The 93,012-nt window shown below is 36.0% G+C and carries 78 protein-coding genes and 1 tRNA gene (1 of these 79 cut by a window edge); 31 read left to right on the forward strand and 48 right to left on the reverse strand.

What is annotated here, in order from left to right; translation table 11 throughout:
- The 3 genes in view from DEU39_RS18085 to DEU39_RS18095 are tightly spaced (at most 4 nt apart) and all read right to left on the reverse strand, a layout consistent with a single transcriptional unit that may run on beyond the window.
- Positions 1 to 410 carry the start of a TolC family protein gene (locus DEU39_RS18085; protein WP_183037441.1) on the reverse strand. 994 nt of this gene lie to the left of the window's left edge, so only the first 410 of its 1,404 coding nucleotides appear in the window; it begins with the start codon at positions 408 to 410; the stop codon falls past the left edge of the window.
- Positions 394 to 1,707: an HlyD family secretion protein gene (locus DEU39_RS18090; protein ID WP_120232874.1), complete on the reverse strand. Its 1,314-nt coding sequence runs from the start codon at positions 1,705 to 1,707 to the stop codon at positions 394 to 396. The genes DEU39_RS18085 and DEU39_RS18090 overlap by 17 nt, the downstream gene beginning before the upstream one ends.
- A gap of 4 nt (positions 1,708 to 1,711) precedes the next feature.
- A complete protein-coding gene (locus tag DEU39_RS18095) occupies positions 1,712 to 3,382 on the reverse strand; it encodes a peptidase domain-containing ABC transporter (protein WP_120232875.1) in 1,671 nt (556 codons plus the stop codon).
- Positions 3,383 to 3,837: 455 nt separating this feature from the next.
- Between DEU39_RS18095 and sucC the strand changes: the two genes are divergently transcribed.
- Both sucC and DEU39_RS18105 read left to right on the forward strand, forming a co-directional pair.
- The gene (gene sucC / locus DEU39_RS18100; RefSeq protein WP_062676270.1) at positions 3,838 to 5,028 is read left to right on the forward strand and encodes an ADP-forming succinate--CoA ligase subunit beta; all 1,191 of its coding nucleotides are present in this window, start codon (positions 3,838 to 3,840) and stop codon (positions 5,026 to 5,028) included.
- Between the two features lie 382 nt (positions 5,029 to 5,410).
- Positions 5,411 to 7,612, forward strand: a complete 2,202-nt coding sequence (locus DEU39_RS18105) for a reprolysin-like metallopeptidase (protein WP_120232876.1) — start codon at positions 5,411 to 5,413, stop codon at positions 7,610 to 7,612.
- A gap of 55 nt (positions 7,613 to 7,667) precedes the next feature.
- On the opposite strand, the gene DEU39_RS18110 is transcribed toward DEU39_RS18105, so the two are convergent.
- Entirely contained in the window at positions 7,668 to 8,552 is an 885-nt protein-coding gene (locus DEU39_RS18110) for a mechanosensitive ion channel family protein (protein ID WP_062676268.1), read from the reverse strand.
- 94 nt (positions 8,553 to 8,646) lie between these two features.
- On the opposite strand from DEU39_RS18110, the gene DEU39_RS18115 reads away from it, so the two are divergent.
- Positions 8,647 to 9,282 (forward strand): peroxiredoxin, encoded by a 636-nt coding sequence (locus DEU39_RS18115; RefSeq protein WP_120232877.1) that lies wholly within the window; start codon positions 8,647 to 8,649, stop codon positions 9,280 to 9,282.
- A 99-nt stretch (positions 9,283 to 9,381) separates the two neighbouring features.
- Here the strand turns inward: DEU39_RS18115 and DEU39_RS18120 are convergent, their stop codons facing one another.
- From DEU39_RS18120 to DEU39_RS18130, 3 genes are all read right to left on the reverse strand, one after another.
- Positions 9,382 to 9,972: an outer membrane beta-barrel protein gene (locus DEU39_RS18120; protein WP_047435061.1), complete on the reverse strand. Its 591-nt coding sequence runs from the start codon at positions 9,970 to 9,972 to the stop codon at positions 9,382 to 9,384.
- A 269-nt stretch (positions 9,973 to 10,241) separates the two neighbouring features.
- Complete coding sequence (locus DEU39_RS18125; protein ID WP_062676266.1) at positions 10,242 to 10,757, reverse strand: hypothetical protein; 516 nt, start codon at positions 10,755 to 10,757, stop codon at positions 10,242 to 10,244.
- A gap of 102 nt (positions 10,758 to 10,859) precedes the next feature.
- Positions 10,860 to 13,145, reverse strand: a complete 2,286-nt coding sequence (locus tag DEU39_RS18130; protein ID WP_120232878.1) for a TonB-dependent siderophore receptor — start codon at positions 13,143 to 13,145, stop codon at positions 10,860 to 10,862.
- A gap of 180 nt (positions 13,146 to 13,325) precedes the next feature.
- Between DEU39_RS18130 and DEU39_RS18135 the strand changes: the two genes are divergently transcribed.
- A complete protein-coding gene (locus DEU39_RS18135) occupies positions 13,326 to 14,381 on the forward strand; it encodes a Gfo/Idh/MocA family oxidoreductase (protein ID WP_062676264.1) in 1,056 nt (351 codons plus the stop codon).
- Between the two features lie 124 nt (positions 14,382 to 14,505).
- Here the strand turns inward: DEU39_RS18135 and DEU39_RS18140 are convergent, their stop codons facing one another.
- Positions 14,506 to 16,398, reverse strand: coding sequence for an ABC-F family ATP-binding cassette domain-containing protein (locus DEU39_RS18140; RefSeq protein WP_120232879.1), 1,893 nt, complete (start codon positions 16,396 to 16,398; stop codon positions 14,506 to 14,508).
- A gap of 216 nt (positions 16,399 to 16,614) precedes the next feature.
- Between DEU39_RS18140 and DEU39_RS18145 the strand changes: the two genes are divergently transcribed.
- The gene (locus DEU39_RS18145) at positions 16,615 to 17,127 is read left to right on the forward strand and encodes a 5' nucleotidase, NT5C type (protein ID WP_062676310.1); all 513 of its coding nucleotides are present in this window, start codon (positions 16,615 to 16,617) and stop codon (positions 17,125 to 17,127) included.
- 121 nt (positions 17,128 to 17,248) lie between these two features.
- Positions 17,249 to 18,904 (forward strand): alpha/beta fold hydrolase, encoded by a 1,656-nt coding sequence (locus DEU39_RS18150; RefSeq protein WP_120232880.1) that lies wholly within the window; start codon positions 17,249 to 17,251, stop codon positions 18,902 to 18,904.
- Between the two features lie 139 nt (positions 18,905 to 19,043).
- On the opposite strand, the gene DEU39_RS18155 is transcribed toward DEU39_RS18150, so the two are convergent.
- A complete protein-coding gene (locus tag DEU39_RS18155; protein WP_120232881.1) occupies positions 19,044 to 19,907 on the reverse strand; it encodes a glycoside hydrolase family 25 protein in 864 nt (287 codons plus the stop codon).
- Positions 19,908 to 19,973: 66 nt separating this feature from the next.
- On the opposite strand from DEU39_RS18155, the gene DEU39_RS18160 reads away from it, so the two are divergent.
- From DEU39_RS18160 to deoC, 5 genes are all read left to right on the forward strand, one after another.
- Positions 19,974 to 21,236, forward strand: coding sequence for an NAD(P)/FAD-dependent oxidoreductase (locus DEU39_RS18160; RefSeq protein WP_062676260.1), 1,263 nt, complete (start codon positions 19,974 to 19,976; stop codon positions 21,234 to 21,236).
- On the forward strand, positions 21,233 to 21,904 hold the full coding sequence (gene trmD / locus DEU39_RS18165; RefSeq protein WP_062676259.1) for a tRNA (guanosine(37)-N1)-methyltransferase TrmD: 672 nt from the start codon (positions 21,233 to 21,235) through the stop codon (positions 21,902 to 21,904). Before DEU39_RS18160 ends, trmD begins: the two co-directional genes overlap by 4 nt.
- 382 nt (positions 21,905 to 22,286) lie before the next feature.
- Entirely contained in the window at positions 22,287 to 23,222 is a 936-nt protein-coding gene (locus DEU39_RS18170) for an endonuclease/exonuclease/phosphatase family protein (protein ID WP_120232882.1), read from the forward strand.
- Positions 23,223 to 23,249: 27 nt separating this feature from the next.
- Entirely contained in the window at positions 23,250 to 23,720 is a 471-nt protein-coding gene (locus tag DEU39_RS18175) for an Lrp/AsnC ligand binding domain-containing protein (protein ID WP_002976659.1), read from the forward strand.
- Between the two features lie 4 nt (positions 23,721 to 23,724).
- Positions 23,725 to 24,468 (forward strand): deoxyribose-phosphate aldolase, encoded by a 744-nt coding sequence (gene deoC, locus DEU39_RS18180; protein WP_120232883.1) that lies wholly within the window; start codon positions 23,725 to 23,727, stop codon positions 24,466 to 24,468.
- A 50-nt stretch (positions 24,469 to 24,518) separates the two neighbouring features.
- Here the strand turns inward: deoC and dusB are convergent, their stop codons facing one another.
- Positions 24,519 to 25,514 (reverse strand): tRNA dihydrouridine synthase DusB, encoded by a 996-nt coding sequence (gene dusB, locus DEU39_RS18185; protein ID WP_062676256.1) that lies wholly within the window; start codon positions 25,512 to 25,514, stop codon positions 24,519 to 24,521.
- A gap of 149 nt (positions 25,515 to 25,663) precedes the next feature.
- Positions 25,664 to 28,891 (reverse strand): hypothetical protein, encoded by a 3,228-nt coding sequence (locus DEU39_RS18190; RefSeq protein ID WP_120232884.1) that lies wholly within the window; start codon positions 28,889 to 28,891, stop codon positions 25,664 to 25,666.
- Positions 28,892 to 29,046: 155 nt separating this feature from the next.
- Here DEU39_RS18190 and DEU39_RS18195 point away from each other — a divergent pair, with 155 nt between their 5' ends.
- Together DEU39_RS18195 and DEU39_RS18200 are read left to right on the forward strand one after the other, a co-directional pair.
- A complete protein-coding gene (locus DEU39_RS18195) occupies positions 29,047 to 29,820 on the forward strand; it encodes a T9SS type A sorting domain-containing protein (RefSeq protein ID WP_120232885.1) in 774 nt (257 codons plus the stop codon).
- A 156-nt stretch (positions 29,821 to 29,976) separates the two neighbouring features.
- A complete protein-coding gene (locus tag DEU39_RS18200; protein ID WP_120232886.1) occupies positions 29,977 to 30,786 on the forward strand; it encodes a T9SS type A sorting domain-containing protein in 810 nt (269 codons plus the stop codon).
- Positions 30,787 to 30,849: 63 nt separating this feature from the next.
- Here the strand turns inward: DEU39_RS18200 and DEU39_RS18205 are convergent, their stop codons facing one another.
- The 10 genes from DEU39_RS18205 to DEU39_RS18250 all read right to left on the reverse strand — a co-directional run bounded on the left by DEU39_RS18205 (position 30,850) and on the right by DEU39_RS18250 (position 44,115).
- The gene (locus DEU39_RS18205; RefSeq protein ID WP_065119727.1) at positions 30,850 to 33,672 is read right to left on the reverse strand and encodes an aminopeptidase; all 2,823 of its coding nucleotides are present in this window, start codon (positions 33,670 to 33,672) and stop codon (positions 30,850 to 30,852) included.
- A gap of 53 nt (positions 33,673 to 33,725) precedes the next feature.
- The gene (gene pyrF, locus DEU39_RS18210; protein ID WP_120232887.1) at positions 33,726 to 35,105 is read right to left on the reverse strand and encodes an orotidine-5'-phosphate decarboxylase; all 1,380 of its coding nucleotides are present in this window, start codon (positions 35,103 to 35,105) and stop codon (positions 33,726 to 33,728) included.
- Positions 35,106 to 35,395: 290 nt separating this feature from the next.
- Entirely contained in the window at positions 35,396 to 36,415 is a 1,020-nt protein-coding gene (locus tag DEU39_RS18215; protein ID WP_120232888.1) for a hypothetical protein, read from the reverse strand.
- Complete coding sequence (locus tag DEU39_RS18220) at positions 36,396 to 38,972, reverse strand: peptidoglycan DD-metalloendopeptidase family protein (protein ID WP_120232889.1); 2,577 nt, start codon at positions 38,970 to 38,972, stop codon at positions 36,396 to 36,398. The genes DEU39_RS18215 and DEU39_RS18220 overlap by 20 nt, the downstream gene beginning before the upstream one ends.
- A gap of 226 nt (positions 38,973 to 39,198) precedes the next feature.
- Positions 39,199 to 39,540, reverse strand: coding sequence for a YkvA family protein (locus DEU39_RS18225; RefSeq protein WP_120232890.1), 342 nt, complete (start codon positions 39,538 to 39,540; stop codon positions 39,199 to 39,201).
- Between the two features lie 82 nt (positions 39,541 to 39,622).
- Positions 39,623 to 40,162, reverse strand: a complete 540-nt coding sequence (locus tag DEU39_RS18230) for a TlpA family protein disulfide reductase (RefSeq protein ID WP_062676250.1) — start codon at positions 40,160 to 40,162, stop codon at positions 39,623 to 39,625.
- Between the two features lie 9 nt (positions 40,163 to 40,171).
- Positions 40,172 to 40,735: a thioredoxin family protein gene (locus tag DEU39_RS18235; protein WP_120232891.1), complete on the reverse strand. Its 564-nt coding sequence runs from the start codon at positions 40,733 to 40,735 to the stop codon at positions 40,172 to 40,174.
- Positions 40,736 to 40,752: 17 nt separating this feature from the next.
- A complete protein-coding gene (gene aroC / locus DEU39_RS18240) occupies positions 40,753 to 41,823 on the reverse strand; it encodes a chorismate synthase (protein WP_062676248.1) in 1,071 nt (356 codons plus the stop codon).
- A 50-nt stretch (positions 41,824 to 41,873) separates the two neighbouring features.
- Positions 41,874 to 43,508, reverse strand: a complete 1,635-nt coding sequence (locus DEU39_RS18245) for an LIC_10190 family membrane protein (protein WP_120232892.1) — start codon at positions 43,506 to 43,508, stop codon at positions 41,874 to 41,876.
- Between the two features lie 55 nt (positions 43,509 to 43,563).
- On the reverse strand, positions 43,564 to 44,115 hold the full coding sequence (locus DEU39_RS18250) for a glycine zipper domain-containing protein (RefSeq protein WP_062676246.1): 552 nt from the start codon (positions 44,113 to 44,115) through the stop codon (positions 43,564 to 43,566).
- 352 nt (positions 44,116 to 44,467) lie between these two features.
- Here DEU39_RS18250 and DEU39_RS18255 point away from each other — a divergent pair, with 352 nt between their 5' ends.
- The gene (locus DEU39_RS18255) at positions 44,468 to 44,908 is read left to right on the forward strand and encodes a hypothetical protein (protein WP_062676245.1); all 441 of its coding nucleotides are present in this window, start codon (positions 44,468 to 44,470) and stop codon (positions 44,906 to 44,908) included.
- A gap of 453 nt (positions 44,909 to 45,361) precedes the next feature.
- Here the strand turns inward: DEU39_RS18255 and DEU39_RS18265 are convergent, their stop codons facing one another.
- The 9 genes from DEU39_RS18265 to thrA all read right to left on the reverse strand — a co-directional run bounded on the left by DEU39_RS18265 (position 45,362) and on the right by thrA (position 54,859).
- Positions 45,362 to 46,195 (reverse strand): glycosyltransferase family 2 protein, encoded by an 834-nt coding sequence (locus tag DEU39_RS18265; RefSeq protein WP_062676243.1) that lies wholly within the window; start codon positions 46,193 to 46,195, stop codon positions 45,362 to 45,364.
- A 961-nt stretch (positions 46,196 to 47,156) separates the two neighbouring features.
- A complete protein-coding gene (locus tag DEU39_RS24840; RefSeq protein ID WP_062676241.1) occupies positions 47,157 to 47,600 on the reverse strand; it encodes a CPBP family intramembrane glutamic endopeptidase in 444 nt (147 codons plus the stop codon).
- A gap of 90 nt (positions 47,601 to 47,690) precedes the next feature.
- Positions 47,691 to 47,761, reverse strand: a tRNA-Cys gene (locus tag DEU39_RS18275).
- Positions 47,762 to 47,819: 58 nt separating this feature from the next.
- Entirely contained in the window at positions 47,820 to 48,329 is a 510-nt protein-coding gene (locus tag DEU39_RS18280; protein WP_062676240.1) for an RDD family protein, read from the reverse strand.
- A gap of 54 nt (positions 48,330 to 48,383) precedes the next feature.
- A complete protein-coding gene (locus DEU39_RS18285) occupies positions 48,384 to 49,748 on the reverse strand; it encodes a DUF4403 family protein (protein WP_120232893.1) in 1,365 nt (454 codons plus the stop codon).
- Positions 49,749 to 49,784: 36 nt separating this feature from the next.
- Positions 49,785 to 50,153, reverse strand: a complete 369-nt coding sequence (folB, locus tag DEU39_RS18290) for a dihydroneopterin aldolase (RefSeq protein WP_120232894.1) — start codon at positions 50,151 to 50,153, stop codon at positions 49,785 to 49,787.
- A 4-nt stretch (positions 50,154 to 50,157) separates the two neighbouring features.
- Positions 50,158 to 51,459 carry a threonine synthase gene (gene thrC, locus DEU39_RS18295; RefSeq protein ID WP_120232895.1) on the reverse strand — a complete coding sequence of 434 codons (1,302 nt, stop codon included), beginning with the start codon at positions 51,457 to 51,459 and terminating at the stop codon, positions 50,158 to 50,160.
- A 15-nt stretch (positions 51,460 to 51,474) separates the two neighbouring features.
- A complete protein-coding gene (locus tag DEU39_RS18300) occupies positions 51,475 to 52,401 on the reverse strand; it encodes a homoserine kinase (protein WP_120232896.1) in 927 nt (308 codons plus the stop codon).
- A 10-nt stretch (positions 52,402 to 52,411) separates the two neighbouring features.
- The gene (gene thrA, locus DEU39_RS18305) at positions 52,412 to 54,859 is read right to left on the reverse strand and encodes a bifunctional aspartate kinase/homoserine dehydrogenase I (protein WP_120232897.1); all 2,448 of its coding nucleotides are present in this window, start codon (positions 54,857 to 54,859) and stop codon (positions 52,412 to 52,414) included.
- A gap of 41 nt (positions 54,860 to 54,900) precedes the next feature.
- Here thrA and DEU39_RS24745 point away from each other — a divergent pair, with 41 nt between their 5' ends.
- The 5 genes from DEU39_RS24745 (at position 54,901) to DEU39_RS18325 (ending at position 56,121) form a co-directional block, all read left to right on the forward strand.
- Positions 54,901 to 55,077: a hypothetical protein gene (locus tag DEU39_RS24745; RefSeq protein WP_228436838.1), complete on the forward strand. Its 177-nt coding sequence runs from the start codon at positions 54,901 to 54,903 to the stop codon at positions 55,075 to 55,077.
- Between the two features lie 117 nt (positions 55,078 to 55,194).
- Complete coding sequence (locus DEU39_RS24845; protein WP_120232898.1) at positions 55,195 to 55,389, forward strand: bacteriocin-like protein; 195 nt, start codon at positions 55,195 to 55,197, stop codon at positions 55,387 to 55,389.
- A 46-nt stretch (positions 55,390 to 55,435) separates the two neighbouring features.
- The gene (locus tag DEU39_RS24480; RefSeq protein ID WP_157885797.1) at positions 55,436 to 55,606 is read left to right on the forward strand and encodes a bacteriocin-like protein; all 171 of its coding nucleotides are present in this window, start codon (positions 55,436 to 55,438) and stop codon (positions 55,604 to 55,606) included.
- A gap of 39 nt (positions 55,607 to 55,645) precedes the next feature.
- The gene (locus DEU39_RS18320) at positions 55,646 to 55,843 is read left to right on the forward strand and encodes a hypothetical protein (protein WP_062676232.1); all 198 of its coding nucleotides are present in this window, start codon (positions 55,646 to 55,648) and stop codon (positions 55,841 to 55,843) included.
- Between the two features lie 68 nt (positions 55,844 to 55,911).
- Positions 55,912 to 56,121 (forward strand): bacteriocin-like protein, encoded by a 210-nt coding sequence (locus DEU39_RS18325; protein ID WP_062676231.1) that lies wholly within the window; start codon positions 55,912 to 55,914, stop codon positions 56,119 to 56,121.
- 263 nt (positions 56,122 to 56,384) lie between these two features.
- Here DEU39_RS18325 and DEU39_RS24485 read toward each other — a convergent pair whose 3' ends face one another.
- The 4 genes from DEU39_RS24485 to DEU39_RS18340 form a co-directional block, all read right to left on the reverse strand.
- A complete protein-coding gene (locus DEU39_RS24485; RefSeq protein ID WP_157885796.1) occupies positions 56,385 to 56,546 on the reverse strand; it encodes a bacteriocin-like protein in 162 nt (53 codons plus the stop codon).
- Positions 56,547 to 56,597: 51 nt separating this feature from the next.
- Positions 56,598 to 57,617, reverse strand: coding sequence for a quinolinate synthase NadA (nadA, locus tag DEU39_RS18330; RefSeq protein WP_120232899.1), 1,020 nt, complete (start codon positions 57,615 to 57,617; stop codon positions 56,598 to 56,600).
- 104 nt (positions 57,618 to 57,721) lie between these two features.
- On the reverse strand, positions 57,722 to 58,285 hold the full coding sequence (gene gmk / locus DEU39_RS18335; protein ID WP_120232900.1) for a guanylate kinase: 564 nt from the start codon (positions 58,283 to 58,285) through the stop codon (positions 57,722 to 57,724).
- A gap of 82 nt (positions 58,286 to 58,367) precedes the next feature.
- Positions 58,368 to 59,225: a YicC family protein gene (locus DEU39_RS18340; protein WP_082798853.1), complete on the reverse strand. Its 858-nt coding sequence runs from the start codon at positions 59,223 to 59,225 to the stop codon at positions 58,368 to 58,370.
- 184 nt (positions 59,226 to 59,409) lie between these two features.
- On the opposite strand from DEU39_RS18340, the gene miaA reads away from it, so the two are divergent.
- Entirely contained in the window at positions 59,410 to 60,330 is a 921-nt protein-coding gene (miaA, locus tag DEU39_RS18345) for a tRNA (adenosine(37)-N6)-dimethylallyltransferase MiaA (RefSeq protein ID WP_120232901.1), read from the forward strand.
- A 233-nt stretch (positions 60,331 to 60,563) separates the two neighbouring features.
- On the opposite strand, the gene DEU39_RS18350 is transcribed toward miaA, so the two are convergent.
- From DEU39_RS18350 to DEU39_RS18365, 4 genes are all read right to left on the reverse strand, one after another.
- A complete protein-coding gene (locus DEU39_RS18350) occupies positions 60,564 to 61,976 on the reverse strand; it encodes an efflux transporter outer membrane subunit (RefSeq protein ID WP_062676226.1) in 1,413 nt (470 codons plus the stop codon).
- Positions 61,977 to 62,145: 169 nt separating this feature from the next.
- On the reverse strand, positions 62,146 to 65,328 hold the full coding sequence (locus DEU39_RS18355; RefSeq protein WP_120232902.1) for an efflux RND transporter permease subunit: 3,183 nt from the start codon (positions 65,326 to 65,328) through the stop codon (positions 62,146 to 62,148).
- A 40-nt stretch (positions 65,329 to 65,368) separates the two neighbouring features.
- A complete protein-coding gene (locus tag DEU39_RS18360) occupies positions 65,369 to 66,529 on the reverse strand; it encodes an efflux RND transporter periplasmic adaptor subunit (protein WP_062676224.1) in 1,161 nt (386 codons plus the stop codon).
- Between the two features lie 363 nt (positions 66,530 to 66,892).
- Complete coding sequence (locus DEU39_RS18365; protein WP_034694942.1) at positions 66,893 to 67,489, reverse strand: TetR/AcrR family transcriptional regulator; 597 nt, start codon at positions 67,487 to 67,489, stop codon at positions 66,893 to 66,895.
- Between the two features lie 310 nt (positions 67,490 to 67,799).
- Here DEU39_RS18365 and DEU39_RS18370 point away from each other — a divergent pair, with 310 nt between their 5' ends.
- Complete coding sequence (locus DEU39_RS18370) at positions 67,800 to 68,354, forward strand: thioredoxin family protein (protein ID WP_120232903.1); 555 nt, start codon at positions 67,800 to 67,802, stop codon at positions 68,352 to 68,354.
- A 130-nt stretch (positions 68,355 to 68,484) separates the two neighbouring features.
- On the opposite strand, the gene DEU39_RS18375 is transcribed toward DEU39_RS18370, so the two are convergent.
- On the reverse strand, positions 68,485 to 69,390 hold the full coding sequence (locus DEU39_RS18375; protein ID WP_120232904.1) for an AraC family transcriptional regulator: 906 nt from the start codon (positions 69,388 to 69,390) through the stop codon (positions 68,485 to 68,487).
- 123 nt (positions 69,391 to 69,513) lie between these two features.
- On the opposite strand from DEU39_RS18375, the gene DEU39_RS18380 reads away from it, so the two are divergent.
- From DEU39_RS18380 to DEU39_RS18390, 3 genes are read left to right on the forward strand one after another with little or no spacing between them, the layout of a single operon-like run.
- A complete protein-coding gene (locus DEU39_RS18380) occupies positions 69,514 to 70,743 on the forward strand; it encodes an MFS transporter (RefSeq protein WP_120232905.1) in 1,230 nt (409 codons plus the stop codon).
- Positions 70,744 to 70,745: 2 nt separating this feature from the next.
- Positions 70,746 to 72,227: a trehalase family glycosidase gene (locus tag DEU39_RS18385; protein ID WP_120232906.1), complete on the forward strand. Its 1,482-nt coding sequence runs from the start codon at positions 70,746 to 70,748 to the stop codon at positions 72,225 to 72,227.
- 23 nt (positions 72,228 to 72,250) lie between these two features.
- Positions 72,251 to 74,692, forward strand: coding sequence for a TonB-dependent receptor (locus tag DEU39_RS18390; protein WP_120232907.1), 2,442 nt, complete (start codon positions 72,251 to 72,253; stop codon positions 74,690 to 74,692).
- Between the two features lie 366 nt (positions 74,693 to 75,058).
- On the opposite strand, the gene DEU39_RS18395 is transcribed toward DEU39_RS18390, so the two are convergent.
- Positions 75,059 to 75,697, reverse strand: a complete 639-nt coding sequence (locus DEU39_RS18395) for an MBL fold metallo-hydrolase (RefSeq protein WP_120232935.1) — start codon at positions 75,695 to 75,697, stop codon at positions 75,059 to 75,061.
- A gap of 70 nt (positions 75,698 to 75,767) precedes the next feature.
- On the opposite strand from DEU39_RS18395, the gene DEU39_RS18400 reads away from it, so the two are divergent.
- Positions 75,768 to 76,985 carry a DUF5103 domain-containing protein gene (locus DEU39_RS18400; protein ID WP_062676219.1) on the forward strand — a complete coding sequence of 406 codons (1,218 nt, stop codon included), beginning with the start codon at positions 75,768 to 75,770 and terminating at the stop codon, positions 76,983 to 76,985.
- Positions 76,986 to 77,338: 353 nt separating this feature from the next.
- Positions 77,339 to 79,291: a M4 family metallopeptidase gene (locus tag DEU39_RS18405; RefSeq protein WP_120232908.1), complete on the forward strand. Its 1,953-nt coding sequence runs from the start codon at positions 77,339 to 77,341 to the stop codon at positions 79,289 to 79,291.
- 79 nt (positions 79,292 to 79,370) lie between these two features.
- On the opposite strand, the gene hemH is transcribed toward DEU39_RS18405, so the two are convergent.
- The 3 genes from hemH to DEU39_RS18420 are packed head-to-tail and all read right to left on the reverse strand — an operon-like array spanning position 79,371 to position 81,831.
- Positions 79,371 to 80,399 (reverse strand): ferrochelatase, encoded by a 1,029-nt coding sequence (gene hemH / locus DEU39_RS18410; protein WP_062676217.1) that lies wholly within the window; start codon positions 80,397 to 80,399, stop codon positions 79,371 to 79,373.
- A gap of 15 nt (positions 80,400 to 80,414) precedes the next feature.
- Positions 80,415 to 80,942 (reverse strand): NADPH-dependent FMN reductase, encoded by a 528-nt coding sequence (locus DEU39_RS18415; RefSeq protein ID WP_120232909.1) that lies wholly within the window; start codon positions 80,940 to 80,942, stop codon positions 80,415 to 80,417.
- Between the two features lie 10 nt (positions 80,943 to 80,952).
- Positions 80,953 to 81,831, reverse strand: a complete 879-nt coding sequence (locus DEU39_RS18420) for a NifU family protein (protein ID WP_062676215.1) — start codon at positions 81,829 to 81,831, stop codon at positions 80,953 to 80,955.
- Positions 81,832 to 81,987: 156 nt separating this feature from the next.
- Between DEU39_RS18420 and DEU39_RS18425 the strand changes: the two genes are divergently transcribed.
- Positions 81,988 to 82,524 (forward strand): gamma carbonic anhydrase family protein, encoded by a 537-nt coding sequence (locus tag DEU39_RS18425; RefSeq protein ID WP_034694954.1) that lies wholly within the window; start codon positions 81,988 to 81,990, stop codon positions 82,522 to 82,524.
- A gap of 179 nt (positions 82,525 to 82,703) precedes the next feature.
- Here DEU39_RS18425 and DEU39_RS18430 read toward each other — a convergent pair whose 3' ends face one another.
- Positions 82,704 to 83,156 carry a hypothetical protein gene (locus DEU39_RS18430; protein WP_120232910.1) on the reverse strand — a complete coding sequence of 151 codons (453 nt, stop codon included), beginning with the start codon at positions 83,154 to 83,156 and terminating at the stop codon, positions 82,704 to 82,706.
- An 82-nt stretch (positions 83,157 to 83,238) separates the two neighbouring features.
- Here DEU39_RS18430 and DEU39_RS18435 point away from each other — a divergent pair, with 82 nt between their 5' ends.
- Complete coding sequence (locus DEU39_RS18435; RefSeq protein WP_062676213.1) at positions 83,239 to 85,365, forward strand: helix-turn-helix domain-containing protein; 2,127 nt, start codon at positions 83,239 to 83,241, stop codon at positions 85,363 to 85,365.
- Positions 85,366 to 85,401: 36 nt separating this feature from the next.
- Here DEU39_RS18435 and DEU39_RS18440 read toward each other — a convergent pair whose 3' ends face one another.
- Positions 85,402 to 86,250, reverse strand: coding sequence for a M12 family metallopeptidase (locus DEU39_RS18440; protein ID WP_120232911.1), 849 nt, complete (start codon positions 86,248 to 86,250; stop codon positions 85,402 to 85,404).
- Between the two features lie 261 nt (positions 86,251 to 86,511).
- Here DEU39_RS18440 and DEU39_RS18445 point away from each other — a divergent pair, with 261 nt between their 5' ends.
- From DEU39_RS18445 to DEU39_RS18455, 3 genes are all read left to right on the forward strand, one after another.
- A complete protein-coding gene (locus DEU39_RS18445) occupies positions 86,512 to 87,516 on the forward strand; it encodes an LLM class flavin-dependent oxidoreductase (protein WP_120232912.1) in 1,005 nt (334 codons plus the stop codon).
- A gap of 68 nt (positions 87,517 to 87,584) precedes the next feature.
- Positions 87,585 to 88,706: a 3,4-dihydroxy-2-butanone-4-phosphate synthase gene (gene ribB, locus DEU39_RS18450; RefSeq protein WP_120232913.1), complete on the forward strand. Its 1,122-nt coding sequence runs from the start codon at positions 87,585 to 87,587 to the stop codon at positions 88,704 to 88,706.
- 103 nt (positions 88,707 to 88,809) lie between these two features.
- On the forward strand, positions 88,810 to 89,391 hold the full coding sequence (locus tag DEU39_RS18455) for a Crp/Fnr family transcriptional regulator (protein WP_120232914.1): 582 nt from the start codon (positions 88,810 to 88,812) through the stop codon (positions 89,389 to 89,391).
- Positions 89,392 to 89,468: 77 nt separating this feature from the next.
- On the opposite strand, the gene fmt is transcribed toward DEU39_RS18455, so the two are convergent.
- The 3 genes from fmt to DEU39_RS18470 form a co-directional block, all read right to left on the reverse strand.
- Complete coding sequence (gene fmt / locus DEU39_RS18460; RefSeq protein ID WP_120232915.1) at positions 89,469 to 90,416, reverse strand: methionyl-tRNA formyltransferase; 948 nt, start codon at positions 90,414 to 90,416, stop codon at positions 89,469 to 89,471.
- 134 nt (positions 90,417 to 90,550) lie between these two features.
- Positions 90,551 to 92,458 (reverse strand): ATP-dependent DNA helicase RecQ, encoded by a 1,908-nt coding sequence (locus DEU39_RS18465; RefSeq protein ID WP_120232916.1) that lies wholly within the window; start codon positions 92,456 to 92,458, stop codon positions 90,551 to 90,553.
- Between the two features lie 77 nt (positions 92,459 to 92,535).
- Positions 92,536 to 93,012 (reverse strand): OmpA family protein (locus DEU39_RS18470; protein ID WP_147367616.1); only part of this gene is annotated, 477 nt, incomplete at its 5' end.

A 93,012-nucleotide genomic window follows, 5' to 3' on the forward strand; every position in this document is an offset into this window, starting at 1 on the left:
TCATACAAAAGATTTTTAGCTAAAGGAACAGTAATTCCCATGCTGTAAATACCACCTTTGGTTTCACTGGAGTTGAGTTTTTCACCATCCAGATATTGATATCCTGCTGTAAGATCAATTCCGTACCAGGTAGGAATACCCAGTTCAATATTTTTTTGTCTGTAATATTGTACACCGTCAATGTTCTTTTCGCCCAGTTTTCCTCCTAAAATAGGATCAAAATTTCCTCTTGCTTTAGTAATCTCAGATTGCGCAATTTTGTTTTGCAGTTGATATTTCAATGCCATTGGATGATAATTTTTTACCACCGCCAGAAATTCATTTGCTGAAATCATGAGAGAATCCTGTGCTTTATGATACTGGAAAAAAAGAAAGATCAATATAAAAAGAAGTTTACTTTGTTTTCTCATACTTAGCAGTTTGATCATTTTTTACTTCATAATAATCTGGTGGAAAACCGTTGATATTTCTCCATAGTTCATACCAGATAGGAACATCATTAAGAATGGCAATTCCCTGTACACCTCCTCCCATTTTAATTTTTGGAGGCCATCTTTTTTCCTTTTTATCTTCAATAATCAATGCTTTAAAAAGTCCGTTTGCACTGATATTGCTTTCCACGGCAACCACCTTGCCTGCAAATGTTCCGTAGCTGGAATTGGGCCATCCCGAGAATACAATGGCAGGAAATCCATCAAAAATGCACATCACACGCTGACCTTCTTTCACAAGCGGGAGATCCACAGGTTTTATATAAATCTCAACTGCATAATCTACTGCTGTGGGAACAACTGTCCCAATATTTTCACCATCTTTTAAAACTTCACCAATTCCTGTTTTATTAAGCTGTACAATCTGACCGTCCTGTGAGGCAATAATGAAATATAAGCCCTGTCTTGCTTTGTAATTGGCCACTTGATTTTCGAGCTTGGCAATTTCACCTTCACTGCCCTCAATCTGCCCCATGTTTTGAAAACGGTCTCCTTCTATTTTACTGAGTTTCTCTGTGTAATCCTGAATCACAGAATTCTGTTCAATTCCTATATTGATAATTTCCTGACGGGTTTGAGCCACTTTATTTTCTGATGCTGTTTTTTTGGCAACAGCATTTTGATAAGAAATACTTCTCTGTTGAAACTGGGTAAGAGAAACCAAACCTTCCTCATACATTTTTTTCTGCCGCGCAAACTGGTCTTCTGAAAGCTTAAGTTCATTACTAGCAGCGGTGAGTTCTGCTTCTTCACCGGTAAGTTTATTATTAAGCTGGCTTATTTTTATTTTGAGCTGATTCAGTTTTAAGTTTCTGGCTGAATGTAAGGCTTCAAGCTGGGTTTTCACTGTTCCTGCTTTTGCTTCATAGAAATTTCTTACTCCCTTTTTAGCATTTACCTGTTCCTGTGTTCTCTGTACCAAAAGCGGATCTAAATAATCATCTTTTATTTCGGAAAGCTGCAGTAAAGTATCTCCTTTTTTTACATAATCTCCGTTTTTAACATACCATTTGATGATTTTTCCCGGGATAGGAGAGTGAAGTTGCTGTGGACGCTGTTCCTGATAAAGAGAGGTTACATTTCCTTTCACTTTAATATTCTGTGTCCAAGGGAGAAATAAGGTAATTATACCGCCTATGAAGATAAACAGAAACCATCTTTTTACCCGTGACTTTTTATGAATATGATAGATATTGTCAAACGACTGTAGTTTCATTTTACTAATTGTTTTGAAGTGTTTTTAATGTTCCTCCTTCCAGATGAAAATGCTGATCGGCATATTGTAGCAGTTCTGTATCCTGAGAAACAATAATAATAGTTGTGTTTTCCTTGATTTTCTGGAGATATTTTATCATTTTGTCCTGATATTCTTCACGGATTCCTGCAAAAGGATTTTCCAGAATGATAAGTTTTTTGTTACCGAGGAGAGCACGAAGCAGCAGTATTTTTTTCTTTGAACTGAATGTGATTTCAGGATCAGTTTCACTTACTTCTGTAAAGAATCCGCTGCTGAACATACTTGAAATATTTTCTATACCCATATTTTCAGAAAGCTCAAGAATATCTTCTGTGTGGCTCTGGCTGCTTCCTAATAGGATGTTTTCTTTAACGGTTCCCTGAATGATCTTCATATTTTCCAGATAAAGTCCAACATTATTTCTCCAGTGTTTTTTCTCTATATTTTTTAATGGAATTTTATCAATCAGAATTGCTCCTGAGCTGGGCTCGAAGAATCCTGTGATCATATTAAGCAGAAGGGTTTTTCCCGCTCCCAGTTTTCCTGTTAGAATGTTCAGACTGTTTTCTTTGATTTTGAAATTAAGGTCCGAAAGGATGGGAGTATTATCATTAAATGAAAAGCTTACATTTTTAAATTCAATTTCTGTCCCTTTTTCTTTCTGAGATAATGTGATTTCTCCGTTGGGTTCCTCTTTAAGTTCAGTGATTTTAGAGAGTTTGGCAAAAGACGCAATCAGATCATAATAACTTTCAAGGCTTACAATAAGCTTTTCTACAGCAGACATGATGCTTAGAACAACAATTTCTGTGGCAATAAATGCTCCGATATTTAGCTTTTGATTAATCAGAAGATAGGTTCCAATGGCCAGCATTGCTAAAGTAATGATGACTTTAAAAGCAATAATTGTTTTATACTGAAAAACGAGTACTTTAAAATGAGCTGTTCTGTGCTTAAGATATTCTATCACTCTTTCATCAGTTCCTTTTAAATGAGAATCATTTTCAGAATGCATTTTAAATGTTTTTACAGAACCGGCGATATCCTCTATCCACGCTGCTGTATCGTATTTTTTGTTGCTCTCTTCAATGCTGGATTTGATTCCGCTTTCCATTGTATATCTGAAAATAATTACAACAGAGAGAATAACCAGACCTCCGAATGCTAAAAACCAAGGATGATAAAAAGAGAGCAAGAGAATCCCAAAAACAATCTGTATTAAAGCAGTAGGAATTTCCAGTAATATTTTTGAAATTCCTTTCTGAAGATTCTGAATATCAAAGAATCGGTTGACAAGTTCCGGAAGGTAGTATTTTCTGGTGTAGGAAAGATCTGCTTTGGGGATTTTGTCTGCTATGGCGATGGAAAATTCTACAAATATTTTCTGCTGTATCTTTTCAATTATCTGTATCACTTTTAATCTGAAATATCCGGCAAGCCAGGTTCCGATTACGACAAAAAATATGAGGATATAAATGGAAGTTGTCATCGTAGCTCCCATCACAAAGCTTACAATAGACTGTATTCCTAAAGGTACGCTCAGCAAGACTAAACCATTCAGAATGGCATAGAAATAAATATTGGTAACATCTTTTTTTTCTTTTGTAATGTAGCGGATGAGCCTTTTTCCCTGTTCATTAGCTGGTATTTCCATTTTTCTTCTTTAGTAAAAGATTAACTGTTTTTTTAAGTTGTGAATTTTCCTTTGAATATCATCTGTTGTCACTGGAAATAGCTTTTGTTTTCCAGGAAATTGATAGGATTTGGTGATCACTTTTTCTGAAATAAGGACTTTACCTGAATTGAATTTCATCTGAAAATTCATGAAATAGGTATGTTTTATTTCCGGGCTTCAAAGATAATAGATGGGATTTGTTAATATTCTTATCTACATTAGAATGACATTAAAATGTCATTAGAATATGATCGTAAGATTTAGTTTTTTTATGATCATTATCATATTATTCATAGATTCACCGCCTTGAATCTGATAAGATCGCATATAAACTTACAGAATGCGTTAAAAGTTCTATAATTTTCTTTTTAACCTTATTCATTTTTAGTAAATTTGTCAACCTTTAAATATTAAAATAAAATAATAAAAATAATATGAATCTTCACGAGTATCAATCAAAAGAGATTTTATCAAAGTATGGAGTAGCTATCCAACGTGGTTTCGTTGCAAACAACGTAGATGAAGCTGTAGCTGCTGCTGAAAAACTAACTGCTGAAACTGGCGCTCAAGGGTGGGTAGTAAAAGCTCAGATCCACGCAGGTGGTCGTGGTAAAGGTGGTGGTGTAAAGTTCTCTCCAAACATGGATAAGCTTAAAGAAAACGCTCAGAACATCATCGGAATGCAGTTGATTACTCCACAAACTTCTGCTGAAGGTAAAAAAGTAAATTCTGTTTTGGTTGCAGAGGATGTATATTATCCAGGTGAGTCAGAAACTAAAGAATTTTATGTTTCTATTCTATTAGACAGAGCTGAAGGTAAAAATACAATCGTATATTCTACTGAAGGTGGTATGGATATTGAGCACGTTGCTGAAGTAACTCCTCATTTGATCCACAAAGAAATCATTGATCCTGCTTTAGGTCTTCAGGGATTCCAGGCTAGAAAAATTGCTTTCAACCTAGGCCTTGAAGGAAATGCTTTCAAAGAATTTGTAAAATTCATCGGTTCTCTTTATAATGCTTACACAGGTATTGATGCATCTCTTTTCGAAATCAACCCTGTATTAAAAACTTCCGATAACAAAATTATCGCTGTAGATGCTAAAGTAACTTTAGATGACAACTCATTGTTCCGTCACAAAGACTTAGCAGAATTGAGAGATACAAGAGAAGAAGATCCAATGGATGTAGAAGCTGGTGAAGCAGGTCTTAACTTCGTAAAACTTGATGGTAACGTTGCTTGTATGGTAAACGGAGCTGGTCTTGCAATGGCGACTATGGATATCATCAAATTATCTGGTGGTAACCCTGCAAACTTCCTTGACGTAGGTGGTACTGCAGATGCTCAGAGAGTACAGACAGCTTTCGGAATCATCTTAAGAGATCCAAACGTAAAAGCTATTTTGATTAATATCTTCGGAGGTATTGTAAGATGTGACAGAGTTGCTCAGGGGGTTGTAGATGCTTACAAAGCTATGGGTAGCCTTCCTGTTCCATTGATCGTAAGATTACAGGGAACTAACGCTGTAGAAGCTAAAAAATTAATTGACGAGTCTGGTCTTCCGGTACACTCTGCAATTACTTTAGAAGAAGCGGCAAACAAGGTAAAAGAAGTTTTAGCGTAACCTAAAATTTTAAATAAAATAAGAAAACCGTTCCATTTTTTGGAGCGGTTTTTTTTGTGTTTATCTATTATAATTCCAGCAATCAATGTAAAAATGAGGAGCTGATAACTGTTTTTGGGGATAACAACTGGAAATTGGGTAGTTTTTAAGCTATTTTTAAATTTATCATAATTAGATGTTATTGTAAAAATAAAAATAGAAAAAGAAAAATGTATTGTGTAATTAAATCAATTTTTTGAAAAAAAAGTTTTTTATTCTTAATTGCTTTTATTTTTAATAAATGTTGTATTTATAGGAAGTTATGATACGCAAAAAGGAGGTTCATTTTGTATTGAATTCTATTGCGGAGCATATCAATGTTTAACACAAATAATGAAAATCTATGAAAAACAAAACATTTATTTTTTTCGGTTTATTGGGTGCAGTATTAACTTTTGGACAACAAAACTATTGGAAAAAGACGGATGGGGAGAAAGAAAAAGAGCTTGCTCCCAGAAATGTAATGCCGAAAACATTTTCCCTGTATAATCTTGACCTTGATAAGATTAAGGAAGAACTGAAAAAAGCTCCCGAACGCTTTTCTGATGACCATAGCCTTGTTCTGAAATTTCCGGATGCTGATGGAGAGTTTCATGATTATATTGTACAGGAAGCTTCAATAATGGAACCTGAGCTTCAGGAAAGATTCTCCGATATCCGTTCTTACACCGGGTGGGAAGAAAATCATCCGGAAAATACAATACGTTTCAGTACCAGTCCGGAAACAGGAATCAGTATAATGTATTTCAATGGATGGAACATCAGCTATCTGGATGCCTATACCAAGGATAATACTTCTTTTATCTATTATAAAAGAGAAGATTTACCGGAAAATCCTACGCCTTTCAGATGCAGCATACAGGAAGATGCCGATCAGCTATTGGGTAATGATCAGCTGTCAGATAATTTTGTTTCCGGCAGGCCTATGGTTTCGGACGGGGTATTCAGAACGTATAAGCTGGCATTGGCAGCTACGGGAGAGTATACCAAATATCACGGCGGAACAATTCATGGTGCAATGGCCGCAATGGCTACCACAATGACAAGAGTAAACGGAGTATATGAAAAAACGATAGCCGTTACCATGGTGATGGTGGCTAATAACCATCTTCTTATTTACAGAAATCCGGCAACTGACCCCTATACCAATGGGGATGAGGATAAGATGCTTAATGAGAATGTAAAAAACATCAATAATGTGATAGGATTTGCACATTACAATATAGGTCATGTTTTTGGAGTCAACAGTGGCGGAGTTGCAGGGTTGAGGGTTATATGTTCTAAATTGAAAGCACAGGGGGTTACAGGTTCCGGTACTCCCATTAATGATCCTTTTGATATAGATTATGTTGCCCATGAAATGGGACATCAGTTTGGAGCCAATCATACCTTCAGGGCTAATACCGTAGCTTGTAAAGGAAATGTAAATAACAGAACAGCGTATGAGCCGGGAAGTGCCAGTACTATTATGGGATATGCAGGAATATGCGGAGGGAATAGTATTCAGCCGCATAGTGATGCTTATTTCCATGCTGCCAGCGTAAAAGAAATGTATTATACTATATCAAGGGATATCGATTGCTCTGCTAAAAGACGAATGGTTAACAGGGTTCCTACTGCTAACGCAGGCCTGGATTATTCTATTCCTAAAGGAACTGCATTTGTACTGACAGGTCAGGGAACAGATCCGGATAATGATCCGCTTACCTATTTATGGGAACAATATGACAACAAGAATAACATACAGCCGCCACTTCCTTCTAATGTCCAAGGCCCCGTATACCGATCGAGATTACCAAAAACTGAGAATATGAGATATTTCCCGCATTTGTCAGCTGTTTTATCTAATAACTTAACTCCTATGTGGGAAGTTACTCCTAACGTTGCAAGAACTTTGAATTTTTCATTGCTTGTTAATGATAATAGAGCAACGGGAAATCAAACGGCTCATGATGCTATGGTAGTAACCGTAACGAATGCCGGACCATTTAAAGTAACCTCGCATACAGGAAACTCATATAGTCCGGGTACCCATACCATAAAGTGGAATGTGGCAGGAACGGATACAGGAGCTGTAAACACAAAGTATGTTACCATTCTTCTTTCCAAAGATGGAGGCTATCATTTTGATACTGTTCTTGCAGCCAATGTTCCTAACAATGGCTCTGCTGTAGTTAATTTTCCTAATGAAAATATTGGAACAGCAAGAATTATGGTGAAAGCCGTGGGAAATATTTATTTTGCTGTGAATACAACTAATTTTTCCATAGCGAAAACAGCTTCGCAGGTTAAAAAAGAAATAAAGACAAATCGTTTTGCTGTTTATCCTAATCCTTCTCATGATGAAGTGAATATCAGACTAGATGATGAAAATAGTGAAGCTCTGTACAGCCTGATGGATAGTTCAGGAAGGATTGTGAAAAAAGGAAATCTGAAAGGTTACGCAAAAATTCAGGTTCATGATTTTGCTGCAGGAACTTATTTTGTAACTGTCAATACAACAAACGGTAAGAAATATACAGAGAAACTTATTATCAATAAATAAAATGAAAACTTCTTTCTGGAAGTGTCATGGTCGGAGGAAAAATTCTTCCGACCTTTTATTTGTCGAGATTTTCCGGCAAGTTAGTCTCGCCATTGGTAATACTGATACTCGTTGGCGTTACCAGCTGAATTTTATCCGTATCAAAGCGTTCTTTAATCCCTAAATAAGCCTGGCTTCTTACCTGCGCAAGATTAGCCCCTACTTTTATCCAGAATTTTACCTGGAGGTTAAATGCACCTTGCTTCAAATCTGTAAAAATCACTTCTACAGTGTCAAGCTTATCCACATTATCAAGGTTTTTAACCACATCAAGAATTCCTTTCTGAGCTTTAGTGATATCTTCATCAGCCGGAATTTCAAAGTTTAAAATTATCCTGCGCTGTGGAGAGGCCGTAATATTATAAAACGGAGCATTGAAAACAACCTGATTAGGGATATAGGCTTTCTTTCCGTCATCAGTAAGAATTTTTGTAGTGAGAAACCCGATTTCCTGTACTGTTCCTGAGTGGGTTCCGATGGTAATATAATCTCCTACCTTGTAAGCTTTGTCAATTCCAATAAGCATTCCTGAGAAAATACTGGATACCAGGTCTTTCAGAGCAACCCCGGCAATAACCCCCGCAACTCCTAGGCTTCCGATAAACTTCCAAAGAAAGCCACTGAAACCCATTATTTCAAGAGCAATAAAGGTTCCCATCAGCATGATCAAAAATCTGAATACACTGATTAAGGTGACTAATGAACTCTCTTTGCGACTTTTAGGAAAAAATTTATGGAATAATTTTACCGCTGCCTGGCTTAAATATTTGCTGGTAACCAGGAAAAAGGTAAATACTAAAATTCCAACAATCAGCTTGGGTGTAAGTTCAGCGAAGGTGATATACCAATTTTCCAATACCTTGTAAACAAGATCTACATACCTCAGTCCGGTTTTCTCCATGAATAAAATTTTAATTAAAGATATAAATTTTCATCAAAAAATTTGCCAGTTCCAAAAAGTCTACTAAATTTGTAGACTATAAAGAAAGAACATTATGTCAATCAAACTAGGAGATACAGCGCCCAACTTTCAGGCAGAATCATCAGTAGGCGATATCAATTTTTATAATTATCTGGGAAATTCCTGGGGGATTTTGTTTTCGCATCCTGCAGATTACACACCGGTATGCACAACAGAGTTGGGATATACCGCAAAACTTCAGTCTGAGTTTGATGCCAGAGGTACGAAAGTAATTGCCCTGAGTGTAGATGGGGTAGAAGATCATCAAAATTGGGTTAAAGATATTAATGAAACTCAGAACACCCAAGTTCAGTTTCCTATTATTGCCGATAAAGACAGAAAGGTTTCAGAACTGTATGATTTTATTCATCCCAATGCTTCGGCTACCGCTACAGTACGTTCTCTTCTGATTATTGATCCTTCCAAAAAAGTAAGACTGATTATTACCTATCCGGCCTCTACAGGAAGGAATTTTAACGAGATCCTTAGAGTGCTGGATTCTTTACAGTTGGTAGATAATTATCGTGTAGCCACTCCTGTAAATTGGAAAACCGGAGAAGATGTTATTATACCTCCAACCATTTCTACAGAAGAAGCACGAAAAATATTCCCAAAAGGTGTAACGGAAATAAAACCGTATTTGAGATACACTCCACAACCTAATACATGATTTATTTGATTTTTTATAGTTTAGTTTTAATTTGTACGAAAAGCGCCCCGGAAATAAATTTCCGGGGCGCTTTCATTTTTTTTATAAGTATTTCAGTGATTACTTAACGTCGTTGATGATTTGTTTTGCTTTAGACGTTGGAAGATAAATCTGGAAACCTAAACCAAAAGTAATTTTGTTAGTGTATCCACCGCTTCCGAATCCAGCGTTTGCATCATATTTCACTAAACCTTCCAATCCGATGTTTGGAGTGATGAAGTAAGAATATCCAGGTCCGAATCCAAAGTTAAGACCGTTAGAAGAAGAACCCCCTTTAGAGATTGACATCCCTCCAACACCTACGTTACCTTCGAAGAACCATCTTCCGTGGTGTAGTAAGTTGTTTACTCCTTGCTCTCCCGGATTAAGATAATAACGTCCTAATGCTCCTACGTTATAAGTGAAAGTAGTGGGTGCATCTTTAGCTCCTTTGAAACCTAAATCTACATATCCCCCAACTGCGATATTATCTTCAATGAAATAGGCTCCTTTAGGCTGAATTGCAAAGTTGTATCCTGCTCCTTCATTTAAACCAAAATTTGCCCCTACAAGGTTACCCCCTACCATCCAATTACCTTTCTGAATTTGAGCGTTGGCAGTTGCTGTTAAGCCTGCTACGGCTAATATTCCTGTTAAAATAAGTTTTTTCATAATTTATTATTTTAATAATTAAATGTTTATTATTCACGAATTATAGAAAAAACAATAAATGTGCCAGACTCTTAATTTTACGTAATTTTTCTAAATAAACGTTAAGATTACCAGTGAGATATAATTTACTTTTTTAACAGATTAACTGAGGATATCATAATGATAAAGAAAATAAAACAGGCGTTTTGGAATGAAAATGATAAAAACAGATGTTATTTTGTTAATGTTCCAAATTGCTGTTTTTTCTTTTGATCTGCCTTCCTATTATATTAAATAAACAAAAGAATGATGGAAATGATCAAGCCGGCAATCGTAAACTTGATTCCACGTTTGAATGCTTTTGTCTTAGGATTAAACATCCAGAAACTTGAGATGACAAAAAAGAAAAGGGAAACTCCGAAGAATACGCTTAGAGGAGATATAGCATCTTTAGATTGTGATTTGTGAAGAGAAACCATTTTATCCAATACAAAAGGAAGTTCCTTCTTAGTGTATTTGGCTTTTCCGGTGGCACTGTCATAAGTTCCCTGTTTAAAATAAAGAACGCTTCCTTCTGTTTTTTCCACTTCCAGGCCTTTCATCTTCAGTTCTTTTTTCAGTTCTTTCTCTGAAAGATTGGCAGCAATGTTTTTTTCATATTTTTTTTCGCTTTTCAGAAAATCAGTGTCTCTGTACACCAGAAGAATTCCACTTAACGAATATACCGCCATAATTCCGGCAAGGAAATATCCCAGATAACGGTGTGTAATTCTCATGAAGCTTCTTGTGTCTTTAATCTTATCCATATCTATTGTTTTGTTTTTGTTTAAAATTTCAAAAGTGGAAACTGCAAAAATGCAATCTCCACTTTTAATGAAAGAATTATTATTTAAAGAATTCTAGAAATTCTAGAGTCTGTATGTCAATGTGAAATAGTAATTTCTAGGCGTAATAGGATTCACTGAATAATTCTCGTGAACATTGTAGTTTACAACATCAAACAGGTTGCCCACTTTCCCCTGGATAGAGAATTTTTTCCACTCGTAGCCTACTGAAACGGAAACAGTCGTATAATCTTTCAGGTCAAACATTCTGCTCACGTTATTTCTACTTGTGTTTGTAGATTTTGTATCATTCCATCCGGCAATTCTGTCCCCGATGTAATAAATTCCAGCTCCGATTTTCAATCCTTTTACGTAGTTTGTAAATTTATAGAAAACAGAAGCATTTGCTGTTGTTGCCGGTGTTCTTACCAGTCTTTGGTTTTCAATATATCCTTTTTCAGGAGTGTCGGTATAAACCGAATTGTTATAAGAAAAACCTCCGATTATAGACAAGTTTTCTGTAGGATTTCCTGTAATGTCCAGTTCCACACCACGGCTTCTCATATTTCCTGCAAATTCTTTAAGATTGGTGTCTGTGGAATTTACCGGTGCCCCGTTTGGAGCAGAAGCAAACCAATACGTTTGATAGTAATTATTGTACATAATCTGGTAAGCCGTTAAGTTAACAGCTAAAGCATTGTTCCAGAAATTCTTTTTAATACCGATTTCATATTGATCAACAGTTGATGGCTTTATGCTTTGTTTTGATAAAGTATTTAACTGAGCTTGAACATCTGAAGCAGATTGATTGGTATTTACTGTTCCAAATTGATCTGAAGTATATCCTGCATTGGCTGCAAAAGAATTCGTATAAGTTGCGAATACTGAAAGGTTTTCATTTGGAGCATACACCAAACCTACTTTTGGAGAAAATGCATTGTCAGACGTTGAAGAATTAGCGACTTCAATTTTATCATTTAATGTGAAGCGGGTCGTCAGCGTAGGCATGTTTTCTATATAAGACCATCTTAAACCTGCAATTACTTTTAATTGTTTTGTTAAGCTGATATAATCCTGTGCATAGATCCCTATTCTTCTTGTATTGATTCTATTTCTCGTACTAAGAGTAGAATTAGGCATATCAATACTTCCCCACGTTGACGGATCATCTAAATACAGAAGATTTCTTGGAGCCGCAATAGTATAAGCATAAGCATCTGCCTGGCCGTAATCAGCATCTGCCCCAATTAAAACTTTGTGGCTGATTTTTCCAGTATTGAATTCACCATTGATGTTTACCTGTGCTGAAGTATAATTTTGTTCGTTGTAAGTTCTGCCAAAAGGTCTTTTCCATGACAATCTGTTAGGATCTACAGTGGCATCTTTAGTATCATATATCCATTGTACTCTTTCAGAAGAAAAATAATCTTTCGTATAGTTCTGGTAAGAAGCAATCGCATTTAAAGACCATCTTTCGTTGAACTGATGATTAAAAGTTATATTCGTAGAAGCTTGCTGTACATTTTGATATTGCCAGTCAGTTCCGAAGAAAGTGTTTCTGGAAACAGTATCATTCAATCTATAGCTTTGGTCCTTTTCCGTAATAGAACCAAGCCCGAAATCGGGAGTAAAATTAGTTTTAAGATAATCCGCTTCCACAATCAATTGTGATTTTGGGCTTAAATTGAAAAGGAAGGATGGATTGAAATAATATTTCTCTGATTCTACAACATCTCTGAAACTTTCAGCATGCTCATAGGCTCCGTTTACTCTGAAAGCAATATTTTTAGATAAAGGACCGTAAATATCAACTGTTGGTTTATAAGAATTCCAGCTTCCGCCGTTTAGCCCGATACTTCCACCAAAATTGAATTTAGGCTTTTTTGTAATCATATTGATAACACCACCAGCTGCTGTATTTCCAAAAAGCATGGCATTGGCGCCCTTTAAAACTTCTACTCTTTCCAGACCACTTACTTCAGGGAAAACACCGCTGTTTACTCTTGAACCATTTTTAAAAATATTATCATTTCCTAAAATGAAACCACGTCCACCAAAACTATCCTGAGAATTTCCTCTGGATGAAGTGATGTACAATCCGTTTACATTCTGAAGAACATCACTCAGTTGCTTTGCCTGTTGCTGCTCAATGATTTCATGAGTAACAATAGCAATAGGCTGAGGGTTTTCCATTACCGTCAGATTAGATTTTGTTGATAATGGTCTTGCCTGGTTAGGATTTCCTGTTTTGTGAAGGTTAATATCCTCAATGGTCTGAGTTCTGATAGTATCTGCTTCAACATTTTTCAGCTGTGAACTTGCCGAAGCGGCGATAAACAGAAGACCTAAAGAAAGTAATTGTCTTTTCATTTTATTTTTATGTAGAACAGTTTTAAATAAGGCGCAAATGTAAGTATTTGTTTAGAATAGATAAAAATAATTTTATGATTTAAATCATATTCTTAGTGTTGATGAGATGGATTATTTCTATAGCCGCTTAGACTAAGGGATAGAAAATTTTTTATGAATATATTTGTTAAAAATTATAATATGCAATTGGTAAAAGCAGGGCTTTGCGCCTTTGGAATGAGTGGGAAAGTATTCCATGCTCCCTTCTTAAAAGAACATCCGGGATTTTTTATGTCTGCTGTGGTGGAAAGAAGTAAGGAAGAATCGAAGGAAAAGTATCCGGAAGCAACCATCTACCGTTCCGTGGAAGAAATGCTTCAGCATGGTGATGTAGAATTGGTGATTATCAATACCCCGGTTCAGACTCATTATGAGTACGCCAAAAAAGCACTGGAAGCAGGAAAAAATATTGTTGTGGAAAAACCCTTTACAGTAAATGTTTCTGAAGCAGAAGAGCTGGTGCAATTAGCAGAAGAAAAAGGATTGTTTTTAAGCGTATATCAAAACAGAAGATTTGACCGCGACTTTCTACAGGTTCAAAAGATTCTTGATGATAAGAAAATAGGTAATATTAAAGAAGCTGAAATTCGTTTTGACAGATTCCGTACAACCGCCAGTGGAAAACAGCATAAAGAAAGCCCTGATCAGGTGGGGGCAGGATCACTTCACGATCTGGGGGCACATCTTGTAGATCAGGCGGTGCAGTATTTTGGATATCCTGAAAAATTGTTTGCAGACGTGTTTTCTATGAAAGGAACTGAGTTCGCTAACGATTATTTTGAAATTCTCTTATTCTATAAAGATAATATGAGGGTAAGACTGAAATCATCTGTTTTCAGTAAAGAAGGACATTATGCTTACACTATTCATGGAGACAAAGGAACTTTCCTGCAGGAAAGAACCGATAATCAGGAAAATGAACTGGTAGCAGGTGCTGTTCCTGAATATGGTAAAGAATGGACACAGCCTCTGAAAGAGCCGGACGGAATTTTAAACTTCCTGAATGATGATTCTGAAACAGAGAGAATTCTTACCTCCAGTGAAGCCGGAAACTACATGAATTATTACCAGCAAATTTATGAACACATCGTTTTTGGATATGCTTTACCATCTCCCGGAAAAGAAGTTATTCAGAATATGAAAATCATAGATACTTCTCTTAAAAGTGCAAAAGAAGAAAGAATAATAGAATTATAAATGATGAGTTATGAATTATGAATGAATTCAAGATTCAAAGTTGATAACAGTTGTGATGAGAAGTCTTCAATTCGTTTACTCTAAAACTCTAAAACTCTTTGAATTCATTCATAATTCATCATTATTAAAGGAGTTCCTGAAGCTCCAGCCATCTCATTTCATGGTTCTCCAGTTTTTCTGAAACGCTTTCCAGTTCTGAAGAAAGTGTGGCTATCTTTTCGTAATCAGCTTCGTTGTTGAGCTTATCCAGAATTTTAGTACGTTGTGCTTCCAGTTCAGGCATCTCTTTTTCAATGGTTTCCAGTTCCCTTTGTTCTTTAAAAGTGAGTTTCCTTTTAGAATTGGCAGACTGAGTACTTTCTGTTGGTGAAACAATTTCTTTTACAGGCTCAGGTTTTACCATTGCATTTTTTTCTAAGGCTTCTTCACGGCTTCTTGCTTCTCTGTATTCTGAGAAGTTTCCTACAAAATCTCTGATTTTTCCGTCTCCTTCAAAAGCCAGAACGTGGTCTACAATTCTGTCCATAAAATACCTGTCGTGGGAAACGATAATTAAAGATCCCTGAAATTGCTGAAGGAAATTTTCCAGCACTGTTAATGTAGGAAGGTCAAGGTCATTTGTAGGTTCATCAAAAATCAGGAAGTTAGGATTCTGATACAAGATATACATCAGGTGAAGTCTTCTCTTTTCACCGCCCGAAAGTTTAGAAATAGGAGAATATTGTGTCTGATCATCAAATAAAAATAATCTTAAGAACTGTGATGCCGATAAACTTTTGCCATTAGCTAAAGGATAAAATTCTGCAATTTCTTTGATGAAATCTATTACACGCTCATCTTCTTTATATGTAAGCCCTTTTTGTGAGAAATAACCGAAAGAAATCGTTTCTCCGGTTTCAATTTCTCCTTTATCGGCTTTTTCAAAACCTTGAATAATATTAAGTAAGGTAGATTTTCCCGCCCCATTTTTTCCAATGATTCCCACTTTTTCTCCACGCTGAAACTGATAGCTGAAATCTTTCAATAAAACTTTAGGTCCAAAACTTTTATCAATATGTTTAAGTTCAAGAATTTTATTTCCCAAACGTTTCATCTCAAAATCCAGTTCAAGTCCGTCTTTTCTGGTATCGGTTTTGGCAACCTTTTCAGTCTCATAGAAAGCATCAATTCTGCTTTTTGATTTTGTGGTTCTGGCTTTCGGCTGTCTTCGCATCCATTCCAGTTCCTTTCTGTAAAGGTTATTGGCCTTGTCAATTGTAGCATTAAGATTTTCCTCACGAATCATCTTGTTCTCCAGGTAAGTAGCATAAGAACCGTTGTGAACATACAGATTCTGATCTTCCATTTCCCAGATACTGTCACAAACACTGTCAAGGAAATATCGGTCGTGGGTTACAAGCAATAAAGTGATTTTTGCTTTGTTCAGATAATTTTCAAGCCATTCTACCATATCCACATCCAGGTGGTTGGTAGGTTCATCCATGATAAGAAGTGTATGCCTGTGCTCGGCTCTTGTTTCTGTTAAAAGTTTAGCCAATGCTACACGCTTGATCTGCCCTCCGGAAAGAGTACCCATTTTAGCATCCAGATCAGTGATTTTAAGCTGGGAAAGAATCTGTTTCATTTCATTCTCCAGATCCCAGGCTTTATGAACTTCCATATCAGCCAATGCTTTCTCAATAAAATCATTATCCGTAGAATGGAGTGATTTGTGATAGTTTTTAAGAGCGAGGATAGGTTCGGAATCAAGGGTCATCATGAATTCCTCAATGCTGAGCTTAGGATCATAATCAATTTCCTGGTCAAATAACACCACCTGGATATCTTTATTGATGATCACAGTTCCGCTGTCTGCAATTTCTTTACCCATTAATATTTTCAGAAGGGTAGATTTTCCACTTCCATTTTTGGCAACAATCGCTATTTTATCTCCTTCATTGATGTGGAAAGAAATATTTTTAAACAAAACTTTGATGCCGTAAGATTTGGTAAGATTTTCTGCAGAAACGTAATTCATTGGGAATTAATAGTTTGATTTTATTTTTTAACTAAGTCGCAAAAATACGAAAATGTAGCCATAAAATTTTCCGGAACGCATCTTATAAGAATGAATATTTATGATTTTTTAATAGATAGTGTCCCTTGCCTGAAAAAACTAATCAGTAAATTTGATCAGCCACAATGAAATACACATTTTAATAGTAATAAATAATACAAAAATCTGATGGAAACAATGAAAAAAGTTATTGTCGACATGGACGGGGTAATGGCGGATGTATATCATCAGCTGGTACAATTTGAAAAAAGAGATACAGGAAGAGAAATTGAAATCAGTGATTTGGCTGGTAAGCCTGAAATAGAATCTTTTCCCAATGGAAAAAAGCACGTGAATGAAGTAGGTTTTTTCAGAACCTTACCTGTAATGAAGGGAAGCCGTGAGGCAATGGAATATCTGAATAATAAATATGAACTCTATATTGTATCTGCCGGAATGGAGTTTCCAAACAGCTTAAGGGAAAAATATGATTGGCTGGCAGAGCATTTCCCATTCATTACCTGGGAACAGATTGTTCTTTGTGGAAGTAAAAAAGTAGTGTCCGGAGATATCATGATTGATGACTATCCTAAAAATTTAGATCATTTTTCAGGGCAGAGACTGATATTTACCCAACCTCATAATGAGCTGATAGAAAATGATACTTACGAAAGAGTGCATTCCTGGGAAGAAATTATGAGTATCCTTTAAGTAGGAAATATTTATAATTAGGAAATATTTAAAACAACTTTAACTAAAGGGAGAATAATTTTAATAAAGTATTGGGATATTGGGCTGTTGAAAATAAATAAGTTTGCTTTAAACTTTTAACATGAAAATAGGTCATACTTTATTCTTCCTTTTCACAGCCTCTGCTTTCCATGCCCAGGTTATTTCCGGAACTGTCATTTCTAAAAATGAAAATCATCCAATTCCTTATGTAAAGATTGGAATTGAAAAAAAATCAATCGGAACAATCTCTGATGAAAAAGGAAATTTTTCAATTGATCTTTCCGATACAGATCCCCGGCAGAAAATAAAAATAGAAGTACCGGGATTTGAGCCTTACCAGGAAACAATACAGGATTTTAAAAAAAATGATCAGCAAAAAATATTTTTAACAGAGAAAACTAAAAATATTAAAGAGATTACCATTAAGCCTAAGAAACTTGTTGATAAAAACTGGGGAGTCAATACGAAGACAAAAAGTGTTATGTACTCGGTAAATCCACACCTCAGAAAAGAAGATTTTCTTGGTGAAACCGCATTGGCTTTTAATGCTAAAAAGAAATCAAAGATTAAGAATATTAACCTGAATATTGCCAGCTATACTGCTGATAAGCCTGTCATCATGCGGTATACTATTTATAGTGAAAAAGATGGTTTTCCGGATAAAAATATTCTTGATGAAGAAATTACCGTTGAACTAACCAGTGATATGATTAAAGACGGAACTTATACATTGGATGTGAATGACCGTAATATCTGGGTACACGGAAGGTTTTTTATAGGAATTCAGTTTTTAAAAGAATTTGAAGGGAGAGTCAATATAAGTGCAGCATTGTTCAAAACAGGATTTATAAGGAAATTTTACGGAGAGTGGACAAAAATGACTCTCGCCGCACCTGCCATTAATATCGATGTGAAAATGGATAAAAACGGAGACAAAAATACGGATGATGAAAACGGTTTTGCAGATGACAGCGCAGAAGCACTGATGCCTGATGTGTCAAAATATATCCAGGAATCGGAGCAAACAGTGTATGGGCAAAATAAAGCCGTAGGAAACTATCTGAAACTTCAGGATACCAACCTTTATTATGAGGTGTATGGTGAAGGAGAACCATTGATTCTGCTTCATGGCAATTCAGGAAGTATTAAAGATTTTTATCAGCAGATTCCTGTTTTATCAAAGCAGTATAAAGTAATTGCTATAGATACAAGAGGACAAGGAAAAAGTGTAGATTCCTCTAAAAAGGATTTTACCTACAAAATGTTTGCTGATGATGTAAAAGCAGTCGCAGATCAATTAAAGCTCAATAAGGTAAATATCGCAGGCTGGAGTGATGGTGGAAATACCGGACTGGAATTTGCCCTGAAATATCCTGAAAAGCTGAATAAGCTGATTGCAATTGGAGCCAATGCATTTCCTGGTGGAGTGGATGACAGACTTACTGATCATTTTGAAAATAAAATGCTGGTGATGAAAGAGCTGAAGGATCCTGAAAAGTTTAATGAACAAAGGCTTTTGAAAATTATGTTGACACAGCCGCGCATTGAGAAGAAAGATTTAAATAAAATCGGAAGTAAAGTATTGGTTATTGCCGGTGAGAATGATGTTATTAAACGTGGTCATACTGAACTTATTGCAAAAGAAATACCCAATGCTGAACTTAAAATCTACAACAAGGCCACCCATATGATTCCTTTTGAAAACGCAGATCAGCTCAATACGGATATTCTGAATTTTTTAGGAAAAAGTAATTAGATAAAGGCTGGAAGCAGGGAGATGGAGAATGGAAGTGATATCCATTAGCTAATTTTGTAAGTTGACTCATTGAAACATATCATACGGGATCAATGAAACTTCATCAGCTCCCATCTTTGTGCTTCCTTCCTCCCTTCTTTTAATCCAGTGTCAGCCTTTTTAATGACCACGAATTACCATTGTAAATATCAAGATCCACTTTAGCGTTGATACCATGAACAATCCCGTTTTCTGTAAACTGCCAGAAATCCCACTCATCATCAGGAGAAGGAGACGGAACATCATTGTAATTGGCAAGCCATAAAGGATAATCTTCAAACTCGCCTTTCAGAAAGTCTTTATAATAATGATAGTAGGTGTAGATGATCGGCTTTTCACCATAGGCATCTTCTACAATTTTACACCATACTTTCAGATCTTCAATCAGCTTTTTGCTGGTTTTACGCTTGGGAATTTTTTCAATATCAAGGATCGGGGGAAGATCTCCGCTCTCAAGTTTTACATTCTCTAAAAAATTATTAGCCTGGATCACAGGGTCTTCATCAGCTCTGTAAAAATGATAGGCACCACGGATAAGATCATGCTTTTTAGCACTTTCCCAGAATTCGTCAAAATGCTTATCGGCACTTCGGTTTCCCATCGTTGCACGCATGACAACAAATTCTAATGGAATCGTTTTATTTCCGATGCTGAGACTGTCCCATTTGATATCTTCACGATTCTGATAATGAGAAACATCAAAACCATAGGTTTTATCAAGGTTGCTGGCTAGTATTCTTTGGATTCTTGCTGCTTCCTTTTCACTGTTATGAAGCTTTTTATGCTTAAATTTATTAAAGTACAGCGCATAGTAATAACTGATAGACTGTCTTAAATAAAGCCCTGTTCCTACTAATGCTATCATTAAAATAACCAATATCACCCATCTTCGGAAAAAATACTTCTTCCGTCGCGATTTATGGACTTGTTTGGCAGTTTTTTTGGTGTACTTTTTTGGTGTCATAAAGTTTTGCAAAACTAACTTTTTTCACTGCTAAATGCTAAAATAAAATCAGTAAATTTGTGTATTATGGAAACACGCGAAAAAATCATCATTATTGGAGGAGGATTTGCGGGGCTGCAGCTTGCAAAAACATTGAATAACAAGAACAAAAAGGTGATTGTTCTGGATCGGATGAACCACCATATGTTTCAGCCGCTTTTTTATCAGGTAGCCTCAGGAAGGATAGAGCCTTCCAACATTTCCTTTCCCTTCAGAAAGATTTTTCAGCAGTCCAGAAATACACAGTTCCGTATGACTGAAGTCAAAGAAATAGATCCTGCCAACAATAAGGTCATTACTGATGAAGCAGAATTTACCTATGATAAACTCATCATTGCAACGGGCTGTAAAACTAATTTTTTCGGAAATAAAGAATTGGAAGGCAAAGCTTTCGGAATGAAAAATACTCAGGAAGCCATCAGTATCAGAAATCATGTTTTGATGACCTTTGAAAAACTGATTATTGAAAAAAGCCGAAGCGATGACGGAAACTGGAATATTGTTATCGTAGGAAGCGGTCCTACAGGAGTAGAACTGGCAGGGGCTTTTGCTGAAATGAAAAAAGATATTCTTCCAAGAGATTATCCTTATATGAACTTTGATCATCTGAAAATTATTCTGGTGAGTTCTACCGAAAAACCACTTGCAGTAATGAGTAGTGAGGCTCAGGAGAAGTCAGAAAAATATCTTAAAGATCTTGGGGTAACTTTTATGAGTGGAGAAGTAGTGACGGATTATGACGGAGATAAGGTTCATTTGAAAAGCGGAAAAGAAATTCCATCCAATAATGTGATCTGGGCAGCCGGAGTTACAGGAAATGTTGTAGGAGGTTTTCCGGAAGAAAAATTAGTGAGAAACAGATATATTGTTGATCGATATAATAAAATACAAGGTTACGATAATATTTATGCGATCGGGGATATTGCCTATATGGAAACCCCTAAATATCCACATGGGCATCCTCAGGTAGCCAACGTAGCCATTAATCAGGCAAAAAATTTAGGTAAAAATCTATTAAAGAAAAGCCATGAAGAATGGAAAGAATACGAGTATGATGACAAAGGCTCATTGGCGACTATTGGGAAGCACAGAGCAGTTGTAGATCTGCCGTTTATAAAATTTCAGGGATTTCTGGCATGGTATTTCTGGATGTTTCTCCATTTAATGCTAATTTTGAGCGTTCGAAATAAACTGGCCATATTCTTCAACTGGATGTGGAGTTATATCAACAAAGATTCTTCTTTAAGATTAATTATTATACCTACTAAGAAAAACGGAACATTACAATGAGAATTGACATAATAAGCGTACTTCCGGAATTGATGGAAAGTCCGTTCCAAACCTCTATTTTGAAAAGAGCAATGGACAAAGGACTGGTAGAAGTACATTTTCATCATCTGAGAGACTGGGCAATCAATAAGCACAGACAAATTGACGATGAGCCTTACGGAGGCGGTGCAGGAATGGTAATGATGGTTGAGCCATTGGATAAATGTATATCAGAGCTTAAATCTCAAAGAAATTATGATGAAGTAATCTATCTGACTCCGGATGGGGTAACTTTAAACCAAAAAATAGCCAATTCATTGTCTATTAAAGAGAATTTAATTTTTCTTTGCGGACATTATAAAGGAATAGACCAAAGGGTAAGAGATCTTCATATTACCAAAGAAATTTCAATTGGAGATTATGTTCTTACAGGAGGAGAACTGGCTGCCTGTGTTCTGGCAGATTCCGTTATCAGATTGCTTCCCGGAGTTTTGAATGATGAGCAAAGCGCTTTAACAGACAGTTTTCAGGATGATCTTCTTTCACCACCCATCTACACGAGACCTGAAAGTTATAAAGGCCTGGATGTTCCTAAAATCCTGTTGAGTGGGAATTTCGGAAAAATTGAAGAATGGCGTCATGATGAAGCCGTAAGAATTACAAAGGAAAAACGTCCCGATTTATTGTAAACGAAAATCGTCAGAAATGATCTAATTTTCTGCTTCCATATTTAATTCCATTTGTTATAGATAAATGGAATAATATTTGTTGTAATTTCAATAAGTGTGAAAAATATTAATGTTTCTGGTTTTAAGTTAAAAATTTATTTCTATTATTCCATATTTTATATATTGTCTCAATTTTGATTAATATATCGAAACTGTGGGATAGTTGAAAAATTAATTCATAATGACTTATTTCATTAGTATTTTTTACTATATTTGAATTGTTTTTTATTGGAAATTGATTTGCTGTTTTAGAGGTAAATCACTAAAATTTGAAAAAAAATAATAAATTTACATCTTAAAGTAAAAAGGACATAATAAATTAAAAGTATAGAAATTAGTGTAGATGGAGCTGTTCTCTTTTTATAATGTTGAAAATTTATTTTTACCAGATCCGAAACCTGTCCATAAATTAGATCCTACCCGGTCAGGATTAAGGAATTGGGATGAAAAGAGATATAGAAATAAGCTTTTTAAAATCTCTCATGTATTTCAGTTGATGAAGGAGGATAATGAAGTATTACCATTTGTAATAGGATTATCTGAAGTTTCCGGAAGGAAAGTTTTGGAAGATCTAGTAGAAATGGAGCCCTTTAATTCGGAATACGGAATTGTTCATTACAATTCTATGGACGAACGAAAAGTGGATGTAGCCATGTTATATGATAAAAATAAAGTAGAGGTACTCGATTCAGAAACCATTACTTTCTTTTTTGAAATAGTAAATAAAAACACAGAAAATTACGACACAACCCGAGACGTACTTTTTTCAAAAATTAAATATAAAGGGGAAATTATTAATGTCTTTGTCTCCCATCTTCCCTCTAAGCGCGAAAAAGATATCAATAAACCTAAAAGAACCTTTATATTGAATGAAGTCCGGGAACGGATTATGAAAATTGTAAATGCTGATAAAGAGCATGTTATATTGTGTGGTGATTTTAACGAAAACCCGGATGATGAAAATTTAGTACAGATTCTCTATGACAATGACCATGAGAAGGTTTTAATGAACCCTTTTCAACAATTGTTTTCTACAAGAAATTATTCTACTTTTCATTATAAATCTGGATTGCTGTATGATCAGATCATTATATCAAGATCTTTGCTTGATAATAGGACGCTGGCTTTTCAGGATGCCCATATATTTAATTCTGAAAAAATCCGCAGCAGAACCAGAAATTTTGAAGGACGGCCATTCCGAACTTATGCCGGTACCCGGTATTTAGGTGGGTATAGCGATCACTTTCCGGTTTTTGTAAAATTTAAAAATTTACATTAAAAAACATAAATAATAAAAAAGTAGAAAATGAAAAATTCGAGCAACACAAGCTACCATTTAGATTCTATTGACAAGGAAATCATCTACATGTTGATGGATAATGCTAAAACTTCTTTAGCCCACATTTCAAAAAATGTCGGAATTTCCACTACTGCAGTGCATCAAAGAATCAAAAAACTCGAACATGCAGGAGTTATTGAAAATTCAATTTCATTTCTTAATCCTAAGAAAATTGGATACAAAGTGATTTCCTACATCGGTGTATTTCTGGATCAGCCAAGCCATTATCCGGAAGTGGTAAAGTCTTTGCATGATATCAACGAAGTAGTGGAAGCCCACTATACTACAGGAAATTATACCATTTTCCTGAAAGTGCTTTGTAAAGACAATGATCATTTAATGCAAATCCTTAGTAAGCTTCAAAAGCTGAAGGGAGTAACAAGAACAGAAACTTTTATATCTTTAGAACAAGGTATTTACAGACAATTGAAAGTATAATAATATGAACATAGCCCAATATTTGGATTCAACTTACCTGAAAACACCAGAACAGTCAGGTATTTCCCACGAAGAAACACTTCAAAAAGATAAAGAACTTGCTCAGGAAGCAATAGACAATGATATTTTTGCCGTGATGATTCGGCCGGATTATGTATCTGAGATCAAAAAATTTATTCAGGAAAGAAATTCAAATGTTGTAGTAGGAACTGTAATAGGTTTCCACGAAGGAACGTACTCTATTGATGAAAAAATTGCAGAAGCTTCAAAAGCAATAGAAGACGGAGCAGATGAATTAGATTTTGTTATTAATTACACGGCTTATCTGCAGGGAGATATAGAACTGGTAAGAGAAGAATTTATAAAATGTACAAAATTATCTCTTGAACATCAAAAAGTTGCAAAATGGATTATTGAAATTGCAGCGTTAACAGATGAACAAATTGCAGATCTTACTAAAAAGATTTCTACCTGGGCAGAAGAGAATTTTTCTGAAAATGAGTTGTCGAAAATTTTTGTCAAATCATCTACAGGATTTTATCAGACTGCCGAAGGAAAGCCTAACGGAGCAACCTTTGAAGGAATAACAATTATGCTCAGCAATGCCGGGAAACTTCCTGTAAAAGCAGCAGGTGGAGTAAGAACTCCTGAAGATGCTGAAAAAATGATTAAAATGGGAGTTAAAAGAATTGGAACCTCTTCAGCTCTGGGATTAATTAAAAACGAATCTTCATCAGAAGGATATTAATATTAAATTCTCAATATAAAAAAACCATCAGCTTTGCTGATGGTTTTATTTTATAGTTGTGCCTGATATTCTTCGTAGAACTGTTGGGTCTCTTTAATCAAGCTATTCATTTCTTCCAGGGTAAACACTTCAAGGAATTTTTTTCTGAACTCCTTGAAATGAGGAATTCCTCGGAAATAGTTGCTGTAATGTTGTCTCATTTCAACCAATCCTAATCTTTCTCCTTTCCATTCTGCACTCCATTCTGCATGCTGACGAACAGCCAGTAACCGGTCTGAAATAGTAGGTTCAGGTAAATGCTCTCCTGTTTTAAAGAAATGCTTGATTTCATTGAATATCCATGGATATCCAATAGCAGCACGACCGATCATAATACCGTCACAGGCATACTTTTGCTTATATTCTAATGCTTTTTCAGCAGAATCTATATCACCATTTCCAAAAATTGGAATTTCAATATTAGGATTTTGTTTAATTCTTGAAATATGTTCCCAGTCTGCTTCACCCTTGTACATTTGAGCACGCGTTCTTGCATGTATGGTAAGCGCTTTGATTCCTGTTTCCTGCAGACGTTCTGCTACTTCATCAATATTAATGCTGGTACTGTCCCATCCTAAACGGGTCTTTACAGTGACAGGAAGATGAGTAGAGCTTACAACAGCCTTTGTAAGACGCACCATAAGATCAATATCTTTCAAGACACCAGCTCCTGCTCCTTTGCATACAACTTTTTTTACAGGACATCCAAAATTAATGTCTACTAAATCCGGATTTACCGTTTCAACAATTCTTGCAGACATAGCCATAGCTTCTTCGTCACCACCAAAAATCTGTATCCCAACGGGTCTTTCATAATCGAAAATATCCAGCTTTTTACGACTCTTGATAGCGTCACGAATCAACCCTTCGGAAGAAATAAATTCCGAATACATTAAATCTGCACCATGCATTTTACACAAACGTCTGAACGGAGGATCACTTACGTCTTCCATCGGAGCCAGCAAAAGCGGAAATTCCGGCAGTTCTATGTTGCCTATTTTTATCATGGTGCAAATTTACAAAATTCTGAACATTCATAATTATGATATTATCTATCGGCCTAAATGATTGTTTTGTTTGGAAATTGGAGGATAGAAAAAGACTTTAAATAGTGAATATGAGATTTGATTGACTCCCCACTTCCGGTTGTCCTCAATTAGAAGCTTGCTTTTACCTGCATACTTCCGATATGAATGGTTCGGTCACCGGAGTTTCTTCCTTCGTAATTAAGGTTCAGTTGGATAAACGAGTTGATAGCCTGTTGGATAAACACACTCCACACCTGGTTTTTTCCAGGTTTAAGCCCATCCAGCATCTGGTTTCCTACGATACTGAAATTGTTTCCTGTAAAATCGTTATTGATAAATGAGAAGTTTCCACGGATAGACGTTTTTCTTCGCTCCCACTGGATGGTTCCTGTAACATCAAAAGCCTTAAGGAGTTCTTCGCCATCCAATCTTTGTTTCTGACGGAAAGCAGAAGATAATTCAGCCTGAATGGCATCGGTGAATTTATACGTTGCTTTAGGCTTGGTTTCAAAATTATTCAGACGATAATCTCTTGTTTTAAATAACTGTGAAGAGTTTTGGATATCATGAACCGAGTTTTCCCAATCCACTCTGAATTCTTTATTGAACCAATATCCTATGTTCAGGAAATGAGAAGTCTGTTCACGTTCTTCATTACTGAAATTGGCATTGATGAGATTATCATTGGTGATAAATCTGTAATTTCCGTTCCAGCCTGATTTATCAGTTGGATTAAACTGTACGGAAGCAAGAATATTCTGATTTTTAAGGATTTGGTCACTGTTCTTTTCAAAAGGATTCAGAACAAGTACTTTTTCCTTTTTGTAGAATGAGTTTTGAGAATTTAATGAAATATTAAAATTCCAACGTTTTAAAAATCCATTCTCAGAGTTGAAAACAATGGCCGGATTGACAAACAAGGCCAATTGCAGTTTATTTTTATTGGAAGGAATATATCGTACAGAATTAGTATATACACGGATGTATTGCGCAAGATCGGAATATTCGGCAATTTCAAATTCGTCTAGCTGCTGAACGCCGTCTCCGTTATAATCTGTCCATTTATAAACACCTTGTCCGTCCGTTACTTTAATGTACTGAAATTCTCTCTGGGCTTCCTGTCCGTTCCCCAATTCATAGAAAGCCTGAAGACGCATACCGTTTCTGAAAAGCTGTTGATTGTATAAGATATTTCCAACAACAAAATCATTATTACGGGTTACTTCACCTTCTGCACCTGAGTAGAAGAATTTTCGGTAGTGAATTAGAGCATTTAAACTGGTTCTTTCAGTCTTGATAATCTGACTTTCAGCCATGATCCCCAAAATATTGTTCATATTCTGAAGTCTGTTATCGCGTACTGAGTCGTTATCTCTCATATATACTTTCGCCAATAATTTGGTTCTTGTACTGTCACCTATTTTCTTCTGCAAAAATATTTCTTTCCAGCTGAAACTTGTGACATCCAAAAGCTGGGTATCATTGTACTTTTTCTCGTTATGCTCCATGCTTCCACCAATGGCCCAGCTTCCTTTTTTACCGGTAAATTCTGTTGAAACTCCACCACGGATGAACTTTGTATCCTGAAGAGTAGCATTGGTACTCAGATAAGACAGATTCCCTTTCGTAAAGAATTTTCCCGTTAGCCAGCCGAAATCAAGGTCATTTTTAATCCCTTTGTAAGAATCCTGTTCATTCAGGTAATTGATGCGGTAATTCAGTGTAGATTTATTATTCCATTTGTTGAGGAAGCTGAAGGTAAATCTATTTTGGGTCTTTTTATTGAATTCCTGGGTAAGGTTGAAATCTCTGGAGAATTCCACATCATTAATACGATCAAGGATATGAAACTGTCTGTCTATATATTGATATTCAAAACTTGGAGTTCCTTTCCATGTGTTCTTTGTGAAGCTTTTATTTCCATAAATACGCCATGCATACCCCATGTTCTGATCAGAATCTTTTGATGAAAATAAGTTGACATCATAGTTACTCAGAGAGATATCAGCACCTATTTTTCCTTCATTTAACAGATATTCTGAGTTCAGAGAGTATACCTGCGATTTCTGAGGAGAAGGAAGTTTTCTTACGGCTCTGTAATCTCCGCCATTAGGGCCTACATATTCAAAAACACGCCCGTTGTTGGTGGTCTGTGCAATTTTATAATCTCCCTGATTAGCTCCGAAATAAGTAAAAGATACCTGATAAAGCGTTAAACTGGAATCCGTAGAATATTCATAAAAATTTCCTGCAGGACTTAATTTGTATAAAATTTTATTGACATCATATTCCGTTATCACTCCTGAAGGAGCATACATCAGGTCAGGATTATTTCCGGCATCAGCCAGAATCTGCTCATCTTCTTTAGAAAGGTTTAAAGAAAGAGGTGCGTTCTTATTGTCATTTTCCATAAACCAGTTGAATCCCACTTTGAATTTCTCTCTTTGGTGCTCAAGCTTTCCTGTAAACAAATACCTTGAATAATTTCTATTGGCGTAGTTGTATGAAATGGTGATGAAATTCTGCTGGAAAATAGGACGAAAACTGGTAAAGGTAACTTCACCGGTATTGTAATTGATAATATAATCCTGGTTTTCACCGCGCTTCATTAAGATTCCATCAATAAAAACCTGTTCAGAGCCAGAGATCAGCGTAATAAATTGTTCACCGTTCTTACCCGTCAGACGGTAAGGTCCCTGGTTACCTTCAACCCCCTGAAAACGTATTCTGTGGAATTCACTTCGGGCAACACCTGCAGAGATATCTACGAATGTCTTATTCTCTTTACCGAATTCTGTCTGGAACTGAAGTCCCATACTTCTTCTCTGGTATTTGGCAAAATAATTCTTAGCTTCTACAAGATCAAGATGTCCTGCTCTGAGGATAGACTTATCTTTAATATTAAGCTGCATATATATTTTGTCAAACTCCTCTAAAGTCTGGGTATAACCATCAGCCTGTATGGGCAGGTTATGATCTGAAATACTCGCTAAAATCGTTACATCTTTTGACAAACGTCCGGAAATCTGAAGATCCATAGAACTTTGTACAGATTGTCCCTGATTATTACCAAAAGTAATCCCTCGGATAATAGAACCTTTTGAATTAAGTTCTCCTAAAAATCTCTTTTTATCATTCTTGGCCAGTACGGCTTCATCAATAATGATCTTATTATGCGTTCTTATGAAATCAAGAGTGTCCTTTGCAAAGATGTCCTGTTCCAGTTTTGCTGCAAGAATACTGTCTCTTTTGATGCTGTCCTCCGGAACGTTGGGATTTTTCCACGAAAAGACCTGAGCATTTCCTGAAAATATGCCTAAGAAGAATAAAACGAATAGAATGACAAAATTCCGCAACTTTTAAAAATAATTCGTAAAAATAATTAAAAAATGTTAACATTAAGAGATCAACTATAATTAACAAAAACTTAACCTCTTTATTGTCCTCCAAAAAAAAATAGAATGTAGTTTTGTTACGGAAAAAAAATTATTAATAACAAAAAATTTAAATCATGAAAAAACTTTATTCGTTATTTGCTACAGTAATGTTAGCAAGTGGAATTTTTGCACAAACAGTCTTCAGTGCTACATTTGATGATGTAACAGGAACAGGAGGAAATGATGGTGCTTGGAGTGGAGGTATTGCATCAAGTGGATTTGCTGATGGATCCAGCTCTTATACAACTGGCGGAAACTGGACTTTTACTAAAATTTATAAAGGAAACGGATGTCTTAAGGCAGGTACAAGTAGTCTAAAAGGGTCAATTACTACTCCAACTTTTAATTTAACAGGATCAGCTACGTTAACATTCAGAGCAGGTGCATGGGATGGGGCTAGTGAAAAAAGTATTTTAAATATATCTGCAACAGGTGCTACTCTGGATCAGGCAAGCGTAACTATTGTAAAAGGAGCTTTTTCTAACTATACCGTAAATGTTACAGGCGCTACCGGAGCTGTAACTCTTACATTTGAAGGATCTGCAGCTGCCAATAACAGATTCTTTATTGATGATATCATTGTAAGCACAGGAACTCTTGCTGTTCTTGATACTAAAAATGTAAAATCAGCCAACTTTGTAAAGAACTCTTTCGTTAAAAATAACGAAATCGTTTTCGGATCTGATGTAAAAGACGTAAAAGTGTTCAATATGTTCGGACAACTTGTAAAAGAAACTTCAGTAAAACAAAACGAATCTGTAAGTGTTGCTGAATTGGCAAAAGGAAACTATATCGTTACAGGTACAGTAAACAATCGACCGGTTTCTCAGAAAGTACTTAAAGACTAATCTTTTATTAATAAAAATATAAACAGCCGCTTCAACGAAGTGGCTGTTTTTTGTGATTGTTTGCTGATTTTTAAGTTTTTGTATCCTATATATTTTTTAATTTGGTGGTATTGTTTTTGATGTTTTATTTTTAATCCATTTCTTAAAATTATTACAATGAAAAAAATCTTTACTCTTGTTGGACTTACTTTATTAACTTCCTTTTCCAATGCCCAGATTGTGATTAATGAGATCTATGGTGGAAATGTCAATTCAGGGGCTGTATTGAAGAATAATTATATCGTCCTTAAAAATATCGGAACTAATTTGGTCTCTTTGACAGGAGCAAGTATTCAATATGCTCCGGCAATAGGTGCTTTCACGGAATATCATACGCTGCCGGATCTTACTTTAGGGCCGGAAGAAACCTACTTAATTCAGGAGTCAGCAATTGAAGGAGGTATTGAAAATCTGCCAACACCGGATTTTATTGCCACCCAAATAATTAATTTTGACGGAACGCCTAATCCATCTTCAGGGCTGAAAATTTCCAGTGTGTCAGGAAAAGTAGCTTTAGCCGGAAATATAGTGCAGGTGACAGGGCCTTCTGCATCCAATGTACTGGATTTTGTAGGGTACGGATCCAATGCTGATCAGTTTAAAGGAGACGGGCCAGCTCCTTCTCCCACAACAACTACAGCTATCAAAAGAACTTTGGTAGGCAGTAACGATAATATGGCAGACTTTTCTCTTGAAGGAAGTGTGAAATCAGGTTTTGTACAGAATCCATTCATAAAAGACAGTAAAGTAGTGTTCGGAACTGAGGTGAAAGATGTGAAAGTGTATGATACATTCAGGCAGGTCGTTAAAAAATCACCGACGAAACTGGCCTCCACTCTTGATATTGCTGAGCTTCCGAAAGGAACTTACATTGTCACAGGAACCATTAACAATATTCCGATCTCACAGAAAATAATAAAAGATTAGTTTTAAATAAGAAAGGACAACCGAAAACAGGCTGTCCTTATTTTTTATTTTTCAGAATCTTACTTAATACCAGCCTCTTCTCGCTGCATTAATAATGGATCCGAGATTAAGAATTAAAGTGTATCTGATACGCTTTCCATAATCTTTGAATGAAGGTTCAAAACCTAAAGAAGACTGTATCGGGAAATATACTTCCAGAAAATCCGGGATGATTCTTACCTTAACTCCGGTGTCCCAAATGAATTTGGCAGGAAGATCTTTGTTTTTATAAACTCCGGCATCTGCATATACGTGGAATATTTTCCATACGCTTGAATCTACATTGGCAGACGTAATCCATTGATTCACTGTTCCCGGAAGAAAAGATTTAAAACCACCATCAGCTAATATAAACTGCTGGGAAAGAAGGCCGCTGCTGGCACTTTCTCCTAAAAGCGTATAAGAGAATGAATAGTTGGAAACCCTCGAAATTCCATAATCGAAAAGGTTATTTCGGGTGTTGTTTCTTAAGAAGTAACCGGCAAATAAACGTAAGCTCAGCTTTTGTTTAGGAGCAAATTCCCATCTGTAGAAGCCTTCAGCTGTTATTTTATTGAAATCTTCCATTCCCTGGGTACTTAGACTGAAGCTTTTTTCATGAATCATCTGGCTGTCGCTATAACCATATCCGATACTCCAGAGGTTATATTTGCTGTAATCGTTATTGGCAATCATTGTAGGGCTCAGATCCCTTTCAAAATAATTATAGGAAACTCCCAGACTTCTGCTTACTGTACTTCTTGGGTTCTTTCTGAAGTTGATAGAAGATGATATTGAGGTTTTTCTGTAGGCCAGATCATAATCATAATGGAAATAAGATCCTGAGAGTCCAAATGTCAGACTTCGGATAATGCTTTCTGCAGGCAGAATAGAGTAGGAGACAGCTCCTGAACCGGTTAGTTTACCTGTTCCTGTGCTATAAGTTGGAGTCACCGAATACAAAAACTTCTGATCAAAGAAAGACTGATTTTTAAAATTGGCTCCCAAAAGAAATTTATCATACGTATTGTTGAAACGTACCCTTGGGCTGATGTAAATTTCATTGTATTCCGGGTTGGGAATATCTTTTATTAATTTAAGTTTAATTTTTTTTGCATTGGAAAATAATCCTTTCGCATACAGGAAGTTGTCCCTATAATTGGATTCAGGAAAGATATAGCCACTATTTAAGGTGGTTTTGTAAATATTCTCTGATGCAGGAAGTGACAGGCTGGTGGTACGTTCATTTTCCTCCGTATCTATCCAGTACGTTTTCTTTTCTCCTTCTCTGGTTTCCGTTTCCAGTTTTACGGGAATAGAAATGTCTGTATTTCTTACAATTTTTATCTGCAGAGAGTCATTGTCTTTTCTAATATTTTTCAATTTAAAATCAACCCTGTTTTTCTGTTTAAAAAAGTTGGAGAGATAGGCTGTTGATGTATTGTTTTCAGCAAGAGAAGAAAGGAATTCATCAGGATTAATTTTTTTTCCGGAATTCTGAGAAATATAGTTTTTTAGAATCCCATTGAATGGTTCATATCCCATTTTGTCGGCCGAATAATTGAAAAGACTTCCTGTTTCAAAGCTGCTGATAGCCATGTCATTAAAGTTACTCAAAACAGGGAAATGTTCATCGATCTTCTGATCAAGGTTTTGCAGCATGATGTACTGATAGGAAAGTCCATAGCGATCCAGAAGTTTTACTTTGGAGGCATGGAATAGCTTTAAAGGTTTAAGCCCAAAGATTCTTGTCTCGGGAAGTGTCCCTAAAAGTTTCGTATCAGCGTAGAATTTTTTGAGGTACTGAATTTCAAGATATGATTTTAAACCATTTTTAAACCAATGGTCTTTTTCTTTATCTGCAATAACGCCTTCGTCAAGAATTTTCTTAGCAATGATCCCGAAATAATCCATATCGGTTTTTTCGGTCTCGGTAAACAGGCGGAATCTGAATTTCCAGAAAGTAATATCATTATTCCCGAAAAAGTCTTCTTTAGCTCGGAATTTATCTGAGATAAAAATACTTTTCGGAAGATACCCGATGCGTTCCTTGATAAATTTTAATTGTAAAGGAAGATAAAACTCCAGGTTTTGTTTTTCTTCCGGTTTAAGATTATAACCAAACTTGATTTGGATTTCATCTCCATCAACATTGGTTTTGATGGATTGAAATGCTGTCGGAGAAATCAAAAATTCAGGATCTGAGTCAAGGTATCCCTTAAATGAATTCATTTGAACCTGTGGAAGATTTCCTTCAACAAAATTATTAACAGGAAGATCAAAATTGACGGTCCAGAAAGTATTAAAACTTACCTGTTCCTCAATATCGTGATAGTTTCTTTTGGAAATATTGTCCGGATCAAAATGATCCGGAACAATAAAGAAATATTTTAATAGAGTATTCTGTGCAGATGTTCCGTATCCCGTAAAGTTTTTATCGGGAAGCTGCATCCTGTATTGCAACTGTAAAGTAACGCTTTCGCCAGGTTTTAATACATTTTTCAGAGGAATAAAAAGATTTTCATCTGAGAGTGTATTGACAGGAAGGGCTTCATTGTCAGAATTTTTAATATTCAGTTCCAGAAGTTTTCCCAATTGGTCATTTTTTGCAAAATGCAAATCATTATTCCGGTCTTCCAGTTTTCTGTAGACTAAAGAAGTTCCCCGTTTATTGTACGCGGCTACCCAATTCAGGAGTTTTACGGTTTGAAGGTCTTTTCCGGAGTGATTGTAATAAACAATTTCCTGGCGGACATCAAGGTTCTTTTTGTCAGGAGACAGTTTTGTTTCAATGTATATACTGTCTGTCTGTGCAGAAACCTGTACAACTCCACATAACAAAATAAGGCAAAGGCTGATCTTTTTCAAATATTCGTGATAAAGCTCAAATATAACTTATTTTGTATATACTTTATAGTATTTTAACCTTGAATTGCTTTTTTTTCCAAAGAATTAATATAAGCATTCCATCCCTCTGTTTTATAAGTGATGGCAGATGCTTCAGGATCATTGGATTTGTAGATTCCTCTTCCTACGATGATAAAATCTGTGTGCAGTGTTTTGAAAACATGTTCCGGTGTGTTGTACTGCTGTCCTTTGCCATCTCCTGAATCTGCAAGGTTTACCCCAGGAGTGAACAATAGCAGATCCTCGGGAATTTTATTCTGAGATACACCACCAATTACATTAGGATGAGATAAAGCTACTTTTAAAGCTTCTTCACGATAGCTGGCTGTTGTTAAAGCACCTTTTGAAGACATTCCAACGATGGCTACCACTCCTACATTTTTGAAACAGTCTAATGATTCAAAACCTCCGATCACCTGAGAAGTCACAAAATCTGCCCAATCCGTAATTTTGAAAACCCCGCTAGTGAACTGAAGCTCCTGTGTATTTCCGATATCAGCAAATTTTCTGTCTTCCATGAGTAAGAACTGGTGTTTTGCTGCAATAGCTTTTAAAGGAGTGATGGTTTTTTCATAATCAAAATCAGAAATGATATCGATATGTGTTTTTAAAGCAATAACGTGTGGCCCTACTTTTTCAGCAAGTTCCAATAGCTCCTGAGTGGTTGTAACATCAGCAGAAGCAATAAGGTTTGATTTTTTTGCCAAAGCTGTTTCCAGTAATTTTTTGGAAACGGAATGCTGTGTTACCTGAAGTTTCTGTTCATAAGATGATCTGGTTTCTTCTTCAAACTGAATGTGGTTCCCTTGAAGGAAGTCCTGAATTCTTTTTACTTCTTCATCTGACAATTCACCTGTTTCCTGAAGAATATTGCATACTTCCGAAATATTGAAAAGAGTATGTACTCGATATCCTTTACCTTCCAATAATTGTTTCCCTCCCTGTTCTCTGTCAAGTACCACCACAATATCAGAAACTTTAAGATCTTCCTGTTCTATTTCAGGAATGGTTTCCAGCAAAGATTTTCCTGAAGTGATTACATCCTCTACCAAAAGACAGTTTTGCCCTTTCTGGTAAATTCCTTCAATCAGCTTCTTGGTACCATAGCTTTTCGCTTCTTTTCTTTTAATAATTAATGGAATATAACTTTCCAGAGACATTGCAGTAGCCATAGGAAGAGCAGCATAAGGAACTCCACAAATTAAATCGAAATTATCTAACGGAAGCATTTCCAGTAAATAATTAGCAAGATTTTTTAAAATTTTAGGATCTGAAGCCAAAGGTCTCAGGTCTACATAAAAAGGACTTTCAATGCCGCTTTTCAGGGTAAACCTTCCGAATTTGATGATTCCTAGTTTGTAGCACTCTAAGAAGAATTCTTTTTTACTTTCCATTATTTTTTATTAGATACTGCAAATTTAAGGAATTGAAATAAGGCTTAAAAATTTATCGCTCATTTGTCAACAAAAAACCATCCCGGATTGGCCGGGATGGCGTGAAATTGTACATTTTTATTGGAGGGAATGTTTTTTCTTTCTAATCTCTATTATTTAATTTACTTTTTCTTTTGTGCTTTTATTCATTTTTGATTCTATCTGTTCTGAAGAAATATCTCAATTTCCACTAGAAATTAAGTTTATATTAATATTAATGTTGCAACATCCTATAATACTTTGTGTTGTAATTACTCAGAACATCTAATAAGACTTGCAGTATTATTATTTGAGTTATTAAAAGGGTTTTTAGTTTGTATGTTTTTCTTTGCAGTCTTATCATAAAAACCAAACCATGTTAAAATTATCTTAGAATCATCAATTATTTCAAAATAGCCAACTGCTTTTTTATTATCTAAATTATCCCAATTCTCCATTTCTTCAGGAAGAGAAATAATCGGAGGGAAATCGGTAAAGTAAAATTCATATTTATTATTACTCACTTTTTTTAATTGAGCATTCATAGAAAATCTACCAGGTATTGTAAACTGTATATTGTTAATGTTTATTTTAATACTCATGAATTTATCAGCTTTGCAGTCAGCTGACCAAATGGAAGATTTAGGAATTATTATAGAATCTTTTACTACTGTTGATGGTTGATTTTCAATTTGATGAATAAGATCTGGAAAGTTTTTTATGAAAAAATTATTATCTGCAAAAGGGGGTAAAATTGATATTTTTAGGCTTTTTAAAAGATCCCATTTCTTTGTTCTTAAATTATAAAGGTATAAGTCAGCAATACTTTCTTCTTTTATATTAATACTTTCTTCTGTGCAGCCCGAAGATGTATCTAAGTATTTTTTTGTTATTTGAAAACAAAAAATATTATATAATTCATACTTACCATTTAAAAGCTTAGAAACAATTTTATTTTCAGTTTCCCAATCATCATATTCATATTTATTTTCCTTAAAATATTGATCTTTCCAAAAAGAAATGAGTGTTTTATCCTTGGGAATGAAATGAACAGAGAAATAGCCTTCTTTTTCACAATCTAAATAATTGTAATGAGGATGGTCAGCTGGTGTTGATTCATCAACAGACATTGAATATCTTTTGAAATATTTCTTATTAAGAAAGTCAACCTGAGTGATTTCTTTATTAATGACTTTAGTCGTTATATTTTTTTCTTTTGCATCATTTCTACATGATACTAATAAACATAAAAAACTTATTATTGTTACTATATTATTTAATCGGATTACCATTTTTATCAAATTTTGTTTTCATATAATCTTCTGCTTTTACTCTGTATGATCCTAGGTCACGGAAATTATGGTATCCATCACCTTTTGTTGCTGCTTCAATGTGACAATGCCAGTATTTCTTGTTAATTCCAAAGCCTTTTACTCCATTTAGAAATTCACTGCTTGAAGCATTTCCTGTTGATCCTGATTGGGCTATTTTTTGGCCATGTTTTACTTTTTCCCCTTTTTTAACATATATTTTATTAAGATGACAATATAAGATAAATACAGTTTTCCCATCTTTATCTTTAGATTTTATCATTAAAGTATTACCTAAACTTTTATATCTATATTCGTTCGTCTTAAAAGTATTTACTATAGCTGTAACTTTGCCACACATTAGAGAATGTACATCTTTATATGTTGGACCTGAAAGAATATCTATTCCTTTATGTCCTCTTGCAGAATTATATCCAAATCTATTATTATTTTTTCCTCCATTATCTGAACTTATCTCGGGATTTTCCCATACATCAGCATAATGAAAACATTGTGAACAATCTTCTGGACATTCATTTTTGGATTGAGGTTCTCTATTATCATTTGATTCACAACATCCATATCCAAATTCTTTTAAAAAACCTTTTTTTAAATGTAATTCTTTACTTGGTTCAATTAATTCTTCTTTAAGGTTTTTCTCGTAAATGGCCTTTACCATATCAAAAGTATATGATGAACTTTGTTGCCCATATGGAGAGTCTGGTAAACTTGCCCAACATAAACTAGAAATAAGAGCAGCTTTTTTAATATCATTATCAACAATCATTTGGATGATATCTCCTTGTTTCCCTTTAAATCTTTTTCTCCATTCTTTTAATTTTTCTTCTTTTACTGTATCACGAATCTTCTTTTTCTTATCTTTCCACACAACAGGATTATAGAAGCTATCCGAACGGTCTTGGATATAATTGTGCTTCATAATTACTAAGCAGAATTTATCTTGAGATTCTTGATCAAAGCTAGTGATATTATATTTTTTTGAGTAGTCCAACTTTTCAGAATAATGCCAATTTTTATTTTTGTCCTGATAATATCCTGTCAAATTTTTCCATGTATCCGTCATTATTTGATATGCACCTGCAGCTGAAGATGAATATTTACCAGATGTAATTACTTCTTCAGGATGCTTGCTTAAATCTGAGAACTGTTTTCCGCTATATTGAGTAGTGTAGCCATTTTCTGTATCTGTACCTTCTTTTACTCTTAACATTCTGATAAATGCTCTTACTCTTGCTTCGCATTCACATACTTTTTCATCTTTTGATTTATTAGAAGGCTGTGTCTTATCCACCCCCACCGGACTCTTCACCTTCTCCATTTCCATCAGTCCTTCCGAATTTACCCCAAATTTCTGAGATTCTGCAGAAAGATCCTTGGAGATAATTTCTATAAAATAGTTTTGTGTACCGGAGTCAGAATTGCCGATAGGAATGCCTATTCCTTTTTCAGAACTAACTTTTGTAATGATAAATCCTGAGGTATCATATACATCGGCAGGTATTTTAATCATTGCACTTCTATAAACTTCATCATTGGATGTGGAATCATATTCCCAGATGACATATTGGATGTGCTTCCCTACCATATTCTTGGAGTGAATTCTGACCCTAACTTTATCTTCTACAGCTACTTTGGAAAGCTCTTTTCCTGTATCATCTATGAAAACAGCTTCTATAATATTGCCTTTAGGATCCGGCTGTTTGGGACCACCTCCTTGTTCGGCCGGGAATTTTGGTGTGTGTTTCTCAGGCTGCGGCTTAGGTTTGGGGTGATTTTTAGGCTGACCTTTATAATCCGGATTGGCTACATTTACATTCACCTGACTGGCTACCTGAATTTTCCCGGAGTAGGTAGCCGTAATATAATATTCATGACTGGCGCCTTCATTTCTGTCACCTTTCATCAGAAACTGATCGGCCATCTGACGAAGGATTTTTTCATCAGACATTAAATGAATCGATACTTCCGCAATTCCTTTTTCATTGACGCGAGCCTTGTAGCTGTGGGTGTGACGGTTGTTTTTGTTAATACTGGCATCGTGCCCTTTTCCAGGAGCGTCATCTTCCCAAAGGTGAAATTCAATCTCTTTATTAAACATCGCAATACAATGAGCTTGTGCGATAAGAGTATCATGATAACTTGCTTTATTGAAATCTTTTACTCCTCTGTTGAAGAGGACTACTTTATCAATCTTTGGAACCTTGTTGCTGATAGGAACAATTATAAGGCTGCCAGCCAGTTCCTTGGTAACGGGAAGGCCGGGTAAAATCCCTTTTTTAATTTCATACACCTTCATTTGAAATTCTACTCCAAGCGCTATTTCTCCAAAGTTGTATGTCACTTTTTCACCGATTTTTGGTTTTCCGGTGATGTCTTTCCAGCTTCCGTTCTTTTGTTTCTTATAAAGATACCATTCATAGTCCCCATTCAATACTAATGAAAGTCCTGAAGGTTTTATTTCGTAGGAACATGTTGTTCCAACCCGAGGATTCTGATCCCCGGCAATATTCCCTGTCATGGCTGATAGAATTTAAATAGCTTCCAGCTGAAAGCTATTGAGACAGGTATTACTTTTCAGATTAAATGGATGGAGAGGATGAAGGATCATATCCTCATACAGGGTTACATTATTTTTCATTTTGTTTTTGTGTTTGTTCAAAAACAAAAGTAAAAAAAATCTTCATATAGTGATATAAAAAACCATCCCGGATTGACCGGGATGGTGTGAAAAATATAATAAACTATTATTTTACGATTTCAGCATCAATGACTTGGGCACTGCTATATTTTTGCTGGGCCTCCCACAATAAAAATTTGTCAACCTCTTTAATGAGCTTAGGGATGGTAAGCGACAATACTGCCAGGTCATCCATAACTCCCAGAATCGGTATGGCAAATTCAGGAAGGAGATCAATAGGAGAGAGCACATATAAAATTCCCAGTAAAGGAAGAATAATGTCTATGGATTTCATTGGATAAATTCCTTTTCTCCACATTTTAACCATTCTGAAAATATCAGGGATCTTTTTGATAAAGCCCTTGTGATTGATGGCTTCTTTTGCAAGATTTAATTTTGAATATTTCATTTTGTGTTTGGATTAATAAATTTTTCAACGCTATAAAATTCGCAAATCCTGTACCAACAAATTATAAAATTTAGTTAAAATATTATTTGATAATATTGTCAATAAACTGATGCACAGTCTCTGTGTTCCAGTCTTTTGTAGCATCCTCTTTAATAAGAATTCTTCCATGTTTATCCAGCAGGAAAGTGGTAGGAAATACCTTTGGAAGAATTTTTTCGGAAATAGGACTTTGAGCAATATATACAGGAACGGTATAGTTATTTTCTTTTAAAAACTTTCTTACATCCTCTTCCTTATCATTCATGGCAATTAAAACAAAATCAACATGATCTTTTCTTGTATCATACAGTTTCTGAATAGAAGGCCATTCTTTTCTGCAAGGCGGGCACCATGTTCCCCAGAAGTTCAGAAAAACCCCTTTATCTTTAAAATTCTTAAGATTGGTGCTTGGTGCATTAATGCCTTTAAGTTCTATATCATAATCCTCTTCACTGATGTGAACAGCATTTTCAATAGTGGCTACCGGAAAAAAAGTATCCTTAAGGAAATTTCTTATTCCCGGTACAAATGCAACAACGCCAATGATTGCTATGATTACAATATAAATGATACTTTTTTTCATATCTATTGTTTATAGAAGGTCCAAAATTTCCTGAACAACATCTTTTCCTCTATTTTTGGCATAATAAATCTGCAGATCATTATAGAAAGTATCTTTTGGATAGGCTTCAGGATCGGCTTTATATTTCATCAGAAGTTCATATCCATATTTGGGACGTGGACCCCATGAATTTTTTACATTCAGGTCTTTGTCAAGGATAAGTACTTTCGGAATGGATTCTGTACCGTTCGTTAAAAATTGGTTGATTAAACTTTTATCACTGTCTCTCAGGAAGACTCTTACTTCATTGTGTCCTTCAAAAAATCTGAAAAGAGCAGGTACTGTTGCACTAGCATCTCCGCACCATGCTTCAGAAATGATTAAAATCTTTCCGTCAAAGTTTTTGGCAGCCAGTTCTTTCAGCTGATCTTCATCCGGAACGTATTTTTTTACCGTTCTGTCCATTCTCTGAAGACCCAGCTCGTAATATTGTTTATAGTCAGCCTCCTGTTGGTTGGCAGGATTTTCTAATCTTTCTTTTGCAATCTGAAGATATTCTTCAAACGAAATTCCTTTATCCCAGTAATTTTTCATTACCAAAAATATTTATGTTAAAAATTATTGATATTTCTTGTTTTGTTAATCAAAAACAGGTCTGCCAGTACAAATGCCGCAAGACTTTCCACTACAGGAACTGCTCTTGGAACTACACAAGGATCGTGACGTCCTTTTCCTTCTACAATGACTGGATTTCCGTCTTTATCAATACTGTCCTGAGGTCTCAGAATAGTAGCTACAGGTTTGAAAGCCACACGGAAATAGATATCCATTCCGTTGGAAATTCCACCCTGAATACCTCCGGAAAGGTTAGACTTTGTAGTGAAATCCGTATTGAAGGCATCATTATGTTCTTTTCCTGTCATTTTAGCTCCGCAGAAACCGCTTCCATATTCAAACCCTTTGCAGGCATTGATATTCAGCATAGCTTTTGCCAGCTCAGCCTGAAGTTTTGAAAAGATAGGTTCACCAATTCCCACAGGAACATTTTTAATCACACAAGTGATGGTTCCTCCGATTGTGTTTCCTTCTTTTTTGATCTCCTTGATTCTTGCAATCATCTTTTCTGCCGTCTCAGTATCCGGACAACGAACATCATTGCTCTCTGTTTGGGAGAAGTCTAAAGCCTGATAAGGCTTTTCACAGAAAATATCACCTACGGAAGAAACGTAAGCATTGATCTCAATGTTGGGTAAAAGTTGTTTGGCAAGGGCTCCTGCCACTACCCAATTCATTGTTTCTCTTGCAGAAGATTTTCCGCCACCACGATGATCCCTGAAACCAAATTTCTGGTCATAAGTAAAATCAGCATGGCTTGGACGATATGCGCCAGCAATGTGATCATAATCTTTCGATTTCTGATTTTCGTTTTCAATGATAAAACCGATGGGCGTACCTGTTGTTTTGCCATCAAAGATTCCTGAAAGAAACTTTACCGTGTCGCTTTCCTTTCTTTGTGTAACGATTGCCGACTGGCCAGGTTTTCTTCGGTTCAGTTCATACTGAACTTTATCGAGATCTACCGTTAAACCTGCCGGAAAATTATTAATGATACCGCCATAAGCCACTCCGTGACTTTCTCCAAATGTTGTAAGACTAAGAAGATTACCTAATGTGTTGAACATGATACAAAATTACCTTTTTTTCTTCAGATAATAAAGTTTCTGGATTTGTTCTATTTATCATTGTTTTTGATAGTATTGATAACCTTTTGGGCTTCCTCTTTTTCTTCAGAAGTCATTTTTTTCGGGATAAACCCTTTTTTAATATCATTTTTATCTGAAAGCTGTGGAAAAATACCTGCATTTACATCATCAAAAAGATAAGCCGGAGTAATTGCAGGAAGTGGAGTATCAAAACTATAGGGGTAATGTTGAGAAACATTAAACTTTAAATTCCCTACTTTAAATCTGTCAAACCGCTGATATTCATAGGTTGAAGGTTTGTATATCTGCTCTTTTTCAAATCCGGCCATAAAACTTCCCACCCGGAAACTTGGAATATATTTTTGAATAATTCCCGGAAAAGATAATATTGAAATAAAGAATAAGCTAAGTGTTGAAAAGACAATAATGGATTTTTTCTGATCAAAATAGTCGTAAAATAAAATAAAGGATATTGCAAAAAAGACATCTGTAAAAAATCTGTACTGGGCTGAAAATGCAAGAACTATTATACTTTTTATCAACAATGAAATGCAGATCAGGGTGATAAGTTTTTTCTTTTTTATCCAGGCGAATACTATGAAAATAATTAAGCTCAGAATAAAGATAATATTGATTTTGGATTTTATTCCTTCCAGAGAAAACCAGTTTTTGATATAATCCCATGTTGAAAAATTTTGGATTTCCTCATAGGTATACTGCATATCATAGGTTTTCATGATCGCGAACTGAGAAGAAATTTTTAAAACTTCGGAATTGGGCTTCCAGGATAGCCCCAGATCTCCTATTGCTATAGGAAAGACAGGATATCCGAATGTCCAGATGTTTTTAACGAAGAATAAAAACAGAATTGAACTCCCTAAAAGAAATTGTTTAAAGTTGCTTTTAAAAATAAAAACAAAGTTTAAGAAAACCAAAATAGGAAGCCATATCATCGTAGGTTTTATTGTAAAGACAAAAACTGAAAATGCAAAGAGGAGCGTGATATTTCTGTTTCCAGCTATAATTTCATTTAAAATAATCAAAGAAAAGATAATCACAGGAAGGTCCGGGCTAGGAGACTGTGAAAACAGTAATAAGATGGGCAGAAAACAAAGATGTATCCAGTTTTTCTTTTCAATACTATACATACTGTAGATGATAAGCAGTATAGAATTGATTCTTAAAAATGGATCAGAAAAATTCGAAAACCCTGCCTGAAAAATATGCCAGACAGACATTTGTCCTAAGGTGAGGTCTATATTCGAGATGCCTTTTATAAGTCCATATTCTGTAAGCCATTTCAATGTAGGAATATAATACCCAAAATGATCCAATATATAAGGATAGAAAGACCCTGCGAATATAACAGTCAGAGAACTTACACTTAATATTATAAAATCCTTTTTTGAAAATTGACGAAAGTCCTGATAAAGTTTATTTATAAAGAAAGAAAATAGTCCCAATAGTATTGAAGGTACTTCCACCTCGATATTTAAGGGAATAAAAAAAGAAATCACTGTCCATATAATACTGATTCCCATAATTCCGGCTAAAATTTTTCCAGAGATCCCCTGAAATAAAATTCCCCATATATTTTCCATGATCTTTCCCCAGCCCATCAGGGCAGGAATGATGAAAATGGAAGAAAACAGAATCATTATCATAAAAAAAGATTGCTTAAAAGTAAGCAATCTTTATATTTTATCATTAAAATATTTATTAGCGGGGTTGTACCCTTCCGTCTTTTCTATCTTGTGATCTACCAATGGTATATCCGGTTGCACCACCTACAACACCTCCGATTACAGCTCCTAATCCTCTGTTTTTCTTAGCAACTATGGCTCCGACAGCAGCTCCACCTACAGTACCAATGACGGTCCCTTTGGCAGCTTTACTCCATCCTTTTTTCTGAGTAGTTCCCTGTGATGTACCACTTCCGTTATTGGCATAACTTCCGTTGCTGCTTCCTGAGCCAGAATTAGAGTTTCTGTCTCTATATATTGTTCGTGTTTCTCTGATCACCTGTGGTTTTGAATTATTTTCAGCAGCAGCTCTCGCTTTTTTGCTTTCTGATACACTATCTGCTTTTTTCTGCGCTTCATATACCATTTTTTCCTTTTCAATAGCCAGTTTTTGTTTTTCTATTTCAAGTTGTCTGGCCTGAAATTCAAGTTTCTGTGCTTCCAGTGACTTTTCTGCAACACTGTCATCTTTCTTGCAGGCCGTCATTAAAAAGACGGATAAAAAACCTGCTAATACTATCTTTCTCATAATTCAAATTTTAATACGATAAAGCCAAAATGACTTTGATTTTAATTCTATTTTCAATTATGAAGCCAAATTTTAGTTAATAAGTGTTAAAAGTGATAATTGAAAAGAGAGTTAATTTTATATAATGATCAGTTTTGTACTATTGATGGTAGATTTCAAAGGTTGAAAAATAAAGGTTGGTTATTTTAGGTTGTATGATTTTTTAGGATAAAAAAAAATAAAGTAAACATTATACATATGCTTTCAATTTTCTTTTTTTGTTTTTAAAAGTATTTGTAAATTTTATTTCATTGATAGTTTTTATTAAATTCATATAAGTTGAGTATTTTTGAATACCAAATTACTTTTTAATATGAAAAAATCAATTTTTACAGTATCAGCATTTATTGGATTGCTGGCTGTTACAACATCGTTTTCCTTCAAGGAAATAACAGAACCCCATAAAGGCAGTTCAGAAATAGCTGATAAATCACCAATAACTCAGACTTATAAGATCCGGTATGGCCTTCTTTCTAAAAACGGAACAAAAATTCTGTCAGGAAATTATGATGTAGGAAGTTTCCTTGCAGAAAATATGACGACCGGAGAAGTGTATGATACATATTATAGTGGTGGATTTCAATCTGTTCCACAATATTATAATGGTCTTCCTGCGGGAACTTATACCTTTTCGGCAATGCAGGGACAAGGAGGATGGGTTGGCTATGGAACAGTAGTTGCAACAGTTTCTGATGCACAGGTAGATTCTGATGGATATATTACCATATATATTCCGATCATTTGGGAAGAATAAGCCTTGTGAGCAAACAAATATTTAGCTAAATTTACCCATCCCAGAGATGGAGATATTTTCAATCATTCAATAATTTTATATGGTTTTTAGATTGAGTATAACCTATAAAGCATTTTCGTAATGCGGATTATTTTTGATTATTCTTCGGAGGGCTGCTTGATTCTAATATAAAGTATTCATTCTTCTGTTGTGATATTGTATTATATTTTCTGCTTAGAAAATGTAAAATATATTGGTGATGCTGAATGATTCTACAATATTCTGTTTGGATTTTTCTAAATAGATTTTTTTCATCATTTGTGTTTTTTAGGCCTCCTGACGGAGGCCTTTTCATTTTATTGCTTTTTATGATTTTACGCATATAATAATTGTTCAAAAACGGATACTTTTATTACAAACAATTTCATTCCATATTTTATAATCAAAGGCTGCTCAAATAGAGCAGCCTTTGATTTATATATTATCTAAAGTAACTTTTATTTTACTCATGATGCGGTGCATTCTGTTGGTTTGGTAATTCAGAAGATTAAAAATTTCATTTGAACTGGTAAAAAACTCAGGAACTATTTTGTTGTTAATGGTTTTTATTCCCCGTCTTTTCATCGTTTCATGGATTACTCTTGCAAAAGAATCTTTTGCACTTTGTTTTGCTTTATCCTGAGAAATTCCATTGGAATGGAGTCGGTAGAGATACAAAGGTTCTTTGAGGTATTTTACTTCCCCTTGCTCCAGTATTTTCAGATAAAGATCCTGATCTACCGCATTTTTCAGATTCGGATTAATTCCTTTAGTTCTTAAATAAATCTCTCTTTTAAACGTGAAAAAGTGGGCAAACTGAATAGGATAGTTGAAGAAATAGCGATTGTTATAAATTTGTTTAGTACCTGTATAGATTTTTTCCGGAACAAGGTCCTCGTTGCAAAGTATCATTTGAGAATATACGGCAGCAAGATCATCTCTGTCTGTAAATTCCAGTGTTACTTTTTCCAGTGCCTCAGGATGAAGAGCATCATCAGGGTCAAGATACGCACATAGATCTCCCTGAGCATATTTCATGCATTGGGCTTTCGTAGATCCACAGCCTTCATTAAGAACATTATGATAAAGCTTAAAGCGGGAGTCATCTTTGATCAGAGACTCTATAATTTCAACCGAATTGTCTGTAGAAGCATCGTCAATAATTATTACCTCCCAGTTTTCATAGGTTTGATTGATTAATGAATGATAGCACTCCTTGAAATACTTTCCATTATTATAGTTTGCTATAAGTATAGAAAAATTTGCCACGGTCTTTTTGAATTAATAGTATAAAATTATAAAATAATATATAGGGAAAACATAACTTCAGTCATTATATATTTGTTTTTTTTTTCTTATATTTTGCACACCAGGGAGTGTGTTATGTTTTTTTAAAGAATAAGATATTTCACCCCGATAACCATTATCATGTAGATTTTGATTATTGTCTTTTTTTTTGAGAAATAAAGTGTGTGGCCTGAAAATTCCGTATTTAAAAGAAATAATAATTTTATGATTATACTCATAAAATAAAAAAAAAGACTGGTATATCTTTGGCTAAGAATTAATAGATAAAATAATTTTTATCTCTGATATAAAATTTTTTTTCATCATTTGTGTTTTTTGAGGCCTCCATTTTTGGGGGCTTTTTATATGAAGGATTGATATGATCTTTTATATCATGATGATTAATATTTTTTTTGATGGATGTGGCGAGTGTGCCAATTTGTTATTAGAAATACTTTTTATGGCAGATCAGCTCTTTTTAAATTTTTTTTATGTCTTGAATGTAAATTTTTTTTTATTAAAATGTAAATTATTTTTTTTTTAATACTTTTGCCGGAGCATTAGATTTATCTGAAATTATTAAAGGTAATTATGAAGAGGTTTTTAAGTGATCAGTAAAATCTGTTTTAAATGTTGAATTGGTGAAAATTGTGTCACAACAAGAAAATAATTTTTTTTCTCAAAATCATTATTCTTGGCACGATTTTTCAATATAGAAATGTAACTCATGTTTAATTTGAGTTTTCATGGTTATTAGTTTTTATCCTCGGAATTTCCGAGGATTTTTTTTGCCCTAATATGACGCTACTCATAAAAGTATGTTGGATTAATCCTCTATTTTTGAAGAGATAATTTTCTATCCATCATTACTTTTTACATTATTTATCAAGCTCTTCTGTGATCTGAAGGGCTTTTTTTGGATCATTAAAAGAGGCAGGTTATATTACATTATAAATAAAAAGCCGTACAGATTGAATAACCCGTGAAAGAATACTGTTAGCATAAAACTGTAGGCATGGGCGTGCCTGAAATAATAAATATAAAGATTGTTTAAAATGATGCCTCCAAAAAATGTCATAACAATATATAGCCCGTTATAATAATGCATGGAGGCAAAAATGATACTCATGATGATAATACAAAGTACTCTATTCCTGATTCTCATCCATTTGCTTAAAACTAGGTAGGGGAGATATTGAAATAAAAAAGTTTCCAGAAAAGGGGCGATAAATATTGCAATGAAGTTTAGTTCTTCTTTCGAAATATTCTTGTTTCTATTTTGATTGACATCAAAATGAAAATAGGTATCATTAAGGAAATTAAAAAAATATCCATTCAACAGAGCAAGAGCAAATGAAATGAAGAAGAAGACTAGTAATTTTTTCATAGGTTCTATTGATGATAAAAAGAATGGAATACTAAAAAGCTAAAAGTATAAAAACAAAAAAACCTCTAAATTATTTAGAGGTTTTTTTTGAGGTACCTAGCGGATTCGAACCGCTGTAGATGGTGTTGCAGACCACTGCCTAGCCGCTCGGCCAAAGTACCATTTTTACCATTTTTGAGGTGTGCAAATATAGTAAAATTTCTTTATGAACAAAAGTTTTTAAGCAATTTCTTTCTTTCCAAGATCCTCAATTTCGCTTTTTGCTTGAATTTCAGCTTGATAATTTTTCATGTTAATTACCCTTGTTTCACTCCATTTGTCATGCCAGCCATTTTCTCCGAAAAAGGAAAGCGTATCAAAAGGAACAATTCTTGAAATATTCCTGATGAGATAATCATTAAAAGTAGGCTCAGTCCCATCTATACAAATAACTTTTGTTCCAGTAATATATTTGCCTATGGATCGTCCTTTAGTAAAATATTCTATCAGAAAAGTATACATAAAGTAGATAAGAGAGGTTATTAGTATATCAAGAAATCTATTCATTTCAGACATTTTATAAACAATGTTGATAAGAAAGTCAATATTGGCAAGGCTGTACAGTAAGGAAGCAATAAAACCTAAAGCAAGAAAAAAAACTGAGATTACAACTCTGTCAATAATAAAATTAGCAAATCTGGTCAGCTTTTCAGCTCTGTTTCGATCTACAATTACTAAATATTTTCTCATGGTCGGTTATTAGTTTTTGGTTTAGTTTTTTAGTTTAGTTTTAAGTTTAAAATTTTAGAACCCATTGACAAGTAGCTTTAATGAGGCATTCGTATCAATAACTGCAGTAATTCCTGTATTACTGAGCAGAATTTTACTAGGTTTAAGATTGAAAACTTTTCCGTTCATCTTTAATCCTTTATAATACTCTTTGTTGAAGGCTTCTTCAATGCTTTTTCTTGAAGTTTCTTCCAGTTCCTGAGTTGGAATACCATATTCTTCTTCAATCATTTTTACGATTTTCCCCTGAAACAGGAGGGAAGCGGTTTTCTGCAGAATATTGGTAGTTTTCAGTTTGAATTTGGTTTCTGACAATACAATTTTTCTTTTGGTTTCGTCATACACCGGAATTCCTGAAATAATAGAAGTACCTTTTATATAGCCATCAGTCTGAGCCTCAATAACTACTCTATTATCAACACCGTACACTCTGATGTCTGTTACTTTTACTTTGGAGTCGCGAATATCAAATTCCTTATTCAGGAAAGTTTTTCTCGCCATATTGCTTGCTTCTGCAAAAGGAATATTGGCTGTAGTCTGCAGAATAAACTTGTCAGCAACTGTAGGGGTTGTATTAAAATTGGCAACACTGGTTACCGGGGAAGAGGCGGCAGGTTTATTCCCTGTAAAAGTTTCAGAAAAGATATCCACACCAAGAGTAGCATTGATCTGGTTTCCATAAAACTTTAAAGGAGTGATATTGACACCTACAGGACTTACTTTCAGCCATGTATTATATTCCTCAGAAATATTGAAGGGCTGAAGGAAAGTATTCCATGCCATCAAGGCATATTGCTGGAAATTCAGCTGTGTAGCCATTTGCTGATCAATAGTTTTACAGAATTTTTCCTGTTGCTCTTTTAAGCTTTTTTCAACAATGGAGGTAATAGGAATCTGTATTCTTCCATAGTCCAGAACAGGTTTTGTTACCCATCTGAAGCCATTGGGCCTGGTATTCGTAGTAATGGTCCAGTTATTTTTAAAAGTAACAGTGGTATTGAAAGACATTACCGTTTCGAAAGTGGTATTTTGATAGGTATATACTCCTAGTGTACCAATTCCTTTTTCTGCCCATATTTTTAAAGGAACTTCAATCAGCAGATTCTGGCTGGTTCCTCCTACAAGGCGGATAGGTCTGGTCTTCCAAACTTTTACCTTAAACTGATCATTATTATTGTCTGTATAAGAATCATCCTGGTACACCAGATCTTTCACGGAAGCATTGATCATGTTGCTGAGTTCCGAAAGGGGGATGGTCACAGGCATTGTAATACTGGATCTGATCTTCGGAAAGTTATAAGCCGCCAACTGATTGTCAACACCAGCTTGACCAAAAACGCTGATTCCCGCTACTAAAAATAATATTTTAACGAATTTCAATTTATATGTTTTTTTAATGAAACGAAAATAAGCAATTTAATTTTCTGGTTTAAAGCTTTTTTCCAACTCAATACTTGCACCTTTCATTTCTCCCTGCATAGGTGGAGCTGTTTTGGTGATTTTTAATTTAATATAATCGACCTGTGGAAAGCTGTCATGAATTTTTGTGATGATTCTTCCTGCTACATGTTCCATTAATTTGGATTTTATTTTCATTTCACCGTGAAGAATATCGTTGATATCTGCATAACTTATCGTGTCATGCAAATCGTCGGAAGTGGCTGCTTTCCACAGATCTGTATGAAGTTCTGCATTCAGAATATAATAGGTACCGATGATATTTTCTTCAGGAAGTACGCCATGGTAAGCGTATATTCTTACATCTTCAAGATATATTTTGCTCATTGCTTCAGATTTTATGAAGCAAAAATCGTTTTAATTCTTCAAAATCTGAATTTATTTCTACAGTTTTTTTCTCCTTTTTCATGAGCTCATTCAACGATTCAGGAATTTCAATCTGAGTATGAATTGCTTTTTCCACTGCATCAGGGAATTTTACCGGATGAGCAGTACCCAGGATAAATCCTTTTTGATTGGGATTTTCTTTTAGATATTTTTCCATTGACGCAAAGGCTACGGCACTGTGAGGCTCCAGAACATATCCGTATTTGGCATAAACTTCTGTGATAGTGCCCATGGTTTGGTCATCATCAATGGAATAAGCCGAAATTTTATTTTTTACAGTTTCAAACTGATGCCCGAAAAGCTCCAGAACTCGTACAAAATTACTCGGATCTCCTACGTCCATAGCATTGGATAGAGTAGCAATCGCTTTTTGGGGCTGGTAGTTTTGAGTTTTAAAATAGTCAGGAACTACCTGGTTAGCATTACAGGCCGCAATAAAATGGCTGACAGGTAAACCTCTGAAATAAGCCAAAAGCCCGGCACAGATATTTCCGAAATTACCACTTGGTACACAGATTACGGGATGCTTATGCTGTTGAATCCATTGTTTCAAAGCTATTAAGTAATAAATCTGCTGGGGAAGCCATCTTGCAACGTTGATAGAGTTGGCAGACGTCAGAAATAACTGACTGTTGATTTCTTCATCTGAAAAAGCCTGCTTGACAAGATTCTGACAATCATCAAAACTGCCATTGACTTCTATAGCCGAAATATTTTCTCCTAATGCTGTCAACTGTTTCTCCTGTACCGGACTTACCCTGTTTTTAGGATATAAAATAACGACATTAATCTGCGGAATTTTATAAAATCCATGGGCAACAGCACCTCCGGTATCGCCGGAAGTGGCAACAAGAACAGTTACTTTTTTCTGCTGATTTTTCAGAAAATAAGACAGGCAGCGGCTCATAAATCTCGCACCAATATCTTTAAAAGCCAGAGTAGGACCATGAAACAGCTCCAATATAGATATCTGTTCATTAATTTTTACTAAAGGAATCTCAAAACTCACGGTTTCTGCTACAATTTCTTTGAGTATTTCCGAAGGAATATTATCTCCTGCAAAGTCTTTCATACATCTGTATGCAATTTCTTCATTGGAATACTGATGAAGATTTTGAATAAATTCTTCATTAAACTGAGGAATGTTTTCAGGAAAGAACAATCCTTTTTCTTTTCCCTGGCCTTTTATTGTTGCTTCTCTGAAATCAATTTTTTCCAGATGGTCTTTTAAATTGTAATATTTCATTTCTGTTTTTTAAGGTTAATTTTCTTCAACAATCTGAATTCCTGCCGGATTTATTTTTGATACATATACAAAACTTTCTATATCAATTTCATCATAGACTGATTTCATCATCTGAGCAATTTTTTCTGCCGTTTCTTTTTGTTCAGACAGCATGAAAATGGAAGGTCCTGATCCGGAAATTCCTCCTCCCAAAGATCCTATCTGTAAGCTTTTTTCTTTGATTTCTTCAAACTTCGGAATCAGAATACTACGGATAGGTTCTATAATCACATCGTTGAGGCTTCTGCCAATCAACGGGAAATCATTTTTCTGAATCCCGGCTACAAGTCCGGCTATATTTCCCCATTGTTCAACAGCGCTTTTTAAGGTGATATTTTTCTTTAAAATCTGTCTGGCATCTGAGGTTTTAACTTCCACCTGCGGATGAACGGCGGTTACGAATAAATCAGGACTGTTCAGAGGGATGATATCAATTGGCTCGGTAGATTTTACCAAGGTGATTCCGCCATAGATGCATGGTGCAATATTGTCTGCATGGCGCACTCCTGAAGCAAGTTCTTCCCCAAACATGGCAAAATAAACCATTTCCTCTTTGGAAAGTTTGTTTCCTAATAATACATTGGCTCCGAAGGCGGCTCCGGCGGCACTTGCCGCACTGGAGCCGAGCCCGCTTCCGGGCTTTATATGTTTATGAATAATAACTTCAAAGCCGTTTTTCAGATTAAGGTGTTCCTGAATTTTTAAGAGAACAATCCCGGCAACATTGCTGGAAGGCTCTTCAGGAAGTCCGAAAGAGTCTGTATGTTTTATAATAATGTCAGGAGTTTCCAATAATCTGAACTCCATCTCATCATATGGATCATGGACTGCCATTCCTAAAATATCGAATCCACAAACCAGATTGGCCACGGTGGCCGGGACTTTTAATTTTACTTTTTTCATAACTCTGTTTTTAAATAGAACGGATTATATCTGCAAAAACTCCGCTTGCCGTTACCTCAGCTCCTGCACCAGCTCCTTTTACAACCAAAGGCTGCTCAGAGTATCTCAGCGTTTTAAAAATGACAATATTGTCCTTTCCATATAAGTGAAACAGATCACTTTCCGGAGCAATATGCTGCAAGCCTACCTTGGCTTTTCCGTTTTCAAATTCTGCGACATATTTTAATATTTTGCCCTCGCTTTTAGCTTTATTCAATAAGTTTTTGAAGTGATCTTCATATACTGTAAGCTTTTCGTAAAAACTTTCAACGCTTCCCTGCATGCATTCTTCAGGCAGAAAACCAATGTTTTCAATATCTTCAAACTGAAGCGGATATCCTGCCTCTCTTGCCAGAATTAAAATTTTTCTGGCTACATCCGTTCCGGACAGATCAAGTCTTGGATCCGGCTCTGTATATCCTTCTTTCTGAGCTTGTGCCACAACTTCAGAGAATGTTCTGCTGCCGTCATACTCATTAAATACGAAATTCAATGTTCCACTCAGTACAGCTTTAATGGATTGAATCTGATCTCCGCTTTTGATGAGATCATTAATGGTTCCTATGACCGGAAGCCCAGCTCCTACATTGGTTTCAAAATAGAAATTACAGCTATGGTTTCGCGCGGTATTTTTTAAAGTTTTATATTTTTTGAAATCTGAAGAAGCTGCAATTTTATTACAGGCTACGAGGTTCACACTTCTTTTTAATAAGCTTTCATACACTTCAGGAATGTCAGCGCTTGCTGTTACATCAATGAAAACCGAATTTCTAAGGTTTCGACGAATAATTTCATCAGCAAATTCTCTGGCAGAGGCTTTTTCACCATGTTGTTCCCAGTTAGCATAGCTGTTTTTTGATATTCCCTGATCTGAAAACATCATATGACGGCTATTGGAAATGCCTGCAATTCTCAGGTTGATCAAAAAGTTTTCTTTTAAATAATCATTTTGGGTATAAATCTGCTGGATCAGTTTTGAACCTACATTTCCTGTTCCACAGATGTAAAGATGAATTTGTTTTATTTCAGATTCAAAAAAATCTTCGTGAAGTACATTTACCGCTTTTTTACTGTCTTTTTCTGAAATCACAATACTGATATTTCTTTCCGAAGACCCTTGTGCAATTGCTCTAATATTAACTCCGTTATTTCCCAGACATCCGAACATTTTGGCACTTACGCCACTTCTGCTTTTCATACTTTCTCCGACCAGAGCTACAATAGAAAGTCCGGTTTCAATTTTCACCGCGTACACTCTTTTCAGATTAATATCATCCGCAAAAGAAGAGTTGATTGCATGCTCGGCACGTAAAGCTTCTTTTTCTTCAATTGCAATGGTGATGGAATGCTCTGAAGATCCTTGTGTTATAAGGATTACATTGATCTTTTCATGGCTTAAACATTGAAATAATTTAGCTGAAATTCCAGGTATTCCTACCATTCCGCTGCCTTCCAGTGTAAGCAGGGCAATACTGTTCATATTTGAGATTCCTACTGCAATCTGTTTTTCATCTTCTGAAGATTTCAGTTGATGGGAAATAAGAGTTCCCTCTGCATCGGGATCAAAAGTATTCTTGATAAGCAGGTTTATATTTTTTACCATGACAGGCTGAATGGAAGGCGGGTAGAGTACTTTAGCCCCAAAATGTGACAGTTCCATCGCTTCATGATAAGATATTTCTGAAATAGGTTTAGCATTGGAGACCAGACGGGGGTCAGCAGTCATCATCCCACTTACATCTGTCCAGATCTGAAGCTCTTCTGCATCAACGGCCGCCGCCATAATAGAAGCAGTATAATCGGAACCTCCTCTTCCTAATGTGGTTGTATTATTTTTTTCATCATGAGCAATAAACCCAGGGCCTAAAATAATGCGGTTGGGGGTTTTACTCAGGAAATTGACAATGTTACTATCAGTCCATTTAAAATTTACTTTTGCATTGGTGAAATTACTGTCTGTTCTGATCAGCTCTGCAGAATTCATCCATATACAATCTAATTTTTCTTGTTGGAGTCTTGCTGCAATAATATTTGAAGACAGAAATTCTCCGTAAGAAGCAATTTTATCTTTAATTCTGTCTGTCAATTCACCAAGAACAGCAATTCCGTTGCAGAGCTCTTCGATATCATTAAAATGTTTTTTTACAAAACTTAACCATGAACTTTGTTCTGCGATTGGAAAAAGTTCTTTTACCAGATTTATGTGTTTTTCTTCAAGATTTTGAACCGTTTGAATATAATTTTCATCTTTTACAGAAGCATATTCCGCAGCTTTAATCAGTTGGTCAGTAACACCATGAAGTGCTGATACAATAACAACAACTTTGCTCTTTAAGGATTCTCTTTGTATGATTTTTTCCACCAGTAATATATTCTGAGAATGGGCGACTGATGTTCCGCCGAATTTTAAAACTTTCATCAATTATTTTTTGAAGTTGGGTAAATAGAAATGGTTACTCTTTGAAAAAAAGAGTACGGGTACCGGAAATAATATGTGAAAATCTACCCCGTTATGGGGTAATTGTTGTAGTTGTAAATGTAGAAACAGAAGATATGCCTGAAATAAGTGATTTCAGAGCAGAAATATCAGATATGTTTCTTAAAAAATTCATTGTAACAGAACAAATGTACAAATAATTTTGAAACAGACAAGTTTTTAACAAAATAAAATTATATTTCCTTTTTATGAGATATATTTTGGTGTAATTGATTAAAAATGTTACATTTATAATATTAACTAATAAGAAATTAATCATGAAAAATTTTAAGAAATTAAACCGAAAAAATCTGAAATCAATCACTGGAGGAGATGTGAATAACTGTTTTGAGAATTGTCCTGCCGGCCCATACGGACCAGGCGAGCCAAGGTCATGTGCTGATTATTATGCATTACCTGAGTGCTGTAAAGGAAGAGTGTTAGTAAGCTTTGAATGCTTTGGTCCTTACTGATTTACATCATGAATTCATTATTACAGAATACCAAAATTATTACCATATGAAAACAATTAAAAAATTATCAAGGGAAGACAAGAAGAACATCAAAGGTGGTTTCACTGATATTCAGATTGAAGCCTGTGGAGGCGAGCAGTTTGTTTGTTTCCGTGGAGGCGGGAATTGGGGATGCTGGCTGAAGCCGGGAGGAACCTGCTATGCACCAATGCTGTAGTATTGAATAGACTAAACTCAATTTAAATATTAAAATACTATGAAAAATTCAAAAAAATTAAACAGAGAAAGCTTAAGAGCTATTATCGGAGGGACAGGAGACAGCTGTGCGGTAGATCTTGATTGTGGACCGAAAGGTTGTGCAATATGCACAGATCTCAAAGGACGTAAAGTTTGTCTTTATCTTTTTCCTTATGATCCATCCATTCCAGGCAGCTGTATGGTTCTCGAAGGCTAGAAAAATAGTATGTAAAAACCATCAATTTGTTATAAGAACATAAAATCAAAATTTAATTTAAAACTACTATGAAAAATCTAAAGAAATTAAACAGAAAAGAACTTGAACAATTAAATGGAGCAGCAGGTCCTTCAAGATGTGCAGGGTGTCCTCAAAATGCTACGTTTGGAGATGGACCTGAATATCAATATCCATGCTCTGCTTATCAGGGACTTCCTGACCACTGCAAGATGTGTGTTCTGGTAAGTATGGAATGTGTGGACGGAGGAGTTTCTTAAAAGATAATTTGACTTTATGAAAAAATTAAAGAAACTGAACAGAAGAGATTTGGAACAAATGAAAGGGGCTGGTATATCAAGGTGTGATGGTTGTCCTACCCATCTGGTTTTTGGACCAGGCTCTTCCAGTGATCCTTCGTGCGATGCATATTGGACATTGTCCGAAAATTGCAGAATGTGCGTTGTTGTGAGTGCAGATTGCTTTGTTGCAATCACTGCATAATAAAAATAAAAAAGCACTGTAAAAACAGTGCTTTATTTTTTTAACAGTTATCCGGAATATACATTCCTCTGGGTACGCAGATTAATTCTCCATTACATCCCGCTCCGCAGGTTTCATGTATTTCGCAGTTTAAGTTACATATGTTACTTCCTCCGTTTACATTTTTAAGACTTCTTCTGTCTAATTTTTTTAGATTTTTCATATTTATTATTAGTTTAAGTTTTAAATATAATAAATATTCGTGATAAAAAAATTATTTTATGCTTTTGGAAAGATCAAGCATCGCTTCAATAGGTTTTAATGCTTTTAATCTTAATTCTTCGTCGATAAGAATTTCTGGAAGCTCATATTTCATACATAAATACAGCTTTTCCATGGTATTACGTTTCATATAGAAACATTCTGAACAATTACAGCTTTCATCAAAAACCAATGCAGGAATCAGTTCCTTTTGAGGCGCACGTTTTCTCATTTCGTGAAGAATTCCTTCTTCTGTAGCGATGATGAATTTCTGGCAGTCATCTTTTTCTACATAGTTCAAAAGGGCAGAAGTGGAACCGATAAAATGGGCCAGTTTTAAAACTGCTTCTTCGCTTTCAGGGTGTGCAATCAGTTTTGCATCCGGATTGTCAGCCAATTGCTGGGCAATTCTTTCCATTGAAAATGCTTCGTGTACCACACAGCTTCCATCCCAAAGGATCATATCGCGGCCTGTTTTCTTAGAAAGGTATCTTCCCAAGTTTTTGTCAGGTGCAAAAATGATCGGTCTGTCTTTCGGAAGTGCTTCAATCACTGTTTCAGCGTTTGAACTTGTAACGATAATATCACTTTCAGCTTTAGTTTCTGCATTACAGTTGATGTAAGTAGCAATTAAAGCATTCGGGTGCTGCTCTCGCATTTTTCTCAGTCCTTCTCCTGAACATCCATCTGCCAGAGAGCATCCGGCCATGGTATCAGGAAGAACTACTTTTTTAGTTGGATTCAGAATTTTAGCGGCTTCTGCCATGAAATGTACTCCACAGAATACAATCATGTCAGCATTGGTATCTTTAGCCTGTCTTGCCAACTGTAAAGAATCTCCAAGGAAATCTGCGATGTCCTGAATTTCTCCGGGCTGGTAATAATGGGCAAGAATAACCGCATTTTTTTCTTCTTTTAGTTTGAGAATGGCCTTCACCAATTCTTCACCCTGAGGAATAGCAATATCTTTTATATCCAGAAATCCTCTGACAGGAATTGCAGATTTAGCTTTTTCTAATGTTTCGGTACTCATATCAACCTCAATTTTTTATGATCAGAAGCTAGAGGTTAGAAATTAGAAGTTAGATTTTGAGTGTAGTATTTTACTCCCATCCTCCTTCTTCCATCTTCCAGCCATTAATTACTGATAAAACTTTTTATTAAACTTTCTATTTCTTTTTTAGCTGCATCAAGATCTTCATTAATCACGATCTTGTCAAACCCGCTGGCGTAGGTCATTTCTTCTTCTGCCTTTGCGACACGGGTTTTTATGGTTTCTGCATCATCTGTGTTTCTGGAGATCAATCTTCGTTCCAATTCTTCAATGGAAGGCGGTTCTATAAAAATAGACAACGCTTTTTCACCGAAGTATTTTTTTAATGAAATGCCTCCTTTTACATCTACATCAAAAATAACAACTTTTCCCTGATTCCAGATTTTCTCCACTTCAGATTTTAAAGTACCGTAATATTTGTCAGTATAAACTTCTTCATATTCTACAAAAGCATCTTCGGAAATTTTCTGTCTGAACTCCTCCGGTGTCAGAAAATGATAATCTACGGCATGTACTTCACTTCCTCTTGGCTGTCTTGTCGTACATGAAATTGAAAATTCCAGTTCAGGAAATGTCTCCAGTGAATGCTTTACCAATGTAGTTTTTCCGCTCCCTGATGGTGCTGAAAATATAATTACTTTATCCATTTTTTTGGGTTTCGGGTTACGGGTTTCGAGTTTGGTGATCTATTCTTAGAACAACCACGCATCTCGTACCCCGTATCTATCATTACAATACGTTTAACGTTTGTTCTTTAATTTTTTCAAGGTCGTCTTTCATCATCACCACCAGTTTCTGGATTTCTGCGTGATTGGCTTTAGAACCCAGTGTATTGATTTCTCTTCCGATTTCCTGAGAAATAAATCCCAGTTTTTTTCCGTTGAAAGACTCATTGTCCATTACTTCTTTATAATATTTCAGGTGTTGGGCAAGTCTTACCTTTTCTTCAGAAATATCAAGTTTTTCAGTGAAATAGGCCATTTCCTGATAGAAACGTGTTTCATCAACATTTTCAAATTCTTTCAAAGATTTCTGATAACGTTCTTTCACGCTTACAATTCTTTCTTCTTCAAAAGGAATCACTTCGCTAAGATATTTGTCGATATTCTGAATATTTCTGTTGAGTTCTTCGTGTAAGATACCACCCTCAGTTCTTCTGAATTCTTCGAATCTGTCTACGGCATTATTGACAATCTTAGCCAGAGCTTCCCATTCACCTTCCGTTAATTCGTCAGGTCTTGAAGTGATGGCATCAGGAAGTCTTACTGCCATTTTAAGGTATTCGAAATTGGGACCGTCAGAAGCTATGTTTTTAAGTTCGTTAATATAAGAGTCAATTAAGTTTTTATTGATTTTTACATCGTTGGACTCTTCAAGATTCTCGATATTAACGTAGCAGTCTACTTTTCCACGGATAATTCTATCGTTAAGAATTTTTCTGATTTCAAATTCTTTTTCTTTATAACGTAAAGGAATTTTAATATTTAAATCAAAGCTCTTGCTGTTCAGAGATTTAATATCAATAGTAATTTTTTTTCCTTCAAAAACATCTTCGGCTCTACCGAATCCGGTCATTGATAAAATCATAGTTTTTTATTGTTCTACAAAGATAAACATTTAAGTCTATAGTTTAACTAATGTTGAATGGCTGGAAGATGGGGGCGAGAAGCTGGAAGGTTGTTGTAAATATATAATGAGATTTAATTAACCTCCAACCTCAGGCTTCCATCTTCCAGCAAATTAAATAAACCCATTTTCGTAAATTAGCGCTGTGAAAAAGAAAAATTTAATTTCTGTAGTAGGACCCACCGGAATTGGAAAAACGAGATTGGCAATTGATTTGGCGCAGCATTTCAATACCGAGATTATTTCCTGTGATTCCCGCCAGTTTTTTAAAGAAATGAAAATAGGAACGGCAGCTCCTTCAGAAGAAGAACTGGCGCAGGCACCTCATCATTTTATCGGAAATCTTTCAGTGGAAGAGTATTATTCTATCGGGCAGTATGAAGAAGATGCTCTTCAGAAACTCAATGAACTTTTTACTGCTCATGACACGGTAATTCTTGTTGGAGGAAGCATGATGTATGAAAAAGCTGTGATAGAAGGTCTGCATGATCTTCCGGAAGCCAATGCTGAAAACCAGGAAAAGCTTCAAAATATGATGGAGCAGGAGGGAATAGAAAAACTTCAGGAGATTTTAAAAGAACTGGATCCTGAATATTTCAGTGTGGTGGATATTCACAATCACCGCAGGCTGTTGAGAGCTATTGATATTATATGGCAGACGGATAAAAAATATTCTGAACATATTTCGGTTTCTCAAAATGGAAGAGATTTTAATGTCATCAGAATCGGGATAGAAGCTCCAAGGGAAGAATTATATGAAAGAATTAACCGCAGAGTGGATATCATGATGGAGAACGGCTTGCTGGATGAGGTGAAAAGTCTTGAGAAATTCAAAGGGTTGACAGCTTTGAATACTGTAGGTTACGCTGAACTGTTCAAATATTTTGATGGAGAATGGGATCTTGATTTTGCGGTTTCGGAAATTAAAAAGAACAGTCGCAGATATGCAAAACGCCAATTGACATGGTACAGAAAGGCGGACGATATTCATTATTTACAGTTGGGATATTCTCAGGAAGATTTTGAGGCTCTGTTAAAATGGATTGCTGAGCAATTTCAGGAATGAATTAAGCACTTAGTTTGTCATTCTGACAAAGGAACAATCTCATCGATTGTTTTTAAAGATTCCTCATTCCACTTTGTTCCATTCAGAATGACAAACCGGACGCTTCATTTATCCATACACTGTGTCATTCCTTAGGAATCCAAGTTTAAATTCATATTGTAGATAAACAGAAACAATACAAAAAATGCGGCTCTGAAAAGAACCGCATCTTAAAACAAATATAATTTAATTTACTACTTCCAACCGCCGCCTAAAGCTCTGTATAAATCTACAATGCTGCTTAATCTCTGTCTTTTTATGGAAGCCAGATTCAACTCTGCCTGTAGGGAATTCCCCTGTGCTGTAATCACTTCCAGGTAATTGGCTGAACCTCCTTTGTAAAGAAGTTGTGCACTTTTAATTCCATCTTTTAGTGTAGTTGCCTGTTCTGTCGCTTTTTGTTCCTGAACTTTTAAGTTTTCATTGGAAACCAAAGCATCAGAAATTTCTCCCACAGCATTTAATACCGATTGACGGAATGCAAGAACATTTTTTTCTCTTTGAATTTTTGCTACTTCCAGATCTGTTTTCAACTGTCTTTTCTGGAAAATAGGCTGGGTAATTCCCCCTAAAACCGATCCGAATAACGAAGCCGGAATCTGGAACCAGTTATCAAATTTGAATGAATTTACTCCACCATTCGCGGTAATTTTCAATGCAGGATACATATTTGCCTGAGCAATTCCTACCATTGCATTGGATTCTAATAAAACCAGTTCCTGCTGACGAACGTCTGGTCTTCTGCTTACCATAGCTGCCGGAAGTCCTGCAGTAATGTTTTGAGGCAGTGAAGTATCAGACATTTCAATGGTTCTGTCGACTTTATTGGGAAGTTCTCCAACCAGAATACTCAGTGCATTTTCCTGGATGGCAATATTTTGCTCCAGCTGGGCTATCAGAAGTTCTGTAGCCTGTTTCTGTGCTGCGGCCTGCTGAACTCCCAAAGAAGTATTATCGCCGCTTTCCCACATTTTTTGGGTCATTAAAAGGGTATTGCTGGTCAGTTCCAGATTGGATTTTGCGATCGCCAGTTGTCTGTCAAGCATCAACAGGTTATAATACCCTTGTGCAATAGCTGCTACTACCTGAGTCTGAACTGCTTTTGAACCTTCATAGGTCTGAAGGTACTGCATTCTTGAAACTTCCTGCTGGTTTTTGATTTTTCCCCAGATATCTGCTTCCCATGAAAGATTGAAGGCTGCGTTATAATCCTCAACATGGCTCGAGCCTAAAAATAAATTTAAGCTTTGCCCGTTCATGCTGTTTTTGGATGGTCTTGAAATCTGTCCGCTTACTCCGAACCCAACATCCGGATACTGCATATATTTTGCCTGTTTCAGTTTTTCCTGTGAAGCAGCCACCTGCTTTAAAGCAATCTGAAGATCATAATTATTTTTAATTCCTTTTTCAATCAGTCCCTGTAAAATAGGATCACTGAAAAACTGTTTCCACTCCAGGTTAGCTATACTGGCTGTGTCTGCAGTGGCAGTGTACTGGAATTTTTCCGGAAGTGGAAGCTCAGGCTCCGTGTAGGCCAGTTTAGACACACACGAAACAGAGCCGATGGCCAGCACAAATGTTAGAATAATATTTTTTACTCGTTTCATAGTTTTTAAACTTTTAATTGAAGACAAAACTTAGAGAGGTTTCTGTTGATGCAAAAATTTCTTTAGTAGGAGAAAATAGTTAGTTTTTAAAACCATTAAGAACAGGCAGGTAAATAGGTAAACCTATGATCTTAAAATTTTCTCTAAGTTTTTGTCATTCATTTTTTTATTAGTGACTAGCAGCTAAAAGTTCTTCCTCCATTTGTTTTTTCAGAAGTCTTTTCTTTTTTCTGCTTGGCATTTTTTCATGCAGGTACTGGAACACTACATACATTACCGGAATGATAAAGATCCCGAAGATTACCCCTGTAAGCATTCCTCCTACGGTACTGTAACCGATAGAGTGGTTTCCTTTTGAAGAAGCACCTTGCGTCCATACCAGTGGAAGCATTCCCACGATGAAGGCAAAAGAGGTCATTAAGATCGGTCTTAAACGTAATCTTGATGCCTGAAGTGCAGATTCTATCAATGTTTTACCGGCTTTTCTTCTCTGTACGGCAAATTCTACAATCAGGATGGCATTCTTCGCTAATAGTCCTACAAGCATGATCAATCCTACCTGAACGTAAATATTGTTATCAATTCCTGCTAATCCTGTGAAGGCAAATACTCCAAAAATCCCTGTTGGAATGGTAAGAATAATAGCAAACGGAAGGATATAACTTTCATATTGGGCTGCCAGTAAGAAGTAAACGAATAGAATACTTAAGAAGAAAATAAAAGCAGTCTGTCCGCTTGTTTTAATTTCTTCACGGGTAATCCCTGTCCACTCATATCCATATCCTCTTGGGAGTGACTGTTGAGCAACCTCTTCAACCGCTTTGATGGCATCTCCGGTACTGTAACCAGGTTTCGGAGTTCCGTTAATCGTAACAGCATTGAAAAGGTTATTTCTTGTTACTGTTTCAGGACCGAAAGATCTTTTTAGAGTAACCAGAGTTTTGGCAGGAACCATTTCTCCCGATTTATTTTTTACATAGATTCCTTCGAGTGAATTAACATCCGTACGGTAAGGAATATCTGCCTGAGCCATTACTCTGTAATACTTCCCGAATCTGTTGAAATCCGATACAAAGCTACTTCCGAAATAAATCTGCATCGTCTGCATCAGTTCTGTTACAGAAACGCCCAGCTGGTTAGCTTTATCAGTATCCACATCAATAGTATACTGAGGGTTTCCTGCGGCATACGTTGTGAAGGCAAAAGCAATTTCAGGTCTTTTCATCAGTTCTCCGATAAACTGCTGAGTGGTTGTTCCCAATTGTTCAAAAGAACCATTCGTTTTGTCCTGAAGCATGAATTCAAATCCGGAAACGTTACCGAAACCTTGTACAGTGGGGAAGTTAAAGAAGAATGCGTTGGCATCTTTTACCTGGCTTACCTTACCTGTCAATGTTGCAGCAATCTGATCAGGATCTTTCATTTCACCACGCTTGTCATAATCTTTAAGCTTAATGAAACCTGCAGAATAGGGAGAAGCGTTGGCATTACTGATGAAGTTCATCCCGTCCGCTACCCAAAGGTGGTTGGTTGCTTTTTCACCGTTGATAATTTTATCAATTTGAGCCGTAGCTCTGTGTGTTCTTTCCAGTGAACTTCCCGGAGGAGTATTCACCGCATACAATACGAATCCCTGGTCTTCCGTAGGAATGAATCCTGACGGCGCTTTCTTGATTAAAAATACACTTGCTGCTGTGATGATAACAAGACCTCCTATCGCAACCCATTTGTTTTTAATTAAAAACTTAAGGCTGTAAATATATTTTCTGGTCATGCTGTTGAAGCTCGCATTGAAAGCATTGAAGAACCTTGCTCCAAAACCTTTTTTATGACCGTGCTCCCCATGTTCTCCCTGAGGATCATTTAAGAACATCGCACATAATGCCGGACTCAATGTTAATGCATTCACTGCTGAAATTAAAATCGCAATCGCCAATGTGAAAGCAAACTGTCTGTAGAAAACTCCTGCAGGTCCCTGCATGAAACCAACCGGAATAAACACGGCACACATTACCAGTGTAATGGAAATAATGGCTCCTGAAATTTCACTCATCGAGTGCATGGTAGCATGCTCTACAGGCATTCCTGTCTGTTCCATTTTAGAATGGACGGCTTCCACCACCACAATGGCATCATCCACTACAATACCAATGGCGAGTACCAATGCAAATAACGTAAGCATATTGATACTGAAACCAAATAACTGCAGGAAGAAGAAGGTTCCTATAATCGCAACGGGTACGGCAATAGCCGGAATTAAGGTAGATCTGAAATCCTGAAGGAAAATAAATACTACAATAAATACCAAGATGAAGGCGATAACAAGTGTTTCCACAACCTGATGGATAGAAGCATCCAGGAAGTCTTTAGAGTTGTACATGATGATTGGCTTCACTCCTTTTGGAAGATTGGTTTCCATTACTTTCACCTGCTTTTCAATTTCCGTAAGGATTTCGTTGGCATTGGATCCGGCTGTCTGCAGGATAGCAAATCCGGCAACCGGTTTTCCGTCTACCCTGTTGGTCGCAGTATAGGTATAAGAACCGAATTCTACTCTTGCAACATCTTTTAATCTTAAGAAAGATCCATCACTGTTTGCTTTGATGGCGATGTTTTCATAGTCTTCACCCTTATTCAGCTTTCCTTTATATTTAAGGATATACTCGTAGGTTTCCTTACTTCCCTGTCCAAGACGGCCCGGAGCAGCTTCAAGGTTGTGGTCTTTAATGGCTCCCAAAACTTCCTGTGGAGAAAGATTATTAGCCGCCAGACGATCCGGTTTCAGCCAGATTCTCATGGAATAATCCCTTGTCCCGAATACCTGAGCCTGTGCTACCCCCGGAATACGCTGTATCTGTGGAATAACATTGATCTTCAGATAGTTTTGAAGGAATAATTCATCATATTGTTTTGCATCTTCACTGGTCAGTCCCATGAACATAATCATACTGTTCTGAACCTTCTGGGTTGAGATCCCGGCCTGTACCACTTCCTGAGGCAGCTGGCTCATCGCTTTCGATACACGGTTCTGTACGTTTACTGCCGCATTGTCTGCATCGGCACCCTGTTTGAAGAAAACACTCAGGGTCATGGTACCGTCGTTACTGGAGTTTGAGGTCATATAAGTCATGTTCTCAACTCCGTTTACAGCTTCCTCAATAGGAGTGGCTACCGAACGGGCTACGACCTCAGCATTGGCTCCAGGGTAGAATGCCGTTACCTGAACGCTTGGTGGAGCGATGTCCGGGAAAAGGGCAATCGGTAAATTAAAGAGAGACAAAGCTCCCAATAATAAGAGTATTATGGAGATGACCGTTGAAAGGACTGGTCTTTCTATAAATTGTTTTAACATAAGAAGTTTATTTTTTTAAGTCTTCTGTATTCGGAAAGAACTATAATGGTTTTGCTTTTAACAAGCTGTCCGAAGAAATATTTTTCGGCTTGATAGAAGCACCGTCTTTCAGGTTTCCAATTCCCGTGAATACAATTTTTTCTCCAGGCTTAAGCCCTTCAGAAATAAAATAATAGCTATCCGTTTTTCCTGATATTTTGATCGGTCTCCCGGTTACCTTCTGGTCTTTACCCATTACATAAACATAGGTTTTATCCTGAATTTCGAAGGTTGATTCCTGAGGAATTACAACTGCATTTGAAATGAGCTGTGGCATACGTACTCTTCCTGTATTTCCGGTTCTTAAAGTTCCGTTGGCATTAGGAAAAACAGCACGTACACTGATGGCTCCGGTAGTTTTGTCAAACTGGCCGTCTACAATGCTCAATCTTCCTTTTTCAGGGTAAGTACTGTTGTCGGCAATCACTAGATCTACCATGGGCATATTTTTCAGTTTTTCTTCTAAGCTTGCTCCCGGATATTTATTCTGGAAAGCAATGAAGTCAAGCTCACTTAAAGAGAAATAGGCATAGATTTCACTGATATCAGATAGTAATGTCAATGGATTCACATCTGTTCTTGAAATCAGACTTCCTTTTTTGTAAGGAATTCTTCCTATATAGCCGCTTACAGGAGCTGTAATGGTGGTAAATCCTACGTTGATTCTGGCGCTTCCTACAGAGGCTCTCGCTTGTGCAGCTGCTGCTACAGCCGCTTCATAATTGGCTTTTGCGGTTTTAAGCTGTACATCAGAAACTACTTTGGCAGCCACCAGCGGCTGAAGTCTGTCTACTTCTACTCTTGCTTTTTGAATATTGGCATTGGCCGCCTGAAGATTAGCCTGAGCCATATTCATCTGTTCGCCATAACTTCTTGAATCTATTTTGAATAACGGTTGTCCTGCTCTTACATATGCTCCTTCTTCTACGTAGATTCTGTCCAGGTATCCATCTACCTGAGATCTGATTTCTACGTTGTTTTTCCCTTCCAAAGCAGTTGGGAATTCCTGATATGTAGTAGCGGGTGAGGTGATAACGGTATAAACCGGAAGTTCTGGAGCTGGAGGTGCGGCATTGGTTCCTTCTGCGGCTTTTGTGCAGCTCTGTAAAAGAATTATACTTGCAATAAGTACAATAAACCTTGTTTTTCCAGGTAATTTCATTGTTGGTTTAATTTTTTTAATGAAGTGTTAGAGGTAAGTAAAAAATGTTTTGATAAATGCTGTATTTTTTCCTAACAGTGTTAATGATTTGTTCAAAAAAAATTACAGAATTTTTAATGTCCGATGAGGTCGATTGCTTCCATAATTGAAATTTTTTTAATGTATTGAAGTGTATAATGATGGTGTAAGGTGTGTTAATTTTACTAACAGTGTTAATTAGTAGACAAAAAATCACTAATTTTAACAACTTAAAATAATGAATGGCTTCATAAATGTTTGAGTTTTTAGTCAGGATTAACAGGAAATATATATTAATTCAGTGTTAATTTTCCTAACGGTGTTAATTTTTAATTCAAAAAAAATCTATAAAGACTTAATAAAAGCCGAAACAGTTTCGTCCAAAGTCGTTTTATTCATTGTTGAAGGGATATCAGCTGTACGCATCATCATAATAGAGATCATTCCATGTACGGCAGAAAACAGTGCATGAGACATATGACAGGCATTGTCCGGATTGGATCCGTTTTTCTTTATAATCTCATAAGTACATTCATAAATAAGTTCCTGGAATGATGAGAATTCTTTTTTCATCTGTCCTTTTCCACAACATTGCATTCCAAGACCAAACATAAGCTGGTAATATTCCTTATTTTTAAAAGCAAAGTTCCAGTACGCATCCACAATGGCAACAAGCTGCTCTTCCGGAGTATCGTGCTTCTGCTGAGCTTTTAACAGTTCAATGTGTAACTTATGAAAGCCATCTAAAGAAATTTCAAATAGAATAGCTTCTTTATTTTCAAAATAATCATATACAACGGGAGCACTATACTCAATAGCATCTGCTATCTTACGCATAGAAAGCGAACCCCAGCCTTCAGTTTTCGCCAACGTAAAAGCAGCCTGCAAAATATTTGCACGGATGGATTCTTTTTCTCGTTGACGGCGTTCATGTAGACCCATGATTTTTATTTACTAACAGCGTTAGCAAAACTACAAACTTTTTAATATAACTTCCAAGGGATATTGTAAGTTTTATAGGTTCGTCTGCTTTTTAAAGAAGATTAATTAAAGGCTCGAAGCTGGAAGAATGGGTGCTGGAAGTTATTTTGAAGGTTAAATAATATAATAATAGAATTTGACTATAACTATTTTTGAGGGCTAACAATCTTCATCCTCCAGCTTCCAGCTTCCTTACCTTATTAAAAATGAAAATGTCTTTTTCCTAATTAACAAAAGAAATAATTATCTTTGCCGGTAAAGAAATAAGGATATGAATACTCCCTCAAATATGTTGGCATTAGGAACAAAAGCTCCGTTTTTTGAACTTCCTAACCCGTCAAAAACGAATGAACTTCAGTCTTTGGAAGAACTGAAAGGAGAAAAAGGTACTTTGGTGATCTTTATGTGCAACCACTGTCCGTTTGTTCTTCATGTAATTGACAAGATCAATGAACTATACGAAGATTATAACGAGCGCGGAATTGAATTCATCGCCATCAATGCTAATGATATCGAAAAATATCCGGCAGATTCTCCGGAAAAAATGATCGAATTTCAAATTGAAAGAAGATTTGATTTCCCTTATCTGTTTGATGAAAGCCAGGCAGTAGCAAAAGCTTACGATGCAGCTTGCACACCGGATTTTTATTTCTTTGATGATAAGCTTGATCTTGTATACAGAGGTCAGATGGATGATTCAAGACCGGGAAATAATAAAGATGTTACAGGTGAGGATCTGATTATTGCTTTTGAGAATCTTTTGGCTGGAGAAGCTCAGGAGGAAATTCAGAGACCTAGCATGGGTTGCAATATTAAATGGAAATAATTGCTGGTTTATTTAGTTACTGGTTTTTACTCAATAATACAAAGCTGCTCTTTTGGAGTGGCTTTTTTGTTTCTTGCAACATAGTTCACCTATTATCCACACAGTCTGTCACTCCGGTAGAAGTCTTCTATTAAAAACTTATTTTAGCTTTAGTCTTCTTTTCAGTCTTTATATCTACATTAACATTGCTATGAGAATAATTCCTGATAAATTCTGAAGGAGTCTTTCCCGTATATTTTTTAAACATCCTGTTAAAGTAGGTCACATTATTAAAGCCACACTGGTAGCTGCATTCTGAAATAGATCTGTCCTGCGCCATCAGCAGACAGGCTTTATTAATTCTATAACGGTTCACAAACTCTGTAAACGTAATCTGAGTCGCTTTTTTAAAGAAATTACAGAAAGCTGGTAAAGTCAGGTTAGCTAGTTTTGCTACTTCTTCAATATCAATTTCCTTGTCGTAATGATGTTCTACATAGGTAAATATATTCTCAAGACGGGTTTTATTTTTAGAAATAATGGTGTAGGGCATGATTTCCTTGTTTAAAAGATCATAATCCTCACATTTTGAAAGTTCAAAAAGAATTTCCAACAGCAATAAGTATCTTTTATAGCCTTCTGATTCCAGCATCAGTTTCAGCCTGGGAAGCATTACCTTTTTTACTTTATGATGAAAATGAATCCCGTACTTTGAAAGTTCCAACAGGTTTTTAATAGATCTCGATTCTACTTCCTGCTCGGGAAACTGAAGGATTTCTTCTTTGAACTGAAGTACAATTTCTTCATGCGGATCAATAGAATTCAGACCGAATCCGGAGTGGGGAATATTGGACCCGATTAATACCAGATCTCCGTTCGTATAATTACTTTTATGATAACCCACGTGACGGGTTCCATTCCCGGAAATAACACATACCAGCTCAATTTCGGGATGATAATGATACTCCCATTTGAATTCTGAAATGGGAGAATTATTATGAATGGTGCGGAATGAGCTCTTTTCATTAGGGATTACCCTTTCAAAAGTAACTTTCATCTAATTAATCATATTTATTCACTAAAAATACTAAATATATTAATATAGTTCAAATATTGATTTACTGTGTTAAATTATCGTTAACAGAAATGCTTCTATCTTAGCCAACAAGAAATCACCTGAATGAAAAATCTTAACATCAAGGCCGTTTTATTTTTAAACTATTTTGTCTTTGCCATTCTTCTGAATTCTGTAGGAACAGTCATTCTACAGGTACAGCAGAATTTTGGGATTTCAAAATCTTCGGCAAGCGTTCTGGAAGGCTTCAAAGATCTTCCAATCGCCATATGTTCTTTCATTCTGGCTTCATTTCTTCCGAAGATAGGAATCAAAAAATCAATGCTGATTGCTTTATTGCTGGTAAGCTGCATGTGTTTTGTAATGCCTTTTACCAATGACTTCTGGGTATTCAAGTTACTATTTGCTACGGTAGGAGTTTCATTTGCATTAATCAAAATATCGGTTTTTACTTCTATTGGGTTGGTAACGGAAACAGATAAAGAGCATTCCAGTTTTATGGGATTTCTGGAAGGGTTTTTCATGATCGGAGTACTGGCTGGAAATGTTTTATTCAGTTTATATATAGATGATCATAATCCTAAATCTACAGAATGGCTGAATGTGTATTGGGTGCTGGGAGGACTTTCTGGTGTATCTTTTTTATTCTTATTTTTTTCAAAACTGAATGAACAGGAAGCCAAAAGTGAAAAAACAGATCTCTTGGGAGATTTAAAAAATAGTGTAAGCTTATTCAGCTATAAAAAAGTATTATGTTTTTTATTATGCGCTTTCCTTTTTGTATTGGTAGAGCAGAGCTTTCAAACGTGGACGCCCACATTTTATAAAGAGATTTTAAAAGTGCCTACCTCTATGAGTATCCAGGCGGGAGCGGTTTTAGCGGGAGCTTTTGCTTTGGGAAGATTTTTATCGGGATTCTTCTCTAAAAAATTCAGCTGGATCTATGTAGTCTCTTTCTGTGTGGTAGGTTTTGCTATCAGTTTATTGCTGGTTTTGCCCTTGACCCATAATATTCATATTGATACAAATACAAACTGGTTGAATGCTCCTTTGGTCGTGTATTTATTTCCTTTGATGGGAGGTTTGCTGGCACCAATTTATCCAAGTATTAATTCTGTGATTCTGGCATCAATCCCTAAATATCTGCACAGTGCGATGTCAGGATTGATCGTTGTTTTCTCAGCAATCGGGGGAACGATAGGTTCTATCATTACCGGTTTTGTATTTCAGGAATTCAGCGGGCAGCGGGCATTTTACCTTTCCCTGATTCCGCTTTCATTACTGATCACTTCGGCAGTGTTCATGAATAAATTAAAAATTAATCCTAAAAAATAACAATGAGTAGTCAGCTTTATATAAACGAAATTCAAAGTCTGTTTGATAATGTACAGAGATCTGAAATTTTTGAGGATCAGAAAATGATGACGGATGCAGTTCCTCTTTTTCCCATTGCAAAGATCAATGAGGATTATGAACAATCCAAAAATACGGAAGGTTTTGATCTGAAAGATTTTGTGATGACTCATTTTGACTTTTTAGGAGCAAGAGTTTCTGTTCAGAGACAAGATCAGCTCCCTATTGGTGAACATATCGAAAAGTTGTGGGATGAACTCACCCGTACAGCATATGAAGAAAAAGGGACCCTTTTAAAATTGCCAAAGCCTTATATCGTTCCGGGTGGTCGTTTCAATGAGTTTTTCTATTGGGACAGTTATTTTATCATGCTAGGATTACAGGTTTCGGGAAGAGTAGAAATGATGGAAAACATTATTGAAAACTGTTCTTATCTGATCCAAAATATAGGATTTGTTCCGAATGCAAGCAGAACTCACTTCCTGAGCAGATCGCAGCCTCCTTACTTTTCATTAATGCTGGATCTTCTTTTCGAAACGACAGGAGACAAGGAGATATATGTGAAATACCACGAAACACTGGAGAAAGAATATGCTTTCTGGATGAATGGGGAAGAAGGACTTGAAAACGGGTCCAGTGTAAAAAGAGTGGTAAAAACAACAGAGGGAGATATCCTGAACCGTTATTACGATGCAGAAAATACACCGCGGCCGGAAAGTTATCTGATCGATATTGAAGATCATGAGAAAGCTTCAGGTGATGAATTTTACAGAAATATAAGAAGCGCCTGTGAATCGGGTTGGGATTTTTCCAGCCGATGGTTTGCAGACGGAGAAAATATACAGACAATAGAAACGCTGAATCTAGCCCAGGTTGATTTGAACTGTCTTTTGTGGCATTTGGAAATGACTTTGGCGAAATCTTCAGCACTTCAGAATCTGAGTGAAAAAGAAAATTATTTTTCAGAAAGAGCAGCAAGCCGAAGACAGATGATCAATAACTATTTCTGGGATGGAAATACTAACAATTATAAAGATTATCACACTAAAAAAAACACAAAAACACCGTCTGAACATATTGCTGCTCTTTACCCTTTATTCCTTGGAATTGCAGATCAGGGGAAGGCTGAGGCTGTTGCTAAAGCTGTTGCTGAAAAGTTTCTTTACCAGGGTGGTCTTGTTACTACAACTAAAAACTCGGGTCAGCAGTGGGATCTTCCCAATGCGTGGGCTCCTTATCAATGGTTAGGATTTAAAGCAATGAAAAATTACGGCTTTGATGAGCTGGCAGAAAAAATTAAAAACAACTGGTGTTCCAATGTAGAAAGGGTCTACAAAAACACCGGAAAGCTGATGGAAAAATACAATGCATTAGACACAGAAACAATAGCAGGCGGAGGGGAATACCCTAATCAGGACGGATTCGGTTGGACCAATGGAGTGTATTTACAATTACAACAAAACTGAAACTAACAATAAAAAATAAGGCTATGAAAAAAAAATCGATCTTTTTAATCGCCGCAACAGCTACGTTATACTTTAATAATGCTTATGCCCAGGAAACACCGCAGGATTCTGCAAAAGTTTCTTCCATCGATCAGATTGTCATCACAGGAAACTCAAATCCAAAGAAAAAAATAGAATCCAGTACAGCAATTTCCACATTTAGTTCCAAAGAAATTCAGAAACAGAACCCGATCAGTGCTGCGGCTTTACTACAGCGAGTTCCGGGATTTGCTGTGGAAACTTCAGGAGGTGAGGTAGGAAACAACCTTTTTGCAAGAGGGATTCCTTCTGCTGGAGCTTATGAATTTGTACAGGTACAGGAAGACGGTCTTCCGGTTTTCGAAGACGGAGCACTTCAGTTTGCCAATGCTGACAACTTTTTCCGTGTAGACAATTCTGTCAACCGTATGGAAGCTTTGAGAGGAGGTTCAGGTTCTATTTTTGCAACAAATTCTCCCGGAGGTCTGATCAACTTTATTACCAGAGAAGGAACCAATGATTTCAGAGGTACGGCGAAACTTGAAACAAGTACCTACGGATTGATGCGTACCGATGTGAATGTAGGAGGCGCATTGGTTCAGGATAAATTGTTTTTCAATGTCGGTGGTTTTTACAGGACAGATGACGGAATCAGAAAAACAGGTTTCAAAGCCAATAATGGGGGGCAAATCAGAATGAATCTGAAATATGTCTTTGATAAAGGCTATGCAAAAGTATATTACAAAAAACTGGATGACAGAAATACCTTCTTCCTTCCAATTCCTTTGATCCAGAACGGAAATAAGCTGAAAGGATTCCAGGGCTTTGATCCTAATTATGGAACATACAGCTACAGAGCCATCAGCCAGCTGAATATTCCACAGGCCGGAGGCGGATTTTTCAACAGAAATCTTGAAGATGGAATCCATCCGAAAGTTGATGTATTGGGTGCAGAGTTTAAATATGATCTTGGAAATAATTTCAGTGTTTTAAACAAAACGAGATACACCAATATCAATATGAATTATACGGGGATTTTTCCGGCAGGAGGTCCAAAGCTAGCTTCTAAATATGCTACTGATGCCGTGAAAGATGGTGGGCTTGGAATGAGCAATTATCAGTATTCTCTCGTAAGCAACGGAGCTGTTGTTAATCCTGAGTATGTACAAAAATTAGGATTCTGGGCAATCGACAAACAGATGAATAATTTTGTGAATGATTTACAATTCAGTTATAAATTTGACAAAGGAAATGTTACGGCTGGTTTTTATAAATCCAACTGGAAATCTCAGCAATACTGGAACTGGAGTAATGTTCTGGCAACTGCTACAGACAGACCTGAACTTTTAAATCTGGTAAACCCGTCTATGAGCCCGTCTGATGATGGATATTCTAAAACCTACAATGGTGTTATGGATATGACATTTTTACAAAGAAGAACTCAGACTCAGGGAAGTTTGAATGATCTTTATGTAAACTTAGACTATAACATTACCGATGCTTTAAGTGTAAATGGAGGCCTTCGTTACAGCCATGATTATTATAAAGGAAATTTTGCCAATACCACCACTTCTAATTTAAATAATTCTGGATTAACAACTGATGGAACTCATGGTTTCAACACGACGACGGCTGATGATAATATGAGTGTATTGGGAAATAAATACACCTATTGGAACTTTAATGTGGATAAAGTTTCCTTTACATTAGCTGCCAATTATAAAATCAACAGAGAGAATGCGGTGTATGCTCGTTTCTCCAACGGTTTCAGATCTCCGAATGAAGAAGCTTATTACAACTATTTCTCCACTCCAAACCCTGATAAACCTTTAAAATCAGTAACCACCAATCAGTTAGAAGTAGGATATAAATATTACTCGCGTACCTTTGACATAGCGGTGATTCCATTCTATTCTACCTTGAATAATCTTTCATTTACAGATATCTTCTCTGATGGAAAATCTGAAAATACTTTTGCGAATACACAAAACTATGGAGTTGAATTTGAAGGATATGCCCGTTTATTCAATAATATTTTAGAAGTTGCATTCAATGGAACCGTTCAAAGCCCGAAATATAAAAACCTTGAAGCCGGAAGTGTACTTGAAGGAAATGTGGTAAGAAGAATGCCAAAGTTTTATTTTAATATCTCACCGGCGGTGAACATTACCAAGTCATGGAGAGCCTATGTAAGTATGAATTATTATGGAAAACGTTTCCAGGATGAGAAAAATGTACAGACCCTACCTTCTTTTACAGAATTTGGAGCGGGAATGTCTTACCAGTTAGGAAGAATACGTTTTGCAGTCGATGGTACCAATATCTTTAACACTATTGGTATTACAGAAGGAGACCCAAGAGCCGGATCACCGAATGGAGACGGAATCATCATGGCCAGACCTATCATGGGAGCTGCTGCCAGAGCATCAATCACACTGGATTTCTAGACTCTATTTCTTAATAAAAACAAAACCGTCAGAATTTCTGACGGTTTTGTTTTTATTACTAGTACTGTCTGATAAAGAGGATAGATATATTGAAAACAATATTTACGTCATAGATTAACAGGTCGCTCCTGCGGAGCTCTATTTTACCGGTGCCTCATTTTTTCTACTAACAGTTGATCCCGATGGGATCAAATACAGCTCCAATAGAAGCTAACTGTTAATGCACGGATTTGTTTTAAAATTATAGCTCCGTAGGAGCGACCTGTTAATTATGTTTAAATTTAATCGGACAAAATGATTTTTATATAAGTATCAGACTTAAGTTTTGATTTCAGGCGTTGGTACAATTCAATCCCTCAAACCTTTTTACTTTAAAAACGGATTATACTGTTTCTCAAAACCAATCGATGTAGGATTTCCATGTCCTGAGAAAACCTGGGTATCATTATCCAGAATGAAAAGTTTTGATTTAATTCCTTCAATCAGCTGATCATAATTTCCTTTATACAGATCTGTTCTTCCTATACTTCCTTCAAAAAGAACATCACCGGAAATCATGAATTTCTGATTTTCATTATGATAAACAACACTTCCTGGAGAATGTCCCGGAACATGATATATTTTGAATTTTTCTCCATCCAGATCAAGTTCATCACCTTCCTTTATATATTCTACATTCACTTTTACAGGATTGATCTGCATTCCGAATCTCATCCCGCTTGCCTGAAGCATATCCAGTACTTCCTGGTCTTCCTGATGCATATTCACAGGTACCTTAAATTTATCAAAAGCCCATTGAAGTCCCAATACATGATCAATATGAGCATGGGTCAGGAGTATTTTCCGAATCTTCAGTCCTTTTTCAGTAATGAAGTTATCAATAGCCTGAGTTTCCTGAGCATTCATATTTCCCGGATCAATTAACCAGGCATTTTTATTTTCGTTATAAAGGATATAAGTATTTTCGCTCGCAAAGTTGAATACGAAACCTTGAATCTGAAGCATATCTGAATATTTTTTATTCAAAAATACGATATTATTAAGAAAATGGCTATTTTTCGTTATCTTCGTCATAATGAAAACTTTGCGAATACTTTTACTTTCTTTGGGCGGACTGGTTTTTGGACAAAATATCCAAAGTGTTCAGCTGTTCAATCCTCAGACCAATGATGAGACTCCGGTAATTAAGATAGGCGAACAACTGGTTCTGGGCTTTGATGATCTTACGAATGGCAGTCAGATCTATAGATACACATTCAAACATTATGACAGAAACTGGAATGAAGATAATCTGTTTTTTACAGAATTTGCTACCGGAAGCATGAATGCACTTCTGGATCAGTTTCAATATTCTTTCAATACGTTACAGGCGTATACCCACTATAAACTTGTTTTCCCGAATGATAAAATCCAACTGAAAGTCTCAGGGAATTATGAACTGATTGTCTACAAAGATTCGGCAGACCAGCCTCTGTTCAAAAAACGATTTTATCTTGTGGAAGATGTAACATCCGTGGGCTTAAATATTTCAAGATTTGCAGACGCAAAAAATCCAAATCTTAATCAGAGGGTAGAAGTGAATGTTTCTCCGAAAGGCGGAGATATTTCTTCCAACGTCAATTCAATCACGATGAATGTGATGCAGAATAACAACCCGAATATGGTGATATCCAATCTTAAACCGAGCAGTGTTTTAGGAAATCAGGTTTTGTTCCAGCAGATGAATCTTGTTTTTCCTGGGGATAATGAGTTTTATTATTTTGATAATAAAAATATGAATATGGCCGCAGATATGGTGCGTGCTACCGAAATAAAAGATGATGTGAACCAGACGTATCTTCATCCGGTATGGGCGTTCCCTTTAAATTATCAGTATCAGCCGGATGTGAATGGAGCCTGGTACTACAGAAGGAACGACTTGGGAAGAGAGAGAGATGCAGAAAGAGAAGCTGATTATTCATGGGTACATTTCTACCTGGATTCCGATCCTGTGGATAAAGAAATTTATGTACTGGGAGGATTTAATAATTTTAAACCCAGTAAGGAAAATCAAATGCAGTATAATGCTTCTACCAAACAATATGTGGCAAAAATATTCCTTAAACAAGGTTTTTATAACTATGTTTTGGTAACAAAAGATGGAAACGGTTTGAATTTTGGAGAAGTAAACGGTAACTTCTGGCAGACAGAAAATCTTTATCAGGCGTTTCTTTATTATGCACCATTTGGAAGAAATTATGATGGGTTAATGGGATATGGAGAATTCAGAACACCCATTGCGAATAAACGTTAAGTAATTATAATTTAAAATATACATAAAAAATAGGGCTGTCTCTTAAGATAGTCCTATTTTTTTGTCCTTATTGAAAGAATTACTCTCTCAAATCTCATATTATGACTAATTTTCTTATAATATAATGCACTGCATAGTGAAAAATATTAATTCACAAAATTTTGATTTTAATTAATTTTTTTAACATGAAATTAACATTGTGGAAAAATTATATTTAAATAATTTTCTTTTTTTTAAAATCATTATTGTGTTTTATTTATTGATTTATAATATCAATTGAATTTTACTCATTGTTTTTGTTGTTTTATTGTGAAAAGTTTATAAATTCGTTACCACAATCAACCAATATTAATATGAAAACTAAATTTATCTTAGTGGCAAGCGTTGCTGCCTGCTCTTTTGTGTTTGGACAAAACACTCCATCGAAATTAGTTCCGGGTAAAAGCGGACTACATGCTGAATTTATGAGATTTGAAAAAAATGCACCTGCGTATCAGGGAACTCCTGTTTTATTTGACGAAGCTTCTCAGAGACTTTCTCCGGGACAAGCTCGCAAACTGGGGCTGGAAAAAGATGCATTGGGTTTTGAAACTCAAAGATTTCAACAGACCGTTAATGATATTCCTGTAGAATACGGAATGATGGCTGTTCAGACAAAAGACGGTAAAATTGTAGGACAGTCCGGAAAATGGGTTGTTAAAGTTCCGAAAGGGCTTGACAAAAGTGCCGGTCTTGCTGAAAATGCAGCATTGCAGAGTGCTTTATCTTTCGTAGGTGCTGACGCCTATAAATGGAAAAATAAAGAAGAGGAAGATTTTCTTAAAAAAGAAACAGGCGATCCCAATGCAAGCTATGCTCCTAAAGGTGAATTAGTATATTATTCAGATCCTGATGATGATAAGCTGAATGATTTAAGGCTGGCTTATAAATTTGATATCTATGCGGAGAAGCCATTAAGCAGACAATATGTTTTTGTAGATGCTAAAAATGGAAAAGTATTAGGAGTAGATGCAATCATTCATGAAGTAAATACCCCGGGAACAGCAGTTACCGGATATAGCGGAACACGTAGCATCACCACAGATTCTTATAACGGAAGCTATCGCTTAAGAGAAACCGGAAGAAATGCGGGAACTTCAGTAGAAACGTACAACCTGAAAAAAGGAACCAGCTATGCTTCTGCAGTAGACTTCACAGATACAGATAATAACTGGAATAATGTGAACACCAATAAAGACCAATATGCTACCGATGCGCATTGGGGAGCAGAAATGACAGTGGATTATTTCTATACAAAATATGGACGTAAGAGCATTGATAATAATAATTTTGCTATTAAATCTTATGTTCACTATTCTACCAACTATTTCAATGCATTTTGGGATGGTTCCAGAATGACTTATGGTGATGGAAGTTCAACAACAAATGGTGGAAAACCTTTGACAGCAATAGATGTATGTGGTCATGAGATTACACACGGATTGACTTCTAAAACAGCTAATCTTGCTTATCAGAGAGAATCCGGAGCATTGAATGAAGGTTTCTCAGATATCTTCGGAAATACCATTGAGCGTTGGGCAAGACCTACACAGGCAAGCTGGACACTGGGGGAGGATTTCAACTACGTGATCAGAAATATGGCGAATCCAAATGCTTATAGCCAGCCGGATACCTATATGGGAACCTACTGGAAAACTACTACCACTTCCGGTTGTGTTACACCAAGCCAGTCTAATGATTATTGTGGAGTTCATACCAATTCAGGTGTCCTTAACTTCTGGTATTATCTGCTGGTTACAGGAGGTTCTGGTACAAATGACAAAGGTTTTGCCTATAATGTTTCAGGAATTGGTCTGGATAAAGCCGGAGCAATTGCTTACAGAACATTAACGACTTATCTTACTTCTTCTTCTACCTATGCAAATGCAAGAACCTATTCTCTCCAGGCAGCAGCAGATCTGTATGGAGCAGGCAGTAATGAAGTAACCCAGGTTACCAATGCATGGAATGCTGTAGGCGTAGGTGGTGGAACTTCTCCGGCAGGAAAAGTGGCAGCCGCAGATACAGCTCTGTACACCATAAGTCCAAATCCTGCAACAGACAGATTTACCATCAATTTTGAAGGGAAAGCTGGAAAAGGAATTGTAGAACTGGTAAGCCTTACAGGTAAGAAAGAAATTTCTGAGAAAGTAGAAATGATTGATGGAGCCAATAAGCTTAACATCCAATTGCCTTCCAATATTCTTCCGGGAGTATATATTGTATTGGTAAACGGAGAGAAAGCAGGAAACCTTATTAAAAAATAGCACCAAACTTTTTAATATATTCAACAAAAAGGCCGCAAGAATTAACTTGCGGCCTTTTGTATATTTTTAACTAAAAGAATTAAACTAAATAAAAATCATTCAGTTTTTCTTCACAAAGTATTTTTACCACTTCAATCCATCGATCTTCGTCATTCAGACATGGAATATAATGGAAGTTTTCACCGCCGCCATGCATAAACTGTTCTTTTCCTTCTACTGAAATTTCTTCCAGGGTCTCAAGGCAGTCGGAAACAAATGCCGGACATACAACAGCCAGGTTTTTTATTCCCTTTTTACCAATGGTTTCCAGGGTTTCGTCTGTATATGGTTCAATCCACTTGTCTTTTCCTAATCTTGACTGGAATGAAACAATCGTTTTCTCTTTGGGTAAATTCAATTTATCAATGACAAGCTGTGTCGTTTTATAACATTGATGACGATAGCAAAACTGATGACTTGGATTATCTTCCCTGGAACAACAGTCGTTAAGGTTACAGGTCTTGGTGGGATCTGTCTTATAAATATGTCTTTCCGGAACTCCGTGATAAGAAAACTGCAAGGCATCAAAATTTTCAGGAAGCTTTTCTTTAATACTTTCTGCAAGACAGTTGATATAAATATCCCTGTTGTAGAAAGGCTGAATATAATTGATCTTTATAGTTGGAAAATTCTTTTTTCTCACTTCTTCCGCCTTTTCAATCACGGTTTCCGTGGTACTCATTGCATATTGAGGATATAATGGAAAAAGAACAATTTCAGTGACTCCCTGATCAACCAGTTTCTGGATACCAGCTTCAATGCTTGGTTGCGCATATCTCATTCCGATTTCCACAGGAACATCTACCACTTTCTGAAGTTTTTTCTGAATTTGTTTAGTAATAACAATCAGCGGAGAACCTTCATCTGTCCAAACTGTTTTATAGGCTTCAGCAGATTTTGCAGGTCTTGTTTTCAGAATGATTCCCTGTACGAGAAGTGCACGAAAGATCCAACGGTAATCAATCACCCTTTCATCCATCAGAAATTCATCAAGATATTCCTTTACGTCGTTTACAGAAGTTGATCTCGGTGATCCGAGGTTGACTAGTAAAATTCCTTTCTTATTCAATATTCTAAATTTTAATTATGAAACAGAACTTATAAAATCTGTTACTAATTTTGATACTTTGACAAAGGTATTACTTTCCAGTAAGCCATTGCCGTCAAATTTACCTTTTATCCCTTTTATTAATGCCTGATGTTTATCATCTGTTACAGCTCCAAGAGTTTTTAAAATTAATAATAACTCTTCGTGACCTCTTTCTCCACTGGCAGAAGCGGTAATCACAGCAACTGGTTTTTCTGAAAATACAGTTGTAGAAACACACCACTCCAAAAGATTTTTCAATCTGCCCGGGATACTGAAAATATATTCTGGTGTGGAAAATATAACACCTGAAGCGTTTTTAATATCTTCTCTGATTTTCAGAACTTCTTCCGGAGTATGATCATCCGTTAATGCCGTATTAAAATGCGGAAGAACAGAAAGATCAGTATACATCTGAAAATCTGTAGTGCCGATATTTCGCAGCACCTGTTCCAGCAGTTTCTGATTGCTGGAATTTGCCGAAGCACTTCCTATAATCACCAAAATTTTCTTTCCGGGAGGCATTTCGGCAGTTTTATCCGTTTACAGCTTCCACTCTTTCTACTAAGTCCGGAACGAATTGTTTTAAAATATTTTCAATTCCGTTTTTCAAAGTAGCTGTAGAACTCGGGCAGCCGGAGCATGCACCCTGTAGTAGCATTTTTGCCGTTTTATTTTCCTGATCGTATTCCATCAGTGAAATTTTTCCCCCATCATTTTCTACAGCAGGAGCTACATATTCATTTAAAATGTCAGAAATTTTCTGCTCATCTTCAGTATAATCTCTGTTGATAATTTTCTCAACAGGGTTTTCATGTTTCTGAGGTTCTATTTTTGAAATTTCACCTCCGTTCTGAAGATATTCAGCGATAAGTGCACGAACAGTCATCATTACCTGGTGCCATTCAACTGAATTATCTCTTGTAACCGCTACAAAATTGTCCGAAATGAAAACTTCTGTTGCAAAATCAAACTCTTTAAAAATAGCCTGTGCTAAAGGAACTTCTTCAGCCGCTTCTTTCGATTTTACTTCCACAAAACCATCCATCAGTAGTTTGCTCGAAACAAACTTCATTACATTTGGATTCGGAGTCATTTCAGCATAGATCTGATACATTTCTTTTTTCTTTTGAAGATAAATTCTAGGGTTGGCCAGTAATTCATCCTCAATTACATTTTTCAGACTTTCAGCGACATGTTCCCATTCTATGGTATCCTGTTTTGCTACTGCTACAAAATTAGCGGTAATGAAAACTCTTTCCACAAAAGGATAATTGAAAAGTTCCTGTGCCAGAGGAATTTCCGAAATATCTGAATTTCTGTCCAGTTCTAAAGACCCCGGGATGAGATTGTAATCTGCTACAAATTTCATCACTTTTGGGTTTTCAGTTGGTTCTATAAGTACGGTACGCATTTTTTCGTTAAATTTGAGATACAAAAATACACATTAGAAGTTAGAAGCTGAAAATTGAGAGTTAGATTTTTGCTATCACTGTAATTTAGAAGTTAGATATCAGAAAAGATAGTGTAATTTTCAATTGGGCACATTTTTACATTTCAAATAAATATTATGGCACTAATAAAACAGCTTTTAGGAAAAGCACCACAAATCGGAGAGAATACTTTCTTAGCAGAAACAGCAACTATTATTGGCGATGTTACAATGGGAAAAGACTGCAGTGTCTGGTATAATGCAGTGATCAGAGGTGATGTTCACTATATCAAAATGGGTGACAAAGTGAATGTTCAGGACAATGCAATGCTGCACTGTACGTATCAGAAATATCCTTTGAATATCGGGAACAATGTTTCCATAGGACATAACGCGATTGTTCATGGATGTACCATTAAAGATAATGTACTGATCGGAATGGGAGCTATTGTGATGGATGATTGTCTGGTAGAAGAAAACTCCATTGTAGGAGCAGGTTCTGTAGTGACTCAGGGAACGCACATTAAATCCGGAGAAGTCTGGGGAGGAGTTCCTGCAAGAAAAATCAAAGATATCAATGCTCAGTTACTGGAGGGAGAAGTGAACAGAATTGCAGATAACTATGTGAAATATTCATCATGGTATAAGGAGAATGTGAAGGATCATCAATTTTAGGATGCCAAGTGAATAGTGAATAATGAATAGTCAATTCGCTGTGCTTGTCAATTTTTGCGATCAGAATTCACCATTCACTTGTGAAGCAAAATTCACCATTGATCTATTTAAAAATAAATATAAAAGCTCTGTTCTGAAACAGAGCTTTTTCGATTTGATATAGAACCTTTGCTTTATTGTTAATTATTATCCGGTGTAATAAGTCTGATCTTGCCATTGACACATTTGAGTGATGTAGGTGGCTCGATCATCATACAGTCAGACGTAATATTATACTTTTCATTAAAAGCTTTCACTTTATCCGTATACTCATTCACCCTTGGTAAGAAAGTCGCTTCTATTTTCTTAGGGTAGGCAATGTATTGCTGAGGTCCACCGCAGGCTTTTGATCCCATAGGAGCAAATGCCCATTGGCTGGCATCCGTACATTTTTCTCCTGATACTTCAGATTCAATAGAAGCTTTTAATCTATCCAGCTGTGCCTGTTCATATTTCTGACTGTCTTCGTCAGCAGGTCTGTCAGCAATATCAATAGGAAGATTGGTATTGGCACTCTTTGATGTATTACACGAAACTAAAGTTAATGTAGTACACAATACTATTGCCGGGATATGAAAGAATAATTTTTTCACAATAAACTTTTTTCTTTTTAAGAATTTTCAAAACTTATGCCAAGGTAAGAAATTCAAATTCATTTCCGTATTTTTGACAAAGATGAATAATCATTTTTTTGACTTAATAGAATATACGAACAGAAGCGTTTTTTTAACCGGGAAAGCCGGAACAGGAAAGACGACATTTCTTAATGATTTTGTAAGGCGTACAAAGAAAAAGCATATTGTAGTGGCTCCCACGGGAATTGCTGCCATTAATGCAGGTGGAGTTACAATCCATTCCATGTTTGGGCTGCCGTTGAGAACCTTTCTTCCTACTACAGAAAGGATAGATACCAGTTTGGCTAATAATATTGCCGATCTGATGCCTCATTTCAAATACCGTAAAGATAAGCTGAAGCTTCTGAGAGAGGTTGAAATCATTATTATTGATGAGGTTTCAATGTTGAGGGCTGATGTTCTGGATATGATGGATTTTTCTTTGAGATTTATAAGAAGGAATAATCAGAGATTTGGAGGGGTACAGATGCTCTTTATCGGGGATTTGTTTCAGCTTCCTCCGGTGGTAAGGGATGAGCATATCCTGAAAATGTATTACAATTCACCCTTCTTTTTTGACAGCCATGCCATTAAAGAAATTCCAATCGTCACTATTGAGCTGACAAAGGTATACAGACAATCTGACGAAGAGTTTCTGGAAATTCTGAATGCAATCCGTGACGGCGATGTGGATAATATAGACTTTAATCATCTCAATGAAAGGTATGATCCTGACTTTGATATGGGAAAAGAATCCTATGTATATCTGTGTTCTCACAACAAAATGGCAGATGAGATCAATCAGGAAAAACTGGCAGAAATAAAAGTTGATCCTCAGGTGTATGAAGCTAAGTTGGTAGGGGATTTTAAAGAAAATCAATTTCCGAACGAACAGTTTTTAGAACTGAAAATAGGAGCTCAGATCATGTTTATCCGAAATGATATTTCCGGTGAGAAGAAATATTTTAACGGAAAGCTGGGCGAGATCATCGGATTGGATGAAAATGAAATCCGTGTTGTACTGGATGAAAGTGAAAGAGAAATTGTTGTCAAAAGAGAAACCTGGGAACAGAAAAAATATTTTCTTGATACTGATAAAAATATCCAGGAAGAAGTGTTGGGAAGTTTCGAGCAGTTTCCTATCAAATTAGCATGGGCGGTTACGATTCATAAAAGTCAGGGATTAACGTTTGATAAAGTGATTATTGATGCAGGAAAGAGTTTTACTGCCGGTCAGGTCTATGTAGCTTTATCCCGCTGCAGAACTTTGGAAGGAATTGTTTTAAAATCAAAAATTACCCCTGAAGTTATTTTCAAGGATAACAGAATTTTGCATTTCCACACAGATACGATTGCCAATGACCATGTAGAAGCTATTTTAAATCAGGAAAAATATGATTACAGCATCAGAAAAGTATTGCGTACGTTAGATTGTACATGGTTTTTAAAGGAAGTGGAGGAGTGGAATAACCTTTCCATTGTCACCAAGAATATAGACCACGTCAAAACCAAACAGCTTTATCTTCAGTTAAAACATGAAGCAGTAAATCTTGGAAAAATCTTTGAGAAACTGGAACGTATTATTTTTCAGAAAGTCAATAATTTTATTGAACAGAAAGAAGAATGGTCCGAGATTGAAAGCAAATCAAAAGGTGCGGTTAATTTCTTTTTTACAGAAACCAGAAATAAGATTTTCGATCCTTTGAAAGAATTTTATGCTGAAATAAAAGGAGCGAAAGGTTTAAAACAATATAATGAAGAATTTAAAAGCTGGCTGGAAGACATTGAAGAATATCTGAACAGTCTGAAAGATATTCACTTACTTGAAACTAAACTTTTAGATGAAAAGAATGATAAGGAAATCAATCTGAAAATTGCTAAAGTTCCGTCACAGGTTTTAACTTTCCAGCTGTTTGAGCAGGGAAAAACGATCGGAGAAATTGCCTTGGAAAGAGGGCTGGTGAAAGAAACCGTTATTGGGCATCTTGCCAAATTTGCCGAACAAGGCTTGCTGGATATTTCCCGAGTCATTACTTCGGATAAAATTAAGGCGTTTGAAGATGAATTCTATAAAAATCCACATGAAACATTAACCGAGTGGAAGAATGCACTGCCAAGCCATTTTGAATTTAACGAAATCAGGATTTTAATCAATCATTATAATTATAAAAAAGAAAAGAACTCATAAGAGTTCTTTTTTTATGGAGAGACGATTCTTAAAAATTTAAGGATACATCGCATTGATGGTATTGATATCTCCGGTAGTAAATCCGGTTCTGTTATAAGTAAAATTGCTGTTATCAGCTCTGGTAATTGTTGGTAACCCATTTTTAGAATAAGAGGTTGGCCAATACATCATCACAGAATTAATATTAAACGGGCCTATATCTGTTCCGGAATTATAGATGTTGAAATTATAAGATTGTCCATTTTGAATATTGTTCCACAGAATCTTTACATATTGATCTCTGTCTTTACGCGTATGTTCATGATAAAGTCCTACCGTATGCCCCATTTCATGAATCACTGAACCTACAGAAATGTACTGATCCAAAGAAATGGTTTGTTTTCCACCCTGATATCCGATATGAGCCCAGCCATCAGATCCTGATGAGCTTCCGAAAATAAATTCCACATAATTAGCCTGGTTGGTACGGTAGATCCACTGTGTATTCGTTTTATTATTGTACTCGCTGATGGCAGAGTTGATTTTGTTAACATTGATGGAACCCATATTGCCAGCAATAGTATAATAAATTTTACCATTCGGCCATCTTGAATAGCTTGCACCGCCTTTATTAACTTCATTACCTTCTGATAATTGTTTGTCGGTAAGAACAATATCTCCCTGGAAAAAATTCATTCCGTTTTTTCTTTCATAGGTAATTTCCTGGCCGTTCAATTGTCCTTTTTTTACATTGTCTGCATTGAAGGCATTGGTTTGAGCTTCAGAAGTAATTTCTTCATTGTTTTTGCTACAAGACGAAAATATTGCAGCAATAAGAAAACTCATAAAGACAGTTTTTCCTGTCAACATCTGCTTATAAAACAGGCTGTTTGTTTTTTTGTTCATATTAAAGTTTTTAAAAATTTGGTATACGAATATAATAAATATGTCTCTTTTTGTTGAATTATTTTCGTTAAAATATGTTTTTTAATATGATTATTTAATTTTAAGATCATATAGGTAAAACGATGTAAGCAAAATTTTCATTCCAATAGTTTTTCCCTGAACTGATCAATTGTTTTTATTAATTACAAAAAGTAACTAATGCAGTTTTTATGTTTTAAATTTGCCTTGTTTTTCAGATTAAAGAAAAATTAACATCATAACATGAAAAATTTTGAAATTTCTGTTTTAGATCTTGCACCGGTAAAGCAAGGTAAAAGCATTCATGATACTTTTCAGGACAGCTTATCACTAGCTAATCACGCTGAAAATTTAAATTATAAAAGATTCTGGCTGGCAGAACACCACAATATGGAAAGTATTGCAAGCTCTGCAACTTCTGTTTTAATTGGTTTCATTGCCAATGGAACGAAAACAATCAGAGTAGGTTCAGGAGGAATTATGCTTCCTAACCACAGTTCTCTGATCATTGCAGAACAGTTTGGTACTCTGGAATCTCTGTTTCCGGGAAGAATTGACCTTGGATTAGGAAGAGCACCGGGAACAGATGGCTTAACAGCACAGGCTTTGGGAAGGAATCCAGCCATCATCAATGAACAGTTTCCAAGACAGATCCTCGAACTTCAAAGATATTTTTCAAAAGAAAATTCAGAGGCGATGGTTCGTGCCATTCCGGGAGAAGGATTGGATATTCCACTATATATTCTGGGGTCAAGTACAGACAGTGCATGGCTGGCTGCAGAACTAGGGCTGCCTTATGCATTTGCGGGACATTTTGCACCTGAGCAGATGGAAATGGCTTTTAAAATATACAGAGAACATTTCGAACCGTCAAAATATCTGGATAAACCTTATATCATTGCGTGTGTAAATGGGGTAGCGGCTGAAACTTCTGAGGAAGCTCATAAAATTTCCACCACTTTATTCCAGGCATTCATCAATATTGTAAGAAACGACAGAAAACCTTTTGCTCCACCCGTGGATGATATGGATGAAATCTGGTCGCCAATGGAAAAATCTATGGTTTTACAGAAACTGAGATATACTTTTATCGGAGATAAGGCTGAAGTTCAGGAAAAGCTTAAAGATTTCCAGGAAAGATTCCAGGTGGATGAACTGATGATCAATTCACATATCTACGATCATCAGAAAAGATTGAGATCTTACAAGATTTTCAGAGAGGCTGCAGACTCTTTATCCAAAGCGTAATAAACCATACATAATTAATTGGCAGATGCTTATTTTTATGAGTATCTTTGCACAAATAAAAAGTAAAAATGTCCGATATTAAATTAAATACTATTCCAGAGGCTATCGAAGACCTTAGAAATGGTAAAATAATCATAGTAGTAGATGATGAAGACAGAGAAAATGAAGGTGATTTTCTTTGCGCGGCAGAACTGACAACGCCGGAAATTATCAATTTTATGGCTCTTCACGGAAGAGGGCTGATCTGTATGCCGCTTCCTGAAAAAAGATGTGATGAGCTTGGACTTGAAGTGATGGTAAGCAGAAGCAGCGATCCTAAGGAAACTGCTTTCACCGTATCAGTTGACCTTCTGGGTAACGGAACATCTACCGGAATTTCTGCAAGTGACAGAGCAAAAACAATTTTAGCATTGATGGATGAAAAATCCAAGCCTACAGATTTTATGAGACCTGGCCACATTTTCCCGCTTCGTGCAAGAAAAGGAGGAGTATTGAAAAGAGCTGGACATACTGAAGCGGCCATCGATCTTACGAATTTAGCAGGATTGAAAGAAGGAGGTGTGATCTGCGAGATCATGAATGAAGATGGTACAATGTCCCGTCTGCCTGAACTTCATGCTTTTGCCCAAAAACACGATATGAAGATCGTTTCTATTGAAGATCTTATCCACTATCAGCTTAAAAAAGGAAATCTGGTAGAAAGACTTGAAGAGAAAAAAGTAAAAACGCACTACGGTGATTTTGATTTTTATGCTTTCAGAGAAACTTCCAATGACCAGATCCACTTTGCATTGACAAAAGGAGCTTGGACGGTAGATGAGCCTGTTTTGGTAAGAGTACAGTCTTCAGATTCTTATTTTGATGTATTGACCAGATTGAACAACGGTGAAAAACCATTGTTGGAAAAGGTCACAGGTATGGTGAATGAAGCTGGAAAAGGAGCTATTATTTTTATCAACAACGTTTCCAACTCTGAAAATACATTGAGAAAACTTCAACAGTTCCTGAACTATCAGGATGGTCAGGAGCAGCATCCTACATTAGCGTACAATTACAGAGATTATGGAATCGGAACGCAGATCTTAAAGAATTTAGGAATCAACAAGTTTAAAGTAATCACTCAAAATCCTAATATCAAACCTCAGGTTGGAGGATATGATGTGGAGGTTACTGAGATGGTACAGCTATAGAAAATGCACGGTCAATAGTGAATTGTTTTCACAATAAATGACCGTTTGTAATACAAAATTATAAGGTTTAGGGTTTTTCTAAACCTTTTTTTATTTTTAAACCATGACTGAGTCTTTAAAAAAACACATCCGGGGATATATTGATATTTCAGACGAAAAGCTGGATAAATACTGCAGTGCCTTTAGTCTTCAGAAAATAAAGAGAAAAGAATTCCTTTTAAAAGAAGGAGAGATTTGTGAATTTGAAGGATTTGTGGTGAGTGGTTGCTTTAAAGTTTTTCATACCCATCATAATGCTGCCGAACAGATATTGTATTTCGGAATTGAAAACTGGTGGATCTCCGATATTGATAGTTTTGTGAATCGTATTCCCTCAAAGCTCAATATTCAGGCGCTGGAGGATAGTGAGATTCTTCTTATTCCCCAAAAGGAAAAAGAGAAATTGTATACTGAAATGCCGGAGATTGAAAGATTAATGAGACTTAAGTTTCAAAAGTCGATTATAGCATTACAGCGTAGAATTATTGATAATTTAAGCAAGCCTTCAGATGAACGTTATGTTGAATTTTTAAAAGATTATCCACAGACAGCCAACCGGATTACCAATATTCAGATTGCTGCCTATCTGGGAGTAACCCCGGAATTTATAAGCAGAATCCGAAAGAAAATTGTCAGTAAAAGCTGATGGCTGAAAAATAAAAAGTCCCAAAAGTATTTACAGATAGACTTTTGGGACTTTTTTATGTATAATGATCTTATTTTTTAGGCTAATGCAATTCCATCGAAGTTTCGGAAACCATTCAGAAAATCTTTTACCAACATTCTTTTTTTACCTTCCAACTGAAGCTCCAGCGGATAATAGATTCCGTCCTGAGTATAGATTTTAAATTCATTCTTAGAAATATCAAGACTTCCAGTTGGTTTTCCGTGGCCAACAAGTTCAAATTTACCCCCGAATATTTTTAATCCCTTTTCTTCGTTGTCAATCTTTAAAGTGGTGAAAGCTGCAGGATAAGGCGACATTCCCAGAATAAACTGATGAATGGTTTTTGAAGGCTGTTCCCAATTGATCCTCGTATCTTCCTTGAAAATTTTATAAGCATTTTTAGGATGTTCTACATGGGGCTGAGGTTTCTCTTCAATAGCATTTTCGGCAAGACCATCCAATGTCTTAACCACAAGACCTGAGCCCATTTCCATGAGTCGGTCATGAAGGCTTCCGGCATTTTCATCCGGTAAAATTTCCATTTCCTGCTGAAGAAGAATATTTCCTTCGTCAATTTTTTCATTAATAAAGAAAGTAGTTGCTCCGGTCTTTTCTTCTCCGTTGATTACAGCATAATTGATGGGTGCAGCACCTCTGTAATCAGGAAGCAGTGAAGCATGAAGATTGAAAGTTCCCATTTTAGGCATCTCAAAAAGCACTTTAGGCATCATCCTGAAGGCAACCACTACAAAAACATCAGCATCCAGTTTCCTAAGTTCTTCCAGGAATTCAGGGTTTCTCAACTTTTCCGGCTGAAAAACAGGAATATTATTTTCTTCAGCATAGATTTTTACCGGTGACTGGTGAATTTTCTGTCCGCGTCCGCTTGCCTTATCAGCTACAGTTACAACACCTACTACCTGATGGTGAGATTGGTGGATGGCCTCCAAAGAGGTTTTTGCAAACTCAGGAGTTCCTAAAAAAACAACTTTCAATGATTTCATACTGCAAAGATAAGTTTTTGATCTGAGAGTCGGAAAATATCAGGGTTTGAAGGTAAGAGAGTTTTAGAGTGTGAGCGTTTGAGATTTAGGCAGGTTGAGGGTCATAATATTTATCAATCATTACTCATTACTCATTACTCATGATTCAGCGCATACGTTCTGAAATTCAGCATTCTTACCTTTCCTGAATCCAAAAGAAAAATCAGATTCTCCAGTATATTTTCTTTGGAATGATAGCTGAGCTGGATAGACAGTTCTTCAATGGTAGCCGACTTTTTAGCTAATAAATTAATGATCTGCTGGGAAATATTTTTTCCAAAGATAGACTGCTTATTTTTTTCACAGACAGAGCACTGTCCACAGTTTTTTGAATTTTTTTCACCAAAGTAGGCCAGGATAAGTTTCATTTTACAGTAGTCGTTATTTTCTACGTAAAACTTCATCTCTTCCCATTTTTGAATTTTGTTCCTTTGGATATGTTCAAATAATTTCCAGTAAGTGCTGTTCACAGCTCTTTCATCACGAGGTTTCAGGAATTTGATACTGGCTAATGCCCCATCGATATATTCAAGATAATTCTTTTGCTGAAGTTCTTTCAACCGTTCTTTGATCAAAGGAACACTGATATTGATTTTGTTGCTTACCTGTTGTTCACTGAACATTACTTTGTGGGTGGTAATTCCTGATATATTACGGAAAAGAAGCTCTATAAAATAGGCATCTTTTTGAGGAAGCTGTTCCAGCTCATCAGCTTTGATAAAAAGCTCAAGTGAAGACAGACTTTTGTAATCGTTGTAGTAGACAATTTCCTGGTTGTGGAGAAAATTGAGTACATTGTTGATCTTTGCTTTCGACAGTTTTGTGAAATTCTGTATACCAAGATTATTCAGCTGAAATGTTTTTTCCGGAAGTTCAAACTCTGCTACCTGAAAAATAGAATAGAGGTAACTAATGATCTTCAAAAACTCAGCTTTGTTGGGTGTCTGATTTTTTAGAACCTGATCAAAATTCAATAATTCCTGTTTGTTCCAAAGCATGAAGGCAAAACTGTCTTTTCCATCTCTTCCGGCTCTTCCGATCTCCTGATAATAGTTTTCCAGAGACGCAGCAGGGGAATAGTGAATCACAAAACGAACATTGTCTTTGTCTATACCCATTCCAAAGGCATTGGTAGAAATAAGAACATGGTTGTCGCTATTATTCCAAAGGTTTTGTCTTGCATTTTTTTCCTTGGTTGTGAGACCTGCATGGAAATAATCTACATTTTTCAGTTGGTTTTTCTTCAGGAATTCTGCCAGCAATTCTGCTTCTTTTCTTGTTCTTACATATACAATTCCGGAGTCATTGCTGTATTTTAAAATATCAAAAACACGTTGGAATTTATCAGATACTTCATCGGTGAAAATTTTAATATTCTCTCTCTTGAAACTTTTTTGAAAAACAAAAGGATTTTTCAGTTCCAGTTTACTTTTGATCTCTTCAAGAACTTTTGGAGTCGCTGTTGCAGTCAAAGCAAGACAGGGAATTTCAGGATTATTACTTCTGAATCCTTTTATATTCTGATAACTGGGCCTGAAATCCTGACCCCATTCTGAAATACAGTGAGCTTCATCCACAGCAATGAAGGATAGTTGAATTTCCTCCATGTTTTGAATAAACTGACTATTGGTAAGTCTTTCAGGAGAAACATAGAGCAGCTTGGTAAGTCCTTCTTTACAGCGGTCATAAATGGTTTCAGCATCATATTCATCCAATTCGGAGGAAAGATATTCTGCTTCTATACCGCGGGCTTTAAGCTGATTAACCTGGTCTTTCATCAATGCCAGCAAAGGAGAAACAACAAGGCAGGTTCCTTCTTTCAATAGGGCTGGTAATTGATAGCATAAAGACTTTCCTGCTCCTGTAGGTAAGAGAACTAGGGTATCTTTTTCATTAATAACAGCATTGATAATTTCTTCCTGAGAATCTCTGAAGTCGGTATAACCCCAGAAATACTTAAGAGTATCATATTTTAGCTTTTGAAAATCCTGCGGAGAAATCATGTTGTAAAAATAAGGAAAGAATTAGACAAAAAAAGTCACGCAGGGCGTGACTTTCATATGATATATCAATATATTTATTATTTAGCTTCGAAGTATACTCTTCTATTGGCTCTGTTTTTCCATTCAGGGCACTTCGTTGCTGGTTCACACTCAGGGTATTTAAGGTCTTTTTCACCTTTTCCTACTGCCTGTAGTTTACCTGTTTGAACACCGTTTTTGATCAGATAGTTCTTAACGTTGTTTGCTCTTCTTTCTGATAGTTTTTGGTTGTAAGCATCAGTACCTCTTGTATCAGTAGCTCCGATTACATTATAAGAACCAGTTGAAGAATTGATGTAGTTTACAGCATTATTTAAGATTGGAGTATTTGATGGCAAAATTCTGTCAGAATTTAAATCAAACTCAATTCCCTCCAACTTAGTTTCTGTTTCTACTACAGGTCCTGTTGTAGCTACAGGACATCCGTTGTTTTCAACAGGTCCTGGAACTGTTACACACTTATCGTAAAGGTCAATTACACCGTCTAAGTCTGTATCAAGCGCAACTCCGGCACC

This window comes from Chryseobacterium sp. AG363 (genome assembly GCF_003610675.1).
GTDB lineage: Bacteria > Bacteroidota > Bacteroidia > Flavobacteriales > Weeksellaceae > Chryseobacterium > Chryseobacterium cucumeris.

What these genes read in the sequence shown, in the direction of transcription:
- DEU39_RS18090 (WP_120232874.1), bottom strand. Translation starts at nt 1,707, where the DNA reads ATGAAACTACAGTCGTTTGACAATATCTATCATATTCATAAAAAGTCA.
- DEU39_RS18095 (WP_120232875.1), bottom strand. Translation starts at nt 3,382, where the DNA reads ATGGAAATACCAGCTAATGAACAGGGAAAAAGGCTCATCCGCTACATT.
- sucC (WP_062676270.1), top strand. Translation starts at nt 3,838, where the DNA reads ATGAATCTTCACGAGTATCAATCAAAAGAGATTTTATCAAAGTATGGA.
- DEU39_RS18105 (WP_120232876.1), top strand. Translation starts at nt 5,411, where the DNA reads ATGAAAAACAAAACATTTATTTTTTTCGGTTTATTGGGTGCAGTATTA.
- DEU39_RS18110 (WP_062676268.1), bottom strand. Translation starts at nt 8,552, where the DNA reads ATGGAGAAAACCGGACTGAGGTATGTAGATCTTGTTTACAAGGTATTG.
- DEU39_RS18115 (WP_120232877.1), top strand. Translation starts at nt 8,647, where the DNA reads ATGTCAATCAAACTAGGAGATACAGCGCCCAACTTTCAGGCAGAATCA.
- DEU39_RS18120 (WP_047435061.1), bottom strand. Translation starts at nt 9,972, where the DNA reads ATGAAAAAACTTATTTTAACAGGAATATTAGCCGTAGCAGGCTTAACA.
- DEU39_RS18125 (WP_062676266.1), bottom strand. Translation starts at nt 10,757, where the DNA reads ATGGATAAGATTAAAGACACAAGAAGCTTCATGAGAATTACACACCGT.
- DEU39_RS18130 (WP_120232878.1), bottom strand. Translation starts at nt 13,145, where the DNA reads ATGAAAAGACAATTACTTTCTTTAGGTCTTCTGTTTATCGCCGCTTCG.
- DEU39_RS18135 (WP_062676264.1), top strand. Translation starts at nt 13,326, where the DNA reads ATGCAATTGGTAAAAGCAGGGCTTTGCGCCTTTGGAATGAGTGGGAAA.
- DEU39_RS18140 (WP_120232879.1), bottom strand. Translation starts at nt 16,398, where the DNA reads ATGAATTACGTTTCTGCAGAAAATCTTACCAAATCTTACGGCATCAAA.
- DEU39_RS18145 (WP_062676310.1), top strand. Translation starts at nt 16,615, where the DNA reads ATGAAAAAAGTTATTGTCGACATGGACGGGGTAATGGCGGATGTATAT.
- DEU39_RS18150 (WP_120232880.1), top strand. Translation starts at nt 17,249, where the DNA reads ATGAAAATAGGTCATACTTTATTCTTCCTTTTCACAGCCTCTGCTTTC.
- DEU39_RS18155 (WP_120232881.1), bottom strand. Translation starts at nt 19,907, where the DNA reads ATGACACCAAAAAAGTACACCAAAAAAACTGCCAAACAAGTCCATAAA.
- DEU39_RS18160 (WP_062676260.1), top strand. Translation starts at nt 19,974, where the DNA reads ATGGAAACACGCGAAAAAATCATCATTATTGGAGGAGGATTTGCGGGG.
- trmD (WP_062676259.1), top strand. Translation starts at nt 21,233, where the DNA reads ATGAGAATTGACATAATAAGCGTACTTCCGGAATTGATGGAAAGTCCG.
- DEU39_RS18170 (WP_120232882.1), top strand. Translation starts at nt 22,287, where the DNA reads ATGGAGCTGTTCTCTTTTTATAATGTTGAAAATTTATTTTTACCAGAT.
- DEU39_RS18175 (WP_002976659.1), top strand. Translation starts at nt 23,250, where the DNA reads ATGAAAAATTCGAGCAACACAAGCTACCATTTAGATTCTATTGACAAG.
- deoC (WP_120232883.1), top strand. Translation starts at nt 23,725, where the DNA reads ATGAACATAGCCCAATATTTGGATTCAACTTACCTGAAAACACCAGAA.
- dusB (WP_062676256.1), bottom strand. Translation starts at nt 25,514, where the DNA reads ATGATAAAAATAGGCAACATAGAACTGCCGGAATTTCCGCTTTTGCTG.
- DEU39_RS18195 (WP_120232885.1), top strand. Translation starts at nt 29,047, where the DNA reads ATGAAAAAACTTTATTCGTTATTTGCTACAGTAATGTTAGCAAGTGGA.
- DEU39_RS18200 (WP_120232886.1), top strand. Translation starts at nt 29,977, where the DNA reads ATGAAAAAAATCTTTACTCTTGTTGGACTTACTTTATTAACTTCCTTT.
- pyrF (WP_120232887.1), bottom strand. Translation starts at nt 35,105, where the DNA reads ATGGAAAGTAAAAAAGAATTCTTCTTAGAGTGCTACAAACTAGGAATC.
- DEU39_RS18215 (WP_120232888.1), bottom strand. Translation starts at nt 36,415, where the DNA reads ATGGTAATCCGATTAAATAATATAGTAACAATAATAAGTTTTTTATGT.
- DEU39_RS18220 (WP_120232889.1), bottom strand. Translation starts at nt 38,972, where the DNA reads ATGACAGGGAATATTGCCGGGGATCAGAATCCTCGGGTTGGAACAACA.
- DEU39_RS18225 (WP_120232890.1), bottom strand. Translation starts at nt 39,540, where the DNA reads ATGAAATATTCAAAATTAAATCTTGCAAAAGAAGCCATCAATCACAAG.
- DEU39_RS18230 (WP_062676250.1), bottom strand. Translation starts at nt 40,162, where the DNA reads ATGAAAAAAAGTATCATTTATATTGTAATCATAGCAATCATTGGCGTT.
- DEU39_RS18235 (WP_120232891.1), bottom strand. Translation starts at nt 40,735, where the DNA reads ATGAAAAATTACTGGGATAAAGGAATTTCGTTTGAAGAATATCTTCAG.
- aroC (WP_062676248.1), bottom strand. Translation starts at nt 41,823, where the DNA reads ATGTTCAACACATTAGGTAATCTTCTTAGTCTTACAACATTTGGAGAA.
- DEU39_RS18245 (WP_120232892.1), bottom strand. Translation starts at nt 43,508, where the DNA reads ATGATAATGATTCTGTTTTCTTCCATTTTCATCATTCCTGCCCTGATG.
- DEU39_RS18250 (WP_062676246.1), bottom strand. Translation starts at nt 44,115, where the DNA reads ATGAGAAAGATAGTATTAGCAGGTTTTTTATCCGTCTTTTTAATGACG.
- DEU39_RS18255 (WP_062676245.1), top strand. Translation starts at nt 44,468, where the DNA reads ATGAAAAAATCAATTTTTACAGTATCAGCATTTATTGGATTGCTGGCT.
- DEU39_RS24840 (WP_062676241.1), bottom strand. Translation starts at nt 47,600, where the DNA reads ATGAAAAAATTACTAGTCTTCTTCTTCATTTCATTTGCTCTTGCTCTG.
- DEU39_RS18280 (WP_062676240.1), bottom strand. Translation starts at nt 48,329, where the DNA reads ATGAGAAAATATTTAGTAATTGTAGATCGAAACAGAGCTGAAAAGCTG.
- folB (WP_120232894.1), bottom strand. Translation starts at nt 50,153, where the DNA reads ATGAGCAAAATATATCTTGAAGATGTAAGAATATACGCTTACCATGGC.
- thrC (WP_120232895.1), bottom strand. Translation starts at nt 51,459, where the DNA reads ATGAAATATTACAATTTAAAAGACCATCTGGAAAAAATTGATTTCAGA.
- DEU39_RS18300 (WP_120232896.1), bottom strand. Translation starts at nt 52,401, where the DNA reads ATGAAAAAAGTAAAATTAAAAGTCCCGGCCACCGTGGCCAATCTGGTT.
- thrA (WP_120232897.1), bottom strand. Translation starts at nt 54,859, where the DNA reads ATGAAAGTTTTAAAATTCGGCGGAACATCAGTCGCCCATTCTCAGAAT.
- DEU39_RS24845 (WP_120232898.1), top strand. Translation starts at nt 55,195, where the DNA reads ATGAAAAATTTTAAGAAATTAAACCGAAAAAATCTGAAATCAATCACT.
- DEU39_RS24480 (WP_157885797.1), top strand. Translation starts at nt 55,436, where the DNA reads ATGAAAACAATTAAAAAATTATCAAGGGAAGACAAGAAGAACATCAAA.
- DEU39_RS18320 (WP_062676232.1), top strand. Translation starts at nt 55,646, where the DNA reads ATGAAAAATTCAAAAAAATTAAACAGAGAAAGCTTAAGAGCTATTATC.
- DEU39_RS18325 (WP_062676231.1), top strand. Translation starts at nt 55,912, where the DNA reads ATGAAAAATCTAAAGAAATTAAACAGAAAAGAACTTGAACAATTAAAT.
- DEU39_RS24485 (WP_157885796.1), bottom strand. Translation starts at nt 56,546, where the DNA reads ATGAAAAATCTAAAAAAATTAGACAGAAGAAGTCTTAAAAATGTAAAC.
- nadA (WP_120232899.1), bottom strand. Translation starts at nt 57,617, where the DNA reads ATGAGTACCGAAACATTAGAAAAAGCTAAATCTGCAATTCCTGTCAGA.
- gmk (WP_120232900.1), bottom strand. Translation starts at nt 58,285, where the DNA reads ATGGATAAAGTAATTATATTTTCAGCACCATCAGGGAGCGGAAAAACT.
- DEU39_RS18340 (WP_082798853.1), bottom strand. Translation starts at nt 59,225, where the DNA reads ATGATTTTATCAATGACCGGATTCGGTAGAGCCGAAGATGTTTTTGAA.
- DEU39_RS18350 (WP_062676226.1), bottom strand. Translation starts at nt 61,976, where the DNA reads ATGAAACGAGTAAAAAATATTATTCTAACATTTGTGCTGGCCATCGGC.
- DEU39_RS18355 (WP_120232902.1), bottom strand. Translation starts at nt 65,328, where the DNA reads ATGTTAAAACAATTTATAGAAAGACCAGTCCTTTCAACGGTCATCTCC.
- DEU39_RS18360 (WP_062676224.1), bottom strand. Translation starts at nt 66,529, where the DNA reads ATGAAATTACCTGGAAAAACAAGGTTTATTGTACTTATTGCAAGTATA.
- DEU39_RS18365 (WP_034694942.1), bottom strand. Translation starts at nt 67,489, where the DNA reads ATGGGTCTACATGAACGCCGTCAACGAGAAAAAGAATCCATCCGTGCA.
- DEU39_RS18370 (WP_120232903.1), top strand. Translation starts at nt 67,800, where the DNA reads ATGAATACTCCCTCAAATATGTTGGCATTAGGAACAAAAGCTCCGTTT.
- DEU39_RS18375 (WP_120232904.1), bottom strand. Translation starts at nt 69,390, where the DNA reads ATGAAAGTTACTTTTGAAAGGGTAATCCCTAATGAAAAGAGCTCATTC.
- DEU39_RS18380 (WP_120232905.1), top strand. Translation starts at nt 69,514, where the DNA reads ATGAAAAATCTTAACATCAAGGCCGTTTTATTTTTAAACTATTTTGTC.
- DEU39_RS18385 (WP_120232906.1), top strand. Translation starts at nt 70,746, where the DNA reads ATGAGTAGTCAGCTTTATATAAACGAAATTCAAAGTCTGTTTGATAAT.
- DEU39_RS18390 (WP_120232907.1), top strand. Translation starts at nt 72,251, where the DNA reads ATGAAAAAAAAATCGATCTTTTTAATCGCCGCAACAGCTACGTTATAC.
- DEU39_RS18395 (WP_120232935.1), bottom strand. Translation starts at nt 75,697, where the DNA reads ATGCTTCAGATTCAAGGTTTCGTATTCAACTTTGCGAGCGAAAATACT.
- DEU39_RS18400 (WP_062676219.1), top strand. Translation starts at nt 75,768, where the DNA reads ATGAAAACTTTGCGAATACTTTTACTTTCTTTGGGCGGACTGGTTTTT.
- DEU39_RS18405 (WP_120232908.1), top strand. Translation starts at nt 77,339, where the DNA reads ATGAAAACTAAATTTATCTTAGTGGCAAGCGTTGCTGCCTGCTCTTTT.
- DEU39_RS18415 (WP_120232909.1), bottom strand. Translation starts at nt 80,942, where the DNA reads ATGCCTCCCGGAAAGAAAATTTTGGTGATTATAGGAAGTGCTTCGGCA.
- DEU39_RS18420 (WP_062676215.1), bottom strand. Translation starts at nt 81,831, where the DNA reads ATGCGTACCGTACTTATAGAACCAACTGAAAACCCAAAAGTGATGAAA.
- DEU39_RS18425 (WP_034694954.1), top strand. Translation starts at nt 81,988, where the DNA reads ATGGCACTAATAAAACAGCTTTTAGGAAAAGCACCACAAATCGGAGAG.
- DEU39_RS18435 (WP_062676213.1), top strand. Translation starts at nt 83,239, where the DNA reads ATGAATAATCATTTTTTTGACTTAATAGAATATACGAACAGAAGCGTT.
- DEU39_RS18440 (WP_120232911.1), bottom strand. Translation starts at nt 86,250, where the DNA reads ATGAACAAAAAAACAAACAGCCTGTTTTATAAGCAGATGTTGACAGGA.
- DEU39_RS18445 (WP_120232912.1), top strand. Translation starts at nt 86,512, where the DNA reads ATGAAAAATTTTGAAATTTCTGTTTTAGATCTTGCACCGGTAAAGCAA.
- ribB (WP_120232913.1), top strand. Translation starts at nt 87,585, where the DNA reads ATGTCCGATATTAAATTAAATACTATTCCAGAGGCTATCGAAGACCTT.
- DEU39_RS18455 (WP_120232914.1), top strand. Translation starts at nt 88,810, where the DNA reads ATGACTGAGTCTTTAAAAAAACACATCCGGGGATATATTGATATTTCA.
- fmt (WP_120232915.1), bottom strand. Translation starts at nt 90,416, where the DNA reads ATGAAATCATTGAAAGTTGTTTTTTTAGGAACTCCTGAGTTTGCAAAA.
- DEU39_RS18465 (WP_120232916.1), bottom strand. Translation starts at nt 92,458, where the DNA reads ATGATTTCTCCGCAGGATTTTCAAAAGCTAAAATATGATACTCTTAAG.